General features: G+C 72.3%; 95 protein-coding genes and 1 riboswitch. Of the genes, 70 read left to right on the top strand and 25 right to left on the bottom strand.

The window, feature by feature from the left end:
* Window positions 1–994 precede the first annotated feature (994 nt).
* Window positions 995–1837 (bottom strand): lysophospholipid acyltransferase family protein, encoded by an 843-nt coding sequence (locus C503_RS0123135; protein ID WP_018684611.1) that lies wholly within the window; start codon window positions 1835–1837, stop codon window positions 995–997.
* A 91-nt stretch (window positions 1838–1928) separates the two neighbouring features.
* On the opposite strand from C503_RS0123135, the gene C503_RS0123130 reads away from it, so the two are divergent.
* The 3 genes from C503_RS0123130 to C503_RS43515 all read left to right on the top strand — a co-directional run bounded on the left by C503_RS0123130 (window position 1929) and on the right by C503_RS43515 (window position 5713).
* Window positions 1929–4382: an FtsK/SpoIIIE family DNA translocase gene (locus C503_RS0123130; RefSeq protein WP_026316609.1), complete on the top strand. Its 2454-nt coding sequence runs from the start codon at window positions 1929–1931 to the stop codon at window positions 4380–4382.
* Between the two features lie 133 nt (window positions 4383–4515).
* The gene (locus C503_RS46900; RefSeq protein ID WP_018684609.1) at window positions 4516–5202 is read left to right on the top strand and encodes a DUF5684 domain-containing protein; all 687 of its coding nucleotides are present in this window, start codon (window positions 4516–4518) and stop codon (window positions 5200–5202) included.
* 67 nt (window positions 5203–5269) lie between these two features.
* Window positions 5270–5713, top strand: coding sequence for a hypothetical protein (locus C503_RS43515; RefSeq protein WP_018684608.1), 444 nt, complete (start codon window positions 5270–5272; stop codon window positions 5711–5713).
* A gap of 46 nt (window positions 5714–5759) precedes the next feature.
* On the opposite strand, the gene C503_RS0123115 is transcribed toward C503_RS43515, so the two are convergent.
* The gene (locus tag C503_RS0123115; protein ID WP_156893408.1) at window positions 5760–6212 is read right to left on the bottom strand and encodes a phospholipase; all 453 of its coding nucleotides are present in this window, start codon (window positions 6210–6212) and stop codon (window positions 5760–5762) included.
* A gap of 184 nt (window positions 6213–6396) precedes the next feature.
* Window positions 6397–6891, bottom strand: coding sequence for an amino-acid N-acetyltransferase (locus C503_RS0123110; protein WP_018684606.1), 495 nt, complete (start codon window positions 6889–6891; stop codon window positions 6397–6399).
* An 82-nt stretch (window positions 6892–6973) separates the two neighbouring features.
* Here C503_RS0123110 and C503_RS0123105 point away from each other — a divergent pair, with 82 nt between their 5' ends.
* A complete protein-coding gene (locus tag C503_RS0123105; RefSeq protein ID WP_018684605.1) occupies window positions 6974–8146 on the top strand; it encodes an acetyl-CoA C-acetyltransferase in 1173 nt (390 codons plus the stop codon).
* Between the two features lie 459 nt (window positions 8147–8605).
* Here C503_RS0123105 and C503_RS0123100 read toward each other — a convergent pair whose 3' ends face one another.
* Complete coding sequence (locus C503_RS0123100) at window positions 8606–8974, bottom strand: MmcQ/YjbR family DNA-binding protein (protein WP_211222443.1); 369 nt, start codon at window positions 8972–8974, stop codon at window positions 8606–8608.
* A gap of 108 nt (window positions 8975–9082) precedes the next feature.
* On the opposite strand from C503_RS0123100, the gene rimO reads away from it, so the two are divergent.
* The 9 genes from rimO to C503_RS0123055 all read left to right on the top strand — a co-directional run bounded on the left by rimO (window position 9083) and on the right by C503_RS0123055 (window position 17749).
* Entirely contained in the window at window positions 9083–10486 is a 1404-nt protein-coding gene (rimO, locus tag C503_RS0123095) for a 30S ribosomal protein S12 methylthiotransferase RimO (protein WP_018684603.1), read from the top strand.
* A 293-nt stretch (window positions 10487–10779) separates the two neighbouring features.
* Window positions 10780–11361, top strand: coding sequence for a CDP-diacylglycerol--glycerol-3-phosphate 3-phosphatidyltransferase (gene pgsA / locus C503_RS0123090; RefSeq protein ID WP_026316607.1), 582 nt, complete (start codon window positions 10780–10782; stop codon window positions 11359–11361).
* The gene (locus C503_RS0123085) at window positions 11358–11867 is read left to right on the top strand and encodes a CinA family protein (RefSeq protein WP_018684601.1); all 510 of its coding nucleotides are present in this window, start codon (window positions 11358–11360) and stop codon (window positions 11865–11867) included. Before pgsA ends, C503_RS0123085 begins: the two co-directional genes overlap by 4 nt.
* 262 nt (window positions 11868–12129) lie before the next feature.
* Entirely contained in the window at window positions 12130–12585 is a 456-nt protein-coding gene (locus C503_RS0123080; RefSeq protein WP_018684600.1) for a helix-turn-helix domain-containing protein, read from the top strand.
* A gap of 302 nt (window positions 12586–12887) precedes the next feature.
* Window positions 12888–13736 (top strand): PspA/IM30 family protein, encoded by an 849-nt coding sequence (locus C503_RS0123075; RefSeq protein ID WP_018684599.1) that lies wholly within the window; start codon window positions 12888–12890, stop codon window positions 13734–13736.
* A 10-nt stretch (window positions 13737–13746) separates the two neighbouring features.
* On the top strand, window positions 13747–14526 hold the full coding sequence (gene pspM, locus C503_RS0123070) for a phage shock envelope stress response protein PspM (RefSeq protein WP_018684598.1): 780 nt from the start codon (window positions 13747–13749) through the stop codon (window positions 14524–14526).
* Between the two features lies 1 nt (window position 14527).
* Complete coding sequence (pspM, locus tag C503_RS43510; RefSeq protein ID WP_051114914.1) at window positions 14528–15250, top strand: phage shock envelope stress response protein PspM; 723 nt, start codon at window positions 14528–14530, stop codon at window positions 15248–15250.
* Between the two features lie 856 nt (window positions 15251–16106).
* Window positions 16107–16328, top strand: coding sequence for a hypothetical protein (locus C503_RS0123060; RefSeq protein ID WP_018684596.1), 222 nt, complete (start codon window positions 16107–16109; stop codon window positions 16326–16328).
* Between the two features lie 137 nt (window positions 16329–16465).
* The gene (locus tag C503_RS0123055) at window positions 16466–17749 is read left to right on the top strand and encodes a uracil-xanthine permease family protein (RefSeq protein WP_018684595.1); all 1284 of its coding nucleotides are present in this window, start codon (window positions 16466–16468) and stop codon (window positions 17747–17749) included.
* Here the strand turns inward: C503_RS0123055 and C503_RS0123050 are convergent.
* The gene (locus tag C503_RS0123050; protein ID WP_018684594.1) at window positions 17724–18764 is read right to left on the bottom strand and encodes a quinone-dependent dihydroorotate dehydrogenase; all 1041 of its coding nucleotides are present in this window, start codon (window positions 18762–18764) and stop codon (window positions 17724–17726) included. The genes C503_RS0123055 and C503_RS0123050 overlap by 26 nt on opposite strands.
* A gap of 44 nt (window positions 18765–18808) precedes the next feature.
* On the opposite strand from C503_RS0123050, the gene C503_RS0123045 reads away from it, so the two are divergent.
* Window positions 18809–19609: a coiled-coil domain-containing protein gene (locus C503_RS0123045; protein ID WP_156893407.1), complete on the top strand. Its 801-nt coding sequence runs from the start codon at window positions 18809–18811 to the stop codon at window positions 19607–19609.
* Window positions 19610–20936: 1327 nt separating this feature from the next.
* On the opposite strand, the gene C503_RS0123040 is transcribed toward C503_RS0123045, so the two are convergent.
* The 4 genes from C503_RS0123040 to C503_RS0123025 are packed head-to-tail and all read right to left on the bottom strand — an operon-like array spanning window position 20937 to window position 23686.
* On the bottom strand, window positions 20937–21266 hold the full coding sequence (locus C503_RS0123040; RefSeq protein WP_026316605.1) for a hypothetical protein: 330 nt from the start codon (window positions 21264–21266) through the stop codon (window positions 20937–20939).
* A 34-nt stretch (window positions 21267–21300) separates the two neighbouring features.
* Window positions 21301–21978, bottom strand: coding sequence for a hypothetical protein (locus C503_RS0123035; protein ID WP_026316604.1), 678 nt, complete (start codon window positions 21976–21978; stop codon window positions 21301–21303).
* 60 nt (window positions 21979–22038) lie between these two features.
* A complete protein-coding gene (locus tag C503_RS0123030; RefSeq protein ID WP_018684590.1) occupies window positions 22039–22836 on the bottom strand; it encodes a DNA-formamidopyrimidine glycosylase family protein in 798 nt (265 codons plus the stop codon).
* A gap of 4 nt (window positions 22837–22840) precedes the next feature.
* Window positions 22841–23686 (bottom strand): ParA family protein, encoded by an 846-nt coding sequence (locus C503_RS0123025; RefSeq protein WP_026316603.1) that lies wholly within the window; start codon window positions 23684–23686, stop codon window positions 22841–22843.
* 34 nt (window positions 23687–23720) lie between these two features.
* On the opposite strand from C503_RS0123025, the gene C503_RS0123020 reads away from it, so the two are divergent.
* The 5 genes from C503_RS0123020 (at window position 23721) to C503_RS0123000 (ending at window position 28678) form a co-directional block, all read left to right on the top strand.
* Window positions 23721–24446, top strand: a complete 726-nt coding sequence (locus C503_RS0123020) for a class I SAM-dependent methyltransferase (RefSeq protein ID WP_018684588.1) — start codon at window positions 23721–23723, stop codon at window positions 24444–24446.
* 281 nt (window positions 24447–24727) lie between these two features.
* Complete coding sequence (locus C503_RS0123015; protein ID WP_026316602.1) at window positions 24728–26002, top strand: DNA polymerase IV; 1275 nt, start codon at window positions 24728–24730, stop codon at window positions 26000–26002.
* Window positions 26003–26332: 330 nt separating this feature from the next.
* Window positions 26333–27283 (top strand): hypothetical protein, encoded by a 951-nt coding sequence (locus C503_RS0123010; protein ID WP_018684586.1) that lies wholly within the window; start codon window positions 26333–26335, stop codon window positions 27281–27283.
* Between the two features lie 175 nt (window positions 27284–27458).
* Window positions 27459–27896, top strand: coding sequence for an ATP-binding protein (locus tag C503_RS40470; RefSeq protein WP_018684585.1), 438 nt, complete (start codon window positions 27459–27461; stop codon window positions 27894–27896).
* Window positions 27893–28678, top strand: coding sequence for a SigB/SigF/SigG family RNA polymerase sigma factor (locus C503_RS0123000; protein WP_018684584.1), 786 nt, complete (start codon window positions 27893–27895; stop codon window positions 28676–28678). The genes C503_RS40470 and C503_RS0123000 overlap by 4 nt, the downstream gene beginning before the upstream one ends.
* A 289-nt stretch (window positions 28679–28967) precedes the next feature.
* Here the strand turns inward: C503_RS0123000 and C503_RS0122995 are convergent, their stop codons facing one another.
* On the bottom strand, window positions 28968–29264 hold the full coding sequence (locus C503_RS0122995) for a WhiB family transcriptional regulator (protein ID WP_018684583.1): 297 nt from the start codon (window positions 29262–29264) through the stop codon (window positions 28968–28970).
* Window positions 29265–29491: 227 nt separating this feature from the next.
* On the opposite strand from C503_RS0122995, the gene C503_RS0122990 reads away from it, so the two are divergent.
* From C503_RS0122990 to C503_RS40455, 6 genes are all read left to right on the top strand, one after another.
* Window positions 29492–29818, top strand: a complete 327-nt coding sequence (locus C503_RS0122990; RefSeq protein ID WP_018684582.1) for an STAS domain-containing protein — start codon at window positions 29492–29494, stop codon at window positions 29816–29818.
* Between the two features lie 395 nt (window positions 29819–30213).
* Window positions 30214–30729, top strand: coding sequence for an ATP-binding protein (locus C503_RS40465; protein WP_245572566.1), 516 nt, complete (start codon window positions 30214–30216; stop codon window positions 30727–30729).
* A 49-nt stretch (window positions 30730–30778) separates the two neighbouring features.
* Window positions 30779–32119: a PP2C family protein-serine/threonine phosphatase gene (locus tag C503_RS0122980; RefSeq protein ID WP_084477268.1), complete on the top strand. Its 1341-nt coding sequence runs from the start codon at window positions 30779–30781 to the stop codon at window positions 32117–32119.
* Between the two features lie 7 nt (window positions 32120–32126).
* Window positions 32127–33167 carry a cobalamin B12-binding domain-containing protein gene (locus C503_RS0122975; protein ID WP_018684579.1) on the top strand — a complete coding sequence of 347 codons (1041 nt, stop codon included), beginning with the start codon at window positions 32127–32129 and terminating at the stop codon, window positions 33165–33167.
* Complete coding sequence (locus C503_RS40460; protein ID WP_018684578.1) at window positions 33164–33475, top strand: STAS domain-containing protein; 312 nt, start codon at window positions 33164–33166, stop codon at window positions 33473–33475. Before C503_RS0122975 ends, C503_RS40460 begins: the two co-directional genes overlap by 4 nt.
* Before the next feature lie 252 nt (window positions 33476–33727).
* Window positions 33728–34180 carry a MarR family transcriptional regulator gene (locus C503_RS40455; RefSeq protein ID WP_018684577.1) on the top strand — a complete coding sequence of 151 codons (453 nt, stop codon included), beginning with the start codon at window positions 33728–33730 and terminating at the stop codon, window positions 34178–34180.
* Between the two features lie 80 nt (window positions 34181–34260).
* On the opposite strand, the gene C503_RS0122960 is transcribed toward C503_RS40455, so the two are convergent.
* Window positions 34261–35280: a PHP domain-containing protein gene (locus C503_RS0122960; protein WP_026316599.1), complete on the bottom strand. Its 1020-nt coding sequence runs from the start codon at window positions 35278–35280 to the stop codon at window positions 34261–34263.
* 96 nt (window positions 35281–35376) lie between these two features.
* Here C503_RS0122960 and C503_RS0122955 point away from each other — a divergent pair, with 96 nt between their 5' ends.
* Both C503_RS0122955 and C503_RS0122950 read left to right on the top strand, forming a co-directional pair.
* Window positions 35377–37395: an acyl-CoA dehydrogenase family protein gene (locus C503_RS0122955; RefSeq protein WP_018684575.1), complete on the top strand. Its 2019-nt coding sequence runs from the start codon at window positions 35377–35379 to the stop codon at window positions 37393–37395.
* A gap of 133 nt (window positions 37396–37528) precedes the next feature.
* Window positions 37529–37933: a DUF3040 domain-containing protein gene (locus tag C503_RS0122950; protein WP_018684574.1), complete on the top strand. Its 405-nt coding sequence runs from the start codon at window positions 37529–37531 to the stop codon at window positions 37931–37933.
* Between the two features lie 248 nt (window positions 37934–38181).
* Here the strand turns inward: C503_RS0122950 and C503_RS0122945 are convergent, their stop codons facing one another.
* The 3 genes from C503_RS0122945 to C503_RS40450 form a co-directional block, all read right to left on the bottom strand.
* Window positions 38182–40578, bottom strand: a complete 2397-nt coding sequence (locus C503_RS0122945) for a transglutaminase TgpA family protein (RefSeq protein ID WP_245572565.1) — start codon at window positions 40576–40578, stop codon at window positions 38182–38184.
* On the bottom strand, window positions 40575–41840 hold the full coding sequence (locus C503_RS0122940) for a DUF58 domain-containing protein (protein WP_018684572.1): 1266 nt from the start codon (window positions 41838–41840) through the stop codon (window positions 40575–40577). Before C503_RS0122940 ends, C503_RS0122945 begins: the two co-directional genes overlap by 4 nt.
* A gap of 246 nt (window positions 41841–42086) precedes the next feature.
* The gene (locus C503_RS40450) at window positions 42087–43052 is read right to left on the bottom strand and encodes an AAA family ATPase (protein WP_051114920.1); all 966 of its coding nucleotides are present in this window, start codon (window positions 43050–43052) and stop codon (window positions 42087–42089) included.
* 979 nt (window positions 43053–44031) lie between these two features.
* On the opposite strand from C503_RS40450, the gene mraZ reads away from it, so the two are divergent.
* From mraZ to C503_RS0122810, 25 genes are all read left to right on the top strand, one after another.
* A complete protein-coding gene (gene mraZ / locus C503_RS0122930) occupies window positions 44032–44463 on the top strand; it encodes a division/cell wall cluster transcriptional repressor MraZ (protein WP_018684570.1) in 432 nt (143 codons plus the stop codon).
* Window positions 44464–44675: 212 nt separating this feature from the next.
* Window positions 44676–45632, top strand: a complete 957-nt coding sequence (rsmH, locus tag C503_RS0122925; protein WP_018684569.1) for a 16S rRNA (cytosine(1402)-N(4))-methyltransferase RsmH — start codon at window positions 44676–44678, stop codon at window positions 45630–45632.
* On the top strand, window positions 45629–46984 hold the full coding sequence (gene ftsL, locus C503_RS44835; protein ID WP_018684568.1) for a cell division protein FtsL: 1356 nt from the start codon (window positions 45629–45631) through the stop codon (window positions 46982–46984). The genes rsmH and ftsL overlap by 4 nt, the downstream gene beginning before the upstream one ends.
* A 573-nt stretch (window positions 46985–47557) precedes the next feature.
* Window positions 47558–47905, top strand: a complete 348-nt coding sequence (locus tag C503_RS0122915) for a hypothetical protein (RefSeq protein ID WP_156893405.1) — start codon at window positions 47558–47560, stop codon at window positions 47903–47905.
* A 92-nt stretch (window positions 47906–47997) separates the two neighbouring features.
* The gene (locus C503_RS0122910; RefSeq protein ID WP_018684566.1) at window positions 47998–49860 is read left to right on the top strand and encodes a peptidoglycan D,D-transpeptidase FtsI family protein; all 1863 of its coding nucleotides are present in this window, start codon (window positions 47998–48000) and stop codon (window positions 49858–49860) included.
* A gap of 334 nt (window positions 49861–50194) precedes the next feature.
* Entirely contained in the window at window positions 50195–51760 is a 1566-nt protein-coding gene (locus tag C503_RS0122905; RefSeq protein ID WP_026316597.1) for a UDP-N-acetylmuramoyl-L-alanyl-D-glutamate--2,6-diaminopimelate ligase, read from the top strand.
* Complete coding sequence (locus C503_RS0122900; protein WP_018684563.1) at window positions 51757–53220, top strand: UDP-N-acetylmuramoyl-tripeptide--D-alanyl-D-alanine ligase; 1464 nt, start codon at window positions 51757–51759, stop codon at window positions 53218–53220. Before C503_RS0122905 ends, C503_RS0122900 begins: the two co-directional genes overlap by 4 nt.
* Window positions 53217–54302 (top strand): phospho-N-acetylmuramoyl-pentapeptide-transferase, encoded by a 1086-nt coding sequence (gene mraY / locus C503_RS0122895; protein ID WP_018684562.1) that lies wholly within the window; start codon window positions 53217–53219, stop codon window positions 54300–54302. The genes C503_RS0122900 and mraY overlap by 4 nt, the downstream gene beginning before the upstream one ends.
* Window positions 54299–55777, top strand: coding sequence for a UDP-N-acetylmuramoyl-L-alanine--D-glutamate ligase (gene murD, locus C503_RS0122890; protein ID WP_018684561.1), 1479 nt, complete (start codon window positions 54299–54301; stop codon window positions 55775–55777). The genes mraY and murD overlap by 4 nt, the downstream gene beginning before the upstream one ends.
* On the top strand, window positions 55777–57231 hold the full coding sequence (gene ftsW, locus C503_RS0122885; protein WP_033400937.1) for a putative lipid II flippase FtsW: 1455 nt from the start codon (window positions 55777–55779) through the stop codon (window positions 57229–57231). Before murD ends, ftsW begins: the two co-directional genes overlap by 1 nt.
* Entirely contained in the window at window positions 57228–58358 is a 1131-nt protein-coding gene (gene murG / locus C503_RS47385) for an undecaprenyldiphospho-muramoylpentapeptide beta-N-acetylglucosaminyltransferase (protein ID WP_033400936.1), read from the top strand. The genes ftsW and murG overlap by 4 nt, the downstream gene beginning before the upstream one ends.
* Complete coding sequence (gene murC / locus C503_RS47380; protein ID WP_018684558.1) at window positions 58355–59776, top strand: UDP-N-acetylmuramate--L-alanine ligase; 1422 nt, start codon at window positions 58355–58357, stop codon at window positions 59774–59776. Before murG ends, murC begins: the two co-directional genes overlap by 4 nt.
* On the top strand, window positions 59773–60516 hold the full coding sequence (locus C503_RS0122870; RefSeq protein WP_018684557.1) for a cell division protein FtsQ/DivIB: 744 nt from the start codon (window positions 59773–59775) through the stop codon (window positions 60514–60516). Before murC ends, C503_RS0122870 begins: the two co-directional genes overlap by 4 nt.
* Before the next feature lie 76 nt (window positions 60517–60592).
* On the top strand, window positions 60593–61105 hold the full coding sequence (locus C503_RS0122865; RefSeq protein ID WP_018684556.1) for a DinB family protein: 513 nt from the start codon (window positions 60593–60595) through the stop codon (window positions 61103–61105).
* Window positions 61106–61289: 184 nt separating this feature from the next.
* A complete protein-coding gene (gene ftsZ, locus C503_RS0122860; protein WP_018684555.1) occupies window positions 61290–62696 on the top strand; it encodes a cell division protein FtsZ in 1407 nt (468 codons plus the stop codon).
* 109 nt (window positions 62697–62805) lie between these two features.
* Entirely contained in the window at window positions 62806–63510 is a 705-nt protein-coding gene (pgeF, locus tag C503_RS0122855) for a peptidoglycan editing factor PgeF (protein ID WP_026316596.1), read from the top strand.
* The gene (locus C503_RS0122850) at window positions 63507–64238 is read left to right on the top strand and encodes a YggS family pyridoxal phosphate-dependent enzyme (protein WP_018684553.1); all 732 of its coding nucleotides are present in this window, start codon (window positions 63507–63509) and stop codon (window positions 64236–64238) included. Before pgeF ends, C503_RS0122850 begins: the two co-directional genes overlap by 4 nt.
* Before the next feature lie 121 nt (window positions 64239–64359).
* Window positions 64360–65025, top strand: coding sequence for a cell division protein SepF (locus tag C503_RS0122845; protein WP_018684552.1), 666 nt, complete (start codon window positions 64360–64362; stop codon window positions 65023–65025).
* A 28-nt stretch (window positions 65026–65053) separates the two neighbouring features.
* Window positions 65054–65329, top strand: a complete 276-nt coding sequence (locus C503_RS0122840; protein ID WP_026316595.1) for a YggT family protein — start codon at window positions 65054–65056, stop codon at window positions 65327–65329.
* A gap of 45 nt (window positions 65330–65374) precedes the next feature.
* Entirely contained in the window at window positions 65375–66196 is an 822-nt protein-coding gene (gene wag31, locus C503_RS0122835) for a DivIVA-like cell division protein Wag31 (protein WP_018684550.1), read from the top strand.
* Window positions 66197–66268: 72 nt separating this feature from the next.
* Entirely contained in the window at window positions 66269–66889 is a 621-nt protein-coding gene (locus C503_RS0122830; RefSeq protein ID WP_018684549.1) for a hypothetical protein, read from the top strand.
* Window positions 66890–66944: 55 nt separating this feature from the next.
* Window positions 66945–68369, top strand: a complete 1425-nt coding sequence (locus C503_RS40445) for an MFS transporter (protein ID WP_018684548.1) — start codon at window positions 66945–66947, stop codon at window positions 68367–68369.
* 4 nt (window positions 68370–68373) lie between these two features.
* Window positions 68374–69012 carry a ceramidase domain-containing protein gene (locus C503_RS0122820; RefSeq protein WP_018684547.1) on the top strand — a complete coding sequence of 213 codons (639 nt, stop codon included), beginning with the start codon at window positions 68374–68376 and terminating at the stop codon, window positions 69010–69012.
* Between the two features lie 225 nt (window positions 69013–69237).
* Window positions 69238–72378 carry an isoleucine--tRNA ligase gene (gene ileS, locus C503_RS0122815; protein WP_018684546.1) on the top strand — a complete coding sequence of 1047 codons (3141 nt, stop codon included), beginning with the start codon at window positions 69238–69240 and terminating at the stop codon, window positions 72376–72378.
* A 154-nt stretch (window positions 72379–72532) separates the two neighbouring features.
* Window positions 72533–74185, top strand: a complete 1653-nt coding sequence (locus tag C503_RS0122810) for a penicillin-binding transpeptidase domain-containing protein (protein ID WP_156893404.1) — start codon at window positions 72533–72535, stop codon at window positions 74183–74185.
* 252 nt (window positions 74186–74437) lie between these two features.
* On the opposite strand, the gene C503_RS0122805 is transcribed toward C503_RS0122810, so the two are convergent.
* Window positions 74438–74671 carry a hypothetical protein gene (locus C503_RS0122805; RefSeq protein WP_018684544.1) on the bottom strand — a complete coding sequence of 78 codons (234 nt, stop codon included), beginning with the start codon at window positions 74669–74671 and terminating at the stop codon, window positions 74438–74440.
* Window positions 74672–74718: 47 nt separating this feature from the next.
* Window positions 74719–76521 carry a glycosyl transferase gene (locus tag C503_RS40440; RefSeq protein ID WP_156893403.1) on the bottom strand — a complete coding sequence of 601 codons (1803 nt, stop codon included), beginning with the start codon at window positions 76519–76521 and terminating at the stop codon, window positions 74719–74721.
* 474 nt (window positions 76522–76995) lie between these two features.
* Here C503_RS40440 and C503_RS0122795 point away from each other — a divergent pair, with 474 nt between their 5' ends.
* The 5 genes from C503_RS0122795 to C503_RS0122775 all read left to right on the top strand — a co-directional run bounded on the left by C503_RS0122795 (window position 76996) and on the right by C503_RS0122775 (window position 82003).
* Window positions 76996–77277, top strand: coding sequence for a DUF167 domain-containing protein (locus tag C503_RS0122795; RefSeq protein WP_018684542.1), 282 nt, complete (start codon window positions 76996–76998; stop codon window positions 77275–77277).
* Window positions 77278–77392: 115 nt separating this feature from the next.
* Window positions 77393–78874 (top strand): potassium/proton antiporter, encoded by a 1482-nt coding sequence (locus tag C503_RS0122790; protein ID WP_018684541.1) that lies wholly within the window; start codon window positions 77393–77395, stop codon window positions 78872–78874.
* Window positions 78875–78930: 56 nt separating this feature from the next.
* Window positions 78931–79045: riboswitch (SAM riboswitch) on the top strand.
* 38 nt (window positions 79046–79083) lie between these two features.
* Complete coding sequence (locus C503_RS0122785) at window positions 79084–80448, top strand: aminotransferase class V-fold PLP-dependent enzyme (RefSeq protein WP_018684540.1); 1365 nt, start codon at window positions 79084–79086, stop codon at window positions 80446–80448.
* 35 nt (window positions 80449–80483) lie between these two features.
* A complete protein-coding gene (lspA, locus tag C503_RS0122780) occupies window positions 80484–81077 on the top strand; it encodes a signal peptidase II (RefSeq protein ID WP_018684539.1) in 594 nt (197 codons plus the stop codon).
* A 41-nt stretch (window positions 81078–81118) separates the two neighbouring features.
* On the top strand, window positions 81119–82003 hold the full coding sequence (locus C503_RS0122775) for an RluA family pseudouridine synthase (RefSeq protein WP_051114918.1): 885 nt from the start codon (window positions 81119–81121) through the stop codon (window positions 82001–82003).
* A 63-nt stretch (window positions 82004–82066) separates the two neighbouring features.
* On the opposite strand, the gene C503_RS0122770 is transcribed toward C503_RS0122775, so the two are convergent.
* Together C503_RS0122770 and C503_RS0122765 are read right to left on the bottom strand one after the other, a co-directional pair.
* Window positions 82067–83032, bottom strand: coding sequence for an AsnC family protein (locus tag C503_RS0122770; protein WP_026316592.1), 966 nt, complete (start codon window positions 83030–83032; stop codon window positions 82067–82069).
* Between the two features lie 123 nt (window positions 83033–83155).
* Window positions 83156–83788: a nucleoside/nucleotide kinase family protein gene (locus C503_RS0122765; protein ID WP_018684536.1), complete on the bottom strand. Its 633-nt coding sequence runs from the start codon at window positions 83786–83788 to the stop codon at window positions 83156–83158.
* A 128-nt stretch (window positions 83789–83916) separates the two neighbouring features.
* Here C503_RS0122765 and dnaE point away from each other — a divergent pair, with 128 nt between their 5' ends.
* Window positions 83917–87456 carry a DNA polymerase III subunit alpha gene (gene dnaE, locus C503_RS0122760; RefSeq protein ID WP_026316591.1) on the top strand — a complete coding sequence of 1180 codons (3540 nt, stop codon included), beginning with the start codon at window positions 83917–83919 and terminating at the stop codon, window positions 87454–87456.
* A 60-nt stretch (window positions 87457–87516) separates the two neighbouring features.
* On the top strand, window positions 87517–88728 hold the full coding sequence (locus tag C503_RS0122755) for a cytochrome P450 family protein (RefSeq protein ID WP_018684534.1): 1212 nt from the start codon (window positions 87517–87519) through the stop codon (window positions 88726–88728).
* A 24-nt stretch (window positions 88729–88752) separates the two neighbouring features.
* Here the strand turns inward: C503_RS0122755 and C503_RS43500 are convergent, their stop codons facing one another.
* Together C503_RS43500 and C503_RS40430 are read right to left on the bottom strand one after the other, a co-directional pair.
* Window positions 88753–89307 carry a DUF3558 family protein gene (locus C503_RS43500; RefSeq protein WP_084477267.1) on the bottom strand — a complete coding sequence of 185 codons (555 nt, stop codon included), beginning with the start codon at window positions 89305–89307 and terminating at the stop codon, window positions 88753–88755.
* A gap of 11 nt (window positions 89308–89318) precedes the next feature.
* Window positions 89319–89699: a hypothetical protein gene (locus C503_RS40430; protein WP_156893402.1), complete on the bottom strand. Its 381-nt coding sequence runs from the start codon at window positions 89697–89699 to the stop codon at window positions 89319–89321.
* A 149-nt stretch (window positions 89700–89848) separates the two neighbouring features.
* Between C503_RS40430 and C503_RS0122740 the strand changes: the two genes are divergently transcribed.
* The 6 genes from C503_RS0122740 to C503_RS0122715 all read left to right on the top strand — a co-directional run bounded on the left by C503_RS0122740 (window position 89849) and on the right by C503_RS0122715 (window position 94567).
* The gene (locus C503_RS0122740; RefSeq protein ID WP_156893401.1) at window positions 89849–90565 is read left to right on the top strand and encodes a hypothetical protein; all 717 of its coding nucleotides are present in this window, start codon (window positions 89849–89851) and stop codon (window positions 90563–90565) included.
* On the top strand, window positions 90562–91836 hold the full coding sequence (locus tag C503_RS0122735; protein ID WP_018684530.1) for an adenosylmethionine--8-amino-7-oxononanoate transaminase: 1275 nt from the start codon (window positions 90562–90564) through the stop codon (window positions 91834–91836). Before C503_RS0122740 ends, C503_RS0122735 begins: the two co-directional genes overlap by 4 nt.
* 35 nt (window positions 91837–91871) lie before the next feature.
* Window positions 91872–92588 (top strand): dethiobiotin synthase, encoded by a 717-nt coding sequence (gene bioD, locus C503_RS0122730; RefSeq protein WP_018684529.1) that lies wholly within the window; start codon window positions 91872–91874, stop codon window positions 92586–92588.
* 77 nt (window positions 92589–92665) lie between these two features.
* On the top strand, window positions 92666–93697 hold the full coding sequence (bioB, locus tag C503_RS0122725; RefSeq protein ID WP_018684528.1) for a biotin synthase BioB: 1032 nt from the start codon (window positions 92666–92668) through the stop codon (window positions 93695–93697).
* Between the two features lie 8 nt (window positions 93698–93705).
* On the top strand, window positions 93706–93909 hold the full coding sequence (bsaP, locus tag C503_RS0122720; RefSeq protein WP_018684527.1) for a biotin synthase auxiliary protein BsaP: 204 nt from the start codon (window positions 93706–93708) through the stop codon (window positions 93907–93909).
* 52 nt (window positions 93910–93961) lie between these two features.
* The gene (locus C503_RS0122715; RefSeq protein ID WP_018684526.1) at window positions 93962–94567 is read left to right on the top strand and encodes a DUF2567 domain-containing protein; all 606 of its coding nucleotides are present in this window, start codon (window positions 93962–93964) and stop codon (window positions 94565–94567) included.
* 57 nt (window positions 94568–94624) lie between these two features.
* On the opposite strand, the gene C503_RS0122710 is transcribed toward C503_RS0122715, so the two are convergent.
* Both C503_RS0122710 and C503_RS0122705 read right to left on the bottom strand, forming a co-directional pair.
* The gene (locus C503_RS0122710; RefSeq protein WP_018684525.1) at window positions 94625–95305 is read right to left on the bottom strand and encodes an LON peptidase substrate-binding domain-containing protein; all 681 of its coding nucleotides are present in this window, start codon (window positions 95303–95305) and stop codon (window positions 94625–94627) included.
* 47 nt (window positions 95306–95352) lie between these two features.
* On the bottom strand, window positions 95353–96066 hold the full coding sequence (locus C503_RS0122705) for an NUDIX hydrolase (RefSeq protein ID WP_018684524.1): 714 nt from the start codon (window positions 96064–96066) through the stop codon (window positions 95353–95355).
* Between the two features lie 58 nt (window positions 96067–96124).
* On the opposite strand from C503_RS0122705, the gene nadA reads away from it, so the two are divergent.
* The 3 genes from nadA to nadC are packed head-to-tail and all read left to right on the top strand — an operon-like array spanning window position 96125 to window position 99596.
* Entirely contained in the window at window positions 96125–97132 is a 1008-nt protein-coding gene (gene nadA / locus C503_RS0122700) for a quinolinate synthase NadA (protein ID WP_018684523.1), read from the top strand.
* A complete protein-coding gene (locus tag C503_RS0122695; RefSeq protein ID WP_018684522.1) occupies window positions 97129–98757 on the top strand; it encodes an L-aspartate oxidase in 1629 nt (542 codons plus the stop codon). Before nadA ends, C503_RS0122695 begins: the two co-directional genes overlap by 4 nt.
* On the top strand, window positions 98754–99596 hold the full coding sequence (gene nadC / locus C503_RS0122690; RefSeq protein ID WP_018684521.1) for a carboxylating nicotinate-nucleotide diphosphorylase: 843 nt from the start codon (window positions 98754–98756) through the stop codon (window positions 99594–99596). The genes C503_RS0122695 and nadC overlap by 4 nt, the downstream gene beginning before the upstream one ends.
* Here nadC and C503_RS0122685 read toward each other — a convergent pair.
* From C503_RS0122685 to C503_RS0122675, 3 genes are all read right to left on the bottom strand, one after another.
* On the bottom strand, window positions 99585–100181 hold the full coding sequence (locus C503_RS0122685) for a DUF2867 domain-containing protein (protein ID WP_026316589.1): 597 nt from the start codon (window positions 100179–100181) through the stop codon (window positions 99585–99587). The two genes, nadC and C503_RS0122685, sit on opposite strands and share 12 nt — an antisense overlap.
* A 188-nt stretch (window positions 100182–100369) precedes the next feature.
* On the bottom strand, window positions 100370–101149 hold the full coding sequence (locus C503_RS0122680; RefSeq protein WP_018684519.1) for a carbon-nitrogen hydrolase family protein: 780 nt from the start codon (window positions 101147–101149) through the stop codon (window positions 100370–100372).
* A 42-nt stretch (window positions 101150–101191) separates the two neighbouring features.
* Window positions 101192–101572: a DUF732 domain-containing protein gene (locus tag C503_RS0122675; protein ID WP_020608209.1), complete on the bottom strand. Its 381-nt coding sequence runs from the start codon at window positions 101570–101572 to the stop codon at window positions 101192–101194.
* Between the two features lie 93 nt (window positions 101573–101665).
* On the opposite strand from C503_RS0122675, the gene C503_RS0122670 reads away from it, so the two are divergent.
* Window positions 101666–103165, top strand: a complete 1500-nt coding sequence (locus C503_RS0122670; protein WP_018684516.1) for an ABC transporter substrate-binding protein — start codon at window positions 101666–101668, stop codon at window positions 103163–103165.
* On the top strand, window positions 103135–104319 hold the full coding sequence (locus C503_RS0122665; RefSeq protein ID WP_245572564.1) for an aminotransferase class V-fold PLP-dependent enzyme: 1185 nt from the start codon (window positions 103135–103137) through the stop codon (window positions 104317–104319). Before C503_RS0122670 ends, C503_RS0122665 begins: the two co-directional genes overlap by 31 nt.
* Window positions 104320–104592: the final 273 nt, after the last annotated feature.

The raw sequence follows: 104592 nt of genomic DNA, 5'->3' as shown, positions 1-104592 counted from the left end.
TGCGGCTCTGCGGCTCTGCGGCTCTGCGGCTCTGCGGCTCTGCGGCTCTGCGGCTCTGCGGCTCTGCGGCTCTGCGGCTCTGCGGCTCTGCGGCTGCCCGTTGTCGTGCCTGCCCCTCGCCCCAAGGGAGTCGACCACGGCCGATTCCAAGAAGTTGATCACCCCGCGAACAGAGCCCCTCCCACCCGGGGGCTGGCCCGCGCGTGAGCCTATCTGCCCAGGTCAGGGGTGCGGAAGGGGTGGCCTTGGGGCTGTGGATGGATTTCGGGGGATGTGGATAACTCGTGATCATGGGGGGCGTACTTCGGGTGGCACAATCGGTCGCCCGGGGTGCGGGTTGTCCACATGAGCCCGGATTCATCCACAGGCAGCCGGACGGGGCTTCCGTTGCCCTGACCTGGGCAGATAGGCTCACGCGCGGGCCAGCCCCCGGGTGGGAGGGGCTCTGTCTCGGGGGCGGCGGATGATCTTGGGGCTGGGTGGGTCCGTGGTCGGAGGTGGCGGGCTGGAAGCGTCCTGGATGCGCGGTCGGGTAGGGGCGGCGTAGCTCGGCGGTGCGGTCTGGGGGTGCATTCCGCTTGTGCGGGATGGCATCGCGCCACGAGGGCAGCCCGCTTGGGCGGGATCATCACGTCCGGTACGGCTCGATGTGGCTGGTAGCGGGAACATCCCTGCTGCGCAGGGAGAACTGAGTCCGTCGCGGCGTGCACTTGGTCGACGACGGAGCATCCCCGAGGCGAGTGGTGGGGAGGTGAGGTCGGGGCGGGGTACGTTGGAGGGGATGGGTTCGCTGGTCTTGGGAGATCAACCCCGCAGGCACGGGGACACCTTCAAGCCCAACGTGCGAGGCCAGGATGACGGTGGAACATTCCCACAGGCGCGGGAATAGCCGTAGGGACGATTCGCCGGTGCGGACAGTCGAGAAGAATCCCGCCCGACCGGGCACGACAACCTCGTGACCTCCGGCGTCAATCGCCCTGACGCCGAATTCCCTCTACCGCTCCGGCTTCCACGGGCTCGTCGAGTCGCAAGGCCTTGTCGGGTCATGGAAGCGCGGCTTGTCCAGCTGATCCGCCCGCAACGGCACAAGATTCGCCGTGATCTGGTTCATGATCCGTGCATGCGCCCGCCGCGCGTCCCCAGGCCGATCCGCCGACAGTCCCGACAGATCCACCTGCCCCCCGAAATGCACCTGGAACGTGGGCCGCTTCCGCATAGCCCGAAGAAGAGACATCACCAACGGCTTCACGTCCTGCACCCCGGAAACCGTCTCCGTCCCCCAATAGACAGCCTCGTGCGCCCCCCACTGACTGATCGTCACCACCGGCACATCCCCGTGCAACGCCATCCGCGCCACACCCGTCTTGCCGCGCTCCGGCCACAACCCGGGTTCCCGACTGACCCGCCCCTCCGGATACACCAGCAACGGCACCCGCGACGTCCGCAGGTTCTCCGTCGCCCGTCCGAACGCCTCGGCGATGTTGCTCTTGCCGCGGTCCACCCGGAGATGGCCGCTCGCGCGCAGGACCGGGCCGATCACCGGGGCGTCGAGCAGGCCCGCGGTGAGCATGAAGCGGGGCAGGAAGCCGACGCTGCGGCAGGCGGCGATGAGGACGAACGGGTCGAACATGCCGATGTGGTTGGCGGCCACCAGCACCGGGCGGCCGCGCAGGTGGGGCGGGAACTCGCCGGTGATGGACAGGGAGCCGACGGAGCGGACGATGGCGTGGTCGAGGGCCGAGCCCGCGCGCCAGATCAAGGGTGTCTGTGCTGGTCGGAGCGGGCGGTGAGACGGCTCCGGGGAGTGGCCGCGCAGGACGGACATGGCGGCCAGCATGGCACGGACCGCGGCGGGGTCGGCGGCCAGGGCGTCACTCTACGGTGTGGCAGCCGGGCCTTCGGGACATCGCGGACTACCGTGTGAACCCATGGCGAGTCGGACGACGACCTCGAAGGGCGCGGGCAAGGGTGGGGCGCGCAAGCCCGCGGCATCTCGGTCACCCGCCAGACGGCCCGGCAACTCGAAGAAACCGCAGCCCGCGCCGAGCAAGGGCGTGCTCGCCACCGGGTGGGGGCTGCTGGCCAAGGGGGTCGGGTCGGTCGCGCGCGCGATCGGGCGCACCAAGGAGCTCGACCCGGCGCACCGGCGGGACGGGATCGGGTTCGCGCTCGTCGCCATCGGCGTGATCCTCGGGGCCTCGGTGTGGTGGCACGCGGCGGGCACGGTCGGCGGGTGGCTGGAGGACGGGGTGCGCACCGTGCTCGGCGCGCTGGCCATCGCCATGCCGCTGGTGCTGCTCGTCATCGGCGTCATCCTCATGCGCTCCGACCCGCAGCCGGACAAACGCCCCCGCTACACCGTCGGCACCCTGCTGTTCGCGCTCGCCCTGCTGGGTGTGCTGCACGTGTTCGCCGGGCTGCCCGAGGACAACCACGGCCGCAAGTACGCGGGCGGCGCGCTCGGCTACGTCTCCGGCGGCCTGCTCGCCAAGGGCGTCACCGCCTGGGTCGCGGTGCCCGTGCTGGTCCTGGTGCTCGGCTTCGGCGTGCTGGTGTTCACCGGCACCCGCATCCGGGACGTGCCGACCCGCATCCGCGAGCTGGGCATGGACCCGGAGGAGCGGGCGGCCGCGGCCACCCCCGACCTGTTCGCCGACGAGCCGGAGTTCGAGGCCGAGCCGCCGCTCAAGCCGCGCAAGACCCCTCGGCGTAGGCAGGCCGCCGCGGTCGAGGAGGAGGGCGCGCCGGAGCAGCCGCCGCTGCCGTTGGATGAGCCGCCCGCCAAACCGAAGCGAACGCGGGCCGCGCAGGTCAAGGAGACGCCGCAGGTCTCCGAGCCCAAGCCGGACCAGAACTCGATCACCGTCACGCGCGTGGTCGACGGCGACTACAACCTGCCCGACCTCGGCCTGCTGGTCACCGGCGACGAGCCCAAGGCACGCAGCAAGGCCAACGACTCGATGATCGAGGCGATCACCGGGGTGCTCGACCAGTTCTCCATCGACGCCCAGGTCACCGGCTTCACCAGGGGCCCGACGGTGACCCGCTACGAGGTGGAGCTGGGGCCGGGCGTGAAGGTCGAGAAGATCACCGCGCTGACCAAGAACATCGCCTACGCGGTGGCCACCGACAACGTGCGGCTGCTCGCGCCGATCCCGGGCAAGTCCGCGGTCGGCATCGAGGTGCCCAACGCCGACCGCGAGATGGTCCGGCTCGGCGACGTGCTGCGCTCCTCGACCGCGCTCAAGGACACCCACCCGATGGTGGTCGGCCTCGGCAAGGACATCGAGGGCCACATGATCACCGCGAACCTGGCCAAGATGCCGCACCTGCTGTGCGCGGGCTCCACCGGCTCCGGCAAGTCCAGCTTCGTCAACTCCATGCTGGTCTCACTGCTGGCCAGGGCCACCCCGGACGAGGTCAGGATGATCCTGGTCGACCCGAAGATGGTCGAGCTGACCCCGTACGAGGGCATCCCGCACCTGATCACGCCCATCATCACCCAGCCGAAGAAGGCGGCCGCCGCGCTGACCTGGCTGGTGGAGGAGATGGAGCAGCGCTACCAGGACATGCAGGCCAACCGGGTCCGGCACATCGACGACTTCAACAAGAAGGTGAAGTCCGGCGAGATCACCGCGCCGCCCGGCAGCGAGCGCGAGTACCGGCCGTACCCGTACATCCTGGCCATCGTGGACGAGCTGGCCGACCTGATGATGACCGCGCCGCGCGACGTCGAGGACGCGATCGTGCGGATCACGCAGAAGGCGCGCGCCGCGGGCATCCACCTGGTGCTGGCCACCCAGCGGCCGTCGGTGGACGTGGTGACCGGCCTGATCAAGACGAACGTGCCGTCCCGGCTGGCGTTCGCCACCTCCTCGCTCACCGACTCGCGGGTCATCCTGGACCAGCCGGGCGCGGAGAAGCTGATCGGCATGGGCGACGGCCTCTACCTGCCGATGGGCGCCGCGAAACCGGTGCGCGTGCAGGGCGCCTACGTCAGCGACGAGGAGATCGCCGAGGTCGTCTCGTTCACCAAGCAGCAGGCCCAGCCGGACTACACCGATGGCGTCACCGCGGCGAAACCCGGCGAGGCCAAGGAGATCGACCCGGACATCGGCGACGACCTGGACCTGCTGTTGCAGGCCACCGAGCTGATCGTCACCTCGCAGTTCGGCTCCACCTCGATGCTGCAGCGCAAGCTGCGCGTCGGCTTCGCCAAGGCGGGCCGGTTGATGGACCTGCTGGAGTCGCGCGGCGTGGTCGGCCCGTCCGAGGGCTCCAAGGCGCGCGACGTGCTGGTGAAACCGGACGAGCTGGAGAACGTGCTGTGGACGATCCGGGGTGGACCGTCCGCTGACGACGGTTCGGACGAGACGGACTGACGTCCCGCTTGGATCTCGAACAGCTAACGACCCACGCCAATCGCTTCGCTTCACCGCCCCGAGGGGTCAGTGTTTCGCGCGAACGATGATCGCGCGTGTCGGGGGATCGGTGCGCGCCCGAGGAGGGACAGGCGTGGACCCCGATATCGGCGTCACCTATACCGTGCAGACCACCGACGTGTGGGCCATCATGCTGCCGTTCCTGCTCGTCGGGCTGGGCATCGGGCTGATCGCGGTGATCGCGATGTGGCGGGTGTTCACCAAGGCCGGGCAGGACGGTTGGGCGGCGATCGTCCCGATCTACAACTTCTACACCCTGACCAAGGTCGTTGGCAGGCCCGGCTGGTGGACGCTGCTGTTCTGCATCCCGCTGGTCAATGTGGTGATCGCGATCATCATCATGATCGACCTGGCGAAGTCGTTCGGCAAGACCGGCGGGTTCGCCGCGCTGCTGATCCTGCTGCCGTTCATCGGCATGCCGATCCTGGCCTTCGGCGACGCCCGTTACCTCGGCCCGGCCGCCAACCCGCAGCCGGGCTACCCGCCGCAGGGGCAGTACTTCCAGCAGCCTGGTCACCCGCAGCCTGGTTACCCGCAACAGCCCGGTCAGCCGCAGGGCTACCCGCAGCAGCAGGCGTACCCGCAGCCCGGGTATCCGCAACAGCCCGGCGGCTACCCTCAGCAGGGCGGTTATCCGCAGCAGCAGGGCTACCCGGGGGGATATCCCCAGCAGCAGCCCGGCTATCCGCAGCCCGGCTACCCACCGCAGCAGCCGGGTGGCTACCCGCAGCAGGGCAGGCAGCGCCCCTACGGCAACTGAGGATCCGGGCGAAGTGCAACCCGTCACCCCACCGGGTCCGTCTTCCGGGTGAGGGTGAGGAGCTGCCATGAAGACCAGGACGTTCGCCAAGTTCGCACTAGCGCTCGCCGCTCTGGTGACCGCGGTGCTCGCCATGTCCGCGTGCGGCAAGGCAAACCAGGTGACGGCGGGCACGAGCGGCGACGGCGGCACACCCGACCGTCCCGTCGTGCAGGCCGGTCCACCGCTCGACACCGAGTTCCCGCTGACCCGCGGCGACGTCGCGATGCTCGCCGACTCCGGCGTGTCCGTGTCGTTCCGCGAGGTGTCCGAGGACAGCCGGTGCAAGCCGGGCCAGACCTGCATCTGGGCGGGCGACGCGGTCGTCCAGCTGACCCTCGCCGGGACACCGGTCACGGTGCACACCAACGACCAGTTCCCGACCCAGGCCGACGCGAACGGCTACCGGGTGCGGCTGGCCGCGCTCGACACCGACGGCAAGGTGGCGACGCTGGTCGTCACCCGGCTGTGAGGACGCGGGTCGGGGCCACGGACAGGGGGCCCCGACCCGTTCCCGCTCAGCTGTTGCCGAACTGGCGCACCGCCGCGTAGTAGATGTCCGCGGTGCGGTTGCAGGCCCAGTTGCCCGCGCAGATCTTGTACAGGTCGGACTTGAAGTTGTTGTCGATGTTCAGCCGGGTGGACTCGTTGAACCGGCCCTGCCGCTTGTAGTTGCGGTAGCCGAAGTCGTGCCGGTAGCAGGCCTTCACGAAGTTGAAGCCGAACGGGTTGTCCGGCGAGTTCGAGCAGCCGTCGGAGGACCAGTCGAGCTGGTTGGCGTACGGGCGCGCGGCCCGGGTGCTCTGGAACTGGTCCAGGCTCTGGCTGAACAGGTAGCTGTCGGTGGTCTGCTGCAGTTGCGCGGGCGAGAGGTCCGCGGCCGCGACACCCGCGCCCACGACGACGGCGGCGCTGGTGACGGCGGTGATGACCACGCCTCGGGCGAGGCGGCGCAGGGGAGAGGTCGGCACGCTGGCTCCTAGTGGGGATGGCCCGACTTACCACTCGTGAAGTCGGTGAGCCAATTACGCACCGGGCACGTGAAGAATGGCACCACCATTCGGGCTATGCGGACCGAAATACCGGTTACCACTCGGTGACCTGCGGGTTCGACCACCCCTAAAGCCCGTTCTGTCAACCCGGAACGGCCATTCCTCAGAGCTTGAGCAGCATCCGCGTGTTGCCGAGCGTGTTCGGTTTGACGTACTCCAGGTCCAGGAACTCGGCCACGCCCTCGTCCATCGACCGCCGCATCTCCGCGTACACCTCGGCGCTCACCGGCGTGCCGTCGATCTCGACGAACCCGTGCCGGGCGAAGAACTCGGTCTCGAACGTGAGCACGAAGATCCTCGCCAACCCCAGTTCGCGGGCCTCCCCGATCAACTGCTCCACGAGCAGGTGCCCGACGCCGCGACCACGCGCGACCGGCGCCACCGCGATCGTGCGGATCTCGGCGATGTCCTCCCACAGGACGTGCAGCGCCCCGCAGCCGACCAGCTCACCGTCCAGCTCGGCGACCCAGAACTCCTGGATGTCCTCGTACAACGTCACCCAGGGCTTGGCCAGCAGGACCTTGCCGACGTAGGTGTCGATCACGGCCTTCATGGCCCGCACGTCCGTCGCGCGGGCCCGGCGCACCAGCGGATTCACAACTGCCCAACTTAGCCGCTCGGGCGTCCGCTCCCCGGGCGGGGCAGAATCGGCGCGCCACGAACCCGGCGGAGGGAAGACCATGCGCGAGGCCGTCATCTGCGAACCACTGCGCACCCCGGTGGGCCGCTTCGGCGGCGTGCTGGCGAACGTGCCGGTCACCGAACTGGCCGCGACGGTGATCCGCGCACTGCTCGCCCGCACCGGCATCGAGCCGTCGTCCATCGAGGACGTCGTGCTGGGCCAGTGCCACCCGAACGGCGAGGCCCCGGCGCTCGGACGCGTCGCCGCGCTCGACGCCGGGTTGCCGGTGGAGGTGCCGGGCGTGCAGGTGGATCGGCGGTGCGGGTCCGGTCTGCAGGCTGTCCTGGACGCGGCCATGCGCGTGCAGACCGGGGTGAACGACGTCGTCCTCGCGGGCGGCGCGGAGAACATGAGCCAGGTCGAGTTCTACTCCGCCGCCATGCGGTGGGGGGTGAAGGGGACCGGCGTCGAACTGCACGACCGACTCGCGCGGGCCCGGGTGACCGCAGGCGGCGTGAACTTCCCGGTACCCGGAGGGATGGTCGAGACGGCGGAGAACCTGCGCCGGGCATACGGGATCAGCCGGACCGAACAGGACGAACTGTCGGTGCGCTCGCACGAGCGCGCGGTGGCGGCGGACTTCACCGAGGAGACCGTGCCGGTGGGCGACGTCGACCGGGACGAACACCCGCGCCCGGACTCGACGGTCGAGAAACTGGCCCGCCTGAAGCCGATCATGCAGCGCCAGGACCCGGACGCGACCGTGACGGCGGGCAACGCGAGCGGCCAGAACGACGGCGCGGCGGTGTGCCTGGTGACCACACCGGAGAAGGCGGCCGAACTCGGCCTCCGCCCACACGCGCGCCTGGTGTCGTGGGCGGCGGCGGGGGTGGGGCCGTCGACCATGGGCCTCGGTCCGGTCCCTGCCACGGCGCGGGCGTTGGCGCGGGCGGGGTTGACGTTGGCGGACATGGACCTGATCGAACTGAACGAGGCGTTCGCGGCGCAGGTGCTCGCGGTGACTCGGGAGTGGGGGTTCGGGGAGGGGGACTGGGCTCGGACGAATGTGAACGGGTCTGGGATCTCGCTCGGGCATCCGTTGGGGGCTACCGGGGGGCGGATTCTGGCTACGTTGTTGCGGGAGATGCGGCGTCGTGGTGCTCGGTATGGGCTGGAGACGATGTGCATCGGTGGGGGGCAGGGGCTGGCGGCGGTCTTCGAACGGGTCTGAGGGGTGCCGCTCGCGGCTCAAGTGCGCCTGGGGTTGGTGAGCCCTTTGGATGATCACGGTTGCGGCTTCGGGCGTGACGTGTCTTTCCGCGGCCGTCCGTCGTTCCAGCCTATGGCGGGTGGGGGCGCCGGGAAGAGCGTCGTGGTGGTCTGTGGATGGTTCAGGCGGGTTGTGGATAACTCGCCCGGGGACCCCCGGTTTTCACATTACCGCTGGTAGGTGGCCGTGTGCCCGGACTTGTCCACAGGTGCCTGCGGTGAGGTTCACGCCGGTCGTGCCGGTGTCGGGGAGTGGCTGCGCCGCACGCTGGCGTCAAGGCCGGGCCGGTGCCTGGGGATGGCTCGGCAGTGTTGTGGACAACTCCGAGGGACCCCCGATTTCCACGCTACCGGTCGAACGCGGCAGTCCGCGCGAAGTTATCCACAGCTCAGCGGGCGGAAAGCAGGGCAGACGAACAGGTCACGCCTGCGGCGGAGCGGCATCGAACTCGGCGACCAGCTTGCGCGGGGCCCGGACCCGCCACGACTCCAGGAGGACGTCCGCCAGCCCGTCCTCGTCCAGAGCGCTCAACCGGACCAGCACCGACGGGTACCCGTCGTAGTGCGGTGTGCTGTAGTACCGGCCCGGCTCCTCCGCGATCAACGCCAGCTTCTCCGACTCGTCCGCGCAGAACGCCACCAGGGTCTCGGCGTCCTTGAGGCGGGCGAAGAGCTTGTCACGGACCCGGAAGCCGGGTGTGCCGTAGGAGGATCTCTCGCTCGTGCCGGGCAGCGCGAGGGCGGCGCGGCGGACATCGGCTTCGGTCATCATGGCGTCATACTGATCCATCGCGGCGGGTGGTGTCACCGGGCGGCCAGGTGAGCACCCCGGACCAGCCGTTACCCTTTCACCGTGTCCTTCTCGCCGCCCCCCGCACCAGTTCACCGCCGCGTCGCCATGCTGACACTCGGCTGTGCCAGGAACGAAGTCGACTCGGAGGAACTCGCGGGTCGGCTCGCGGGCGGCGGCTGGGAGCTCGTCGACCCGGAGGAAGGCACCCCGGACGTCATCGTCGTCAACACCTGCGGGTTCGTCGAGTCGGCCAAGAAGGACTCGGTGGACACGCTGCTCGCCGCCGCCGACACCGGGGCCAAGGTGGTGGCCGTCGGCTGCATGGCCGAGCGGTACGGCGCCGAACTCGCCGACAGCCTGCCCGAGGCGTCCGCCGTGCTGGGCTTCGACCACTACCCCGACCTGGCCGAACGCCTCGGGGATGTGGTCGCCGGGCACGCGGTCCCGTCGCACGTCCCGGTCGACCGGCGCACGCTGCTGCCCATCTCCCCGGTCGAGCGGCAGCAGGCCGATGTCGCCGTGCCGGGGCACGCCTGGGGGCCGGTCGCGCGCAAGCGGCTCGACAGCGGGCCGGTGGCGTCGCTCAAGATCGCGTCCGGGTGTGACCGGCGGTGCTCGTTCTGCGCGATCCCCAGCTTCCGGGGCTCCTTCGTGTCCCGGCACCCCGACGAGATCGTCGCCGAAGGGGCCTGGCTGGCCGGGGAGGGCGCCCGCGAGCTGGTCCTGGTCAGCGAGAACTCCACCTCCTACGGCAAGGACCTCGGCCGCGAGCACGCGGGCCAGGGCGCGCTGGAGGCCGTCATCACCCGGCTGGCAGCGCTCCCCGGCATCGACCGCGTGCGCGTGTCCTACCTGCAGCCCGCCGAGACCCGCCCCAACCTGGTGCGCGCGATCGCCACCACCCCGGGCGTCGCCGACTACTTCGATATGTCCTTCCAGCACGCCAGCGAGCCCGTGCTGCGCCGGATGCGCCGGTTCGGCAACACCGAGTCCTTCCTTGGTCTCATCGACCAGATCCGTTCGCACTCGCCGCAGGCGGGTATCCGGAGCAACGTGATAGTCGGCTTCCCCGGCGAGACCGAGGACGACGTCGACGAGCTGGCCCGCTTCCTGACCGCCGCGCGGCTGGACGCGGTCGGCGTGTTCGGCTACTCCGACGAGGACGGCACCGAGGCCGAGGGCCTGGACGGCAAGCTCGACGAGGAGACCGTCAACGCCCGCGTCGCACGGATCTCCGGGCTGGTCGAGGAGCTGACCGCGCAGCGCGCCGAGGAGCGCGTCGGCACCGAGGTGGTGGTGCTGGTCGAGCAGGCCGAGACCGACGACGGCGACTGCGTCGGCCGGGCCGCGCACCAGGCGCCCGAGGTGGACGGCGAGTGCGTGCTGCTGGACGGCGGCGAGTACGCCGTCGGCGACCTGGTGCGCGCCCGCGTGGTCGACACCGAGGGCGTCGACCTGGTCGTCGAACCCGTCGAGCTGCTCGCGCGCGTGGAACCGGGGTCGCAATGAGCTCGGCGGCCACCGGGGGGCCGGGCGAGACCGTCGGCGGCGAGGACTGTGTCCGGGAACCGGAGCAGACCGAGGCCGCCGCGCAGCCACCGACCGTGCGGGCCGTCCCCGCGATCCCCGACCCGCCCGCCGGTGTCGTCCCCGACCCACCCGCGCGCGCCGCCGCCGACCCATCCGCCGGTGTTGTCGCCGACCCGCCCATCGGTGTTGTCGCCGACCCGCCCATCGGTGTTGTCGCCGACCCGCCCACCGGTGTTGTCGCCGACCCGCCCACCCGGAAGGGCGCGCCGGAGCTGCCGGAGCGGACCGAGGTGCCGCTGCTCAACGTCGCCAACCTGCTCACGCTGACCCGCCTGGTGCTGGTGCCGGTGTTCCTGATGGCCCTGTTCGCCGAAGGCGGCACGCACACCGGGTGGCGGCTGGGCGCGTTCGCGGTGTTCGTGGTCGCCTCCATCACCGACCACGTGGACGGCAGGCTGGCCCGCAAGCACGGGCTGATCACCGACTTCGGCAAGATCGTCGACCCGATCGCGGACAAGGCGCTCACCGGCGCCGCGCTGGTCGGGCTGAGCGTGCTCGGCGAGCTGCCCTGGTGGTTCACCCTGGTCATCGCCGCGCGCGAGGTCGGGGTGACGCTGCTGCGGTTCTGGGTCATCCGGCACGGGGTGATCCCGGCCAGTCGCGGCGGCAAGCTCAAGACGCTCACCCAGGTGTTCGCCATCGGCGCGTTCCTGCTGCCGTTGCCGCACTGGCTCACCCCGGTCGCCTGGATCTCCATGTGGCTGGCGCTGGTGCTGACCGTGGTCACCGGCGTCGACTACGTGGTCCGCGCGGTCCGGCTGCGCGCCCGAGGGCTACGCGCGGTCGCCTCGTGACGCCGCTCGCCCTGGCGCCCGGCCTGTCGGCCGAGTCCGTGGCCGGGGTCGTGGCGGCGCTGAAGGCGCGCGGCGAGACCGTGGCGACGGCCGAGTCGCTGACCGCAGGCCTGCTCACCGCCGTGCTGACCAGCGTGCCCGGATCCAGCGCGGTCGTGCGGGGCGGGCTGGTGGTCTACGCCACCGACCTCAAGGCGGCGCTCGCGGGCGTCGACGCCGACCTGCTCGCCGAGCGTGGCGCGGTCGACCCGGACGTGGCCGCCGCGCTCGCCGAGGGCGCCCGTGCGCGCTGCGGGGCCGACCTGGGCGTCGGTCTCACCGGGGTGGCCGGGCCGGACCCGCAGGACGGCGTGCCGCCCGGGACGGTGCACGTCGCGCTGGCCGGGCCGCGCGGGCGGCGAGGTGTGACGATCACCGCAGCGGGTGGTCGCGAAGAGGTGCGATCCGCCGCGGTGCGGCATGCTCTGCAGCTGATCGCCGCGGATCTGGGTACCCTTTTCGCGTGAGGCCAGTGTCACCCTCTGTACATGAAGTCGCGCACGGAGCCGTGCGCGCCCACCCCACCGGGCGCCGGGAACATCCCCGCGGTCGGTGTCGTTCGCTCTTGGCGGATTACCCGGGAAGTCGCTGCACTCTGTCGCCGTCCCTCGGTAACGTTGTCTCCGTGACGGCCACGCGTGGTCGCCGCACCGGCAGCGCCCGCGGCTCCGCCGTGGTCGCGCGGGCGGCCGCGTGCGGTCCGGGCCCGTCGACGAAGGGAGGTGCGCGATGACCGTGCTGTTGCGCGAGGCGATCGGTGATCGGCTCCGACACGCCCGCACGAACCAGCGACGCACGCTGCGTGAGGTCTCCCGGTCCGCCCGGGTGAGCCTGGGCTACCTCTCCGAGGTCGAACGCGGCCGCAAGGAGGCCTCCAGCGAACTGCTGGCCGCCATCTGCGACGCGCTGGAGCTGCCGCTGTCCGAGCTGCTGCACCACGTCGCCTCCGACATCGGCGCGCTCACCTCGGTCGAGGACGGCGTGCCCGAGCGCGTCGGGGCCGACCCGGTCGACGCGGTCGACCAGGCCCGCGACGGCGCGGCCGAGGGCGGTCGGCTGGTGCCCGCCGTCATCGGCGAGAACCTGGCCGACCTGCGCATCCAGCCCGCGCTCACGCACCGGATCGAGACCGCGCTGAGCACCCAGCTCAACCCCACCCGCGCCGGGGCGGTCTACGCCGCCTGAGCCCACCTGCGACAACACCCGTCCGCCGAGCCCGGATCCGCCCCGCGGGTCCGGGCTCGGCGCGTGCCTGCGGGCCCCGGCAAGTCGCACCGGGGTCCGGGGATACCCCGGAGGTCGGTCCGGTTCCTCAGGGCCGATCTCCGAGTGATCCCTGATTTCCGCCGGGTCCAGTGGAACGGGCCCAGCGCACCTGACACGATGGAACCCACAGCGGTGCCGGGGCGTTGCCGTTTCGTCGGTGTGCAGGGCAGCGATGAGTACCAGGGAACCGGCAGAGGGAAGAAGGCAGGCGGAGGACGACGATGGCCAACGCGTTCGTGAAGTTCTGGAAGTACATGATGGCGTCGTTCTCGTCGAAAATCGATGAGCATGCCGATCCCAAGGTGCAGATCCAGCAGGCCATCGAGGAGGCCCAGCGGCAGCACCAGGCGCTCTCCCAGCAGGCGGCCTCCGTGATCGGCAACCAGCGCCAGCTGGAGATGAAGCTGAACCGGCAGCTCGGCGACGTGGAGAAGCTGCAGATGTCCGCCCGGCAGGCGCTGGTGCTCGCCGACGAGGCGCGCGGCAAGGGCGACGAGCAGAAGGCCACCCAGTTCGAGAACGCCGCGCAGGGCTTCGCCACCCAGCTGGTCACCGCCGAGCAGAGCATCGAGGACCTCAAGACCCTGCACGACCAGGCGCTGCAGGCGGCCGCGCAGGCCAAGCAGGCGGTCGAGCGCAACGCCATGCTGCTGCAGAACAAGCTGGCCGAGCGCACCAAGCTGCTCAGCCAGCTGGAGCAGGCCAAGATGCAGGAGCAGGTGTCCCGCTCGCTCAACCAGATGAGCGAGCTGGCCGCGCCGGGCAACACGCCGTCGCTTGAGGAGATCCGCGACAAGATCGAGAAGCGGTACACCACCGCGCTCGGCTCGGCGGAGCTGGCGCAGAACTCCGTGCAGGGCCGGATGCTGGAGGTCCAGGCCTCCACGACCGAGCTGGCGGGCCGCTCCCGGCTCGACCAGATCCGCGCCTCGATGGGCGGCGGACCGGTCGCGGGCCAGGTCACCAGCGGTCCGGCGGCCGCCGCCGCGCCCGCGGCAGGCAACATCCAGGCCGAGATCGCCCAGCGGGTGGCCCAGGAGCAGAAGGCCAACCCGCAGGCCGGTTCCTGAGCGCGACCCCATGCGGCCGCGCCTGCACGGGCTGATGAAGCTCGGGAACGACCTGGTGTCCCAGCACCTGCGCGAGGTCGACGGGCAGGTGCGCGCCGCACTGCACGGCCTGCGCCGCGACCCCCGGGCCAAGGCGCTGCGGCGCAGGCGCTCGGCGGTCCGCGGCACCAAGCTGTGGACGGTCACCGGGGTGACCACCGGGGCGGGCGCGGTCGTGGTGGAGACCGCGGCCGCCGACCCCGGCCTGCTCGGGCCGGGGCTGATCGGCGCCGCGGTCCTGTCCGGCCTGGCGGCGGTCTCCCGCGGCGTGCAGGCGTGGCGGCTGCACAAGGAGCCGCTGCCCGAGCCGTTACCGCCCCCGGTGGTGCTGCCGCCGCGCGGATCGGTGGCCCGGGAACCCCTGCAACGCCTCGGCGAGGCCGAGGACACGCTGCGCGAGCTGCTCGACCAGCTCACCCGCGGCGCCATGGTCCCGCCCGACTCGGTCGCCGAGGCCAGCGCCACCGGCGCCGAGGCCGCGGCGGCATTGCGCGCCGTGGCCGCCCAGGTGCACGCTGTGGAGCGAGCCAGGGAGCACGCCCCGCCCATGGAGCGTGGCCACCTCACCGAGGCCGTGCGCGCACTGCGGGGACAATTGGACGAGGGACTGGACGGGTACGGCGCGCTGATCGCCGCCGCGGCCCGAGCGCTGGCGGCCAGCTCGGCCGCCGCGCCGAAGCGGGACCTGACCGACGCGACGGACCGCCTGGCGGCCCTGGCGTCGGCATTGCGTGACCTCAGCCGGGGTTGAGGTGGCCGAACCCCGCGAGAACTACGGCGACGCCGTCCGTGTGCACTTCTGGAAGACCGCCCGGCTGGTCGCGACGCTCACCGTGATCAGCCTGGTCGGGCTCGTCTGCCTGGCGGCGCTGATCAGCGCCGAGGGCGACTACGCAGACGACGTGGCGGGCCTGTCGTTCTTCTTCCTCGCCGGGGCCGTGATCCTGGACGCGGTGACGATCACGGCGCTGGTGCGGCACCGGCGGAACGCGCCGCGGCAGCGGCTGCTGGAAGTCAGCGTGCAGGAACTGGTGCACCGGCCGCGCGATGAGCAGCCCGCGGTGACGTCCTGGGCGTATGAGCCGCTGCGGCGGTTGCGGGAGGCCGAGGAGTCACTGGCCGAGCTGCTGGAACTGCTCGGCGCGGATGACGGTGTGCCGACGGGGCCGGTGCGGGAGGCGCGGGAGGCGGCTCGGTCGGCTGGGACCGTCATGCGGGTGCTGGCGACGCGGTTACAGGCGCTGGAACGGGCCCGGGACGCGGCCACGAGCGAGCAGGCGGCGGACCTGACGGCGAGCATCATGACGCTGCACGGGCGGCTGTCGGCCCGGCTGACGGCGTTCGGGCGGCTGTTGGCGGCGGCGGGGGAGGCCGTGGCGGCCTCGTCGACCGGTGGGGCGGATCTGACGGAGGCGACGGACAACCTGTCGGCCCTGGCGGCGGCGCTGCGGGAGCTGACGCCGCCGGTCGCTTGATCCTGCTCGGGCTCACGGGCGGCGCCGCTGTGGGGCCTTTGTCGTGGCTGGTGAGGCCCAAGAGCGTCATGCTGTGTGCGCTGGCTGGGGGCTCGCGGTCTGCCGGCGCTGAGCGTGGCTGCGGTGCTCGGTTCGCGCGGCCCTGCCGGGCGCGCTGCGGTTGCGTCTGGTCCGGGTCGGATGGGGTGTGTCCGGCCTTGCTCTTGCTTCGGCTTGTGCGGGCTGGACGCTCCGGGCTGTCGCGAGCCTGCTTCCGCGCTCGCCTTACGCGGGGTGTGGCCCTTGGCGGAACGCGCCTCCCAGTGGCGACGCCCTGGTGTGTGCCGGATGCGTGAACCCGTTGATCGCATTCACCGGAATCGTGCCGCCGTGTTCGGCTCATGCTGATGGCTCGGACCCGATTCACGCCCATCGAGCCCGCCTATCGACGCCGCGCAGAGCGCGGATTCGTCCGGGTTTCGCATTCCGCGCGCCCCACACATAGCCCGCCGCACCACTGGGGGAGCCCCCGAGGGCCATTTTATCGGGTGGGGGTGTCGGTGGATCTTGAAAGAGGGGTTTGTGGATCTTGGTTGTGGACAACCTGTGTCGCTGGGACGGGTGAAAATCGAGGGGTGCGCGGTGGGTCGGCGCTGGTGGGGGCGGGGGTGCGGCGGGTGAGGGGCGAGGCGGGGAGAAGTCGGGGCGTGAGCGGGGTGTGGGGGCTAAACGTGGTGATTCTGCGTGAAGTCACTCGATTGGAGTAAGGGCTTCCCGGAAGAGTAGGGCTGGTGATCACGATCACTTGAACGGACGCGTCATCGGCGGCGATCTGATGCGTGTCAGTAACAGAAGAACCCGCGAGAGGAGGGCTTGCATGGTCGACGACTGTGAGGGTGCCGGACTTCGGCGGGTGGTGTGCGAGCAGGTCGCGCGGATGTCGGACTACGAGGACGAGTTCTGGGCGATCGTGGACGGCGTCGGCTGCGACCGCGGCCGCGCCGGGCGGATGCTCGATGTCGCGGTGCACTGGATCGGCGCCGGGCGGGGCGGCACGACCGACCCGTACGCGCTCGCGCTGTCCTGGCTGTCTTCCTGACGGACCGTCACGTTCGCCCCGTACACCCGACGCGCGCTAGGTCATCCGTGTGAACATCACGGTGTCGCATCGACTGGGCGACTACGTGCTGTGGCACCATGCTCCGCAGCGGGTCGGCGGGGCGGGCGGAGGCAGCGTTGGCGTTGTGGTCGGTGCACGGCGACGGCCGCCGTGTCCGTGACGGCGCGGTCGTCGCCCCGGATGAGCGGCTGAGCTGGCCGCTGACCATCGGGTTCGGCGCACAGCACGTGGCGGCCATGTTCAGCGCGACCGTGCTGGTGCCCACGCTCACGCACTTCCCGGTCACCACCACCCTGCTGTTCTCCGGGGTGGGCACCCTGCTCTTCCTGCTCATGACCCGCAACCGCGTGCCCAGCTACCTCGGCTCGTCGTTCGCGTTCATCGCCCCGCTCACCGCCGCCGACCAGGACGGCGTGGCCGCGCAGCTCGGCGGCGTGCTGGTGGCCGGGCTGCTGCTGGTCGGCGTGGGGGTCGCGGTCAAGGCACTGGGCGTGCGGCTGCTGGAGTCGGTGATGCCGCCGGTGGTCACCGGGGCGGTGATCGTGCTGGTCGGGCTGAACCTGGCGCCCACCGCCACCAGGTTCTTCGCAGCCCAGCCGCTGATCGCCCTGGTCACCGTCGTGGTCATCGTCGGCTGCACGGTGGTGGCGCGCGGGCTGCTGTCCCGGCTGTCGATCCTCATCGGCGTGCTCGCGGGCTGGGCCGTCGCCGCGCTGAGCGGTGTTCTCAACCAGGACCGGGTCGACGCGCTGCGCGAGGCGGTCTGGTTCGGGCTGCCCGAGTTCCACGCGCCGCAGGTGCGGCCGTCGGTGATCCTGCTGGTCATCCCGGTGGTGCTGGTGCTGGTGGCGGAGAACGTCGGGCACGTCAAGGCCGTCGCCGCGGTCACCGGCCGCGACCTGGACGGCAGCGTGGGCGACTCGCTCATCGCCGACGGGCTGGCCACCGTGCTCGCCGGGGCGGGCGGCGGCTCGGGCACCACCACCTACGCGGAGAACATCGGCGTCATGGCCGCCACCCGCGTCTACTCCACCGCCGCCTACGGCGTCGCCGCGCTGACCGCCATCCTGCTCTCGCTCAGCCCCAAGTTCGGCGCCCTGGTCAACACCATCCCGGACGGCGTGCTCGGCGGCGCCACCATCCTGCTCTACGGCATGATCGCGCTGGTCGGCGTGCGGATCTGGTTCGCCGACCGGGTCGACTTCACCGACCCGGTCAACCTCACCGTGGTCGCCGTCGCGGTGGTCGCCGGGGTGGGCGACCTCAAGATCAGCATCGGCGGGGTCGCGGTCGGCGGCATCGCCTGGGGCGCGGTGATCGTGGTGGCGGGCTACCCGCTGCTGCGCTGGCTGCGCGGCCGCGGCGAACCCCGGCTCAACGCGCGTCGACCGCGCGGTTGATCCGCCGCACCAGCGGCGGGCCCTCGAAGATGAACCCGGTGTAGAGCTGCACCAGACTCGCGCCCGCGTCCAGCATGCGCAGCGCGCCGTCCACGTCGAACACGCCGCCGACCCCGATGATCGGCAACGCGCCACCGGTCTCCTTGGCCACGAACGCCACCACGTCCCGCGCGCGCTCGGTCAGCGGCCGCCCGCTCAACCCACCCGCCTCCGCGCCCACGTTCCGGTCGACCGACGCGAGCCCGTCCCGCGCCAGCGTCGTGTTCGTCGCGATCACGCCCGCCACCTCGTGGTCCGCGCACACCTGGAGCACCTCGGCGATCGCCTGGTCGGTCAGGTCCGGGGCGATCTTGACCAGCAACGGACGGGGCGCGCCGTGCGCGAGCGCCACCGACTCCCGGCGCAGCTCGCCGACCAGCTCGTCCAGCGCCGCGCGGTCCTGCAGGCCACGCAGGCCCGGGGTGTTGGGGGAGCTGACGTTGATCGCGAAGTAGTCGCCGTATGGGTGCAGGGCGCGCAGCGAGTGGCGGTAGTCCTCGACCGCCTCCTCGACCGGGGTGACCTTCGACTTCCCGATGCTGATGCCCAGCGGGACCCCCACCGGCCCGATCGCCCGCAACCGGGCCGCCAGCGCGTCCGCGCCCGCGTTGTTGAACCCCATCCGGTTGATGATCGCTTCACTCTCGGCCAGTCGGAACAGCCGCGGCCGTGGGTTGCCCGGCTGCGCGTGCCGGGTCACCGTGCCCACCTCGACATGCCCGAACCCGAGCGCGGGCCACGCCTTGAGCGCCCGACCGTCCTTGTCCATCCCGGCGGCCAGCCCCACCCGGCCGGGGAACCGCACCCCGAACACGGTGTGCTCCGTGCGCGCCCCGAACACCTTGCGCGCGGCCGCCACGGCGGGCGGCACCTTGCCCAGCCGGACCAACCCGACCATGGTGCGCTCGTGCGCGATCTCGGGGTCGCCCTTGCCGAGCGCGAACAGGGTACGGCGGAGCAGCTGCTTGTAGACCACGGGGCCCATCGTGTCACCCGGGCCGGTGGACCATGATGGACGGTGTGACCGACGTGGACGAGCTGTACACCCTGCCCAGGGAGGAGTTCGTCCCCGCCCGCCGCGAACTGGCCCGGCGCGCGCGGGAGGCGGGAGACCGCGAGGCCGCTGCCCGAATCGAGAAACTGACCAAGCCGACCACGGCGGCCTGGCTGGTCAACCGCCTGGTCCGGGCCCACCCGTCCGAGGTCGACGCCCTGACGGAACTCGGCACCGACCTGCGCGAGGCACACAGCGCGGCCGAGGGGGCGCGGCTGCGGGAGCTGACGAAGCAGCGCACGGAACTGATCGCGCGGCTGGTGCAGCTGGCGGGCGACGGGCTGAGCGAGTCGATCACGCGTGAGCTTGAGGAGATGTTCGCCGCTGCCGTCGCGGATGAGACAGCCGGTGAGACGTTGCGTGCCGGTCGGTTGGCTTCGGCGAAGGATCTGCGGGTGGAACAGGCGTGGCCAGGGCTGACGCTCGCGCCTGCTGGTCCGACCGGTCAGGCGAAACCGACTCCGGCCGCGAAACCCAGCCGCGACCCGGCTGCGACTCGACGCCGCGCCGCACTGTCCGAGGCGAAGGCGGCGGTCAAGGACGCCGAAGCCCAGCGGGCGGACGCCGACCGCCAGGTGGACGCGGCGGAGGAGGCCGTGACGGTGGCCGAACAGCGGGTCCGGGAGATCAACGAACTACTGGACGAGGCCGAACACGCGGAACTCGACGCCCGCCGCCGACTCCAGACCGCCCGCCGGGAGGCCAAGGCCGCCGAACGCGCGGCAGGCCAGGCGTGGCGGAAACTCCAACAAGTCGAGGACCGCTGACGCGGACGGACACCGTTGATCGCGGAACTTGCCGTGATCTGCTGGCCTTGTCGGCCTGGTTTGCTTCGCCGTGTGCGGCGCAGGTCTCGGTGTATTCGTCGCGGCGTGCGCGGAGCGATTGCCCCGGGGTACCTGCCGCTCGATGCGGAGCAATCCGCCGTCCGCGGGACTGGCGTCGCGATGCTCGCCGTGACCCGCTGGCCTTGTCGGCATGGTTCGCTCCGCCGTGTCCAGTGCAAGCCGCTAGGTAACCGCTGCGTGCACGGAGCAATTTGCCGGTGCTCGCCGCTGGATGCGCGGCGCAATCCGCCGCCCGTGAGATCGACGACGCCTGCCCGGATGGACACTTGCCCGGATCCGGCCGCGCTCATTGCTCCGCTCCCCAGAGCAGCGACTCGCCCGCGCGGTGCCCGGGGCCTGCCCGGTCTGATGGCTTTGCCCGTATGGCGGGCGGTGGAGCGTTCGGCCGCCGCGCGGCTGGCCTTACAGGCGGCGGCGTCGCGGCCTTCCGCTCACCCGGACTTTCGGCCGGACCCGGACCGGGGCTCTCAACCGGCGCCGCCCGGCACCTGGCGTTCGGCAGGCGCGCCCGACGGCCAGGCCATGCCCGGTGATCGGAACGTCGGGCGGTCTCGGGTCGGTGGTGTCGTCGGCTTCGGGGGGTCGGCGGGGGGTTCGTATTCTCCGTGGGGTCTGGCCGGGGCGCGGGGCTTTGCGTTTGCTTCCCGCTCGCCCCCACCTCTTTACTCGCAACGAATGACACGCCCGGGAAAGTTCCCTGTCCACAGCGCCTGATGGGGTGAAGGTGTGGTCACTCTGCGAGGGTCTGCAGGCGGTGTGGCCACCGTCGAGTGACCTGAGGCGGGCATAGGACAGCCCCCGGGCGCGCTCCCATCCGACAAGGTGGCGGATGGGCCCGGGGCGGACTGGGTCCCGGGTGCCCGAGGGCTGGGTGACTGCCTGGTATTCGCCGACCACGCGCCCGCGCCTACGGCACCGGGGAACCGGTGTCAGCCGTGTGCGATGGGCCGGCTGCCATCGTGTGGATGGGGTGGTCCTAGCGGACAGCCACCTCACGAGTCCTATGGGAATACACCGTTGGACCACCTCCTCTCTCGTGTACATCCGAACCTAGGCGGTGCGCCGCACGGCGACAAACGCTTTTCCCGCGTCACCCGGGATTGACGGTGCTAGGGTGGCCAACCACATGCCTAGAGTGTGTGAATATCACTCACTAGTGGGGAGACCCTGCGGTGCGGGCACTACAGGATCGACCGGGACGATTCGCGGTGGGCGTGGTCGTGGGAGCCACCGCGGCCGCCCTGTTCTACGAGGGGCTCGGGGCCCACGGCGCCGTTCTGCCGGAGGCCCGCCCCGCCGCGGAGACGGTGCCGCAGCCCTTACCGTCGTCGGGAACGCCGAGTGCCGCCCCGACGTCCGCGCAGCAGCAGTCCGTCCCGATGTCGGCCGCGTCGACGACCTCCTCGGGAGCCGCCTCCTCGACGACCTCGACAACGGCACCGACGTCGACCACGACCACCACCGAGGCGCCGCCGCCACCGCCGCCGGTGACCACCACGACCACGGTCAAGCCGACGACGACAGTACCGCCCACCACGACCCGGCCTCCGGCGACCACCACGACGACCACCCGCACGCACGAGCCCTGCGGTCTGATCTTCTGCTGACCCTCACCGGATGTGCCGGTGGCAGCGCACGACGTGCAGCATGCTGGGTGGGTTCCGGTGATCCACCGGCCGGACATTGATCCGACCCAGGTCGATCTCCGCGCAGCAATGCGTCTCGGGGTTCTCCGCGAGATGTGTCGGGCAGTCCTCGGCCAGCGTTCGGAGCGCGTCCCCCTGGCGCTCGTATGCCTGCCTGCTGCCGATCAGGAACAACGTGTCCGCGGCGAGCGACCAGCGCAGGTGATCGCGGAAGTCGTCCTGGTGAGGGCGCACATGCGCGTCAAGATCGAACGGGCGGAACGGGCGCGGCGGGAGCGTCATCTTGTGGATCGCGGCCGGTGACAGGCGCGACCGGACCTGCTTCCACCGCGACGCGCGGAACTGGAGTGTGTGGTGCAGCAGCACCAGGTCGAGCTTCCGGCCGCCGTACTCCTCGCCGCACGTCGACTTGCCCGACCGCAGCGGCAGGTAGACGAGACTGCGCGGCGAGCGCGCGGCCAGCCACCACGCGAACGCGATATCCAGAGCCCCGTCCTTGTCCACAGCCAGTTCCGCGCCGAGCCTGCCGTCGTAGAGCGAGGCGTGCGGGATCGGGCGCTCGGGACGAATCACCCGGTAGCGCTCGTCACCCAGGCGGACGCTGCTGACCAGCATCCGCCACTCTCGTCCGTCCAGCTTCACCCGCCGCCCCTCTCGAATGGCGGCACTGTAGACACTCGTCACCGCCCCGGAACAGCGATTTCAGTCCCGCGGGCCGGGCTGGCACCGAGGACAGAAGTAGGTGACGCGTTCCTGGGCCACCGGCCCCTGGGTGCCCACGAGTACCCGACCGCCGCAGACCAGGCACGGAGTGGTGCGGCGGCCGTACACCCAGAGCTGCCGGTCGGGGCGATGGTCGCCGGTGGTCACCCGGTCGACGCTCATCTTGTTGCGGTCCAACAGGTCTCGACCCAAGGCCACCGCGCGCTCCACGTCCACTTCGGACACCGGCGTCCACGGCGACACGCCCAGCAGGAAGCAGATCTCGGACTTGAAGACGTTCCCGACGCCTGCCATGACGCGCTGGTCGAGGATGGCCTGGCCGATCTCGCGGGTCGGGTCGGCGGTCAGCCGGGCCAGCGCCGCGCGGGCGTGCTCGGGGCCCCAGGACGGATCCAGTAGGTCCGGGCCGAGGTGGGCGACCAGTCCGTCCTCTTCGGATGTCGGCACCAAAGCCATGTCCCGCAACAGGTAACCGACGGCCTGCCGCTCGTCGGACGCGAGCACGGCGCGGGCCTGGTGGGCGGGCAGGCGCCAGCGCGCGTGTGCCGGGTAGACGCGCCACGAGCCGTCCATGCCGAGGTGGTTGCGCAGGCTCAGGTCGTGGTCGAAGCGCACGAACAGGTGTTTTCCCACGGTGCGGACGCCGCGCAGGACGCGCCCGGCGAGATCCACAGTGGACAGGCGCGGGTGGCGGAGCTCGCCGCGCACGAGCACGTGCCCCGCGAGCGCGTCGGTCAGGACGGCCGCGGTGCGGTAGACGGTGTCACCCTCGGGCATCAGGTCATTCGCCGGATGCTTCGTTGTCGTCGTCCGGCCACGCGATCGCCTGGTGTCTGCCCCGGCCGCCGGTGCGCAGGACGCGGGCGAGCAGCAGGTTGAACGCCAACGCGACCTCGCGCGCGCCCGGTGTGTGCCAGTTGTGGATGGGCATGCACGCGCCCTGCGCCTGCTGCACGGCCAACCGGTCCGGCAGTGCTACCGGCATCACCAGCGAACCGAAGCTCTCCCGCAGTTCGGCGATGCGGAACTGGTGCTCGTACGAGTGCGTGCGCACGCGGTTGACCACGACGCCCAGCGGTACCAGGTTCGGGTTCTGTTCCCGCCGCGTTTCCTCTACCGCCTCGAACGCGCGTTGTGCCCCTGATACCGCGTAGATGGTGGGTTCCGTGACCAGTAACGCACCCTGCGCGGCTACCAGCGCCGAGCGGGTCAACCGGCCCAACGACGGCGGACAGTCCAACAACACCAACTGATACGGCAGCTCACCCTCCGCAAGCAGCGACCGCAGCTCTGCCAGGGCCCGCCCCAGCTTCTCCAACCGCCGCATCCCCGGATCCGGGTCGTTGAGCGACTCCAGCTCCTCCGACCCGACCAGCACGTCGACCTCGTCACTCCACGCACTCGGCGCGATCGCCGCTCGCAACACCGCCGCGCGCGGCGTCTCCAGCACGTCGGCGAGCGTGGCCTCCGTCTCCACCGGGTCCAGGGTGGCGGTGGCGTTGCACTGCGGATCCAGGTCCACGACCAGTGTCCGCGCCCCGCGGCGCAGCGCGGCCGACGCGAGGCCGAGCACCACCGTGGTCTTCCCCACGCCACCCTTGAGGCTGAGCACTGCCACCGTTTGCACGACCTAGACCTTAGAGTCTCTACAGTTCGTGTCCATGCGACCGGATGCTGTTCGCCAGGTACTCGACACCGAGCTGACCGCCGCCCGAGCCCGCCGCGGCGGCGCCGCCCCGCGCGTCCTCGACGTCGGCGGCGGCAGCGGTGTCCTCGCCGTCCCCCTCGCCGCCCAGGGCTGCGCCGTCACCGTGGTCGAACCCAGCCCCAACGCCCTCGCCACCCTGCACCGCCGCGCCAAGGAGGCGGGCGTCGCGGACCGCATCACCGCCGTCCAGGGCGACAGCGACGCGCTCGACCAGCTGGTCAAGCCCGCCTCGGCCGACCTGGTGCTGGCGCACGGCCTGCTGGAGGTCGTGGACGACCCGGCCGCGACCGTCGCGGGCATGGCCGGGGCCGTGGCGCCGGGCGGTGTGCTGTCGGTACTGGTCGCGAACCGGTTCGCGACAGTGCTGCACCGCGCCATCTCCGGCAAGCTGCACGACGCGCGGCGGCTGCTCGACCACGAGACCGGGGCGCTCGGGGTGTCGGGGGAGTCGTTGCTGCGGCGGTTCGACACCGAGGGGTTGCGGGAGCTGTTGGCGGGGGCCGGGCTGACGGTGGAGTTGGTGCAGGGGCAGTCGGTGGTCGCGGACCTGGTGCCGGGTGCGGTGCTGGAGTCGAGTCCGGGGGCACAGGAGGCGTTGGCGGAGCTGGAACTGGCGGCGGCGGTCATCCCGCCGCTGCGGGACATCGCGACGAAGCTGCACGCGATCGCGCGAGGGTAGGGCGCGTGTGTCCTGCTTGCCGCGGACACACTGCTGTCGAGCTTGGCTGATCGCCTCTCTTTTCGCACGCGGCTCCACCATGCCCTTCATCGCCCCTCTCGCGCTGCCCCTCCCATCTGGGGCTAGCCTGCGTGTGACGCTATTGGCGCTGTTCAGGGGCCTGGAAGTCCTTGATGGCACCACTAGCTGTCCACAGGGCTGGTGGGTGGGGGTTCGGGGGGTGTGAGCTGGGGCGATGGCGTGGTCGTCTGGTGTCGGTGGGGTGTGGTTGGGTCTGGGGTATGGGGCGTAGTGGGGACCTGCCGCGCGGGCTGGTCGAGCGGTACAAGGCGGTGGATGGGGGGTGGCCGGACGATGATGGGTGTTCGATCCTGCATGTCGATATGGACGCCTTCTACGCCTCCGTCGAGATCCGGGAGCGGCCCGAGCTGGTGGACAAGCCCGTCGTGGTCGGGGGTGTGGGGCCCCGGGGCGTCGTGTCGTCGGCGAACTACATAGCGCGGCGGTTCGGGGTGCGGTCGGCCATGCCGACCGGGCAGGCGCGGCGGTTGTGTCCGCAGGCCGTCTATCTCCCGCCTACCTTCGCGCTCTACCAGCAGGTTTCCGCGGGAGTGTTGGCGATCTTCCGGGAGATCACGCCGGTGGTGGAACCGTTGAGTCTGGATGAGGCGTTTCTCGACGTGCGGGGGGCGTTGCGGCGGTTGCGGATGACGCCCGCGGGGGTCGGGGCGGAGATCCGGCGGCGGGTGCTGGACGAGCACGGGATCGTGTGCTCGGTCGGGGTCGGGGCCACCAAGTTCGTCGCGAAGCTCGCGTCCGGGTTGGCGAAGCCGGACGGGATGATGGTGGTGCCGCGGGACGAGGTGGGGGAGTTCCTGCGGCCGCTGCCGGTGTCGGCGCTGTGGGGGGTCGGCAAGCGGACCGCCGAGCGGCTGTACGACTCGGGGCTGGAGCGGGTGGCGGATGTCGCGGCCGCGCCGTTGCCCCGGTTGCGGAGACTGCTCGGGGTGGCGATGGCGGAGCACCTGCACGCGCTCGCCAACGGGCTGGATGAGCGGGCGGTGGTGCCGGGGGCGGCGGAGAAGTCGATCGGGGCGGAGGAGACCTTCGAGGTCGATCACTTCGATCGGGATCTGTTGCGGCGCGAGCTGTTGCGGCTGTCCGAGCGGACCGCGGCCACCCTGCGCGAGCGGGGGCTGCGGGGGCGGACGGTGTCGATCAAGGTGCGGTTCGCGGACTTCACGACCATCAGCCGGTCCAGGACGTTGGCCGTGGCCACCGATGTCACGCAGGAGATCTACCGGACGGCCGCGCAGCTGCTCGCCGAGCAGACGCCGCCGGGGGCCGTGCGGTTGATCGGGGTGCGGGTGGAGCAGCTGGGGGCGGACGGGGCCGAGCAGCTCGCGCTCGACGCGCCCGCGCAGGGGTGGCGGGAGGCCGACCAGGCCGCCGACAAGGCGCGCAGCCGGTTCGGGACCGCGGCCATCCGGCCTGCCGCGCTGCTGGGGCAGCGGCCGGGGCGGGCTGGGGCGACTGAACCCAAGCCGGAGCGCTGAACGCGGCCGATCACCGGGGGTCGTGCCGGGTCGCTGGGGATGGTGTGGCGGGAATGTGGACAGCCTGCGGGGACCCCCGATTTCCACGCTACGGGGTTCGAGTCGGTGAAGCGGGAAGCTGTCCACAGGCCGGTCGCTCGCTACGGTGAGCGCGCCCAGGGGGACGAGGGCTGCTGAGACGTAGTGGTCTGGCCGGGGAACCCCGTAGGCCGTGCTCGCCGGTGCCGAGGACGGTGTCGGGGTGATGTTCGTGCGGTGGTCACCGGGTTGTCGGGCACGTCCGGTAGTCAACTCGTTACCGAGTTGTCGACCCCGGAGGTAGCACAGCCGATGAGCCGCTTACCCCGCATCGCCGCCCTCGCCGCCGCGTTGGCCACGGTCGGCGCGACCGTGTTCGCGCCCAGCGCCGCCGCAGCGCCCACCGATCTCGCGTTGGCCACGCGGTGGGCGCCCATCCACTACCAGGACACCGACTCCAGCGACTACGACGCCGACTACCTGTCGCGGATCGACTTCGACGGTGAGTGGAACACGCTCAACAACTGGGAGGACCAGGACGACTCCGTCGCCCGGCTGACCGGCACCGTCTACTACTCGGTCGTCGAGACCGGCACCCACTGGTTCCTGACCTACTCCTTCTATCACCCGCGCGACTGGATCGATATCCCCGACCCGTTCGGGCTGCTCACACACGAGAACGACATGGAAGGTGTGCTGCTGACCGTGCGCAAGGACGGTTCCGCCTACGGCTCGCTGGAGGCCATGGTCACCGTCGCGCACACCGACTTCTACTCGTACGTGCCGCCCGGCAGCCCCTACACCGACGGCCGCGAGAACATCGACGGACAGATCCAGATGCAGACCTACGACGGCCTCCCGCACCCCACCACCTACCAGGAGGCCAAGGGCCACGGCTGCTACGCCAAGAACGCCGACCACGCCCCCGACGGTGACGGTGTCGTCTACTACCCCAGCGGCACCGCCGAGGTCCCGTCCGGCGGCACCGACTCCTCCGTCGGCTACACCCTCGTCGACGTCTTCGCCGCGAACGGCATGTGGGCGCGTCGCAACAACGCCGAGACCTACGCGTCGTTCGGCACCTTCCGCGGTGACAACGGCAAGGACAACGCGGCCAACGCGCCCTGGGGCTGGGACGACGGGAACGACGGTGGCGACATCCCGCGCGGATACCTCGCCACCGACCCCGCCTACCTGGTCGGACAGTACTTCGGCGGCAAGGGGTCGTTCGCCACGACCTACACCGGGAACTTGTTCCGCTGAGCCTGGTTTGACGCCGCCACGATCGGGGTAACAGTCACCAGGGTCCTGCCCCGCGATCTTCTCGCTGTGGGGCGGGGTGGCCTGAGGGCACACGAGTGCGAATCCCACCCCGCTCCACACTTTCCCGCATCGCGGTACGGTCCACGACAGCGTCAGGACGGCAGGAGGAACGAGGGTGTCTGAGGTCGAAACCAGCCCGGTCGCGCGCAGCCACGGGGTGCGCGACGTCGAGGTGCGAGTGTGGGCGGACGCCGAGCAGGTGCCGTTGTTGCGGTCCTTCGCCGCGGACATCGCGATGCGGATGGACTTCGACCTCGACGCCATCGAGGACCTGCGGATGGCCGTCGACGAGGCCTGCTCGCTGCTGGTCCGCGGCGCCGCGGAGGACAGCTCGCTGTACTGCTGGTTCGAGCCCGAGGTGCACGGCGTGCGGGTGCGCGTGCAGGTCGACTCCGAGCACTCCCGGCCGCCGTCGGCCGACCCGATGGGCTGGCAGATCCTGACCGCGCTGGCCGCCTCGGTGACCGAGCGGGTGACCGCCGTGGACGGGGGCTACCGGGTGCAGGTCGAGCTGCTCGCGGTGCCCGGCCCGGCCGAGACGGAACCCCGGTGAGCACTGCCGCCGACCCCCACGACGAGGGGCAACCCACCCGGGACGAGATCCAGGCCGCGCGGTTCCGCGAGCTGGCCGCGCTCGCCCCGGACGACCAGCGCCGGTCCGCGCTGCGCGGCGACCTGGTCGCCGACCACATGGACCTGGCGCGCAACCTGGCCCGCAAGTTCGACCGGCGCGGCGACCAGCTGGAGGACCTGGTCCAGGTCGCCACCATCGGGCTGATCAAGGCCGTGGACCGGTTCGAGGCGGACCGGGGCAACTTCTACGCCTTCGCCATCCCCACCATCATGGGCGAGCTGCGCAGGCACTTCCGGGACACCGGCTGGGCCGTGCGGGTGCCGCGCCAGCTCAAGGAGCTGCACGTCACGGTGGCCGCGGGGCGCAACGAGCTGAGCCAGAAGCTGGGCCGCGCGCCCAAGCCGAGCGAGCTCGCCGACCACTTAGGGCTCACCAAGGAGCAGGTCTACGAGGCGCTCGTGGCCAGTGCCGCCAAGCAGGGCACCTCGCTGGACGCCCGGCTGGCCGAGCCTGCCGGGGACCGCTTCGGCTACGAGGACGACCGACTCGCCGAGGTGGACAACAGACGGGCGCTCGGCCCGCTGCTGGCCGAGCTGCCGGAACGTGAGCAGAAGATCATCGTGCTGCGGTTCTTCCGCGGCATGTCCCAGGCCGACATCGCGCGCCGGGTCGGCGTGTCGCAGATGCAGGTGTCCCGGCTGCTGGCCAAGACGCTGGAGCGGCTGCGGGCCGCGCTCGGCGAGGACACCCTGGCGGGCTGAGTTGGGCCGCCGCACAGACCTCCGCCGCGCGCGGTGCGTGGGAGGCGCACCGCGGGACACGCGTGGGTCGGGGCAGGTCCGGGAGAGCGGTCACCCCGGGAGCGGTCGGCGTGCGGGTGGGCCGGGCCGTGGGGATGCCGTGGGTGCTGTGTTGTTGGCGGAGTTGGCGGAGTCTGTGGAGCGCGCGCGGTTGGCGTCGTTCATGGACTCCGTGGATTACGCGGGCTTCGTGGTGGGAGCCAGTGGGTCGGGAACCGACCGGGAGGGGTGGGTGCGGGGCACCCGCGGGTCAGGAGACCCGCAGGGAGCGCCGCCGCTGCGCGATCAGCGTGCGCCGTTCGCCCTCGCCCATGGCGCCCCAGATGCCGTAGGGCTCCTGCACGGCCAAAGCGTGCTCGCGGCACTGCTCCAGCACGGGGCAGGCGCGGCAGACGGCCTTGGCCCGTTCCTCGCGCGCGTGCCGGGCGGGACCGCGCTCGGCGTCGGGGTGGAAGAACATCATGCTGTCCGCCCCCCGGCACGAGCCGTTGAGCTGCCAGGCCCACTCGTCGGAGACGGGCTTGGGCAGGCGGGTGATCTCGGCCATGGCTGGTCCCTCCTCGGTGCCCGCTCCGCACAGCGGGTTCGACCGGGAACTACCCCCGGGCCCACCGCGCGAAACGGCCCATCCCGGGAGCGGCCATTCGGCCTCCCCGGCGACCCGGCGGGGCCGCCTCGCGGGCGGGAACCGGCCAGGGACAACTACTGTGACGTCGGCGTGGACGGCCGCGCGGGAGCGCGGCGCACGGCCGCGGTGTTGAGGAAGGACCGATAGTGGAGATCACCAGCGAGGGCACCGACCCGGTCGTCGTCTCGGTCACCGGCGAGGTGGACCTGGCCACCGCGCCGCAGTTGGAGCAGGCCCTCGACGCGGCCCTGGCCGAGCCGGGCGCCACCGGCGTGCGGGTGGACCTGTCCGCGGTCGAGTTCATGGACTCGGCCGGGCTGCGGGTGCTCGTGGCCGCGCTGCGCAAGGCCGAGGAGAGCGATCGCACCCTGGTCCTGGACGCCCCGCACGAGCGGGTCCGCCGGATCATCGAGATCACCGGCCTGGCCGAGGTGTTCGGCCTGGCGGGCGCCACCGGGCCGGACAAGGGCTGAGCCCGCCGGGGGCGATCCCGGGCGGGTCCGGTTCACCGCGGCCCGACCGGGGTAATCCCCCCGGCGTGAAGGCCGCGGCGCCGGATGGCGCGTCTGGACAGCGGGCCCGCCGCGCGGCGGGCCAGGACACCGGGGCCGGTCGCGCGGTCGGCCCCGCCGGGTCGCCGCGCGGCGTGGACGGGCAGACGCGCGGGGGTGCGCGGGAGACCGGTCCGACGCGTGGGGAACCTCGGGAGCGGGACCGGCGCGGGCAGGAACGACCCGGTCAGGACCGGGATCCGGGACGGGGCCGTCCGGCGCGGCAGCCGCGTCGAATCCCCCGGGGACAAGTCCTCCCGGGACAACGGCGGCAGGACGTGCCGTCGGACAGCGGCGCGCGGAGCGCGCGAGGGGTGGTGGCAGGTGACGTGAGCGAGGCGGCGAGTACCGGCCGGGTGCGCAGGCTGGGCACCCGACTGCCCCCGATCGGCCGGTCGGCGGGGGAGGCCCGTGACTTCGTCGGGGCCGCGCTGCGCTCCTGGGGCGTGGCCGAGCCGTCGACCAGCGACATCGTGTTGGCCACCTCCGAGCTGGTGACCAACGCGATCGAGCACTCCACCGCGGCCGCGAGCGAGATCGTGGTGGAGCTGGCCCAGTCGGCCGGGCGGGTGGTGCTGCGGGTGTGGGACGACACGGACCAGGTGCCGGTGCGCAAGCCGCCGAGCCTGCTGTCCGAGCGCAGCCGCGGCCTGACGATCGTGGCCGCGCTGAGCACGGCCTGGGGGTACGAGTCGGCGCGCGGCGGCAAGTGGGTCTGGGCCGAGTTCGGCGCGCCCACCAGCGGTGTGTCCGGTGGCGTGCCCGCGGCGACGGAGAGGGACGGGGAGTCCGCGGCGCGCCGCGCGACCGCTTCGTTGCCGCTTGACAACTAGTGTGTGGGTAGGGTGGGTTCCTCTCCTGTCCCCGGATGAGGAAGCGGACATGTCGGGTAACGGACGTACGGGCGTGCAGGCGCAACCGCCCCCGCTCGGTGCGGAGACCGAGGGCACGCCCACCGAGCAGCAGCTGCTGGCCAGGGCGCGGCAGCGGGCCGACCTGGCCGGGGAGGTCACCACGCAGCTGGCCGGGTCGCTGAACCTGCGGCGCACGGTCCTGCGGCTGTTCGCGCTGGTCAAGCCCGAGCTGGCGGACTGGGCCATGCTGGTCATGGCCGACCGGCGCACCGACCGGCTGGCCCTGCACGGCGGGCACGAGCCGACGTTCGTCACGCACATCGACGGCATCCCGGCCGAGGAGCTGGGCGTCGGGCGGGTGCTGCGCTCCGGCCGCAGCGAGCTGCTGCACGTGGCGTTGGCAGAGGATTTCGCGGACGGCCTGGACAGCATGATCCCGCACGACGGGCTGCGCGCCGAGGCCACCGCGCTGCGCCCGGCTGACGTGCTGGGCCTGGCGCTGACCGCGCGCGGGGTCACCGTGGGCGTGCTGGTGCTGGTCCGCGGCGCGGGGCGGGGGTTCCCCGAGGAGGACGTGGCGCTCGCCGAGCAGGTCGCCGGGCGGGCCGCGATGGCGCTGGACTCGGCGCGGTTGTACGAGGACCGGTCGCGGGTGGCGTCGGTGCTGCAGGCGAGCCTGCGCCCGCCCGCGCTGCCGCGGACTCCCGGACTGCGGCTGTCGGCCCGGTTCCGGGCCGCCGCCGAGCACCTGGACATCGGGGGCGACTTCTACGACGTGCACGGCGGCGACGGCGACTGGCTGCTGGTGCTCGGCGACGTCTGCGGCAAGGGCGTGGAGGCCGCGGTGCTCACCGGGCGGGCCCGGCAGAGCATCCGCACGGCGTTCCACTTCGACCGGCGCCCGGCGCGGGTGCTGGCCGCGGTGAACTCGGTGCTCTATGAGGAGGACTCGGACAGGTTCGTCACGGTCGTGTGCGCGCGGGTCCGGCCGGACCCGGACGGGCGTTCGGCCGAGGTGACGCTGGCGGTGGCCGGACACCCGGCGCCGCTGGTGCTGCACGCGGACGGGACGCTGACCCAGGTGGAGGTCGCCGGGATGGTGGCGGGCGTCCTGCCGGACGTCGGCTACCGCGAGACCACCACCCGGCTGGGGCCGGGCGACGCACTGGTGATGTTCACCGACGGCATCTACGAGGCGCGCGGGCCGGAGGGCTTCTACGGCATGGACCGGTTGCGGGGCCTGCTGCCCGCGTACGCGGGGGCCGGACCGGAGGCGGTGTGCGAGGCCGTCGAACAGGACGTGGTCGAGTACCTGCGCGGCCGGGCCCATGACGACATGGCCCTGTTCGCGGTGGCCTGCGGGAGGTAGTTCGCACGTGCGGGACAAGATGCTCGACGCGGTCGGGCGGTTCGACGGCGCGCTCGCCTCGGTCGAGGTGGAGACCGCGGTGTCCGTGGTGGAAGGGCTGTTGGCGGCCGGGGTCGACCCGGTCGACGTGCTGGTCGACGTGATCGCCTCCGCCCAGCGGACGGTCGGCGAACGGTGGCAGCGCGGGGAATGGACGGTCGCGGAGGAGCACGCGGCCACCGCGGTGTCCGTCTCGGCGACCGAGGCCGTGGCGCGGTGGGTCCGCCGGACGCCCGCCACCCGGGGGCGGGTCGTGGTGGCCTGCGCGGAACGAGAATGGCACGCGCTACCTGCGATGATCGTCGGCACCGCGTTGCGCGCGGCGGGCTGGGACATCACGTTGCTGGGCGCCTCGACCCCGCCGACCAAGCTGGGGCAGTACCTGCACGACCTGGGGCCGGACGCGGTCGCGGTGAGCTGCTCGGTCCTCGGGGCGCTGGGGACCACGCGGCGGTTCATCGAGGCGAGCACCGCTGCCGGGATCCCGGTGGTGGTGGGCGGATCGGCGTTCGGGCGCGACGCGGCACGGGCCGAGGCGTTGGGGGCGACCGCGTGGGCGCCCGGGGCCCGGGAGGCGGTGGACATCGTGGCGGCGCTGCCGACCGTCGTCCCGGCCGTACCGCCGATGGCGGGCCGGGCGGCGGGGGAGCAGGCCGCGCTGGAGCTGGCCCACCACCGGATCGTGACCGGCCTGCGGGAGCGGTGGTCGCTGGCGGCCCAGATCGTGACGACCGAGGCGTTGCCGCTGGACAGTGTCGACGCCATCGCGGTGGACGTGGTCAACCAGGCGGTGCACGCGGTGTGGGCGGCGTTGATCACCGATGACCCGCGGGCGCTGACCGAGACCGCGGGCTGGGTCGGGTCGCTGCTGGACGCCCGGGACGTGAACCCGGAGCTCGTCCTGGAGCTCGGCCGGTTGCTGGCCGCCGATCTCCGGGACTTCCCGATCGCCCGGGACCTGGTGGCGCGGCACTGGGGTGACGGCGTGCTCGCGGCCGGGGCTCGATGACCGAGCTCACGCACACCGTCGGCACCGAGGCGGAGCGGATCGTCGTCGCGATCAAGGGCGAGCTGGACACCCACACGGCGGTCGAGTTCAAGCGGGCGCTGCTCGGGCTGATCCAGGAGGGCGGCGAGGTCGTCGTCGACCTGGGCGGGCTGACGTTCATCGACTCCAGCGGGCTGAGCGTGTTCATCGCCGCGCACAAGAGGGCGCTGTCGCTGGGGGCCAAGGTGGCGCTGGACTTCGTCCCCGCGTTCCTGGTCCGCATCCTCGCCATCACCGGCCTGGACGAGGTCATCCCCATCCTTCGCTGACCAGCCCTTTCGCCCCTGCCCCTGTCCGTCCCATCTCGCGCGCGCGTGGACGAGCCCCCGGCCCATCCCGGGGGGCGGGCCCCATGGGGAGGACGCTAGGCGATCTTGGCGGCTGTCGATATCCCCCGGTCGTGAGCTGTGCATGGATCGCGGGGGTTGTGGACAACTCGCACACCGGGGCGGGCGGCGGTGGCCCATGTCCGGGTGGCGTGGGGCGCGCTCGGGCGGGGGCCGATGTGCGAGAGTTGGGACATGGTGGTAGGAGCCGGTGCGGATGACGTTGCCGAGGTCGAGACCGCGGCGCGGGCCCTGGGGCTGGTCCTGACCAGGGCGAACGCCGACGTGTACCCCAAGGTGCCGCCGATGCAGCTGCGCGCCCTGCACTTCGTGGAGACGCTGGCGCCCATCAACCTGACCCGGCTCACCGAGGAGCTGGGCACCATCCCGTCCTCCGCGAGCAGGCTGTGCGACCGGCTCCAGGCCGCCGGACTCCTCGACCGCCGACCCGCCACGACCGACCGGCGCGAGGTCGAGATCGTGCTCACCGGCGAGGGCCGCGCGCTGCTGGAACGGCTGCGGATCGCGCGGCGGGCGGACATGGCCGAGGTGCTGGAGCGGATGTCGCCGGAGGGGCGGGCGGCGCTGCTGCACGGGCTGCGGGAGTTCGGGATCGCCGTGGAACGCAAGACCGAGGTCAGCGCCTGACATCCCACCGCGATCGCCGCTGGTGTGAGTGGCTCGATGGGGTGCGGTCGCGGGGCCGGGTCGCACCGGGCTGACACGGACTAGTACGGACCGCGGCGGGCGGCGATGGCGGACAGGAGGTCGTCGGCCGTGCAGGTGTTGATGACGCGGTCCGGGGCGATGCCGCAGTCCTCCGCGCGTTCGCAGCCGTAGGGGAGCCAGTCGAGCTGGCCGGGGGCGTGCGCGTCGCTGTCGATGGCGAAGGCGCAGCCGAGGTCGGCGGCCAGGCGCAGGAGACGGCGGGGCGGGTCGAGGCGTTCCGGGCGGGAGTTGATCTCGACGGCGACGCCGTACTGGGCGCAGGCGGAGAACACCGCGTTGGGGTCGAACTGGGACTCCGGGCGGGACTTGCGGGTGACCAGCCTGCCGGTGCAGTGGCCGAGGATGTCGACGTGCGGGTTGGCGATGGCGGTGAGCATGCGCTCGGTCATCTCGGCCCTGGGCATGGCCAGCTTGGAGTGCACGCTGGCGACCACCACGTCCAGCTCGGCCAGCAGGGCCTCGTCCTGGTCCAGGGCGCCGTCGAGCAGGATGTCGACCTCGATGCCGGTGAGGATGAGGAACGGGGCCAGCTCGACGTTCAGCTCCGCCACCACCTCCAGCTGGCGGCGCAGGCGGTCGGCGCTCAGGCCGTTGGCCACCCGCAGGCGGGGGGAGTGGTCGGTGAGGACCATCCACTCGTGGCCCAGGGCGATCGCGGCGCGGGCCATCTCCTCGATGGGGCTGCCGCCGTCGGACCAGTCCGAATGGGTGTGGCAGTCGCCCTTCAGCGCGGCGCGCAGGGCCTCGCCGCCCGCCACCGGTTTGCCCGCGTCGGCCATCAGGTTCTTCAGGTAGTTCGGCTCGCCGCCCGCGGCCGCCTCGGTGACGACCGTGGAGATGGCCTGGCCGATGCCGGACAGCCGGGTCAGCGTGCCCGCCCGGACGTGCTCGGCCAGCTCGTCCGGGGGCAGCTCCTCGATCACCGCCGCGGCCCGGCGGAACGCGCGGACCTTGCCCGATGGCGCGCCGGACCGCTCCAGGAACAGCGCGATCTGCTTGAGCGCGGCCACAGGATCCATGCCGCACAGGAAACCGTACCGGGCCGACGGCCGCACGGTCGGCGGCCCGGTGCCGCCGCGGATAGCGTCGGGGACGCACGATCGAGGAGGGACACCATGGCAGACCAGGACCTGACCGGGGCGTTGACCGAGCTGCTCGACGGCCGCTGGGGCGATATCCGGCGCGATGCCCGCGAGCGGATGGCCGCGTTCCCGTCGCCGTCGACCCACGACCTGACCACCGAACAACACCGCGCCCAGGTCCTCGACGAGCTCCGCGCCCTGGCCAAGGCGGGCTACCCTCGGCACGGTTTCCCCACCCGCTACGGCGGCGAGGGGGACACCGGGGCGACGCTGACCTCGTTCGAGATGCTCGGCTTCGGCGACCTGTCCCTGATGGTCAAGGCGGGCGTCCAATGGGGACTGTTCGGCGGCGCGGTCGAGGCGCTGGGCACCGAGCGGCACCACGAGCGGTACCTGCGCGACATCATCTCGCTGGACCTGCCCGGCTGCTTCGCCATGACCGAGACCGGGCACGGCTCCGACGTGCAGCACCTGCGCACCACCGCCACCCACGACCCGGACACCGGCGAGTTCGTGATCAACACCCCGCACGAGGCCGCGCGCAAGGACTACATCGGCAACGCGGCCAGGGATGGACGGGCCGCCGTGGTGTTCGCCCAGTTGATCGTCGACGGGCGCGAGCGCGGGGTGCACGCGCTGTTCGCGCGGATCCGTGACGACGACGGCGAGCCGGTCCCGGGCGTGCGGATCGAGGACTGCGGACGGAAGGCCGGGCTCAACGGCGTCGACAACGGGCGCCTGTGGTTCGACCACCTGCGCGTCCCGCGCGAGGCACTTCTCAACCGCTACGGCGACGTCACCGAGGACGGCACCTACACCAGTTCGATCGAGAGCGACTCGCGCCGGTTCTTCACCATGCTGGGCACGCTCATCCGCGGCCGGATCAGCGTCGCGGGCGCGGCGGGCAGCGCGACCAAGAGCGCGCTCGCCATCGCCATCCGGTACGGGTTGGTTCGCAGGCAGTTCACACGGCCGGACTCGGACGACGAGGTCGTGCTGCTCGACTACCTCGCCCATCAGCGCAAGCTGCTGCCCGCCCTGGCAACCACCTACGCGTTGCACTTCGCCCAGGAGGAACTCGTCACCAGGCTGCACGAGCTTGCCGGTGCCGAGCACGACGACCGGCGGCAGCGCGAGCTGGAGTCCCGGGCGGCCGGGCTGAAGGCCACCGCGACCTGGCACGCCACCCGGACGATCCAGACCTGCCGGGAGGCCTGCGGCGGCGCGGGCTACCTCGCCGAGAACCGGCTCCCGCAGCTCAAGGCCGACACCGACGTGTTCACCACGTTCGAGGGCGACAACACCGTGCTGCACCAGCTCGTCGCCAAGGGCCTGCTGACCGGCTACCGGCAGGACCTGCACGAGCTGGGCAGCGTCGGCATGGCCCGGTTCATCGCCGAGCAGTTCATGGGCACCGTCATCGAGCGCACCGCCGCCCGGTCGCTGATCGAACGCCTGGTGCGCGCCGTCACCCCGGACGACGAGAAGACCGACCTGCTCGACCGCGGATGGCACCTGCGGTTGTTCGAGGACCGGGAGAAGCACGTGCTGGACACCCTCGCCCGCAGGCTGCGCCGGGCGGGTGAACCCGGCGCGGACGCCTTCGAGGTGTTCAACTCCGCCCAGGACCACGTGCTGCGGGCCGCGCGTGTGCACGTGGAGCGGATAGTGCTGGAGGCGTTCGTCGCCGCGATCGACCGTTGCCCCGACCCGGCCGCCGCCGACCTGCTGGACCGGGTGTGCGACCTGCACGTGCTGGCCGCGGTCGAGTCCGATCTCGACTGGTTCCTCGGCCACGGTCGGCTGAGCACCGCGCGGGCCAAGGCCGTCACCGGGGCGGTCAACCGGTTGTGCGCCGGGCTGCGCCCCTATGCCGGGGTGCTGGTGGACGCCTTCGCGATTCCGGAACCCCTGGTCGGGGCCCCTATCGCGACGGGAGCCGAGCGTGACCGATCGGACGCGCAACGCCGCCACGAGGGGGGCGCGCTACCCCGGACGGAGGACACCGGGCCCGGCGACGGTGGCGGACCCGCGACAGTGGCCGCGACGTGATGCGGGATCGGGTAGTCGGCAGGGGAAACGCCCCGTATCCTGGAAGCGACACCCCCACCGAGGAGTGCCCGCCGGGTCCGGCGGAAACCGTGATCGCCGGCGCCCCGCGACCGCTGTTCCGGAGGAGGAACGTATGCCACTCTCCGAGCAGGAGCAGCGACTGCTCGACCAGATCGAGCGCGCGCTCTACGCCGAGGACCCCAAGTTCGCCTCCACCGTCCGCGGGGCACGCCTACGCAAGCCGTCTCGACGGCGTCGACTGCAGGGCATCATCCTGTTCGTCGTTGGCGTGGCGTTCCTCGTGTTCGGTGTGATGCTGCCGTTCAAGCCCGCCGGTATCCCCGTGGTGAGCCTGTTCGGCTTCCTGGTGATGTTCGGCGGCGCGCTGCTGACCCTGACGGCCTTGCGCCAGGGCGGCTCCGAGCCGGAGTCGGGTCAGTCGGCGGGCGGACAGGGCGGCGCCACCGCCCACCGCCGTAGCTCGTTCTCGCAACGCATGGAGGAGCGCTTCAAGAAGCGCTTCGACGAGGAACGCTAGATAGTCCCCCTCGGGCACTATTTGGTCGAGCGCCGAACCCGCTGGGTCTCGGCGCTCGACCATTTCCAGCCCATGTCGGCCGGTGCGGGCGTTCTGCCCGGCTCGGGCCTGGCTGGGCCGATGCGGTCGAGCGCTTCCCACCGAGCCGGGCGAGGTGGGAAGGCGGCCTCCGGTCCAAGTGGGAATGACATGTGAACGAGAGAGAGGGCCTGCCCCGAACGCCGGGGCAGGCCCTCTCTCTCGTGCGGTCAGTCCTCGTTGTCGCGGCGGCGTTTGCGGGCCCGCATGACCGAGCGGGGCAGGAGGCGGCCGCGCCAGTCCAGTGGGGACGAGCGGCGCATGCCCTGCACCACCTCGTCGAACGCGCGCGCCAGCTCGGGGTCGTGTTCGTCGCGGCCGCCGTACCAGGAGCGTTCCACCGAGTCCACGACCGTGCGCAGTGCCTGTCTGCTGCCCTCGTCCAGGCTGTGTTCCTTCGCCAGCCGTCGGGCCGCGATGCGGACCGTGTCCGAGTCCGCCGTCTCGGCGCCCCGGTCGAAGGACTCGGCCATCAGCTCCGCCCAGGCCGCCGAGGCGGCCGTCGGGTCGTGCGCGGCCAGGGCGTGCCTGCGCTGCCTGCGTCGCCAGTCGCGGATGATGGCCGGGACGGCGGCCAGGAGCATGATCACGAGCAGGGCGCTGAGCCACCAGGACACCAGGGACAGCAGGAACACCGCCGCCAGCAGGCCCACCCCGATCGCCGCCGGGCGGGCCGGGCGGACGCGCAGGGCGAGGGTGAGCAGGAACAGCGCGACGGCCAGGCCGCCCAGGCCGATGGTCACCCACACCTGCCACGTCCACGCCGCCGCAGGCACGTTCTGCTGGTCGCCGCCGCCCGCCTGCTGCTTGTCGTCCGGCTTGTCCTGCGGCTTCGCCGAGGGCGTGGTGGCGGGCGCGGTCGGGATCTTCTCCGAGGTCACCGGCGGGGCCGAACCGCTGCTCGGGGTGCTGCTCACGTACGGCGGGTCGTAGGTGCGGCCGTCGGACAGCGGTGTCGGGTCGAAGGTGACCCAGCCGCTGTCCGGGAAGAACACCTCGACCCAGGCGTGCGCGTCCTGGGTGGTGATCGACCGGTAGTCGTTGGACAGGAAGCCCGCCGTGTAGCCGATCGCCACCCGGGACGGGATGCCCGCCGCGCGGGTCAGGATCGCCATCGCCGAGGCGTACTGCTCGCAGTAGCCGGTCTTGGCGCCGAACAGGAACTCCTTGAGCGCGTTCTCGTCCGAGGTGAGCGCCGTCTTGGTCTCGTAGCGGAAGCCGTTGGTGGTGGCGAAGTAGTTCTTCAGCGCCAGTACCTGGTCGAACATGGTCGGCGCGTTCTCGGTCAGCCGCTTGGCCAGGGCCACCACCTGCGGGTCGATGCCGTCCGCGTCCAGGTAGACCGGGTCGATCTCGCTGAAGTCCCGGCTGGCCCCGCGCAGCGTCGCCGCGTCCGGCTCGGACAGGTCGGCGTTCTCGGTGTACTTGTTGAGCCGCCTCTCCTTGGGCGAGAACACCATGCCGCCGGACTGGTCGTAGAACATGCCGTCGGGCAGGCCGCGCATCTCCCGCGGCGTGCCGTAGACCGGCGCCCAGAGGTCCTTGTAGTTGATCGGCTCGATCTCCACCCGGGACAGCGGGCCTGCGCCGTCGTCCCCGGCTGCCGGGGGCAGCGCGCCGCGCGCCGGGATGTTGGTGGCCAGGCCGTCCGAGGCCACCCAGCCGCCGTCCTTCTCGAACCGGGGCAGCGTCATCGCGCGCAGGTAGCGGGGCTGGTTGCCGAGGCCGCGCACGCGCAGCAGCTCCACGTTGTCGCCCTGGTCGAGCATGCCGCGCAGCTTGGTGAACGGCTTGAGCGCCAGCCCGCCGCCGTCGCCGGTGCCCTTGCCGCCGCCGGGCAGGCTGCCGACCGTGCCGATACCGGTGATCAACCCGCCCGCCGCCAGGCCCAGCACCAGCGCGGCCGACACCATCGCCAGCGGCGAGCCGAACCCGGTGCCCCGGGTGGGCATCGTCGGCCGGTTGCGCCACAGCCGGTGCCGGTGCGTGCCGTCCACCGCCAGCAGCGCCGCGAACGACCCGGCGCCCAGCACGAACGACCACCACGGCAGCAGCTCGTCGGCCAGCGACGCGGGCACCGCGTACACGCACAGCAGCACCAGACCGCAGGCCGCGGGCGTGCCCGCCGCCACCGCCAGGGTGTCCACCAGCACCGCGACCAGGCCGATCGCGATCACCACCAGGCACAGGATCGGTCTGCTCTCGGGTACCGGCGGCACGCCCGTGCGCACCGTCTCCACCGAGGCCGACAGCACCGAGCCCAGGTCATCGAACGCCTTCGGGCCGGGCAGGATCCCCAGGATCCCGTTGTCCGTGAACAGCGCGACCAGCAGGAACAACAGGGTCAGCAGCTGCGCCAGCACCACCAGCAGGGTCGGCGTGCGCATGGCCCGCAGGCCAAGGCCTACCGCGGTCACCAGCACCACCGCGATCCCCGCGTGCCCCAGCCAGCGGGCGCCGTCGATCACCCCGGACAGCGCGGTCGACGCGCACAGCGTCGTGGCCGCGGCCACGACCGGCGTGACCGTGGTCGACCACTGCGCCTGGGGCGTCATCCGCTCGCTCACGCGCCCGTCCCCGCGATCATGGAGTCGCCCCGGCGGGTGCCGGTGCGGCAGATGCTCGACCACACGTGCGACATCGGCACGTCCGGCCGGGCGATGGTCACGCCCCAGCCCGCCGCGCCCAGCAGCGCCGCGGTGGCCTGCGGGTCCACGTCCGGGCCGTCGCCCGCGCCCCAGCGCGGGGTGTCCAGCAGCACCGCCAGGCTGCGCACGCCCCGGGTGCGGTAGCGGATCAGCTTGCTGATCGAGTCCGGGGACGCCGCGCCCAGGATCGCCACCAGCTCCTGCCCGTGGCCCGGGTCGACCGGGCACGAGATGTCCGGCTGGTGCACCGGCTGCAGCGCGGCCAGCGCGTCCAGCACCGCGGTGTCGCTGTGCCCGCCGTCGCCCGCGTCACTGACCAGCACGCTGCCGCTCTCGGTGACCAGCCGCACCGGGTGGCCGTGCCGGTGCAGGTGGACGCACACGCTGGCGGCGAACGACACCGCCCACTCCAGACTGGAGGCCGCGCCCACGCCGCGGTGTCCGGCGATCCGGTGGTCCAGCAGCACCGTGGTGCCGCCCCGCCACGGGCTCTCCTCGACCCGCACCATCATCTCGTCGCGCTTGGCGGTCGAGCGCCAGTGCACCTTGCGCAGGTCGTCGCCCTGCCGGTACGGGCGCACCACCGCGTCGTCCTCGCCCTGGCCCGCGTTCAGCCGCACCGAGCCGTCCTCGCCGGAGCCCAGCCCGGACCCGCCCGGCACGCCGTTGAGCGGCACCACCCTGGGCACCACCACCAGCCGCGACGTGCCCGCCAGCTCGCGCTCGAACTCGGCCAGCCCGAACGGGTCGGTCACCGTCGCCTTCAACGGACCCAGCTGCTGGATGCCGCGCAGCATCGGCTGCAGCGAGTACCGGAGCTGCGTGCCGGTGTGCCGGGGCAGGTGCTCGATCAGGAACCGCGGCTTGCCGCCCAGCGCGTACGGCACCCCGTCCGCCACCAGCAGCCCCACCGTGGGCAGCCTGCCCGTGCTGTACACCGACAGCGCCACCTCGGCCCGCCCGCCCACCGGCACCCGGCCGGGCGCGATGTGCCGCTGGGCGTGCAGCCCCACCCGGGTCATCGCGGTCAGCACGCACACCAACAGCGGCAGGGCCACCACGAACACCGACACGCGCAGCAGGTCGCGTTCGTTCAGCATGATCGAGCACAGCGCGGCGGCCAGCCCGGCCGCGAGCAGACACCGGCCCCGGGTCGTCAGCCCGGACAGCGCCCCGCGCATCAGAGGTCTCCCGGCATTCGGCGCACTCCTTGGCTCTGCGGGACGGGCGTTCAGTCTGCGAGACGGGTGTTCAGTAGGTCGGGGCGGAACGGTCACCGGGGCGGGGATCAGGCGGCGTTCCGCGGGTTCGTGCCGTGGTGGCCGGGCACCGCGTCCGGTGACGACCCTGCCGCGATGGTGGCCGGAATGGTGCCAGGTCGGGGACGGTGCCGGGTGGGGACGAGGGGGTGGGTGGTGGGAAGAAATTCAACGCCGCACTGACCATTGGGCGCCCATTTCCGGGGCTGCCTGGGGGACCGGTACGCGCTGGATCAGGCCGCGCACCAGCTCGGCGGGCGAGCGGCGGGAGGCCTGCGCCTCCGGGGTCAGCACCAGCCGGTGCGCCAACACCGGGATCGCCACCACATGTAGATCGTCGGGCACCACGAAGTCGCGGCCGGACAGCGCCGCCTGCGCCCGCGCCGCGCGCACCAGGTGCAGCGTCGAGCGGGGCGAGGCGCCGATCCGGATCTCGGACAGCCGCCGGGTCGCGGACACCAGCTCCACCGCGTACCGGCGCACCTCCTGGGCGATCTGCACCGCGCGCACCGTCTCGATCATCGCCCGCACCTGGTCGGCGTCCGAGACCGGGCGCAGCGTGGCGAACACGTCGTGCCCGGCGTGCTCGTCCACCATGGCCAGCTCGGCCTGCGGGTCCGGGTAGCCGATGGACACCCGCGCGGTGAACCGGTCCCGCTGGGCCTCGGGCAGCGCGTAGGTGCCCTCCATCTCGATCGGGTTCTGGGTGGCGATCACCATGAACGGCGAGTGCAGGTCGTAGGTGTTCGCGTCCACCGTGACCTGGTGCTCCTCCATGCACTCCAGCAGCGCCGACTGGGTCTTCGGGGAGGCCCGGTTGATCTCGTCGCCGACCACGATGTTGGCGAACACCGGGCCGGGCCGGAACTCGAACTCGTTGGTCTGCCGGTTGAAGATCGACACCCCGGTGACGTCGCTGGGCAGCAGGTCCGGGGTGAACTGGATGCGGCTCACCGAGCAGTCGATGGACCTGGCCAGCGCCTTGGCCAGCGAGGTCTTGCCCACCCCCGGCACGTCCTCGACCAGCAGGTGACCCTCGGCCAGCAGGGCGACCAGGGCGGTGCGCACCACCTCGGGCTTGCCGACCAGCACCCGCTCCACGTTCGCGGCGATCCGCTGGGTGATGGCGTGCAGGTCGTCGAGCCTGCCGCCTGCGGACCGGGGATGTGGCTGCGGGGCCTGGTGCTGCTGCTGTTGTTGTTGCTGCGCCTCGTGCGGGTGGTTCTGAGGCGCGTACTGCCCGTGCTGCCCCGCGTACGGGTCGCCGTTCTGGCCGTACGGGTTGCCGGGCAGAGCGGCTGGCGGGGTACTCGACGTCACGCGACCTCCTGGTATCTCGGCGGCTGTCCGGTCCGCCTGGCGCCGCCCGGTCGGGGCCGCGGCCAGGTCCGACGGGTCGGACCCGCGACACCGGTCCGGCCGTGGCCTGCCCGACCGCCCGAGGCCGCGACAGCCTGCCATGAAGTGTGTCAAACGAGGGCGAGGTGCCCAACGTCATCCACCGAAAGCTTCCCGCGCCCGACCCGGGACCGGGCAGGCGCCCGGCGAGTGGCGCAGGTCACGGCCGATCTTGCCAGGATAAGCGGCCGACCCGGGCCGCGGTCGGTGGACGGGCGAAAGCCGCGCGCCCGGGTCGGCGGCCGCCGACCCGCGTGGCCCGAACCGCGCCGCGCGCTGGGCCGTCCGGCCCCGGGCCCGCGCCCGAATCGCGGTCACGCGGTGTGACGAATCCGCGACGGCCCGAGCGCTACCCGAACGGGTGAGCGCCCGGCGGGTTCCGGCCGTCCCCACCGCGCCCCACCGGACCGCACCCGAGCGCCCCACCGTCCCCCACCCATGGCCGTGACATGCGGTTCACGGGCCGCCGGAGGCCGATTCCGAGTCGGATTCACGCCTTTTCCGAACCGTCCCGGGTAACCCGGCCCGGTTACCTCCCGCACCGTCCCCCACTTCGGTGACCCGCGCTCTAGCTGGGAAAACGCGGGAATGAACGGTCGGAATCCCGTGCGTTTCGCGTTGACTGTGGTGAAAAGTGGGGTACTGTGGCGCCAAGTGGGGCGCACGGGGGCCTCGCGGCCGATGCCTCCGGTATCGGCGGGGAGGTGAGTGTCGGATGTTCCTCGGCACGCACACCCCCAAGCTCGACGACAAAGGGCGGCTCACACTGCCCGCCAAGTTCCGGGAAGCGCTCGCGGGTGGGTTGATGGTCACGAAGGGTCAGGATCACTGCCTCTACGTGTTCCCGCGCGCGGAGTTCGAGGAGATGGCACGCAAGGTCGCCGCGGCACCCCTGACGAACGAGGCGGTCCGCGCCTACCAGCGGTACCTGTTCGCCGGCACCGACGAGCAGCGACCCGACGGGCAGGGGCGGGTCGTGATCGCGCCGGAACTGCGCAAGTACGCGGGCCTGTCCAAGGACTGCGTGGTCATCGGCGCGATCACCAGGTTGGAGATCTGGGACGCCACGGCGTGGCAGACCTACCTGGACGAGCACGAGGACAGCTACTCCCAGGCCCGGGAGGAGGTCCTGCCCGGCGTGTTCTGAGCGTGGGGAACAGCGGTGGCGGGGTGCCGTGAGGCCTCGGTCCGCTCGCTTTCGGCCCTGGCACACCTTCCCCGGTGCCAGGTCCGACGAGCGGGCGGGGACCTGGCGGCACCCGGCCCGTCCGGGCGAGTGTTTCGGAAGAGGGGTACGGCGATGACAGCGCGGCGGTGTGGCATGCCGGTCGCCGCGCGCCCCCGTCCGGAGGTTCACGCGTGACGGATCGACCCCAGCACGAGCCGGTGCTGCTGCGCCGCGTGCTCGACCTCTTCGACCCCGCCATCGCCGACCGCGACGCCGTCCTGGTGGACGCGACTCTCGGCTTGGGCGGCCACACCGACGCGCTGCTCTCGGCGTACCCGCGGCTCACCGTGGTCGGCCTCGACCGCGACCCGAACGCGCTGGCCCTCTCCCGCGACCGCCTGTCCCGACACGGCGACCGGGCCCACCTGGTGCACACCGTCTACGACGGACTCCCGGACGCGCTGTCCGACCTGGGACTGTCGCGTGTGGACGGGGTGCTGTTCGACCTCGGCGTGTCCTCGATGCAGCTGGACGTGGCCGACCGCGGCTTCGCCTACGCCAGGGACGCGCCGCTGGACATGCGCATGGACCAGACCACCGGCCTGACCGCCGCGGACGTCCTCAACACCTACACCGCGGGCGACCTGACCCGCGTGCTGCGCGACTACGGCGAGGAGCGCTTCGCCTCCCGCATCGCCCGCGCCGTGATCACCGAACGCGACCGCGAGCCGTTCACCACCAGCGCCCGCCTGGTGGAGCTGCTGTACGCGGCGGTTCCGGCGGCAGGCAGGCGCACCGGCGGCCACCCGGCCAAACGCACGTTCCAGGCCCTGCGCATCGAGGTCAACGCCGAGCTCGACGTCCTGCGCCGCGCCATCCCCGCCGCCCTCACCGCGCTGCGCGTGGGCGGCCGCATCGTGGTCGAGGCCTACCAGTCGCTGGAGGACCGCATCGTCAAGCGGGCCCTGGCCGAGCTGGCCACCTCCACCACCCCACCCGGGCTGCCGGTGGAGCTGCCCGGCCACGGCCCCCAGGTCCGGCTGCTCACCCGCGGCGCCGAGGTGGCCGACGACCAGGAGATCGAGCACAACCCCCGCGCGCAGTCGGTCCGACTCCGCGCCGCGGAACGGATCCGGGAGGCCTCATGACCGCGCACGGCACCCGCGCCGGACAGGACGCCCGCGACCTGCCCGCCCAGTCCCGGCGCGCCTCGACCGAACAGCCCGAGTCGGCGGCCGCGGACGCGGTGGAGTCGGATGTGGCGGTGGAGTCGGGTGTGGACGCCGGGGTGGCGGTCGAGGCCGAGGAGGCAGGCGAGGCCGCCGGTCTGGCCGGTTCCGCAGGCTCTGCCGAGACCGATTCCGCCTGCTCTACCGACCGTGCAGGCTCCGCTGGTCGTGCCAGGTCTGCCGGGTCCACTGAGCCTGCCTGCTCCGCCGGTCGTTCCGGGTCTGGTGGTTCCGGCGAGTCCGGTGATCTCGCGGAGTCCGAGGCGACGGAGGGTGCGTCGCGTCGTTCGACCCGGGCTCGTCGCGCGGGTGAGTCCCAGCCGACCGGCCGTACCCGGGCCTCGGCTCGGGACCGTGGCCGCGTCGTGCTCACCGTGGGCCGCTCCCGTCGCGCGGGCGCGGATCAGGGCCGCGTGCGTGGCGCCCTGAGCCGTCTCGGCCTCGGCGCGGACAAGGCCCCGGCGGAGAGCGGGCGGCCCAGTCGAGGTGACCGGGCCGAGCAGGCCACCACCCGAGGCGCGACCACCCGGCGTTCGACGGACAACCAGGCAACCACCACCAACCGAGCAGCCACCTCCGGCAACCGGGCGGCCACCGCGACGCGACGGGCGGTCGAGACCCCGACCGACCTCCGCGAGCCGGAGACCCGCCGGGTCGCCGGACGCGTGCGCGCGGCGGTGGTCGAGCGCGCGCGGTCGGCACAGCGGGAGACCGCTCGGTCGCATACGGCCAAGTCGGCATCGCCCGAGGAGACCACGTCCGGGCGGGCGACGTTCGTCGTCCTGATCATCGTGCTGCTGGTGGTCGGCGTCGCGGCCACGCTGTGGCTGACCACCCAGGCGACCGCCGACTCGTACGCGCTGGAGAAGGCCAAGCAGGAGACCACGGCGCTGACCGAGCAGGTCGCCCGCCTCCAGCAGGAGGTTGCCAAGGGCGAGGCGGCCCCGGAACTGGCCCGCCGCGCCCAGGCCCTCGGCATGGTCCCGGCGGGCGACGCGTCCTGGCTGGTGGTCGGCCCGGACGGGAAGGTGACCGTGGTCGGCACGCCGAAGCCCGCCACCGCGCCCCCGCCCGTCCCGGACCCCGCCGCCCCACCCGCGCAGGACCCCGCTGTCCCACCTGTCCAGAACCCGGCAGCCGCGACGACCCCGCCCGCCGCGGGCGACACCGGTGCCACCCCGGAGGGCCCGGCCAACCCGGACCCGAACGCGCAGGCAGGCCAGCCGCCCGTCACCACGACCACTCCACCCCCACCGGGCGGAGCAGGCTGATGCCCGCCCCCACCGCCGCGCCCGCCCCTCCCGGAGCGGACGCCGCCGGTGCCCCCTCACGGTCGGTGGCGACCCCGCTACCCGATCCGAGGGTCGACGGCTCCCTGGACGAGTCGGTGCGCAGGACAGGTCGACCGGTGCGCCCCATCGTCGGCGTTCACCTCGGTACACCGCCGGGCGGACGGGTGGTGGCCGTGCGCAGGTGATGGGCGTGGTCGTCCGGGCGGGCAGGCCCGGGGGATCGGTGGGAGTCGTGGCGGTCGGGTGGCCGGCGAGGGGGTGCGTCGGGAGCGGGCTGTGGAAGGTGGCGGGGAGTGCGCGGCGGTACAGGGAACAACGGGTCGGGCGGCGATGAGGCCGGGCGCGGTGGCGCGGGGCGGCGGGGAGTCGGTGATCCGCGTGGGGGTGCGTACGGGCGTGGGGACGGCGTGTCCCGCGGCGAGGGGCGGCCGGGTGCGGCCGGTGGGCGTGGCGGCGCCGGGGCGTCGCGAGGTATGAGTGGGCGTGCGGGGTCCGGGCGGCCATGGGATGACCGCGGGGACGCCGGGGCCGGTGGACAGGGGCGGTCGAAGGGTGCCGGGGGACAGGGGCGCTCGGGTGGTGCGGGCGCCGGTGGGCGTGGGCGGGCCGCCGGGGCGGCTGATGGGCGTGGCCGCGCGGGCGACCCCGATGACGGTGGACGTGGACGTGCGGGTGCGCCCGGTGCTGATGGGCGTGGTCGTGCGGGTGCATCCGGTGCTGGTGGGCACAAGCGATCGAACAGCGTCGGTGGTGACGGGCGTGGGCGGGCCGGTGGTGCCGGTGGGCACGGTCGGTCGGGGGCTGGGGGGCCCGGGGCGCACGGGCGGTCGGATGGTGGGGCGCATGGTCGGGCCGGTGGACATGGGCGGTCCGGGGGTGTGGGTGGTCGGGGTCTGGTGAGTGGGCGTGGGCCGCTGGCGCGGGGGGGTGCGTCGAGGAAGGCCCGGGGGAAGAAGGCCGACCGGGGGGAGGCTCGGCCCGGGGCGCGGGCCATGGGGCCGGGGCGGATGCGGCGGGTCGGGCAGCGGGCCGCCGGGACCGACCACCGGGTGCGGGTCGTGGTGGTGCGGTTCCTGCTGGTGGCCTCGCTGGTGGCGGCCGGGCTGAAGCTGGTGCAGGTGCAGGGGTTCGAGGCGAGCGCGCTGGCGGCCAAGGCGGAGCGGCAGCGGCGGGAGGAGATCGCCATCCCGGCGACCCGAGGGTCCATTGTGGATCGCAACGGGGTGGAGCTGGCGTTCAACGTGGACACCGTGGCCATCGCCTACCGGCCGAACGGGCAGCGGGCGGTGATCGACAAGTTCAATCAGAAGAACCCGACCAAGAAGATGTCCTTCGACGTGGAGACCGCGTCGATCGCCCGGGACATGGCGCGGGTCCTGGGCAGCGCGGTGAACGAGCAGGACCTGCTGACGAAGCTGCGGTCCGACAGCACGTACGTCTACCTGGCGCAGGACGTCGAGCCTGCGAAGGCGCGCGAACTGAGCCAGAAGCACGGGGAGCTCAACATGGAGAACCGGGCCCGGCGGGAGTACCCGGGCGGGTCGCTGGCGTCCAACGTGGTCGGGTTCGCCAACTGGCGGATGGACGGGCCCGCGCAGAAGCAGGGCGTGCACGGGCTCTTCGGCCTGGAGATGCTGCGGGACAACGCCCTCGCGGGGCAGCCTGGCAGCCAGTACGTGTGGACCGAGAGCGGCACCGACGTGGTGATCCCGGGCAGCAGCCAGGACTACCGGCCCGCCGTGGACGGTGCGGACATCGAGCTGACCATCGACGCCGACCTGCAGTACTTCCTGCAGCAGAAGGCGGCCGAGTACGCCAGGCGCAGCCAGGCCAAGAGCGTCAGCGCCGTGGTGCTGGACGCCAAGACCGGCGAGGTCTACGCGCTGGCCAACGACAAGTCGTTCGACCCCAACGCGACCACCGGGCTGGGACCGGGTGCGGACAACGACGCCGCGGTGACCACGCCCTACGAGCCGGGGTCGGTCAACAAGGTGGTGACCGCCATGGCGAGCATCGAGTACGGGGTGACCACGCCCGAGGCGGTGCACGTGGTGGACGGGTCGATCCGGGTGGCCGACCGGCAGGTGGACGACGCCTGGCCGCACGGCAAGGTCGACATGACCACCACCGGCATCTTCGCCAAGTCCTCCAACGTGGGCACGCTCATGCTGGCCCAGCAGGTCGGGCCGGACCGGTACGCAGCCCTGCTGGACAAGCTGGGCCTCGGCAAGCGCACCGGGGTCGGCCTGCCGGGGGAGAGCGCGGGCCGGGTGCCGCCGCGCAGCCAGTGGTCGGGCAGCACGTTCGGCAACCTGCCCATCGGCCAGGGGCTGTCCATGACGGTGCTGCAGATGGCCGGGATGTACCAGACCATCGCCAACGACGGCGTGCGGGTGCCGCCGCGGATCATCAAGGCGAAGATCGCCCCGGACGGCACGCGCACCGAGGAGCCGCGCCCGGAGGGCGTGCGCGTGGTGAGCCCGGAGACCGCCCGCACCACGCGCGACATGTTGCGCGCCGTGGTGCAGAAGGCGCCGAACCAGAACAGCGGCACCGGGCCCGCCGCGGCTGTCACCGGCTACCAGGTCTCCGGCAAGACCGGCACGGCGCAGCAGTACGACCAGGCCGCCGGGCACTACAGCAACACGCTGTACTGGATCACGTTCGCGGGCATCCTGCCCGCGGACTCGCCGCGGTTCGTGGTGGGCATGGTCTACGACACGCCCGCCTACTCCACTCCGGACGGTCACTCGTCCGCGCCGTTCTTCCACGACGTGGCCTCGTTCCTGGCCCAGCGCTACAACATCCCGCTGTCCAAGGAGCCCAGCCCGATCGTGCGGCTGGTCGGCCCGTGAGCCCGGCGGGGCCGCGCGGTTCCGGACCGGACCGGGCGCCGCGCGGTCCCCGCTCGGTCCGTTGAGGACGATCGGGTTCGCGAACCGGGCACCGGGATTGGATCGGCGGGGTCGGCGGGTCGGGACGAGGGATGCGATGTCGATGAACATGTGTTCGACCATACGCGCGAAATTCGGCCGCTGACGTGGGAAAACAAGATTCACACCTTCGGGTGGTGGCGGGCCATGGAACGCCGCCGGGCGGCTCGGGCGGGCCCATCTACCGCATCCCGCCGCGCCGCTGCCGTAGAGGGGTCGCGTGATCGCCCTCCGTGCGCAGGTAGCCTTCCGCCCCGTGCCCGCCAAGCTCGAAGGCAAGGCTGTCACGGCGCCGCCTCGCCCCACCCGCATCCAGCCTGTCCCGCTCGCCACCCTGCTCGCGCGCGCGGATGCCCGCCTCGCCGACGGGGATGACCGCGCGCCCGCGTCCGATGTGGCCGTCACGGGCGCGACGCTGCGCGCGCAGCACGTGCGCCCCGGCGACCTGTTCGCCGCGCTGCCCGGTGCCCGCGCGCACGGTGCCGACTTCGCCGCCGCCGCCGTGGCCGCGGGCGCGACCGCCGTGCTGACCGACGACGAGGGCGCCCGCAGGCCCGCCGTGCGGGACGCGGGCGTGCCGGTGCTCGTGCACCCCGACCCGCGCGCCGCGCTGGGTCCGGTTGCCGCCTGGATCTACGGCGAGCCGTCGCTGGCGCTCAACGTGCTCGGCGTGACCGGCACGTCCGGCAAGACCACCACCACCTACATGATCGCCGCCGGGCTGGCCGCCGCCGACCTGGTCACCGGCCTGGTCGGCACGGTGGAGACGCGGATCGCGGGCGAGCGGCTGGCCAGCGCGTTCACCACGCCGGAGGCCCCGGACCTGCAGGCGTTGTTCGCGGTGATGCTGGAGCGCGGTGTCACGCACGTGCCGATGGAGGTCTCCAGCCACGCGCTGAGCCTGGGCCGGGTCGCGGGCACCCGGTTCGCGGTGGGCGCGTTCACCAACCTGTCGCAGGACCACCTGGACTTCCACCCGGACATGGAGGACTACTTCCGGGCGAAGGCGCTGCTGTTCGACGGCCGCTCCAGCGCCGAGGTGGTCTGCGTCGACCAGGACTGGGGCCGCAGACTGGTGCACCCGCGCACGGTCACCGTGGCGACCGCGGGCGACGCCGACTGGACCGCGTCCGACATCCGGGTGTCGCGCACCGGCGAGCAGTCGTTCGTGCTGCACACGCCGGGCGGCCGCCGGGTGCCCGCCACGCTGCCCATGCCCGGCCCGTTCAACATCGCCAACGCGCTGGTCGCGGCCGCCGTGCTGGACACCGCGGGCATCCCGATCGAGGCCATCACCCGCGGCCTGGCCGAGGTGCGGGTGCCCGGCCGGATGGAGCGGGTGGCCCTGGGCCAGGACTTCACCGCGGTCGTGGACTACTCGCACAAGCCGGAGGCGGTCGCGGTCGCGCTGGACGCGATCCGCTCGCGTACCGAGGGCCGGGTGCTCGCGGTGCTGGGCTGCGGCGGTGACCGGGACGCGGCCAAGCGCCCGCTGATGGGCGAGGCGGCGGCCCGGCGCAGCGACCTGCTGGTGGTCACCGACGACAACCCGCGCGGGGAGGACCCGGCAGCGATCCGCGCCGCCATGCTCGCCGGGGCCCGCGAGGTGCCCGAGGGCGAGCGCGGCGAGGTCGTCGACATCGGCGACCGCAGGCGGGCGATCGCCGAAGCGGTCGCCCGAGCCCGTCCCGGCGACGCGGTCGTGATCGCGGGCAAGGGACACGAGACCGGACAGGAGATCGCGGGAGTGGTGCATCCCTTCTCGGACCGTGAGGAACTCGCCGCGGCCATCCGTGCCCGATTCGGCCGGGTGACGCCATGATCACGCTGACCCTGCGGGAGATCGCCGACGCGGTCGGCGGCACGCTGCACCGGGCGGACCCGGACACGGTGGTCACCGGCACCGTCGAGTTCGACTCCCGGCAGGTGACCGCGGGTGGCCTGTTCGTCGCCCTGCCCGGCGGCAAGGTCGACGGCCACGAGTTCGCCGCCCGCGCCGTCGCGGCGGGGGCCGCGGCCGTGCTGGCCGCGCGCGAGGTCGACGCCCCGGCCGTGATCGTCCCGCTGGTGACCGAGGCACACACCCGCGCGTTCGCGCTGGCCGCCGACAAGGACGGCTCCGGCGCCGCGGTGCTGGCCGCGCTCGCCGCGCTGGCCAGGCTGGTGGCCGCCCGGCTCGCCGAGCGCGGCATGACGGTCGTCGGCGTCACCGGCTCCTCCGGCAAGACCTCCACCAAGGACCTGATCGCCCAGGTCCTGGCGCCGATGGGCGAGACCGTCGCGCCGCCCGGCTCGTTCAACAACGAGCTGGGCCACCCGTGGACGGTCCTGCGCGCCGACGAGCACACCCGGCACCTGGTGCTGGAGCTGTCCGCGCGCGGTCCCGGCCACATCGCCGCGCTGTGCGAGACCGCGCCCCCGCGTATCGGCGCCGTGCTCAACGTCGGCTCCGCGCACCTGGGCGAGTTCGGCACCATGGCGGACATCGCCCAGACCAAGGGCGAGCTGGTCGAGCAGCTGCCCGAGGACGGCGTGGCCGTGCTCAACGCAGACGACCCGTTGGTCGCCGCGATGGCCGAGCGCACCAAGGCCAGGGTCGTGCTGGTCGGCGAGGCCGCGGCCGCGCACGTGCGCGCGGTCGACATCACCCTCGACGACCAGGCCCGCCCGAGCTTCCGGCTGCTGACCCCGCAGGGTGAGGCGCAGGTGTCCCTCGGCCTGCACGGCGCGCACCACGTCGGTAACGCCCTCACCGCCGCCGCGATCGCGCTGGAGCTGGGCGCGACGCCGCAGGAGGTCGCCGAGCGGCTGTCGGCCGCGCGGCGGGTCTCCGAGCGCCGGATGGAGGTCACCACCCGCGCCGACGGTGTCACGTTCGTCAACGACTCGTACAACGCCAACCCCGACTCCGTGCGGGCCGCCCTCAAGACCTTGGCGACGATGGCCAGGGCAGGCAACCGAGGCCGGTCCTGGGCCGTCCTCGGGGTGATGGCCGAGCTGGGCCCGGACTCGGTGCGCGAGCACGACGAGATCGGCAGGCTCGCCGTTCGACTGGACATCAACCGCCTGGTCGCGGTGGGCGCGGACGCCCGGCCCATCCACCAGGGGGCGAGCCTGGAGGGCTCGTGGGGAGAGGAGTCGGTGCTGGTGCCGGACGTCGAGGCCGCCGTCGCGCTGTTGCGCGCCGAGCTGGCTCCCGGTGATGTCGTGCTGGTCAAGGCGTCGAAGGCGTTCGCCCTGTGGCGGGTCGTCGAGCAGCTGCTGGCGGAGGACGCCCGGTGAAGAGCATCCTGATCGCCGCGGCGATCGCCATGGTCATCTCGATCCTGCTGACCCCGTACCTGATCCGGGTGTTCTCCCGGCAGGGCTTCGGCCAGGAGATCCGCGAGGAGGGCCCGGCCGGGCACAAGAGCAAGCGCGGCACGCCCACCATGGGCGGGGTGGCGATCATCATCGCGATGTGGGCCGGGTACGGCACCTCGCACATCGTCAACGCCATGTCCGCGCGCGGCGACTCGCCGACCGCCTCCGGCCTGCTGGTGCTGATGCTGGCCACCGGGCTGGGCCTGGTCGGCTTCCTGGACGACTTCATCAAGATCCGCAAGCAGCGGAACCTGGGCCTGAACAAGACCGCCAAGCTGGTCGGCCAGCTGGTGGTGGCGATCGTGTTCGCCATCCTGGCGCTGCGCTTCCCGGACGAGCGGCAGCTGACCCCGGCCTCGGACAACCTGTCGTTCGTGCGGGACATCGCGGTGGTGTCCTTCGGCGGCATCGGCTTCATCGTGTTCTGCTACCTGGCCGTGTCCACCTGGTCGAACGCGGTGAACTTCACCGACGGCCTGGACGGCCTGGCGGGCGGGTCATCGGCGATGGTGCTGGGCACCTACGTGGTGATCGGGTTCTGGCAGTTCAGCCACGACTGCTCGCGGGCCACCGAGGCCGCCTGCTTCGACGTGCGCGACCCGCTGGACCTGGCGGTGGTGGCGGCGGCCGCGATGGGCGCCTGCATCGGCTTCCTGTGGTGGAACGCGGCCCCGGCCAAGATCTTCATGGGCGACACCGGCTCGCTGGCGCTGGGCGGCCTGGTGGCGGGCCTGTCCATGGCCACCCGCACCGAGCTGCTGATGATCGTGATCAGCGGTCTGTTCGCGGTCGAGATGGTGTCGGTGGTGCTGCAGATCGTCATCTTCCGCACGACCAGGCGACGACTGTTCCGGATGGCGCCGTTCCACCACCACTTCGAGCTCGCCGGGTGGGCGGAGACCACGGTGATCATCCGGTTCTGGCTGCTGGCGGGCGTGTGCGCGATGTTCGGCCTCGGCCTGTTCTACGCGGACTGGCTGGGCGCGGGCGGAGGCCGGTGACCGCGGGCGCCGAACCATGGCTCGCCGGTAGGCGGGTGCTGGTCGCGGGCGCCGGGGTGACCGGCCGCTCGGTCGCGGCCGCGCTGGTCGCGTCGGGCGCCGAGGTCACGGTGACCGACGCGGACGCCGGTCGGCTGGCCGAGCTGGCGGGCACCGGGGCCGCGCTGGTCCCCGGTCTCGCCGAGCCGCAGGCGGGCACGGACCTCGTGGTCACCAGTCCCGGCTGGCGGCCGACCAGTCCGCTGCTGGTGGCCGCGGCGGCCGCGGGCGTCGAGGTCATCGGCGAGATCGAACTGGCCTGGCGGATGGCCGAGCGGCTGCCGGAACCGCCCGCCTGGCTGGTGGTGACCGGCACCAACGGCAAGACGACCACGGTCTGCATGCTGGAGTCGATCCTGCGCGCCGCCGGACTGGACGCGGTCGCGTGCGGCAACGTGGGACTGCCGGTGGTGGACGCGATCCGCGCCGGGCACCGCGTGCTGGCCGTGGAACTGTCCAGCTTCCAACTGCACTGGCAGTCCTCACTGCGCGCGGACGCCGCCGCGATCCTCAACCTCGCAGAGGACCACCTGGACTGGCACGGCTCCATGGACGAGTACGGCCGCGCGAAGGGCCGCGTGCACATCGGGGCGCGCACGGTCGTGCACAACGTGGACGACGAGTGGTCGACCCGGCTGGCACACGAGTTCGCCGCCCCCGGGAGCCGCAAGGTCGGTTTCGGGCTGGGCGTGCCGCGACCGGGGGAACTCGGGCTCGTGGAGGACCTGTTGGTGGACCGCGCGTTCGTCGCCGACCCCACCACCGCGGCCGAGGAACTCGCGGTGCTCGCGGACGTGCGTCCGGCGGGACCGCACAACGTCTCCAACGCGCTCGCCGCCGCCGCGCTCGCCCGCGCGTACGGGGTGTCCGCGGACGCGGTCCGCGAGGGACTGCGGACATTCCAGCCCGGCGCGCACCGCACTGTCCCGGTCGGGGAGGTCGACGGCGTGCACTACGTCAACGACTCCAAGGCCACCAACCCGCACGCCGCCGCGGGCTCGCTGCGCGCGTTCGAGTCGGTCGTCTGGATCGCGGGCGGGCAGCTCAAGGGCGCCCGGGTGGACGAGCTGGTCGACGAGGTGCGCGGGCGGCTGCGCGGGGTCGTGCTGCTCGGCGTGGACGCCGACGTGTTCGCCGCCTCCCTGGCGCGACACGCCCCGGATGTCCCCATCACCCGGGTGACCCCGGGAGACGATGAGCCCATGATCGCAGCGGTCCGCGCGGCGGGCGCCATGGCACGTCCGGGTGACGTCGTGCTGCTCGCGCCCGCCGCCGCCTCACTGGACATGTACCGGAGCTACGCCCACCGCGGCGACGCCTTCGCGGCCGCCGTCACCGGGCTGCTCGCCAAGCCGACCGGGCTCGCCAGGCCGACCGGGCCGGAGCCGGAACACCCGAGCGGCCAGGGGGTCGGCGGCGCCACCGGGGGGCGGTGATGGCCGCCCAGGACGTCGCGGGCCGACCGCGGCGGGCGGGCCGGGTGGCGGGCAGGCTCGGCTCCTTCCGCACCGCGCTGACCGCCTGGCTGGGCAGGCCGCTGGCGTCCTTCCACCTGGTGCTCGCGGTGTTCGGCCTGCTGACCGTGCTGGGCATGGTCATGGTGCTGTCCGCGTCCTCGGTGGCCTCGCTGAACACCCCGGGCTCCGGCCTCTACACGATCTTCAAGAAGCACCTGCTGTACGTGCTGATCGGCGTCATCGCCTTCTGGGTGATGCTGCGGATGCCGCTGGCGCGCATCCGCGGCGCCAGCCCGACCGCGATGGTGCTCGGCCTGCTGGCGCTGGTGGCGGTGCTGACGCCGCTGGGCAAGACGATCAACGGCACGCAGAGCTGGTTCAAGTTCGGCCCGTTCTCCTTCCAGCCGGTCGAGGTGTGCAAGCTGGCACTGGCGCTGTGGGGCGCGCACGTGCTGGTGCTCAAACGGGCGGTGCTGCACCGCTACCGGCACCTGCTGGTGCCCGTGCTGCCCGCCGCGCTGCTGATGTTCGCGCTGGTGATGCTGCAGCCCGACCTGGGCGGCACGGTGACCCTGGGCGTGGTCCTGATCGCCCTGCTGTGGTTCGCTGGGGCGCCGCTGCGGCTGTTCGGCGCGCTCGCGATGGGCGGCCTTGGCGGGGTGTTCCTGCTGGCCATCGGCACCACCTACCGGCTGGATCGGGTGCTCAGCTTCCTCAACCCCGAGGACGACCCGACCAACCACGGCTACCAGGCCGAGCAGGCCAAGCTGGCGCTCGCCGACGGCGGCCTGTTCGGCCGCGGCCTCGGCCAGGGCCCGTCGAAGTGGAACTTCCTGCCCAACGCGCACAACGACTTCATCTTCGCGGTGATCGGCGACGAGCTGGGCTTCCTCGGCTGCCTGCTGGTGCTCGGCCTGTTCGCGATGCTGGCGATCGTCGGCATGCGGATCGCCACCCGCAACATCGACCCGTGGATCCGGATGGTGGCGGCCACCCTGACGGTGTGGCTGGTCGCCCAGGCCGCGATCAACATCAGCTACGTGGTGGGCCTGCTGCCGGTGACCGGCATCACGTTGCCGCTGATCTCCTCCGGGGGCACCTCGGTGGTGGTGACCATGATGGTGTTCGGCATCCTGGCCAACTGCGCCCGGCACGAGCCGGAGGCCGTCTCGGCCCTGCGTTCACAGGGCCCGGGGCGGTTCGGCAAGCTGATGCGGCTGCCCGCGCCGGACCCGTACAAGCCGCCGAAGAAGCGCAAGCCCGCGCGGCCGTCGGCGCCCCCGCGCGGGGCGGACCGGCGGGCGGTGCCGCCGCGTCGGGCGGCACAGCCCGCGCAACAGCGCCAGGGCTATGGCCGAGTGGGTGGTGCGCCCCAGGCCAGGCAGAAGACAAGCCGCGGGAATCCGCGGAACGCCAAAGGAGGACGTCGTTGACCGTAGGTCCCACCGGTGGGAGTCGGCCGACCCGCGCAGGACTGTGCGTGGTGATCGCGGGGGGTGGTACGGCCGGGCACATCGAGCCCGCGCTGGCACTGGCCGACGCGGTCCGACGGCTGCGACCGGACGCCCGGGTGGTCGCGCTGGGGACCGAGCGCGGCCTGGAGAAGACGATCGTGCCCGCGCGGGGCTACCCGCTGGAGATGATCCCGCCGGTCCCCATGCCCCGGAAGCCGAACGTCGACCTGCTCAAGCTGCCGCTCAAGGTGCGCGCGGCGATCAAGACCACCCGCGAGGTGCTCGACCGGGTGCAGGCGGACGTGGTGGTCGGCTTCGGCGGCTACGTGGCGCTGCCCGCCTACCTGGCCGCGCGCGGCCGGGTGCCGATCGTGGTGCACGAGGCGAACGCGAAGGCGGGGCTGGCCAACAAGGTCGGCGCCCGGTTCGCCGAGCGGGTCGCGGCGGCCGTGGGCGACTCCGGCCTGACCGACGCGGAGATCATCGGCATGCCGCTGCGCGAGTCCATCATCAACCTGGACCGGGCGTCGCTGCGGGCCCGCGCGCGGGAGTTCTTCGGCCTGGACCCGCACGCGCCGACGCTGCTGGTGTTCGGCGGCTCGCAGGGCGCGCGCTCGATCAACTCGGCGGTCTCCGGCGCGGCGCGGGAGCTGGCCGAGGCCGGGATCGGCGTGCTGCACGCGCACGGCCCCAAGAACACGCTCGCGGTCCAGGAGGTGCCGGGCGCGCCCCGGTACGCCACCGTCCCGTACCTGGAGCGGATGGATCTCGCGTACGCCGCGGCCGACGCGGCACTGTGCCGCAGCGGGGCGATGACCGTCGCGGAGGTCTCCGCGGTGGGCCTGCCCGCGGTCTATGTCCCGCTGCCCTACGGCAACGGCGAACAGGCGCTCAACGCTCGCCCGGTGGTCGCCAACGGCGGCGCGATACTGGTCGACGACGCGGACCTGACCCCGGCGAAGGTCGTCGAGCTGGTCGTGCCGATGCTGACCGAGCACCGGCGGCTGGTGGACATGAGCGTCGCGGCGCGCGGCGCGGGCCACCGGGAGGCCGCGGACGTGCTCGCGCGGATGGTGCTGACCGCCGCCGCCAAGGGCCGCCGGTGACCGGCGCCGCGCTGACCGGCCCGCTGGAGCGCGCGCACCTGGTCGGCATCGGCGGCGCAGGCATGAGCGGCATCGCCCGCATCCTGCTCGCCCGCGGCAACACGGTGTCCGGCTCCGACGCCAAGGAGGCCCGCGCGTTCCTGACGCTGCGGGCCCAGGGCGCGCGCGTCGCGGTGGGCCAGTCGGCGGCGAACCTGGACCTGCTGCCGGGCGGGCCGACCGCGGTCGTGGTGTCCACCGCGATCAAGGAGAGCAACCCGGAGCTGGTCGAGGCGCGCCGCCGCGGCCTGCCCGTGCTGCACCGCTCGCAGGCGCTGGCCGAGCTGATGGCCGGACACCGGGTGGCCTGCATCGCGGGCACGCACGGCAAGACCTCCACCACGTCGATGCTGACCGTGGCGCTGCAGCACTGCAGGCTCGACCCGTCGTTCGCCATCGGCGGCGACCTCAACGAGTCCGGCGCCAACGCCCACCACGGCACCGGCGGGGTGTTCGTCGCCGAGGCCGACGAGAGCGACGGCTCGTTCCTGGCGTTCTCGCCCGCGGTGGCGGTGGTGACCAACGTGGAGGCCGACCACCTCGACCACCACGGCACGGTCGAGGCCTACGTGTCGGTGTTCGACGCGTTCCTGGACCGGATCGAGCCGGGCGGCGCGCTGGTCGCCTGCGCCGACGACCCGGGCGCGGCCGCGCTGGCCGAGCGCGCGGCCGCCAGGGGTGTCCGGGTGCGCCGCTACGGCCGCCTGGCCACCGGCGCGGGCGACGCCACGCTGCTGGGCTACCGGCCGGTCGACGGCGGCGGGCTGGCCACCGTCGTGCTGGCCGGGCAGGAGTTCGAGCTGGGCGTCGCGGTGCCCGGCGAGCACATGGCGGGCAACGCGCTCGCCGCCCTGCTCGCCGGACTGGAGCTGGGCGCGCCGCTGGCCGGGCTGGGCGAGGGCATCGCCGCGTTCGGCGGCGTGCGCAGGCGGTTCGAGTTCAAGGGCACCGCCGCGGGCGTGCGCGTCTACGACGACTACGCCCACCACCCCACCGAGGTCGACGCGCAGCTGCGCGCGGTGCGCCCGGCGGCCCAGGGCGGCCGGGTGCTGGTGGTGTTCCAGCCGCACATGTACTCGCGCACCGCCACCTTCGCCACCGAGTTCGGCACCGCGCTCGGCCTGGCCGACGAGGTCGTGGTGCTGGATGTGTTCGGCGCCCGCGAGGAGCCCCTGCCCGGGGTCAGCGGCGCGCTGGTGGCGGACGCGGTGGCGCTGCCCGCCGAGCGGGTGCACTACGAGCCGGGCTTCGACAAGGTGCCCGCGCTGGTGGCCGGGCTGGCCGCGGCGGGCGACCTGGTGCTCACCATGGGCGCGGGCGACGTGACCATGCTCGGGCCGGAGGTGCTCGCCGCGCTGGAGCGGCGGGAGACCGCGTGACCGGCGCCGCCCCCGGCCGGACCGGCACCCGCGCGCGACGGCGGCCGTCGCGCGCGCGGCAGCGACCCGCGCGTGCACGCGCGCGGGTCGGGTTCGGTGTGCGCCGGTGGGCGGTGCTCGGCACGATGGCCGCGGTCACCGCGGTGGTGTGTGTGCTGTGGTTCACCCCGGTGTTCGGGGTCCGCGCGGTCGAGGTCTCCGGGCTCGGCGAGCTGACCGCCGACCAGGTGCGCGCGGCCGCCGCGGTCGAGCCGGGCACCCCGCTGGTGCGGCTGGACACCGACGAGGTCGCGGGCCGGGTGCGGCAGCTGCCCAGGGTCGGCACGGTCGAGGTGCGCCGGTCGTTCCCGGGCACGCTGGAGATCGCCATCACCGAGCGCACGCCGGTGGCGGTGGTGCCGGGCCGGGACGGGGCGCACCTGCTGGACGCGGCCGGGGTCGACTACGGCGTGGTGCAGGCGGCCCCGCCGGGGCTGCCGGTGCTGGACGCGAGCGGCGAGCCCGCCGCGAAGGCGGCCACGTCGGTGCTGGCGGCCGTGCCGCGGCAGCTGGCCGGGCAGATCACCGCGGTCACCGCCCGCACAGCCGCCGACATCCGGTTCACCCTCGCCGACGCGCGCGCCGTCAGATGGGGTGACGCGGCCGACACGCCGCGCAAGGCCGCCGTGCTGGCCGCGCTGCTCACCCAGAAGGGCAAGACCTTCGACGTGGCCGCGCCGGACTTCCCCACGGTCTCCTGACCGGCCGCGGGTCCCGAACGTCCGGAGTGGACGGTCCGGTCCGGCGTCCCGGCTGCCGGTACTCCACACTGGTCGGGTGACCCCATCCGATACACCCGACCTCCGCGCGGATCCGCCCCGCACCGGCAACGAGCTGGAAGTGCTGCTCGGCTTCCTCGACTTCCAGCGCGGCACCATCGCGTTGAAGTCCACCGGCCTGTCCGAAGCGGACGCGCACCGGTCGGTGCTGCCCTCGCCGCTGATGACGGTCGCGGGCCTGCTGTCGCACCTGCGCTGGGTCGAGTCGTACTGGTTCGAGAACGTCATCGGCGGGCAGCCCGCCGCCGCGCCGTTCGACCCGGACCGGCCGGACGCCGAGTTCGAGATCGCCGCCGAGCTCGGCCTTGACCGGCTGCTCGCCGACTACGCCGACCAGTGCACGCGCAGCCGCGTGGTCATCTCGCGGCTCACGCTGGAGGACACCGGGCTCGAACGCGGCGTGCCGGTCTCCCTGCGCTGGGTGCTGACCCATATGATCGAGGAGACCGCGCGGCATGCCGGTCACCTGGACGTGATCCGCGAGTTCCTGGACGGGGTCACCGGCGAGTGAGAGCGCGCCCGGCACGGTCGGTGACGAACAACCGTCGGCCCGCACGGCGTGGCGGCTGGATCGGCGCCGGTCCTATGCCTACCTTCCTTGCCAGGTCCGGGGTTGACATAACTCTCACGCTCTGGTCGAGGTCGAGGGTTTCCGGTCGGTACGCGCAAGGTCCACGAAAAGGAAGGCGGCTTCGATGACGCCCCCGCACAACTACCTCGCCGTGATAAAGGTCGTCGGCATCGGTGGCGGCGGCGTGAACGCCGTCAACCGCATGATCGAGGTCGGCCTCAAGGGGGTCGAGTTCATCGCGGTGAACACCGACGCCCAGGCGCTGCTGATGTCCGACGCCGACGTCAAGCTGGACATCGGCCGCGAGCTGACCCGCGGTCTCGGCGCGGGCGCCAACCCGGAGGTCGGACACAAGGCCGCCGAGGACCACCGCGAGGAGATCGAGGAGGTGCTCAAGGGCGCCGACATGGTCTTCGTGACCGCAGGCGAGGGCGGCGGCACCGGCACCGGCGGCGCGCCGGTGGTGGCCTCGATCGCGCGCAAGCTGGGCGCGCTGACCATCGGCGTGGTCACCCGGCCGTTCTCGTTCGAGGGCAAGCGCCGGGCCCGGCAGGCCGAGGACGGCATCACCGAGCTGCGCAACGAGTGCGACACGCTCATCGTCATCCCGAACGACCGGCTGCTGCAGCTCGGCGACGTCGGCGTGAGCCTGATGGACGCGTTCCGCTCGGCCGACGAGGTGCTGCTCTCCGGTGTGCAGGGCATCACCGACCTGATCACCACCCCGGGTCTGATCAACCTCGACTTCGCCGACGTCAAGTCGGTCATGTCCGGCGCGGGCAGCGCGCTGATGGGCATCGGCTCGGCGCGCGGCGAGGGCCGCGCGGTGACCGCGGCCGAGAAGGCGATCAACTCGCCGCTGCTGGAGGCCTCGATGGACGGCGCGCACGGCGTGCTGCTGGCCATCGCGGGCGGCTCCGACCTCGGCCTGTTCGAGATCAACGAGTCGGCCTCGCTGGTCCAGGAGGCCGCGCACCCCGAGGCGAACATCATCTTCGGCACGGTGATCGACGACTCGCTCGGCGACGAGGTGCGGGTCACCGTGATCGCCGCCGGGTTCGACAGCGGCGGCCCCACGCACAAGAAGCTCGACCCCACCGCGTTCGGCTCGCGCGGCGCGAACACCACCGCGGCCGCCCAGGCGGGCCAGGTGAGCACCGCGCCGCCCGCGACCCCCGAGCCGCCGCAGCAGCAGGTGCAGCAGGTTCACCAGCAGGTGGCGCAGCCGCAGCCGACCTACCAGCAGCCGCCCGTCGAGCAGCAGCAGGTGCGCCTGCCGCAGCAGCAGCACGCCCAGACGCACCACCAGGTCGAGCAGCAGCAGGTCCCGGTGAACCAGCAGCCGGTGCAGCAGCAGCCCGTGTACCACCGCCCGGCGAACGAGTACGGCTCGGTCGGCCCGGTCGGCTCCTCGGTGCCGCCCGCGGGCCAGTCGCTGCCCGGCGTGCGCTCCGGGCAGGTCGGCCGCGCGGTGCCGGTGACCGAGGACCCGGACGACGAGGTGGACGTCCCGCCCTTCATGCGGCGGTAGTCCCGGCTTTCCCCGACGAACCCCGGCGCCGCGCGCCGGGGTTCGTCGTGTGTGCGCGCTAGGTTGTCCGGTGCTGACGGTATTTCTGGACGCACGGATGGGAGCTTGGGTGCGGATTCGCCGGGTGGTCACCACACGTGAGGGCGGGGCGTCGGCGGCCCCGTACGACTCGTTCAACCTCGGCGACCACGTCGGGGACGACGCGGCGGCGGTCGCCGCCAACCGCGCCCGGCTGGCCGCCGAGCTGGGCCTGGCGCCGGACCGTCTGGTGTGGATGGAGCAGGTGCACGGGCGCACCGCGGCCGTGGTCGACGGGCCGGTGCCGGAGAAGCTGGAGGCCACCGACGCGGTGGTCACCGCCCGGCCGGGGCTCGCGCTGGTGGTGCTGGTCGCGGACTGCGTGCCGGTGCTGTTGGCCGACCCGGAGGCGGGCGTGGTGGCCGCCGTGCACGCCGGTCGCGTCGGTGCCCGGGTGGGCGTGCTGCCCGCCGCGCTGGCGGCCATGACCGAGGCGGGCGCGGACGTGCGCCGGGTCGAGGTGCTGTTGGGCCCGTCCATCTGCGGAGAGTGCTACGAGGTGCCGCCGGACATGCAGACCGATGTGGAGCGCCACCTGCCCGGCAGTGCCTGCCGCACCCGCAAGGGCACACCCGGGCTGGACCTGCGCGCGGGGCTGTGGCGGCAGCTGGCGGACTCCGGGGTCGCGCGCATCGGCATCGATCCGCGGTGCACCAACGAGGAACGCGCCCTGTTCAGCCACCGCCGCGAGGGCACCACCGGCAGGCTCGCCGCGGTCACCTGGGTGGAGCCGTGACCGCCGACCGGGCCGCCGAGATCGCGGCCAACCTGGCCGAGGTCCGGGACCGGATCACCGCCGCCTGCGCCGCCGTCGGACGCGACCCCGCCGAGGTGCGGCTGCTGGCGGTCACCAAGACCTTCCCGGCCGCCGACGCCGCCGCGTTGGTCGACCTCGGCGTGCTCGACCTCGCCGAGAACCGCGAGCAGGAGGCGGACCCCAAGACCGACGAGCTGGCCCGCCTGCGGCCCGGCGCGGCCGTCCGCTGGCACATGGTCGGCAGGCTGCAGCGCAACAAGGCGCGCGCGGTGGCCCGCTGGGCGGCCGAGGTCCAGTCGGTGGACTCCGAGCGGCTGGCGGACGCGCTGGACCGCGCCGCGGCCACCGCCCGCGCGGCGGGGGAGCGGGACGGCCCGCTGGACGTGCTGCTGCAGGCGAGCATCGACGGCGACCCGGCGCGCGGCGGCTGCCCGCTCGACGGCCTGCCCGCCCTCGCCCACCGGGTAATTCGATCGAGTGATCTTCGACTCCGCGGGATCATGGCCGTCGCGCCGCGCGGGGCGGAACCCCGGGCGGCCTTCGAACGTCTTGCCAGTGCGGCGGTACGACTGCGCGCCGAGCATCCCTCGGCCGCGGAGCTGTCCTGCGGCATGAGTAACGATCTTGAGGAAGCGATCGAGTACGGGTCGACGTGCGTGCGTGTCGGAACCGCCCTGTTGGGGGGACGAGGGTTAGCCTCCCCGTAGCGGGATGGGCCGTGGGCAGGCAGGATCGCCGATGTCCCGCGGGGTTGACCCCCTGTGGGAGCGGGTAGTCGCACTCTTGCACGTCGACCACGCATCACCCGGGGAGCCGCGGAGGAACGCCATGAGCACGCTGCAGAAGCTGAAGGCCTACTTCGGCATGGTCCCGGCCGACGAGCTGGACGACTACGACGTCGACGAGTACGACCGCAGAGGGTACCGGGTGGACGGTCATCGCCCGGAGTACGCCGAGGACGAGTTCGACGACTACCCGGGCGGCCGCCGTCGCTGGTTCGGCGGGCAACGGCCCGGCTACCGGGAGGACCGCGACGAGCTCGACGAGGTGTACGAGCCCGCCGAGCGCCCGCGTCCCCGGCCCGCCTGGAGCGCGCAGCAGTCGGCCGCCGCGGCGGACTCGCCGACGCACGGCGCCCTGGCCATGGACTCCCGCCGCGACCCGGCGACCAGGCCTGCCCGCGTCGAGCAGCCCGCGGCCACCGCGGGTTATCCACTCGGTCGGGTGATCACGTTGCACCCGCGCAGCTACATCGAGGCGCGCACGATCGGGGAGCACTACCGCGACGGCCGCCCGGTGATCATGAACCTGACCGAGATGGCGGACGCGGACGCCAAGCGCCTGGTCGACTTCGCCGCCGGGCTCGCGTTCGCCATGCGCGGCTCGATGGACAAGGTCACCAACAAGGTGTTCTTGATCTCACCACCCAACGCCGACCCGACCGCCGAGGACAAGCGGCGGCTGGCCGAGGGTGGATTCGTCACCCGTGGCTGAGTGATGGCAGAGTTGACCCGTGGAACCACTGCTGCTCGCCGTCTATTGGGTGTTGTTCGCCTTCTGGCTGCTGCTCACCGCGCGGGTCGTGGTGGAGCTCGTCCGCACGTTCGCGAGAGAGTGGCGTCCGGCGGGTGGGGTTGCGGTAACGCTGGAGACCATCTACACAGTGACCGATCCTCCGGTACGTCTGGTCCGTCGGCTCATCCCGACGATCCGGATCGGAGGCGTGGGCCTGGACCTATCGATTATGGTGCTGCTGTTGGTCGTATTCATTCTGATGCGACTGGCGTATCCCAGGTGACGGGGAACCTGGGTGTCGCAGCCCTGGAGTGCGTGAGGTGATCAGATGTCGTTGACCCCCGCTGACGTGCACAACGTCGCGTTCAGCAAGCCTCCCATCGGCAAGCGGGGCTACAACGAGGACGAGGTGGACGCGTTCCTCGACCTGGTCGAGGTGGAGCTGTCCCGCCTGATCGAGGAGAACAACGACCTGCGCGCGCAGGTCGAGCAGCTCGACGCGCAGCTGGAGTCGACCCGCGCCGACCTGGAGGACGCCCGCACCGCGGGGGCCTCGGTGGCGCCGGTGCGGCAGGTGGAGGAGCCCCGGCGACTGCAGCCGGTGCCGCCGCCCAGCTCGCTGGAGCAGACCAGCCCCGGCAGCGGCGGTGACCACCACGTGCAGGCGGCCAAGGTGCTGGGCCTGGCCCAGGAGATGGCCGACCGGCTGACCGGCGAGGCCAAGGCCGAGGCCGACGGCATGCTGGCGGAGGCCCGGACCAAGTCCGAGCAGCTGCTCTCCGAGGCGCGGGCGAAGTCCGACACCATGGTCAACGAGTCGCGCACGCGCGCCGAGACCATGCTGAACGAGGCGCGCACCCGGGCCGACACGCTGGAGCGACAGGCCCGCGAGAAGGCCACCACGCTGGAGCGCGACGCCCAGCGCCAGCACACCGAGATCATCGGCGCGGTGCAGGCGGAGCGCACCACGCTGGAGAAGAAGATCGACGAGCTGCGCACCTTCGAGCGCGAGTACCGCACCCGGCTCAAGACGTTCCTGGAGTCGAGCCTGCGCGAGCTGGGCGACCGGGGGTCGGCGGCGCCGACCACCGAGGGTCGCTCGGGTCAGCAGACCGGCTACTCGTTCGGCCCCCGGGCCGAGGCGGGCTGACGGACCCGGCCGCGCCGGACGGGGGCCCCTCGGGGCCCGTCGTCGCGCGGCTGAGCCGTCACGGCCGGACACATGGTGTTATTCGTCGTCTTGCTGCTGGTGCTCGGCGCCTTCGGGCTGCTGGTCGCCGCGCTCACCACGGCCAACACGCTGTGGGCGTGGATCTCGGTCGCCATCTCGCTGGTGGCGGCCGGGATCCTGGTGGCCGACTGGCTGCGTGGCCGTAGGCGCCGCGCGGCCGAGGCGGACACCGCGGCAGGCCCCGGGCTCTCCGACGCGGCCGCGGCCTTCGGCGACGAGCCGTGGTCGCAGCCCGACCTGGAGCGCATCGATCCGGTCGAGCACGCGCCGGTCATGCCCAGCGAGGTCGAGCCCGCCGCACCCGCCGAGGAGGCGGGTGTGCCATCCGCCGTGGGCGACCCGGAGCGGGAGCCCGACGAGGAGGCCACCGACGCCGCCGACCTGCTGGTCGTGTCGGACCTGCGGGTGGATGTGCGGGTGCTGGACGAGCGGCCGCGCTACCACCTGACCCGGTGCGCCTGGCTGGCGGGCAGGCCCGCGATCACGCTGCCGGTCGCCGAGGCCCGTGAACTCGGGTTCACGCCGTGCGCGGTGTGCACCCCGGACTCGGTGCTGGCCGCCCGGCACCGGGAGGGCCGGGGCGCTCGGGATCAGCGCTCGGAGAACACGTGATGATCATCACCGTGATCGCCGGGCACGACGGGGAGCGGTTGGTCATCCTGGCTGGGTGACCCCTGACACGCCCGAGACCGGTGCCGCCGACCGCGGTGCCGAGCGCCCGCCCATCACCGCCGGTACCCAGATCACCGTCGGGTCCGTGCCGGACACTTCCGCGCCGTCCCGTGAGCGGGTCCGACTGGGGCGGGACTTCCGGTGGCTGTGGAGTTCCGCGGCGACCACCAACCTCTCCGACGGCGTGTTGCTCGCCGCGGGCCCGTTGCTCGTGGCCCACCTCACCGACAACGCGGCCGCCATCGCGGGCGCCGCGTTCGTCGAGCAGGTGCCGTGGCTGTTGTTCGGCCTGGTGAGTGGCGCGCTGGTGGATCGCTGGGACCGGCGCCGGGTGATGATCGTGGTCAACCTGCTGCGCGCGGTGCTGGTCGGCGCGCTCGGGCTGGCCGCCTGGACGGGGTCGCTGACCGTGGTCCTGGCCTACGCGCTGTTCTTCCTGCTCGGCACCACCGAGACGCTGGTGGACAACGCCGGTTCCGCGCTGGTGCCCGAGATCGTGCCCAAGGCCGCCCTGCCCGCGGCCAACTCGTGGCTGATGGGCGTCATGTTCGTGGGCAACCTGATGGTGGCCCCGCCGCTGGGCGCGGCGCTGTTCGGGGTCGCGGTCGCGCTGCCGTTCGGGGTGAACACCGCGCTGATGGTGGCGGGCGCGGTCCTGCTGTTCGGGATGCGGCACCGGTCCGTGCCCACGCCCAAGGCGGAGCGGTCCTCGATCCGGGCGGAGATCGTCGAGGGGATGCGCTGGGCGTGGTCGCACCGGCTGCTGCGGACCATGGCGGTGTCGCTGTGCCTGATGAACATCCTGCTGGCGGCCACCACCGCGGTCCTGGTCGTGTACTCGGCGCAGCGGCTGGGGCTCGACGACTTCGGGTTCGGCCTGCTGTTCGCCGCGTTGGCGGTGGGCGCCCTGCTCGGTTCGGTGGTCGCGCCCTGGCTGCGCGACCGGTTCGGTGACAGCCTGCTGATCCGGGTCGGCCTGGTGATCGAGACGGCCACGCACTTCTCGCTGGCGCTGACCACCAGTCCGTGGGTGGCGGGGGCGACCCTGTTGGTGTTCGGCGCGCACGGCGCGGTGCTCGGCGTGGTGCTGGTGTCCGCCCGGCAGCGCGCGGTGCCGGACCGGTTGCAGGGCCGGGTCGGCGGCTTCTACCAGCTGCTGATCCGCGGCGGCACCGCGGTGGGCTCGCTGATCGGCGGTTTCGTCGCGGAGGGTTTCGGGATCACCGTGCCGTACTGGGCGGCCGGGGTCGCGATGGCGGTGCTGGCCGCGGCGGTCTGGCGCGCGTTCGGGCCCGCCGCCTTCGCCGAGGCCCTGGCGATGGAGGCCGCGGCCGAGGAGGCTGTGCGGACCGGGGATGCCGGGGCAGACGAGACCGTGGCCGAGGGCGCCGAAGCGGCCGAGGCACCCACGAAGGGGTGACACCATGCCGGTCGACGGCTACTGCGAGCGCACCGGGCCGGAGTTCTGGTCCGAGCCGGTCAACGCGTGGACGAACCTGGCGTTCCTGGTCGCGGCCTGGTTCGCCTGGCGGGAGGTGCGCCGCCGGGGCGCGCCCGCCTGCGTGACCGCGCTGGTGCTCGTGCTGGTCGCGATCGGCCTGGGCAGCTTCACCTTCCACACCGTCGCCACCCGGTGGGCGGTCTGGTTCGACACCGTCCCGATCGCGGCGTTCATGCTCACCTACGTCGTCGTGTTCGCCAAGCTGTTCCTGGGCGCGCCGTGGCGGTGGGCGTGGCTGGGCATCCCGCTGTTCATCGGGTTCGCCGTGCTGGTGAACCTGGTGCTCGGTGGCGGCAGCTACCTGCCCGCGCTGCTCGCCATGGTGGTGCTCGCGGCGGTGCTGGTGGCGCGCGGGCAGCGGGTGGACGCGGTGTGGTTCCTCGGGATCGCCGTGCTGTTCGGGGTGTCGCTGGCCTTCCGCACGATCGACCAGTGGGACTGCCGGGATTTCCCGCTGGGCACGCACTTCGTGTGGCACCTGCTCAACTCGGTCGTGCTGTTCCTGCTCATCCGGGTGGCGGCGAGCCGGGCGGCGGGGAACCGGGTTGCCGACCGGGGCTAGACTGGATTGACAGGCACCGATCCGGCCATCACCGGGGAGCCTCCGGAAGAACGGGCGCGAGCCCCAGTAGACCCGGACGGGACCGGCCCGTGACAGCCGGACGAACGAGTGGTCGCCGGGGTCTCCCGGCGGCAAGCGGGGTGGTACCGCGGCACGCGAGGGCACGGAGGTCCGCGCGCGTCGTCCCCGTGTGGGTCCGACCGATCCGTACGAGGAGTACGACCCATGGGATACCCCAGGGCGTTTGCCGGCGAGCCGACCGTGCCCGCCCAGCCGCGCTTCCCCGAGCTGGAGACCGCCGTCCTGGACTACTGGGCGGCCGACCGCACTTTCCCGGCCTCGGTCGAGGCCCGGCCCGCGGGCGACAACGGCGCCAACGAGTTCGTCTTCTACGACGGCCCGCCGTTCGCCAACGGCCTGCCGCACTACGGCCACCTGCTCACCGGCTACGTCAAGGACCTGGTGCCGCGCTACCAGACCATGCGCGGCAGGCACGTGGAGCGCCGGTTCGGCTGGGACACGCACGGCCTGCCCGCCGAGGTGGAGGCGGAGAAGCAGCTCGGGTTCTCGTCCAAGAGCGACATCGAGACCTTCGGCATCGAGAAGTTCAACGACGCCTGCCGCACCTCGGTGCTGCGCTACACCGACCAGTGGCGCGCCTACGTGACCAGGCAGGCGCGCTGGGTGGACTTCGACAACGACTACAAGACCCTCGACATCGACTACATGGAGTCGGTGATGTGGGCCTTCAAGTCCTTGTACGACAAGGGTTTGGTGTACGAGGGCTTCCGGGTGCTCTGGTACTGCTGGCGGTGCGAGACGCCGCTGTCCAACACCGAGACCAAGATGGACGACACCTACCGGGACCGGCAGGACCCGGCGGTGACCGTCGCGTTGCGACTCGCCGCGCCGGGTACGGACCTCGACGGTGTGCGCGCTCTGGTGTGGACGACGACGCCGTGGACGCTGCCGTCCAACCTGGCCGCCGCGGTGCACCCGGACGTGGACTACGTGGTGGTCGAGTCGGGCGGTCAGCGCTACCTGCTGGCCGAGGCGCGGGTCGCCGCGTACGCGCGGGAGCTCGGCGAGGACGTGCCGGTTGTCGGGCGGTACAAGGGAGCCGACCTCGTCGGCACGAAGTACCTGCCGCCGTTCGACTTCTTCGCGGGCCGCGAGAACGCCCACCAGGTCCTGCCCGCGGACTACGTGACCACCGAGGACGGCACCGGTGTCGTGCACATCGCGCCCGCCTTCGGTGAGGAGGACAAGGTCGTCACGGACGCGGCCGGGATCGAGGTCGTCGTCCCGGTCGACTCGCACGGCCGGTTCACCGCGGAGGTGCCGCCGTACCAGGGCGAGCACGTCTTCGACGCCAACAAGCAGATCATCCGCGATCTCAAGGACGCCGGTCTGCTGCTGCGGCACGAGACCTACGACCATCCGTACCCGCACTGCTGGCGCTGCGACAACCCGCTGATCCAGCGCGCGCTGTCGTCGTGGTTCGTGGCGGTGACGGAGTTCAAGGACCGGATGGTCGAGCTGAACAAGCAGATCAACTGGGTGCCCACGCACATCAAGGACGGCCAGTTCGGCAAGTGGCTGGAGAACGCCCGCGACTGGAACATCTCCCGCAACCGGTTCTGGGGCTCGCCGATCCCGGTGTGGGTGTCGGACGACCCCGACCACCCGCGGGTGGACGTGTACGGCTCGCTGGACGAGTTGGCGCGTGACTTCGGCGCGCGGCCCGCCGACCTGCACCGCCCGGCGATCGACGAGCTGACCCGGCCCAACCCGGACGACCCGACCGGGAAGTCCACCATGCGCCGGGTGCCGGAGGTGCTGGACTGCTGGTTCGAGTCGGGCGCGATGTCGTTCGCCCAGGTGCACTACCCGTTCGAGAACCGCGAGTGGTTCGAGGACCACTACCCGGGCGACTTCATCGTCGAGTACAACGGCCAGACCCGCGGCTGGTTCTACACCATGCACGTGCTGGCGACGGCGTTGTTCGACCGGCCCGCGTTCACCAACTGCGTGGCGCACGGAATCGTGCTGGGCGACGACGGGCAGAAGATGTCCAAGTCGCGCAAGAACTACCCGGACGTCAACGAGGTGTTCGACCGGGACGGCTCGGACGCGATGCGCTGGTTCCTGATGGCCAGCCCGATCCTGCGCGGCGGCGACCTGGTGGTCACCGAGCGCGGGATCCGGGACGCGGTGCGCCAGGCCGTGCTGCCGCTGTGGAACTCGTACTACTTCCTCGCCCTCTACGCCAACGCCGAGGGCAAGGAAGGCACCTGGCGCACGGACTCGCCGCACGTGCTCGACCGGTACGCGCTGGCGAAGACCCGGCAGTTGGTGGAGTCGGTGACCGCGGCGCTGGACGTCTACGACATCTCCGGGGCGTGTCAGTCGGTGCGCGAGTACCTGGAGGTGCTGACCAACTGGTACGTGCGGCGTTCGCGCGACCGGTTCTGGTCCGGCGACACCGACGCGATCGACACCCTGCACACCGTGCTGGAGATCGTGTCCCGGTTGACCGCGCCGCTGCTGCCGCTCACCGCGGAGGTGGTGTGGCGGGGTCTGACCGGCGGCCGTTCGGTGCACCTGACCGACTGGCCCGCCGCGGACGACCTGCCCGCGGACGACGCGCTCGTGGCCGGTATGGACCGGGTGCGGCAGGTGTGTTCGGCGGCGTTGGCGCTGCGCAAGGCGAACAAGCTGCGGGTGCGGTTGCCGTTGGCGCGGCTGCTGGTGGCGGCCGCGGACGCGGCGGCGCTGGAGCCGTTCGCCGACCAGATCCGGGACGAGGTCAACGTCAAGGCGGTCGAGCTGACCACCGATGTGGCCGCGCACGGGCACTTCGAGCTGGTGGTCAACGCGCGCGCGTGCGGGCCGCGGCTGGGGCCGGATGTGCAGAAGGTGATCCGGTCGGTGAAGGCGGGCGAGTGGTCGACCACCGAGACCGGCGCGATCGTGGCGGCGGGCATCGAGCTGCTCGACGGCGAGTACGAGCGCAGGCTGGTGGCCACCGACCGGGGCGCCACCGGCGAGCTGCCGGGCAGCTCCGGGCTGGTCGTGCTGGACACCGAGGTCACCCCGGAGCTGGCGGCCGAGGGCGTGGTCCGGGACCTGGTGCGGCTGGTGCAGCAGGCGCGGCGGGACGCCGGGCTTGAGGTGTCGGACCGGATCGTGTTGACAGTCGATACGTCCGACGCGCCCGAGGTCGAGGCCGCCGTGCGGGAGTACGAGGCTTACTTGAGGGCCGAGACTCTTACGGACGCGGTGGAGTTCGCGGCAGTGCCGGACGGGGCCGCGGGCACCGTCGGCGACGGCTCGGCCGTGCGTGTGCGCGTCCGAAAGGCGTAGTGGCGTAACAGTGCGGTGACGCGGCCGCGGCTTTTCCCGATCGACCTGGTTGGGAAAAGCCGCGGCTGGCATCGTGTCCCCCGGCGAGCCATCATTTCTGGTGCGTCATCCCCACGCGCGCACGCGCGTGGGCTGGGGAAACTGGGGGTAAGGCGTGTCGAGCACGCGTAAACGGTGGATTCTCGCCATCGGCGGCGGAGCGGTTGTGATCATCGTCGCGTTGGCATTCTTCGTGTTGTTACCCGGGAAGGACACGCCTGCCGCGAAACCGGTGAGCGAGAACAAGCCGGATACCGTCGCGACGACCACGTCCGCGGCGCCGGTGGAGCACCCGGGCAAGGTCGCCGAGAAGTTCCTGGACTACTTCGCCGCGCAGCGGTTCGAGAACGCGGCCGCGCTCACCGACGACCCGAACGCGGCGCGGGCGCAGCTGTCCCAGGTCGTGCAGGACCTGCACCCGACCTCGATCAAGACCACCGCCACGGCGCTGCCGCCGGACACCGCTTCCGGGCAGGTCGACGTCCAGTTCGAGGTGGCGTGGTCGTTCGACACCCGGGTGTGGCAGTACGGCAGCGGGTTCGCCATGGCCAGGAGCGGCGACCGGTGGCTGGTGCACTGGGCGCCGACGCTCGTGCACCCGGACCTGGCGGCCGGTGATCGGTTGGCGTTCGTCGCGCCGCCGGACCGGGCGCCCGCCCTGGTCGACCGGGACGGCAAGCCGGTGCTCGGCTGGCAGGGCGCCACGGCCCAGCCGGTCGACCCGGCGTTCGCCCCGCTGCTGACCACGGCGCTGCGCTCGGCCGCGGGTGGCGGCGCGGGCAGCGGCGGCGGCGCGCGGATCGTGCGGCGCGACGCGGCGGGCAAGGAGCTGGAGAACCTGTTCGGCGAGACCGTCGTCGCCACGGACCCGGTCAAGACGACGCTGAGCGTGCGGTCGCAGTCGGCCGCGCAGGCCGCCGTGGACTCGGTGGACAAGCCCGCCTACCTGGTGGCCATCGACGCCCCCACCGGCGGCATCCTCGCGGTCGCGCAGAACTCGGCCGCGGGCGGCGCGCCCAAGGCGCTCAACGGGCTGTTCCCGCCCGGGTCCACGTTCAAGGTGGCCACCGCCACGGCGGCGATGGCCGCGGGCAAGGCGACCGCGAACACCCCGTTGAACTGCCCGGCCTCGGCGGTGATCAGCACCCGCGCGGTGCACAACGCGGGAAACTTCGACCTCGGCACGGTTCCGTTGCACAAGGCGTTCGCCGAGTCCTGCAACACCACGTTCGCCGCGCTGGCCGCCGGTCTGCCCGCCAACTCGCTGCCGGACGCGGCCGCCCAGTTCGGGCTCGCCGCCGACTTCGAGATCCCCGGCCTGAGCACGCAGACCGGCCACGTGCGGCCCGCGCAGAGCGGGCCGGAACAGGTGGAGAACAGCATCGGCCAGGGCACGGTGCAGGCCAGCCCGTTCGGTCTCGCGCTGATGGCGGCCACGGTCGACAAGGGCGCGCCGGTCACCCCGCAGCTGTTCCCGACCAAACCCACGGTGGTCAAGTCCGGTTATCGGGGGCCGTCGGCGGGTACGGTGTCCGCGTTGCGATCGATGATGCGCGAGGTGGTCACGGCGGGCACCGGCCGGGCGCTGGCAGGCTACGGGCCGGTCGCGGGCAAGACCGGCACGGCCCAGTTCGGGGACGGCAGCCAAGCCCACGGCTGGTTCGCGGGCTACCGTGGGGACGTCGCGTTCGCGATCTTGGTGGAGGACGGCGGGGCGTCCTCGGCCGCGGTCGCGGTGACCGGGAGGTTCCTGGCCGCCGCAGGCTGAGCGCGCGCGGCAGTGCCGCATAGAGGATCTTGTGCGCAGGACCTCCGGTGGTGGTCGGACCGGCCGCCACGGGTGATCAACCGGAGGACCGCGCCGGGGCCGGTCGACGACCGCCCCGGTGGGGAAGGCGTCCTTCGGGTGGCGCTGGACGGTGTCGACCGCGAACTCGGCGGCGGCACCGTCCGAGCGCCGCATCTCGTCCTGCCGGTGCGGTGCCCGAGTCCCGTCGTCGCCGTCGATCCGGCTGTCGGCTCAGTCGTCGCGGTGCGAGTGCGGGCGGCGGACCAGCCAGATCACCAGGGCCAGGATCACGACCGTGGTGGGCCAGAGCGTGGGGGAGGCCAGGCTGGTGCCGTCCGCCGCCACGGCCGAGACTGTGTCGTGACCCCGTCGGGCCGTGCCCCGGTCGGGCTGCGCGACCGCAGGGGTCGCGCTCAGCAGGGCGAGGGTGGCCACGGTCGCGCAGGTGCGGCCGAGGAAGCGCATTGTGGGGTCCTTTTCGGTGGCTGTCGGCTTCGGTCGGTGCGGGTCTGTCACGGCGTGGGGAGCAGGCCCGCGGGGGCGCCTGCCGGGTAGCGAACCAGTACGGCTCCTGCCGCCGTATGTACGGATTCCGGGCGGTAGACGCCGGGTTGGCTGGTGAAGAAGTGGGCCAGCTGCTCGGCGGGCTCGTCGGCGGCGGTGATGAGCATCTGGCGGCGGGGCTGGCCCGCGTCGTCCTCGCCGGGGACCGGGGGCAGGGCGGCGAGACGTACCGGGCGGGTGGCGGCGAGGGCGGACAGCATGGTCAGCACGCGGGGGTCGGCGCGGCCCGCGCGCAGGGCGGTGTCGGCGTCGGCCTGGGCAGAGACCCGGGGGTCGGCGGCGATCTCGCCGCCGAGCCGGGTGCGGGCCAGCTGTTCGTCGAGGCCGCCTGGTCCGTCGATGGCCGGGCGGTGGATCTCGACCCGGTCGCCGCCCGCGCCGAACACCGCGACGGTCTCGCCGCGCGGGGCGGCGTCCGCGAGGGCGGGGCGGTGGGGGAGGCTCGCGCGCAGGTTGGTGGTGAACAGGAGCCAGGAGCCGGTGGCGCAGGTGTCGTCGACGCAGTCGGCGGCGCGGATGGTGGTCCGGGCCGGTCGGCCGCCGCGGACCAGGTCCGCCCAGGTGACGCTGTCGGTCACGAGCTGTGCGTCGGGCAGGTTCTCGCGTAACCACCGGGTCGCGCCCAGCACCGGGGCGGGGTCGGGGTGGGCGGTCAGTACGGTGTGGAGGCCGTTCGCCCAGTTCGGTCCGGCCGTCAGGACCACCGCGACCGCCAGCCCGATCGCGGGCACGCGTAATGGGTGCCGCCCCAGGAATGTGGCGCGTGCGGTCCCGTGCCGCACCGCGCGTTCCACGGTCCCCGCGATCACCAACGCCGCGGGTGCCACCGCGATGGTGAGCGCGGACGTCCCCGGTCCACCCGGGATCGCGGCGACCGCCGCCAGCCCGAGCACGCCCGCGGCGAGGGGCCGCAGCCGGTAGGAGTGCAACGCGGCTATCGCGGCGACCACGGCGGCGGTCGCGAACACCGGGTCCTCGGCAGGCCAGGTCAGCGCGGACGGGCCCTCCGCGGCCATCCGCAGCCCGGCCAGTGCCGCGGACGCCCCGAGGCCGATACCGGTGCCCAGGCCGAACAGGCAGGCGAGCATCAGCGACAGCCTGCGCCGCTGCCGCCGCCACACCAGCCACGCGGCCGTGCCGACCGGGATGATCGCCACCGGCGCGGTGATCACCGCGATCACCAGGAACGCGGTCGCCCACAGGTCCGGCGCCAGCCTGCGGTGCCTGCGCGGTGTCCACAGCAGAGCGAGGCCGAGCAGCAGCCACGGCACCGCCACGTTCTCCGCCCGCACGCCCGACTGGAGCCCCACCGCCATCGGCGCCACCGCCGCGATCACCACCGCCACCGCCGCGGTGACCCGGCTCAGCCCGATCCGCAGCGCCAGCACCCACAGCAGCACCGCGGTGAGCGCGGCGGCGATCACCATCGCCTCGCGCGCGGCGGCGAGCGCGGACACGTGCCGGGCGAACGCGTCGGTGGCCGCGGTGTAGCCGCCGATCTGGAGCCAGGCCAGCGGCGCGGAGGTGGTGTCCAGCAGGGTGGTCAACGTGTCCACGGCGAAGATCTGCGACACGCCCCGGCCCTCGCCGGGCTGCGCGGGCGCGTCCAGCGCGCCGAGCCGCAGCACGGCGGTGACGGCGGCGAGCGCGGCCAGCGCGAAGGCCGCCAGGATGTCCCGGTCGAGCGCGCGGGCGTCGATCACCCGGCGCCAGGCGGACCGGTCGAGGGGTAAGTGATCAGGGGTTTCCACGCGGCAACGGTGTGCGGTCATGTGGCTGCCCGGCGCCCTGGTCGGGCGGGGCAGACACCTCCTTCGCTGGGGGTGGTCCGGCGGGCGCGGGTGGTGATCGGTCCATGGTAGACCGGTGATCGTGCAATTGCGTAGCGCAACTTTCCGTGGCGAACGGACGGGTGCTTACGGGTGATGCAGTAGCGTTCCTTGCGCCGTTCGGGTGTAGCAGCGGGTCTGATCGGGTAGAGCCGATTGCTCCGCCGGGGTGGCGGCCCGGTCGGCCGATCGGCCCGCGACCACGCGACCGGGCGTGGTTCTCCCGGACCTTCGTTCCGGGCCGGACGCCTGGTTCCGGCGTCCGGTCGCCCGTGTCGGGTGCGCGTGGTCGGGCGCCCGTTTGCGACGGGCGGTCGCGGATCCCGGACCCGGCCGCCGTCCGGGCATAGGGTGGTCCCTGGCGGACCTGATCTGTCTACAAAGGACGGCGGTGCGATGGGCTTCCGGTTCGGGGTGCGGGTCAGACCCGGTGCCCGCCGCGCGGCCGTCGGCGGGCGGTGGTCCGACGGCGCGCTCGTGGTCGCGGTGGCCGCCCCTGCGGTGGAAGGCAAGGCGAACGAGGCTGTGCGGCGGGCACTGGCGGCGGCGTTCGGGGTGCGCGGGCGGGACGTGGTGATCGTGACCGGCGAGCGCGGCCGGGACAAGGTCGTCGAGCTGGCGCCCGCTCCGCCGAACGCGGCGGACACACTGGACCGGCTGCTCGACGCGGGTTCGTGATACCAGCCTCATCTTCCGCGCCGACGACCCGCCGGTCGCGGGGCGGCGAGGTCGGCAAGGGACAATGTTCGCGATCCGGGCGCGCGGGCCGGGATCGCGAGGGCCGGGAGGTGGCGTGCACGAACTGACCATCGCGCTGGGAATCGGGGCCGCGGTGCTGTTGGCCGCCGTTCTCGCGGTACGCGTGTCGGTTCGGCTCGGGCTGCCGTCGCTGCTGCTGTACCTGGGGATCGGGCTGCTCATCGGCGAGGCGGGGCTGGGCATCCAGTTCGCCGACGCCGAGCTGACCCAGTCGCTCGGCCTGGCCGCGCTGGTGCTCATCCTCACCGAGGGCGGGCTGACCACGCGCTGGAGCGAGGTCAAGCCCGCGCTGCTGCCCGGGATCGTACTGTCCACTGTGGCCGTTGTGATCACCATCGGGGTGACCGGCGCGGCCCTGCACTGGACGCTGGGCTTCGATTGGCGGTACGCGCTGCTGTGGGGCGCGGTGCTCGCCTCCACCGACGCCGCCGCCGTGTTCAGCGTGCTGCGCAGCCTGTCGGTGAGCAGGCGGCTGGTCGGCTCGCTGGAGCTGGAGAGCGGCCTCAACGACGCGCCCAGCTACATCGCGGTCGTGGTGCTGGCCTCCGGCGACGAGATCCACTGGACGCTCCCACTGACCGCCGCCTACGAGCTCGTCGCGGGCGCGGCGATCGGCTTGGTACTGGGTTGGTTGGGCACACACGCGTTGCGGCGTGCGGCACTTCCGTCCACCGGTCTCTACCCGCTGGCGACAGTCGCCGTGTGTGTGCTCGCGTTCGCGTGCGGGCAAGGCGTGCACGCCTCCGGACTCCTGGCCACCTACCTGGCCGCGCTCGTACTGGGCAACTCCCGGCTGCCGCACCGGGCCGACACCGTCTCGTTCGCCGAGGGGCTCGGCTGGCTCGCCCAGATCGGCCTGTTCGTCCTCTTGGGACTGTTCGCCTCGCCGTCCCGGCTGCTCGACGCGCTGGTGCCCGGCCTGGTCGCGGGTGCCGTGCTCACCCTGGTCGCCCGGCCGCTGTCGGTCGTGCTGTCCGTGCTGCCGTTTCGCATACCGTGGCGGGAACAGGTCTTCCTGTCCTGGGCGGGATTGCGCGGCGCCGTGCCCATCGTGCTGGCGATGATCCCGCTGTCCGAGGGCGTGCCCGGCGCGCAGCGGCTGGTGGACGCGGTGTTCGTGCTGGTGATCGTGCTGACCCTGGTGCAGGGCGCCACCCTGGGTGCGCTGGCCAGGGTGCTCGGCCTGAGCAGCGGCGTGCAGGCCAAGGAGGTCGAGGTGGACGCGGCCACGCTGGACGAGCTGGACGCCGAGCTGCTCCAGATCAGCATTCCCAAGGGTTCCAAGCTGCACGGCGTCTACCTGTCCGAGCTGCGGCTGCCGCCGGGCGCCACGGTCAGCCTGGTCGCGCGGGCGGGCGGCGGGTTCACCCCGGTGGCCACCACCCGGCTGCAGGAGGGCGACCAGGTGCTGATCGTGGCCACCCAGCAGGCCAGGGCGGCGACCGAGACCCGGATCCGCGCGGTCGACCGGGCGGGCCGCTATGCGCGCTGGAAGGGAGAGAGCGGCGAGGGGTGACCCCCGTCTCAACTCGCTCGCCTTTCCCGGCGGGCGTCCGCTAAAGTCTTCGCCAAGGTATTGAGTGCCAGCGCTAAACCCCGGTTTGCTGGCCGGCAACCCTCCTCCGCGGTGGGGTGCCCCGGGTGAAGACCTGGTCCACCGCGCCGCGCGGTCGGACAAGCGCGGACCCCTCTTCCCTTCGGGTCCCCTCGACCTGGAGATCAGCCATGACGCTCGCCGTACCCCTCGCCCGTACCGAGTGCGCCCCGTTGCCGGACCCGGTCGTGCCGACCGTCGCGGGTGCCCGTCTCACCGTGCCGCTGGTCGACGGGACCAGGATCGGGTACGCCAACCTCGACCACGCCGCCAGCGCCCCGTGCCTGGACACCGTGCGCGACGCCGTGGACGAGCTGCTGCCCTGGTACGCCAGCGTGCACCGGGGCGCGGGGTTCGCCTCGCAGGTCAGCACCAAGGTCTACGAGCGCGCCCGCCGCGTGCTGCGCAAGTTCGTCGGGGCCCGCGCGACCGACGCGGTCGTGTTCACCCGCAACACCACCGACTCGCTGAACCTGCTGGCCCGCGCGCTGCCCAAGGGCACCTCGGTGGTGCTGTTCGACACCGAGCACCACGCGGCGCTGCTGCCCTGGCGCGGCCCGCGCGTCCACCGGATCGAGACGCCCGCGAGCGCCGGTGACGCCGTGCTCGCGTTGGCGGAGGCGTTGCGCGAGTGCCCGGTCGGGCCCCGGCTGGTCGTGCTCACCGCCGCGTCCAACGTGACCGGCGAGGTGTGGCCGGTCGCCGCGCTCACCGAGGTGGCGCGCAGGCACGGCGCCCGGGTCGCGCTGGACGCGGCCCAGCTGGCCCCGCACCGCCCGATCGACATCGGCGCCCTCGGTGTGGACTTCGTCGCGCTGTCCGGGCACAAGCTCTACGCCCCGTTCGGCTCGGGCGCGCTGATCGGCCGCGCCGACTGGCTGCAGGCCGCCGAGCCGTACCTGGTCGGCGGCGGCGCCACCGCGCAGGTCGTGGACTGGGGCGACCGGCTGGGCGTGTCCTGGTCGAAGGTGCCCGAGCGGCACGAGGCGGGCTCGCCCAACGTGGTCGGCGCGCACGCGCTCGCGGTCGCCTGCGAGACGCTGTCCGCCCGGTGGGAGTCCGTGGTCGCGCACGAGCGCGCGCTGCTGCGACGCCTGCGGGCCGGGCTGGCGAGCGTGCCGGGGCTGCGCGCGTTGAGCCTGTTCGGCGCGGACCACGACCGGGTCGGCGTCGTCGGCTTCACCATCGACGGCCTCGACTCGGCACTGGTGGCCGCCGTGCTGTCGGCCGAACACGGCATCGGCGTCCGCGACGGCGCGTTCTGCGCGCACATCGCCACCCGCCGCCTGCTGGGCCGGGCAGGCGCGCACGAGCAGCGCGCGGTCCGGGTGAGCATCGGGCTGGGCACCCACGCCGAACACGTCGACCGCCTGGTGTCCGCGCTGCGCACCCTGGTCGCCGACGGCCCGGCCGTGGCCTACCACCTCGTGGACGGCCGCTGGGCACCCGTGGCCGACCCGCGCCCGCTGCCCGCCTTCCTGTCCGAGGTGCCCTGATCCGGCGTGGTCAGCGGCCCGTGGACAATGGGCCGGTGAACACCGAGCGTGGCGACGACAGCGTCGAACAGGAGACGGCCTCGGCCGACCAGGTGACCGAGCAACCCCAGGCGCCCCGCCAGGCGGTGCTGATGATCCTGGCGGCCGTGCTGGTGTACATCCTGGACCTGGTCACCAAGGTGATCATCGTGTCCACGATGGCGGGCCACGAGCCGATCAAGCTGCTGGGCGGCCTGTTCTACCTGCAGCTGATCCGCAACTCCGGTGCCGCCTACTCGATGGGCTCCGGCATGACCTGGGTGTTCACCATCATCGCGGCGGCCGTGGTGGTCGCCATGGTGTGGATCCTGCCCCGGCTCCGGTCGGTCGGCTGGGCCATCGGCCTGGGCTTCGTGCTGGCGGGCGCGCTGGGCAACCTCACCGACCGGGTGTTCCGCGCGCCCGGCGGCTTCCAGGGCCACGTGGTCGACTTCATCTCGGCGTTCGCCCCGAACGCGGAGAAGTTCCCGGTCTTCAACTTCGCCGACGCGGGCATCACCATCGGCGCGGTCTTCATCATCGTCACGGCGCTGCTCGGCCGTGACTACAACGGCACCAGCACCCGCAAGGCCAAGAAGGTGGCCGAGTGAGCGAGTCCCGCACCCTCCCGGTCCCCGACGGCCTCGACGGCATGCGCGTCGACGCCGGTCTGTCGAAACTGCTCGGCCTGTCCCGCACGGTCGTCGCGGCCCTCACCGAGGCCGGTGACGTGCTGCTGGACGGGAAGCCCGCCGGGAAGTCGGACCGGCTGCTGGCCGGGGCCTGGCTGGAGGTGACCCTGCCCGAGCCGGACCGGCCCGTCGAGGTGCTGGCCATCCCGGTCGAGGGGATGGTCGTGCTCTTCGAGGACGACGACGTGGTGGTGGTCGACAAGCCGGTGGGTGTGGCCGCGCATCCGAGTCCTGGGTGGTCCGGGCCGACGGTGATCGGGGGCCTGGCGGCGGCCGGGGTGCGGGTGTCCACCTCCGGGGCCGCCGAGCGGCAGGGGGTGGTGCACCGGTTGGACGTGGGGACCACCGGGGTGATGGTGGTGGCCAAGAGCGAGCATGCTTATACGGTCTTGAAGAGGGCGTTCAAGGAACGCACGGTGGAGAAGCGGTACCACGCGTTGGTTCAGGGGCATCCTGATCCGAGCGAGGGGACCATCGACGCGCCTATCGACCGGCATCCTCGGCATGATTACCGGTGGGCTGTGGTCGCCGGGGGCAAGCCCAGTATCACGCACTATTCGACCATCGAGGCGTTCCGGGCCGCCTCATTGTTGGATGTGAAGCTGGAGACCGGGCGGACGCATCAGATCCGGGTGCATTTTTCCGCGTTGCGGCATCCGTGTGTGGGGGATCTGACCTATGGGGCGGATCCGGCGCTGGCCAAGCGGCTCGGGATGAGTCGGCAGTGGCTGCATGCCCGGTCGTTGGGGTTCGAGCATCCGGCGGATGGGCGGTGGGTGGAGTTCGTCAGCGAGTATCCGGGGGATCTCGCTGCCGCTTTGCGGGTGCTGGAAGAGGACTACTGATTCATTCGCTCTGTGCGCGAGCCGCCCACGAACATCGCGCACAGAGCGAGAGGAAACTTTCAGCTACTCCACAGTCCAGGTGAGAGCCAGCGACTCCTCATCCGGCCGAGGGCTCCACCGAACCGACGTGACATCCAACTGCTCCGGCACCACATACACGGTGTGCCCGCCTGCGGTCTCCCCAGGCTGTACCCCGATCCGATGCGGCGGCCGCGAGGACAACGACACCGGCGCCTTCGACACCGTTTCCCCGCCGGGCGTCAGCAGCACCAGATACAGATCCGGCAAAGTGGAGAACGGGATCGCCCCGCGATTGGTCAGTTCCGTGTGCACCACGATCGACCGCTCCCCAGGCTGCAACCGGTACCCGGCGGCCGTGAACAGGTAATCGGCCGGGTCCACGACCTCCACCAACTGGATGGCGAGCCGCTCACCCTCCAGCCCGGACGTCTCCAGCGTCGTCCCGACCTTCCCCTGCCGGGTCTGGTTGGCACGAACAGCGGGCTGGGTCCGGTCCATCGACCCGGCGGCAGGCGGCTGCTGGTCACCACGAGCCCACGACGACGACTGCGGTGGTCCCCACGTGCTCACCGGCTCCGGCACGGCGGGAAACGGCGTGCTGGCAGGACCGGGCGCGGCCGGGAACGGCGTGCTCGGCGGCCCGGTCCGGATCGGCCCGCTGTGCTGCGGGAACTGCGGCGGCATCGGCTGCTGCACCGGCTGCATCGGCGCCATCTGCTGCTGGTAGGCCATCGGCTGCGGTTGGGCGACCGGGAACTGCGGCGGATAGCCCGGCGGGTAGTAGGGCGCCTGGGGCGCGTTCATCCGCGCCAGCACGCCGCGCAGGCCGTTGGGGTCGCATTCGACGCCGACGAGCAGCGGGAGGCCGGAGCCGGAGAGCGAAACCAGGCGCGCGGCCACCTCGCGGGGGTCCATGCCCAACCGCGCGGCCACCTCGTGCACCGCCGCCCTGCCCATCTCGGCCACTACGCCGAGCAGGCGGGCATCCACCGGATCCGTCACGACCACGGACGCTACCCGGTCGCCTCGCGCGCCGCGTCGGAAGCCGCGCGTCGACACGTGATCTTGGCCGTCGGTGATCATCCGCTCACCTTGGGGCGTCGACACCCCGGCCGGGGACGCGAAACGGGTTCACTTCGGACCGGTCAGCACGGCCGGGTGGCGTGGGTCGTCCACCCGCGCGCCCAGGTCGGCCGCGCGCAGCGGGTCCACCTCCGTCTCGTACCGGGCGAACGCGGCCAGGGCCCAGTGCTCCTCCTCCGGCAGCCGCCGCGCCAGAGCCCCCGTCGACATCGAGAGATGGGCCGACAGCTCGTGCGGCAGACCCCGGCCGAGCAGCAGTTCGCCGTCCAGCAGCAGCACCCCGCCCGCGCCCAGCTCCACGTAGTCCGCGCGGGTCGCCCGGTCGGTGGTCGCGTTCCAGAGCGCGGGCAGGACCTTCCCCGTGCCGTCGACACCCAGCGGCCCGAGCACCTCGCGCCGTAACGCGCCCTCGTCGAGCCACAGGTCGTATCGCGCGTCCGCGTCCTGTTTGCCCCGTTCGAACCGCAGCGACGCGGGACGCAGGAAGTCGCCTGCCGAGACCCGCAGCACCGGTCGGCCCAGGACGCGCAGCTCGGCGGCGACCGCGTCGGCCAGCGCGCCGGGCGCGGTCGGGGGCGCGCCGTCGACCAGGACGCGGGTCCACGGGGTGCCGCCCCGCGCGTCGACGAGCGCGCTCAGTTCGCGGACCAACACCTCGGGTGACACCGGTCGGAAACGCATGGCTCCCACTCTGTCGACGACGGGGTTATAATCTCGCGGTTTCGCGGATTTCCCTGTCATACCAACGGGTTCGGCGCGTCGCGCACCCAAGGCCGGGGACCGTCGGTGCGGGTCGCTAGGGTGTCGACGTGGCTGACTCCTTCGCTCATCTTCACGTGCACACCGAGTACTCGATGCTCGACGGGGCGGCCAAGCTCAAGGACATGTTCGCCGAGTGCGAGCGGCTCGGCATGACCTCGGTGGCGATCACCGACCACGGCCACACGAACGGCATCTACGACTTCTTCCGGCAGGCGACGGCCGCGGGCATCAAGCCGGTGCTGGGCATCGAGGCCTACGTGGCGCCCTCGTCCCGGTTCAGCAAGGAGCGGGTCCGCTGGGGCGACCCGAGCCAGAAGGGCGACGACGTCTCCGCGTCCGGCGCCTACCTGCACCAGACGATCTGGGCCCGCAACGAGACCGGCCTGCGCAACCTGATGAAGCTGTCCAGCCTGGCCTCGATGGAGGGCCAGCTGGGCAAGTGGCCGCGGATGGACCAGGAGCTGATCGCCGAGCACGCCGACGGCCTGATGGCCACCACCGGCTGCCCGTCCGGCGACGTGCAGACCCGGCTGCGGCTGGGCCACGAGCGGGAGGCGCTGGAGGCCGCGGCCACCTGGCAGGAGATCTACGGCAAGGACTACTTCTTCGTCGAGCTGATGGACCACGGCATCGAGATCGAGAGCCGGGTGCGCGGCGGGCTGGTCGACGTCGCCCGCAAGCTGGAGATCCCGTTCGTGGTCACCAACGACTCGCACTACACCTACAAGTCGGACAGCGACTCGCACGACGCGCTGCTGTGCGTGCAGACCGGCAAGACGCTGCAGGACCCGACCCGGTTCAAGTTCGACGGCAACGGCTACTACCTGAAGTCCCCGGACGAGATGCGCGCGGTCGACGCGTCCGACCCGTGGCAGGAGGGTTGCCGCAACACGCTGCTGATCGCCGAGAAGGTGGACACGGCGGGGATGTTCGAGTTCCGCAACCTGATGCCGCGGTTCCCGATCCCGGACGGCAAGACCGAGGACGAGTACTTCCGCGAGCAGGTGTGGGCGGGCATGCGCCGCCGGTTCCCGGACGGCATCGACGAGGTGCACACCAAGCAGGTCGAGTTCGAGATCGGCGTCATCCTGCAGATGGGCTTCCCGGCCTACTTCCTGGTGGTGGCCGACCTGATCGGCTGGGCCAAGAGCAACGGCATCCGGGTCGGCCCCGGCCGCGGCTCGGCCGCGGGCGCGCTGATCGCGTACGCGATGGGCATCACCGACCTCGACCCGCTGGCGCACGGGCTGATCTTCGAGCGGTTCCTCAACCCGGACCGGGTCAGCCCGCCCGATATCGACATCGACTTCGACGAGCGCCGCCGCGGCGACGTCATCCGCTACACCACCGAGAAGTGGGGCGCGGACAAGGTCGCCCAGGTGATCACGTTCGGCACGATCAAGGCAAAGGCGGCGATCAAGGACTCGGCCAGGGTGCTCTACGGGCAGCCCGGCTACGCCATCGCGGACAAGATCTCCAAGGCCTACCCGCCCGCGGTGATGGCCAAGGACATCCCGCTCAACGGCCTGTTCGACCCGCAGCACAAGCGCTACGCCGAGGCCACCGAGATCCGCGAGCTGTACAACAGCGACCCGCAGGTCAAGGAGATCATCGACACCGGCCGCGGCCTGGAGGGCCTGATCCGCAACGCCGGTGTGCACGCCTGCGCGGTGATCCTCTCGGCCGAACCGCTGATGGACACCATCCCGCTGTGGAAGCGGCCGCAGGACGGCTCGATCATCACCCAGTTCGACTACCCGACGTGCGAGTCGCTGGGCCTGCTGAAGATGGACTTCCTCGGCCTGCGCAACCTGACGGTCATCGACGACACGCTGCGCAACATCGAGCGCAACGGCAAGCCGGTGCCCGACCTGGAGACCCTGGGCCTGGAGGACAAGGCCACCTACGAGCTGCTCTCCCGCGGCGACACCCTGGGCGTGTTCCAGCTCGACGGCGGGCCCATGCGCGACCTGCTGCGGCTGATGCGCCCGGACAACTTCGAGGACATCTCCGCGGTCGGCGCGCTGTACCGGCCGGGCCCGATGGGCGCCAAGTCGCACACGAACTACGCGCTGCGCAAGAACAAGCAGCAGGAGATCACGCCGATCCACCCGGCGCTGGCCGAGGCGCTGGAGGACATCCTCGGCACCACCTACGGCCTGATCGTCTACCAGGAACAGGTCATGGCGATCGCGCAGAAGCTGGCGGGCTACACGCTCGGCCAAGCGGACCTGCTGCGCCGGGCGATGGGCAAGAAGAAGAAGGAAGTCCTGGACGCGGAGTACGTGAACTTCGCGGCGGGCATGGAGAAGAACGGCTACCCGAAGGACGCGGTCAAGACGCTCTGGGACATCCTGGTCCCGTTCGCCGACTACGCGTTCAACAAGGCCCACTCGGCCGCGTACGGGCTGGTGTCGTACTGGACCGCTTACCTGAAGGCCAACTTCCCCGCCGAGTACATGGCGGGCCTGCTCACCAGCGTCCGCGACGACAAGGACAAGGCCGCGGTCTACCTCGCCGAGTGCCGCAAGATGGGCATCACGGTGCTGCCGCCGGACGTCAACGAGTCGGAGCGGGACTTCGCGCCGGTCGGCAGTGACATCCGGTTCGGCCTGGGCGCGATCCGCAACGTGGGCGCCAACGTGGTCGACTCGATCATCAAGTCGCGCACCGAGAAGGGCGAGTTCGCCGACTTCTCCGACTTCCTGCGCAAGGTCGACGCGTCGGCGTGCAACAAGAAGGTCGTGGAGTCGCTGATCAAGGCGGGCGCGTTCGACTCGCTCAAGCACCCGCGCAAGGGCCTGTTCCTGATCCACACCGACGCCATCGACGCCATCATGGAGACCAAGAAGGCGGAGGCGGTCGGCCAGTTCGACCTGTTCGGCGCGGCGGGCGGCGCGAGCGAGGACGACAGCGTCAGCAGCGTCTTTGACGTACGCGTGCCCGACGACGTGTGGGAGACCAAGCACCAGCTGGCGCTGGAGCGGGAGATGCTGGGCCTCTACGTCTCCGGCCACCCGCTCAACGGCGTCGAGCACGTGCTCACCGCGCAGTCCGACACCGCCATCGCCACCATCCTGGAAGGCGCCATCTCCGACGGCGCGCAGGTCACCCTGGGCGGCATCCTTGCCTCGGTCAACCGGCGGGTGAACCGCAACGGCGAGTCCTGGGCGTCCGCGCAGCTGGAGGATCTCGCCGGTGGCATCGAGGTGCTGTTCTTCCCGAAGACCTACGCGGTGGTCGGCATGGGCGTGATCGAGGACGCGATCGTGCTGGTGAAGGCGCGGGTGGCCAAGCGTGAGGACCGCATCTCGCTGATCGCCAACGACCTCGCGGTGCCCGACCTGTCCAACGCGGCGGGCGCGCCGTTCCGGCTGAGCATGGCCGCGACCAAGTGCACGCCGCCGCTGGTGGCGCAGCTCAAGGACGTGCTTGGCGCGTACCCGGGCACCACCGAGGTACACCTGAAGCTGATCAACGGCCCGCGCCAGACACTGCTGCGGCTGGACGACGCGCTGCGCGTCACGCCGTCCCCGTCGCTGATGGGGGACCTGAAGGCACTGCTGGGTCCCGGCTGCCTGTCCTGACGCTCCGCGACCCCCCGATCACTAGTGTACGGTGTTAACTAGTGATCGGGAGGGGGAGCGATGTCGGTGTGGCAGGACCAGCTCAGGTTGGGCCCGGAGTTCTTCCAGGACCCGCACGGGCTGTACGCGGAGTCCCGCGAGCACGCGCCGGTGCGGCCGGTCGTGATGCCGCAGGGCCTGCGCGGCTGGCTGGTCACCGGGTACGACGAGGCGCGGACCGCGCTCACCGACCCGACCGTGAGCAAGGACTTCGAGGGCTCCCGGGACCTGGTCCAGCGACACCGCGAGCCGGACCGCCCGCAGATGGACTTCGGCGCGGAACTGGCCGCGCACATGCTCAACTCGGATCCGCCCGACCACACCCGGCTGCGCAAGATGGTCAACCGGGCGTTCACCGTGCGCGGCATCGGCCACCTGCGACCGCGCGTCGAGGAGATCACCGAGGGCCTGCTGGACGCGATGGCCGGGTCGACCGAGGTCGACCTGCTCTCGGCCCTGGCGTTCCCGCTGCCGATCACGGTCATCTGCGAGCTGCTCGGCGTCCCGCTGGACGACCGCGACGCCTTCCGCGAGTGGACCGGCACGGTCATCTCCACCGAACCACCGGCGGTCATCCAGGTCGCGGCCGCGGCCCTGGTCGACTACATGGGCCGCCTGGTCGCGATGAAGCGCGAGAACCCGGGTGAGGACCTGCTCACCGCGCTGCTGCAGACCGCAGAGGACGGCGACCGGCTCACCGAGGTCGAGCTGCTGTCCATGGTGTTCCTGCTGCTGATCGCGGGCCACGAGACGACGGTCAACCTGATCGGCAACGCCGTACTCGCCCTGCTACGCAACCCCGACCAGCTGGCCGCCCTGCGCGCCGACCCCACGCTGCTGCCCGGCGCGGTCGAGGAGTTCCTCCGCTTCGAGAGCCCGGTCGGCCTGGCCACCCTCCGCTACACCACGGCCCCGCTACGGCTGGGCGCGGTGGAGGTCCCGGCGGGCGAGTTCCTGGTCGTGTCGCTGGGCGCCGCCAACCGCGACGAAGCCCAGTTCCCGGCGGCGGACCGGCTCGACATCACCCGCCGCCAGGGCGGCCACCTGGCCTTCGGCCACGGCATCCACTACTGCGTCGGTGCCCCCTTGGCCCGCATGGAAGGCGAGATCGCCCTGGGCGCCTTACTGCGTCGCTTCCCGGCTTTGTCACTGGCGGTCGACCCGTCGGAGCTGCGCTGGCGGGAAAGCACGATCGTCCGCGGCCTGCATTCCCTACCGGTGCGGTTGGTCTGACCCGACTTTGTCCACAATGGATGCTCAATGGGGTAGCTGCGGTGCCAAGGCCGCGGCGGTGTTCTCGGCCAGCTCGCAAGCCTTGGTCTGGTCGGCGCCCGCCACGATGAGGACGGCCGCCCGGGTGGAGGCGGTGACGGCGAGGCTTACCGAGCAGGCCTTGGTGCCGTCGCCGATGGTCTGCACGGCCTTGTGCCCGCCGATGTCGGGGAGCGCCTTGTTGTTCAGGTCGGATGGCAGGTCGTCGATCCCGGCGTGGTCGTAGAGGGTGATCCGGAAGCTGGTGGTGTACTCCGGACCGCGCACCTTCCACAGGCATGACCGACCCGACCCGAGATCGTCCGGTTGTCCGGCCCCGGAGACGCCGAGCTGGGACTTGCCTGCGTCCGTGAGCATGTCGCACGGGTCGAGCTTCGCCAATGGACCACCTGCGGTCGAACTGCTCGTCCTAGTGGGTCCGGTGGTCGTGGTGTCCGGGACGGATCGGGGAGTGGTGGCGGTGCCACCGGTCGTCGAGGAGCATGCCGCCAGACATCCGGCTGCCGCCACCGCGATCGTCAGGCCTAGCTTGGTGCGCATTGCAGGTGATCCTATTCCCCGAGAGTGGACGCAGCGCGGGCATCAGTCTCCCGATAGTTTGCCATGGCAGTCTTGATTGCCTCCTCGGCCTGCGTCAACGAGTCGCGCAACGCCAGCACTTGCGTGACGAAGCCTCGGTCATCGGTGGCGACCGCAACCATGAATGGCTTCATGACCTTGGCATTGTTGGTGGAGCCCAGCTTCGGTTCCCGGGAAAGCACGGAGAAAGCGTCCTGCTCCGAGTCGATCCAGTCGAGAAAGTTGCGGATTGCCTTCAGCATGGCCTGGCCGCCTGACTCGTTGACGGCGAAGCCGCCCGCACGGGCGGTGGACAGGAGGTCCGCCACGCCCGTGCCGATGGCGCCGCCGACCGAGCCCTCGTCGATGTACACCGTGTTGCCCTCCCCGCATCGGAGCATTGTCCGACACCGTACCGATGGTGGCCGTACGACGTCCGGGGAATCGGCATGATCACCCTGCTCGGTGGACACCGGTGGGCAATACCGGGTTTTGGGGGTGTTGTTGGGTAGCGTTACTTGTCGTGCGGGGGCAACGAGAGCGGGATCCTGTCGGGGTGGTGGCTGCCCGGTTGCGGCGGGTGCGGCCGCGACTGGGGTTGGTCGTGGTCCTGGGGCCGTTGGCCGGTATCGGCCTGACCCTGTTCCTGGGCGGCTGGTTGCCCGGTCTCGCCGTGCCGGGGGTGCTCGTGCTCGCCGGTCTTCTCTACTTCCGTTCCCGTCGGTTCCGTCCCCGCCGCTGGCCGGTGGCGGGCGCCGTGCTGGGGGCACTCGCGGGCGGCTATCTCACCGCCGTCTCGCCCTGGTTCGCGCCGTTGGTGATCGGGTTCGGCATCGCCGGGTGGTTCACCGCCGGGAAGGCGCGGGCCTGGGTGCTGGAGCCCTACACCCCGGAGCTGGCGGACTCGCAGGTCGAGGTGCCCTGGCAGGCACGCGGAGCGCGGGGGCTCGCCCTGCTGGTCGCCCACGACCGGATCACGCTGTCCGGCGGGCGCGGCCCCTTCCGCCTGGTAAGGCCAATGGTCGCGCTCAGCGGAGTGGGCACTGTCGAGCAGGTGATGGTCGCCCGCCGCGCCACTCTCCCCGTGCCCGGGGTCGGTGAGCTGCGCGTGACTGTCACGCCGGGCCCCGCTGTGCGGATCACCGTGCCGCCGGGGGAGTGGATCCTGCCGACCGATCACGGCCGGGAGATCGCGCGGCTGGTGGCTCGGCGCAAGGAGATCGCCGGGGTCGGGCGGTGACACCCGAGGAGCTGGTGGCGCTCGACCGTGCGCACGTCTGGCATCCGTACGGTCCGATGCCCGGCACCCGGGAACCGCTGGTGGTGACCTCCGCCGAGGGCGTGCGACTGCGATTGGCGGACGGCCGGGAGCTGGTCGACGGCATGTCCTCGTGGTGGGCCGCCATCCACGGCTACCGGCACCCGGTGCTCGACGCCGCCGTCACCGACCAGCTCGGGCGGATGAGCCACGTCATGTTCGGCGGCCTCACCCACGAGCCCGCCGTCCGCCTCGCCGCGCGGCTGGTGGAGATCGCCCCCGAGCCGCTGGCGCACGTGTTCCTCTGCGACTCCGGCTCGGTCGGCGTCGAGGTCGCGATCAAGATGGCGCTGCAGTACTGGCGCTCGCTCGGCAGGCCCGGCAAGTCGAAACTGCTCACCTGGCGCGGCGGCTACCACGGCGACACGTTCAACCCGATGAGCGTGTGCGATCCCGATGGCGGCATGCACAGCCTCTGGCGCGGCATCCTGCCCACCCAGGTCTTCGCCGACGCGCCACCCGCCGCGTTCGAGCATGATTACGTCGCGCACCTCGCCAGCGTCATCGAGGAAAACGCCGACGAAACCGCCGCCATCATCGTCGAACCCGTCGTGCAGGGCGCGGGCGGAATGCGTTTCCACGACCCCCGCTATCTGCACGTGCTCCGCGAACTGGCGCTCACCAACGACGTCCTGCTGATCTTCGACGAGATCGCCACCGGCTTCGGCCGCACCGGCGAGCTGTTCGCCGCCGACCACGCGGGCGTCAGCCCCGACATCATGTGCGTCGGCAAGGCCCTGACCGGCGGTTACCTGTCCATGGCCGCTACTCTGTGCACGCCGCGCGTCGCCGATGGCATCTCGCGGGGCGAGGTCCCCGTGCTCGCCCACGGCCCCACGTTCATGGGAAACCCGTTGGCGTCAGCGGTTTCCTTGGCCTCGATCGACCTGCTGCTGGAAAGCGACTGGAAAAGCACGGTCAAACGCATCGAAACCGAACTCGCGGAAGGGCTCGCCCCTGCCCGCGACCTTCCCGGCGTCACCGACGTCCGCGTTCTCGGCGCCATCGGCGTCGTCCAGCTGGACCATCCGGTGAACATGGAAACCACCACTCGCGCCGCTGTGAACGCGGGCGTGTGGGTACGCCCATTCCGCGACCTGATCTACACCATGCCCCCATTCGTCTGCACCAGCGACGACATCACCACGATCACCGAGGGGATTCTGGCGGCGGTCAGGGGTGACAGGGGTTAGGTTTCCACCACTTGTCGGGGCTAGCCTGTGTGCCCGTGAGTGTCCTCGTGATCACCGGCACCGGTACCGGCGTCGGCAAGACCGTTGTCACCGCCGGGATCGCCGCGCTCGCGTACGGCCGAGGGCAGCGGGTGGCGGTGCTCAAGCCCGCGCAGACCGGTGTGGCCGCGCACGCCCCGGGCGATCTGGACGACGTGCGCAGGCTCGCGGGCGAGGTCACCACGCGGGAGCTGCGGCGGTTCCCCGACCCACTGGCCCCGGACACGGCCGCGCGGCGCGCGGGTCTCTCGCCGGTGCGGCCCGCTGCGGTCGCGGGGGCGGCGGTGGCGCTCGACCACGAGCACGACCTGGTTCTCGTCGAGGGCGCGGGTGGGCTGCTGGTGCGCTTCGACGCCGACGGCGGGACGCTCGCCGATGTGGCGTGGGCGCTCAACGCCGAGGTGGTCGTGGTGGTGGAGGCCGGGTTGGGCACGCTCAACGCGGCCGCGCTCACCGCCGAGGCGTTGCGCAGGCGCGGGGTCACCTGCGCCGGGCTGGTGATCGGGTCGTGGCCGCGGGACCCGGACCTGGCCGCCCGCTGCAACCTGGAGGACCTGCCGGTGGTCGCGCAGGCCCCGCTGATCGGGGCGTTCCCGCAGGACGTCGGCGGGCTGGACGCGGCCGGGTTCGCCGGGGTCGCGCGTCGGTCGCTGGCGCCGGTGCTGGGTGGCGAGTTCGACGTCAAGGACCTGGCCGCCGCGCACCCGGCGTGAGATTCATCGCTCATCCGGGTTCCCGCGATGGGGCAGACTCTCCCCCGGACGAGACCCGCCACCTTGGAGGAGACACCGTGACGGCAGCCGCCGAGCGCACGCAGGAGAACGCCACCGACGTCCTCGCCGTCGCCCGGGACCAGGTGCTCGACCGCGGCGTCGGGCTCACCCGCGACCAGGTGCTCGCCGTGCTGCGGCTTGGCGACGAGCGGCTGGAGGACCTGCTCGCCCTCGCGCACGAGGTGCGGATGAAGTGGTGTGGGCCGGAGGTCGAGGTCGAGGGGATCATCAGCCTCAAGACCGGCGGCTGTCCCGAGGACTGCCACTTCTGCTCCCAGTCCGGCCGCTTCCCGACGCCGGTGCGCTCCGCCTGGCTGGACATCCCCGGCCTGGTCGCCGCCGCGAAGCAGACCGCCGCCACGGGCGCGACCGAGTTCTGCATCGTCGCCGCCGTGCGCGGGCCGGACGCGCGGCTGATGTCGCAGGTGCGGGACGGCATCAAGGCCATCCGCGACTCCGGCAACGACATCCAGATCGCCTGCTCGCTCGGCATGCTCACCCAGGAGCAGGTCGACGAGCTGGTCGCCATGGGCGTGCACCGCTACAACCACAACCTGGAGACCGCCCGCTCCCACTTCCCCCAGGTGGTCACCACGCACACCTGGGAGGAGCGCTGGGACACCCTGCGGATGGTGCGCGAGGCGGGCATGGAGGTCTGCTCCGGCGGCATCCTCGGCATGGGCGAGACCGACGAGCAGCGCGCCGAGTTCGCCGTGCAGCTGGCCGAGCTGGACCCGCACGAGGTCCCGATGAACTTCCTCATCCCGCAGCCCGGCACCCCCTACGAGCAGTACGAGCCGATCGAGGGTCGCGCGGCGCTCAAGCTCGTCGCCGCGTTCCGGCTGGCCCTGCCGCGCACCATGCTGCGGTTCGCGGGCGGCCGCGAGCTGACCCTGGGCGACCTGGGCGCCGAACAGGGCATGCTGGGCGGCATCAACGCGATCATCGTCGGCAACTACCTGACCAACCTCGGCCGCCCGGCCCAGCAGGACCTGGACATGCTGGCCGACCTGAAGATGCCGATCAAGGCGCTCGGCGACACGCTCTAGGAGCTCCCGTGTTCTGCGTGCACTGCGGTCTGCCCGAGGCCGACGGCGACCACCCGTCCTGCCGGGGCGGGCGGGCCGCGCTCGAACCCCCGCGCTTCTGCCCGGAGTGCGCGCGGCGCATGGTCGTGCAGGTCGACCCGTTCGGCTGGGCCGCGCGGTGCAGCCGACACGGTTCGACGACCAGCGCGGGCGCCGGGGTGCTGACGGACTAGTCTCGCGAGCAGGGGTCGACGGGGACTCCGTATTCGTGAGCGGAGGTCAGGCGTGTCGGAGCAGCCGGTGCGGTCGCGGGTCGACGGCGACGGGCCGGAGCAGGCGCCTGAGGGTTCCCTGCCGTTGGTGTGGGCCGCGCGTCGGCCTGCCGGGGTGCCGGTGAAGCGGGATCTGATCCCGGCGTTGAGCGTGTTGTCCGCCGTGTCCGTGTTCGGGCTGGCGGTGGGGTGGTTGTGGTCTGTGCTCGCTCCCGGGGAGCTGGTGCAGGTCGTGGAGAACGGGGAGCTGGCCGCGCTTCGGACCGAGAGTTATCACCGGTTCGAGGACTTGGTGCTGTTCATGCTGCTGGGGCTGGCCGCGGGGATCGTGGCAGGCGGGGCGGTGTGGTTGATGCGGGAGCGGCGGGGGCCGGTGGTGTTGATCGCCGCCGTGGTCGGTGGGGTCGTGGGGGCGTGGCTGGCCGGGCAGGTCGGGGTCGCGTGGGGGGCTTCGCGGTTTCCGTCGGTGGGGACGCCCGGGGTGGGGGATGTGCTGAACCTGGCTCCTCGGTTGGAGTCCGTGTGGGGGATTCTGGCTTGGCCGTTGGGGACGGCGTTGGCCTATGGGATCGCCGCCGCCTGGAACGGGCGCGACGATCTGGGCCGCAGGTTGGGGTAGGGCTCCGCCTTCGGCAGTGCGCTGGGGGCGCGGGTTCCGTCCTTGGCTTTCGCCTGGTCAGTTCATGCTGATGGGGGCGCTGAACTCCGAGGGTGGGGCGGGGACGGCGCGGAGGGTGGAAAGGATTCCCGCTTCCCGGTTCAACAGCTGGCCCACCATTCTCAGGCGGTGCAGCGGCCGGGTCTCCTCCAACAGTCGCTGGCGGTCCTCCAGGCTCAGCAGGCAGTCGGCGGCCAGGGCGTGGGCGAGCTCGCAGGTCTCGACATCGGGCTCGGGCTCGGTCCAGTCGTCGCGGTCCCAGGCGGCGTGGCAGTAGCGGCGGTGGGCGGAGCGGGCGGACTCGGCCAGCAGGGTGACCGTGTCGGCCGCGGTGGTGGGCTGGTCGGTGTCGGGGACCCAGTCGACGGTGGCCATCAGGTACGGGGCCGAGGTGGTGTCCAGGTCGAGCAGGCGGAAGCGGCGCTCACCGGTGGTGACGATGTCGAAGCGGCCGTCGGGCAGGCGCTTGGCCTGCCGGAGGTTGGCCGAGCAGCCGATGGCGCGCAGCTGGGACAGGTCGGTGACCTCGTGCTCCATCGACGGGCGCAGCGCGACCACACCGAAGCGGCGCTCCGGCAGCGCTCCGGTGACCAGGTCGACGGTCAGCTGACGGTAGCGGGGCTCGAAGATGTGCAACGGCAGGTTCGCCCCGGGAAGCAGCACCGCCCGAAGCGGGAACAACGGAAGCGAATCGGCCACGCGACAACGCTACGACGAAGCGGGGTCGCGCGCTGTGCGATCGGCGGTCATGGGTGCGGTTCTCGATCGTCGGCAGGGGGTTTGAGCACCGCGAACGGGTCCGTGACGGACATCGTGGCGTCGGCGAAGCGGAACTGGGCGGCAGGCCTGCCACCCGCGCGGCCGGGGCGGGCGGTCTCGCCGGTGGGCTCCAACAGGCCGCGCCGGGACAGGACGCGCTGCAGGTTGGTGGCCGACACGCGGTAGCCGAGGGCGGCCGAGTAGAGCTCGCGCAGCGCCGAGATGGTGAACACGGGGGGCGCGAGGGCGAAGCCGATGTTTGTGTAAGACAGCTTGGCGCGCAGCCGATTACGTGCGCGTAAGACGATGGCGCCGTGGTCGAACGCGGTCTCCGGCAGCCGGTCGACCGGCTGCCACGCGGTGTCCTCGGGCAGCTCGGGGTCCATGTGCGAGGGGACCAGGCTGAGGAAGGCGGTGGCCACCGCGCGCGGGCCCGGCACCCGGTCGGGGGCGCTGAACACGGCGAGCTGCTCGACGTGCGCGACCTGGCGGACGTCGACCTTCTCGGCCAGCTGCCTGCGGATCGAGGTCTCCACGTCCTCGTCCGCGCGCAGCCTGCCGCCGGGCAGTGACCAGCGGTGCGCGTGGGGTTCCAGCGCGCGTTCCCACAGCAGGACCCGCAGTGATCCCTGCCTCACCTGGAGCACCGCGGCCAGTACTTCGTGGACGAGCGGGGGAGCGCCGGTGGTAGCATCGGTCATGTTTTCGATCCTAAGGCGAAAACCTCCGGATCGGAAATCGGACAACGAGGAGGACCCCATGACCGCGGACACGATCGACCTGACACCCCTCGGCGGGGTGGAGGCGAACGCCGCGTGGCGGGACGAGGTGCGTGCCCTGGTCGAGCAGCGCGACGCCGTGCTGCTCGCGCACAACTACCAGCTGCCGGAGATCCAGGACATCGCCGACCACACCGGCGACTCGCTGGCGCTGAGCCGGATCGCGGCCGCCAGTGCGGCGTCCACGATCGTCTTCTGCGGCGTGCACTTCATGGCCGAGACCGCGAAGATCCTCAGCCCGGGGAAGACCGTGCTGATCCCGGACGAGCGCGCGGGCTGCTCGCTGGCCGACTCGATCACCGGCGGGCAGCTGCGGGCCTGGAAGGCCGAGCACCCCGGCGCGGTGGTCGTCTCCTACGTCAACACCACCGCCGAGGTGAAGGCCGAGACCGACATCTGCTGCACCTCGTCCAACGCGGTCGACGTGGTCGCCTCCATCCCGGCCGACCGGGAGGTCCTGTTCCTGCCGGACCAGTTCCTCGGCGCGCACGTCAAGCGGGTCACCGGCCGGGAGAACATGCACATCTGGGCGGGCGAGTGCCACGTGCACGCGGGCATCAACGGGCCGGAACTGGCCGAGCGGGCCGCCGCGAACCCGGACGCCGACCTGTTCATCCACCCGGAGTGCGGCTGCGCCACCTCGGCGCTCTACCTGGCCGGGGAGGGCATCGTCGCGCCGGAGCGGGTGAAGATCCTCTCGACCGGCGAGATGGTTGCCCAGGCTCGCGCGACCAACGCCAAGTCGGTGCTGGTGGCCACCGAGATCGGCATGATCCACCAGCTGCGCAAGGCGGCCCCGGACATCGAGTTCAGCGCGGTCAACGACCGGGCCTCGTGCCGGTACATGAAGATGATCACCCCGGCGGCGCTGCTGCGGTCGCTGCGGGAGAACCGGGACGAGGTGCACGTGGACGCCGAGACCGCGGCGCGGGCCAGGGGCGCGGTGCAGCGCATGATCGAGATCGGCCAGCCCGGGGGTGGGGAATGAGCGACCCACGCTGGGAGGCCCGCGCGGACCTGGTCGTCGTCGGCACCGGTGTGGCCGGGCTGACCGCGGCGCTGCGGGCCCAGGCGCTCGGGCTGCAGGTCCTGGTCGTCACCAAGGCCGCGGCCGAGGACGGCAACACCCGCTGGGCCCAGGGCGGCGTGGCCGTCGTGCTGCCCGGCGAGCACGACGAGGGCGACTCGGTCGACAGGCACGTGGCCGACACGCTGGTGGCGGGCGCGGGCCTGTGCGACGAGGACGCCGTGCGGGAGATCATCGCGGGCGGCCCGGCGGCGGTCACCCGGCTGCGCGCGCTCGGGGCGGTGTTCGACCCGGGTTCCGACGGCAGGCTGGCGCGCACCCGCGAGGGCGGCCACACGGCGTTCCGCGTGGTGCACGCGGGCGGTGACGCGACCGGCGCCGAGGTCGAGCGGGCACTGCTCGCCGCGACCCGCGACGGGCGGGTGCCGGTGCTGGAGAACCACGTCGCGGTGCAGGCGGTGAAGACGGTCGCCGGGGCGGTGGCCGGGCTCCAGGTGCTGGACGCGAACGGTGTGCCGGGCGTGCTGAACGCGCCCGCGGTGCTGCTCGCCACGGGTGGCCTCGGACAACTCTTCCAGGCGACGTCCAACCCGGAGGTGGCCACCGGCGACGGCCTGGCCGTGGCGCTGCGGGCGGGCGCGCCGGTCGCGGACGTGGAGTTCGTGCAGTTCCACCCCACCGTCCTCTACACCGGTCAGGGCGCGCGCGGCCGTTGCCCGCTGGTCACCGAGGCGGTGCGCGGCGAGGGCGCGGTGCTGGTCGACGCGACCGGCGCCCGGGTCATGCTCGGTGTGCACCCGTTGGCCGACCTGGCCCCGCGCGACGTGGTGGCCGCCGCGATCACCCGGCACATGGCCCTGGAGCGCGGCGGCGTCGACGACCACGTGTTCCTCGACGCCACCCATCTGGACGCGGCGACGTTCCGCACCCGTTTCCCGACCGTGTACGCGGCGTGCCTGACGGCCGGGGTCGACCCGGTGGTGGAGCCGATCCCGGTCGCGCCCGCCGCGCACTTCGCCTGCGGCGGCGTGGTATCCGATGTGGATGGTCGGACCCCGGTGGTCGGGCTCTACGCGGCGGGCGAGGTCGCCAGCACGGGCCTGCACGGCGCGAACCGGCTGGCGTCCAACAGCCTGCTTGAGGGACTGGTCGTGGGGGAGCGGGCGGCCGAGGCCGTCGCGGCGGACCTGGCGGCCGGACGGCTCGCCGACCCGTGCCGGGCCGTGGTCGCCGACCTGCCGACCGCCCCGGTCGCCGACCGCGACTCGCTGCAACGCGTGATGAGCCGCTACGCCGCGATCGGCCGGGACGCGGAGGGCCTGGCCGTGGTCGGCTCGGTGCTCGACGTGTCCACTGTGGACAAGCGGCTGGAGTCGCGGCTGCTGGTCGAGGACGCGGCACTGACCCTGGCCGGTCGTGCCCTGATCGCGGCCGCGTCGGCCCGCCGGGAGAGCCGGGGCTGCCACGTCCGCACCGACTTCCCGAACAAGGACGACGCGGTCTGGCGGCGTAGCCAGCTCGTGCGGCTGACTCCGACGGGCCAGCCGGTACTCGGCAACCTGACGGCTCTGAGGGGTGCGGCATGAGCTTCGATGACGCTGAACTGGACCGGATCATCGCGGTGGCGCTGGAGGAAGACCTGCGCTACGGCCCGGACGCGACCACCGAGGCGACGGTACCCGCCGACGCGGTGGCGGTCGCGGAGCTGACACCGCGCAAGGCCGGGGTGCTGGCAGGCGTCCCGGTGGCCGCGCGAGTCTTCCGCACGGTCGCGCCCGGCCTGACCATCGAGTCCACTGTGGAGGATGGCAGCCCCGCCGTCGTCGGCGAGCCCGCGCTGGTCGTACGCGGCGACACGCGAGCCCTGCTGACCGCCGAGCGCACGGCATTGAACTTCCTGTGCCACCTGTCCGGCATCGCGACCGCCACGGCCGCCTGGGCCACCGCGATCGAGGGCACGGGCACGGCGGTGCGCGACTCCCGCAAGACCTTGCCGGGCCTGCGTTTCCTGGCGAAGTACGCGGTCCGCTGCGGCGGCGGCGTCAACCACCGCATGGGCCTCGGCGACGCCGTCCTGATCAAGGACAACCACGTCGTCGCGGCAGGCTCGGTGGCCAACGCCCTGGCAGCGGCCCGAGCACACGCGCCGCGACTGCCGTGCGAGGTGGAGGTCGACACCCTCGACCAGCTCGACGAGGCCCTGGCAGCCGACGCGGAACTGGTACTACTGGACAACTTCAGCGTCGCCGAATGCGCGGAAGCGGTCCGCCGGGCGTCCGGGACGACCGCCAAACTGGAGGCCTCCGGCGGTCTGACTCTCGATGTGGCCCGCGCCTACGCCGAAACGGGCGTGGACTACCTGGCCGTGGGCGGGCTGACGCACTCCTCGCCCGCCCTCGACCTCGGCATGGACCTACGCGCCTAGGGTGTTCGGCGGGGCCGCCCGCCACGCCTGGCCGAAATGCCGGATCAGCGGCGGGTAGACGACCAGGTACCGGAACGGCGCGATGGCCTTCATGTAGGCCCGGCCGAGCCTGCCGTTCGGCTTGACCAACACGGCCATCTGCCCCCGGTAACCACCCGCGCCGTCGGGCACCCAACCCAGGTGCATGACCGCGTGCACGGTCCGGTTGGCGATCTCCGACGCCCACTCGTTCTCGGTCAGGTAGACGGAAGTGAAGGGGCGGTTGGGGAACTCCGGCCCGGTCGGCCCGGCCGACAGGTCGGCGGGCAACCGCTCGCGAAGCGTCGCCACCCGCGTGCCGACACCGGAATCCGCAGCGTCCCAACCGAACCACGCACCCAGTGTGCGACGAAACGCGACCAGCGCGCGAGCGGCGTGAGAAGGAGTGTCGCCGTAGTCCCGGTTCGCGGCGAGCCGCACCAAGCGGGGAAAGTCGCCTGCGCTGCCGGGGGTGGGTAACGCCCAGACGTCCTCAAGATGGAAGTCGGGCGCGATCTCGTGAATACGCCACGGCCGAACCGTATGCGCGGTGTCGGGAAGCCTCATACCGTTGTCTCCGTTCGTTCGGAGAGGGCCACCAGCAGGCCATCACAGCCGACAGCCCCACACCGAACCTACTCGCCCGGACACCACGGCGGTGCCAAGTAGACGCACGTAACAGCCCGGCATGGACCGTGGTCCGCCTCGGCGCGACAGATGTCGTGTACTCCAACGAACTACCCGCCAGTGGCCACTCAAAGCCGCCGATTCGCCAACACGGGAATCGCCTGTCGAGCAGACTCCACGCTCTCCTGATCAATATCCACCACCAACACCCCGACCTCCGCCCCCAACTGCCCCACAACGTCCCCCCGAGGCCCGACCCCCATGCTGTACCCGATCCCCAACGGCGTATTCCCTTCCACCGCCCCAGGATCAGACTGCCCCGCCGCCAACACCCACGCCGTCGAATCAAGCGCCCTGGCCCGGACCAGCAACTCCCACTGCTCCCTCTTCCCCGGCCCGGCCCCCCACGACGCCCCGAGCAGCACCGCGCTCGCCCCCTTGTCCGCGAGCGCCCGAAACAGCTCGGGAAACCGAACGTCGTAGCAGGTGGCCACCCCCAACGTGACCCCGTCCACGGCGAACGTCACCGTGCTCTTCCCGGGCGCCACCGTCCGCGACTCCTGGAACCCGAACGCGTCGAACAGATGGATCTTGTCGTACCCGAAGTGATGCCCGCGCCCGGTCACCAGCAACGTATTGAACACCCGCCTGTCCGCAGCAGGCGTGAACATCCCCGCGACCACCACCACGTCCGCCTCGTCGGCGATCGCCCGGACCTCACCGGCCCACGGCCCGTCCAGCGGTTCCGCGAGCGGCGCGAGCGACACGCTGAAGTTGGCCATCGTCGCCTCCGGGAACACCACCACCGACGCGCCCCGCTCGACGGCGTCGCGCACACCGGCGCGAACGAGCTCCAGGTTCCGCGCGGGCTCCGGGGTGGACGAGATCTGGCACAGCGCTACGCGCACGTTCGCTCCTCACCATCGGCCGACCCGCCGATTGTGCCGGCGCTACGGGCACAGGTGCTTGCGCACGGCGGCCAGGATCCGCGCCGCGACCTCGGTGCCGAAGCCGTTCGGGTGGTGCGGCGAGCTGAACCGCTTGTTCGTGAGGTCGACGAGCTGGGCCTCATCGGTCGGCGCGGAACGCACCGAGCGGCACTGGTTGCGGCCCCGGTCCACCGCCTTGTCCGGTTTGCCGTGCACGATGTCCTCGTCGATCGCGTTCAGGTCGGCCACGAACGCGGCCGCGACCTCCGCGCTCGGCTTGGCCGGGATGCCGTTCGCGGCCAGCGCGCTGTCGCCCGAGCCCGTCTCCGGTTCGGCGGTGCCGCAGGCGGTTGCCAGGAGCGAGACCGCCACGATCGCGGCGACGCACCACGTGCGAGTCATCCCGTTGGACCTTTCGGCTGTAGGCGCTGATCCGTTCGGCCGAAACGGTCTCACGGGACACCGCGCGGCGCAGGTCGACTAAGGTCGGGAGTCGTGCGGATCGTGTCTCGGCGTGCCCTCGGTGTCCTCGTCGTCCTGGGGGTGCTGGGGAGCGCGGCCTGCACGGCCGACCCGGCACCGCCCGCCTCCGGCGACCCGGCCGGGAAGTCGCTGGTCATCGCGGTCGCCAAGGAACCGGCGACGCTGGACCCGCGACAGGGGTACGCGCCGTTCGGGGCGGCCAAGATCTTCGACGGCCTGGTCGAGCACGCGGCCACCGGCACCCTGCGGCCCGCGCTGGCCACGACCCTGCCGCTGCCGTCGGCCGACGGGAAGTCGTGGACGGCCCGGCTGCGCACCGACGTCTCCTACACCGACGGCAGCGGGTTCGACGCCGCCGACGTGGTGGCCACGTACAAGACCGCGCTCGACCCGGCGTCCCCGCTGCACGCCCGGTTCTGGATGCTGACGAACGTCGCCCAGGTCGACCCGACCACGGTCCGGTTCGACCTGTCCACGCCCAGCGCCACGTTCGCCGACCTGCTCGTGCTCGGCATCCCGGCGAGCACGTCGACCCCGGAGAACCTGGTCGGCACCGGCCCATACAAGCTGGTCGACTGGGAGCGCGGCAACCGGCTCGTGCTCACCGCCAACAAGGCCCACTACGCGGGCGAACCGGCGATCACCACCGTCACCGTGGAGTTCATCCCGGACGACCAGGTCCGCGCCCAGCGCATGCGCGACGGCAAGCTCGACGGCGCCGAGCTCCCGGCCACGCTCGCCCGCGACTTCGCCAAGACCGACGGCCTGAACGTCATCGAGCACGACAGCGCCGACCTGCGCGCGGTCACCTTCGTCGACCAGGGCCCCACCGCCGACCCCGCGCTGCGGCTGGCCCTCAACCTCGCCGTCGACCGGCAGCAGCTCGTCGCCACCGCGCTCGCCGGGCACGGCACGATCGCGTCCCTGCCGGTGCCGCCCGTGCTGGCCGAGTTCGTGGAGCCCGGCGCCCGCATGGACTACGACGCCACCCGCGCGGTCACGGTGCTGGACGCGGGTGGCTGGACGCTCGGCGCCGACGGGGTGCGCGAGAAGGCGGGCGTGCGCGCGGAGTTCGCGGTGACCTACCCGCTCGGCGACATCACCTCCCGCGACCTGCTGGCCGCGTTCGCCGAACAGGTCAAGGCCGTCGGCATCAAGGTCACCGCCACCCCGACCCGGGACCCGGACCCGTCGACCCCGCGCCTGCTCGCCTACGGCGACCCGTTCGACCCCGACCCGGCCCTCTACCCGCTGCTGCACCCGGCGGGCGGCACGATCGCCGACTCGCTGGACGCCGCCCGCGCGACCACCGACCCCGCCCAGCGCGCCGTCGCCTACCGCGCCCTTGAACGCGCCTACCTGACCGCGCCGACCATGGACGTGCTCGGCACGCCGACGCACAGCTACGTCATGCGCGAGAACTGGACCGGATACCAGTCCGTGGTGGACGCCACGGGCACCGATCACACCTGGGGGCCGTGGTGGAACCTGCAAACCTGGAAGCCGACCTGATCCCGGCGGCTCTCGCCCAGGCCGACACCCCCGCCGCCCGCACCGGCGCCTTCCTCGACAGCGCTGGCTCCTCCCTGCCGCCGTCCCCGGTGCTCGACGCCGTGCTCTCCCATCTCCGCCGTGAAGCCGAGATCGGCGGCTACCGCGCGGCCGCCGAGGCGGACCTGGACGCGGGCTACGACGTCCTGGCCGAGCTCCTGGACTGTGCCCCGGACGAGGTCGCCTACACCGACAGCGCCACCCGCTCCTGGCTCACCCTCCTGGACGCGATCTCCCTCGGCCCGGGAGACCGCGTCCTGACCACCGAGGCCGAGTACGGCGGCAACGCCATCCCGTTGCTGCACCTGGCCACCCGGATGGGCTTCATCGTCGAACCGGTGCCGTCCGGTCCTGATGGAACGGTCGATGTGGACTCTTTGCGGTCCATGGTGGACGAGCGGGTCAAGCTGGTGTCCCTGGTGCACGTGCCGACCAACGGCGGCCTGGTGAACCCGGTCGAGGAGGTCACCGCCGTCGCCCACTCGGTCGGCGCCTTGGTGTTGCTGGACGCCTGCCAGTCTCTCGGCCAGCTGCCGGTCTCGTTGTCGACCGTCGACATGATCACCGGCACCGGCCGGAAGTGGCTGCGCGGCCCCCGGGGCACCGGCTTCCTCGCCGTCCGCCGCGAGGTCCTGCCGACCCTCCGCCCCCGCCTGATCGACCTCCAGGGCGGCCAGTGGACCGGCCCCGCCGAGGTGTCCCTCCGCCCCGACACCCGCGTCCTCGAACTCTGGGAACACAACGTCGCCGCCCGCCTCGGCCTCCAGGCCGCCCTGCGCTACGCCCTGGACCTGGGCATACCCCGAATCGCCGCCACCGTCACCGCCCGCGCCACCCACCTGCGCGACGGCCTGACCGGCGTCCCCGGCGTCGAATGCCACGACCTCGGCCCACGCCCGTGCGGCCTGGTGAGCTTCACCGTCCGACACCTGCCCGCCGACCAGGTCCGCGACGCTCTCGCCGCCCAGGACATCACCGTCACGGTCAGCCGCCTCCCGTCCACCCGCTACGACATGACGCGGCGGGGGTTGGGGCAGGTGGTTCGGGCCTCGCCGCACTACTTCGTCAGTGACGAGCAGTTGGACATGGCTGTGTCGGCTGTCGCGCATCTCTGACTCCGTTTCCTGGTTGAGCCGGTCATCGCTTGGTGGCTCCACGAGCGAACCTATCCGCGCTGGTCCGGGCGTTGGAAGGGGTGGCTGGGCGCCTGTGGATGAATCGGAGGGCTTGTGGACAACCCGGCTCGGACCTCTTGCCCGGCTCCGAGTCGGCTCCCGGCCGCAGGGTTCACCTCGCCTTGACGCTCGCCCCGGCACTCTTCGCCGCTGCCCGCTGCCCGCTGCCCGCTGCCCGCTGCCCGCTGCCCGCTGCCCGCTGCCCGCTGCCCG

It is taken from the genome of Actinokineospora enzanensis DSM 44649 (assembly GCF_000374445.1).
GTDB lineage: Bacteria > Actinomycetota > Actinomycetes > Mycobacteriales > Pseudonocardiaceae > Actinokineospora > Actinokineospora enzanensis.
Note: the sequence above shows the minus strand (reverse complement) of the source record. Positions and strands in the feature narration are given on the sequence as shown.

What these genes read in the sequence shown, in the direction of transcription:
- C503_RS0123135 (WP_018684611.1), bottom strand. Translation starts at nt 1,837, where the DNA reads ATGCTGGCCGCCATGTCCGTCCTGCGCGGCCACTCCCCGGAGCCGTCT.
- C503_RS0123130 (WP_026316609.1), top strand. Translation starts at nt 1,929, where the DNA reads ATGGCGAGTCGGACGACGACCTCGAAGGGCGCGGGCAAGGGTGGGGCG.
- C503_RS43515 (WP_018684608.1), top strand. Translation starts at nt 5,270, where the DNA reads ATGAAGACCAGGACGTTCGCCAAGTTCGCACTAGCGCTCGCCGCTCTG.
- C503_RS0123105 (WP_018684605.1), top strand. Translation starts at nt 6,974, where the DNA reads ATGCGCGAGGCCGTCATCTGCGAACCACTGCGCACCCCGGTGGGCCGC.
- C503_RS0123100 (WP_211222443.1), bottom strand. Translation starts at nt 8,974, where the DNA reads ATGGATCAGTATGACGCCATGATGACCGAAGCCGATGTCCGCCGCGCC.
- rimO (WP_018684603.1), top strand. Translation starts at nt 9,083, where the DNA reads ATGCTGACACTCGGCTGTGCCAGGAACGAAGTCGACTCGGAGGAACTC.
- C503_RS0123080 (WP_018684600.1), top strand. Translation starts at nt 12,130, where the DNA reads ATGACCGTGCTGTTGCGCGAGGCGATCGGTGATCGGCTCCGACACGCC.
- C503_RS0123075 (WP_018684599.1), top strand. Translation starts at nt 12,888, where the DNA reads ATGGCCAACGCGTTCGTGAAGTTCTGGAAGTACATGATGGCGTCGTTC.
- pspM (WP_018684598.1), top strand. Translation starts at nt 13,747, where the DNA reads ATGCGGCCGCGCCTGCACGGGCTGATGAAGCTCGGGAACGACCTGGTG.
- C503_RS0123060 (WP_018684596.1), top strand. Translation starts at nt 16,107, where the DNA reads ATGGTCGACGACTGTGAGGGTGCCGGACTTCGGCGGGTGGTGTGCGAG.
- C503_RS0123030 (WP_018684590.1), bottom strand. Translation starts at nt 22,836, where the DNA reads ATGCCCGAGGGTGACACCGTCTACCGCACCGCGGCCGTCCTGACCGAC.
- C503_RS0123020 (WP_018684588.1), top strand. Translation starts at nt 23,721, where the DNA reads ATGCGACCGGATGCTGTTCGCCAGGTACTCGACACCGAGCTGACCGCC.
- C503_RS0123015 (WP_026316602.1), top strand. Translation starts at nt 24,728, where the DNA reads ATGGGGCGTAGTGGGGACCTGCCGCGCGGGCTGGTCGAGCGGTACAAG.
- C503_RS0123010 (WP_018684586.1), top strand. Translation starts at nt 26,333, where the DNA reads ATGAGCCGCTTACCCCGCATCGCCGCCCTCGCCGCCGCGTTGGCCACG.
- C503_RS0122995 (WP_018684583.1), bottom strand. Translation starts at nt 29,264, where the DNA reads ATGGCCGAGATCACCCGCCTGCCCAAGCCCGTCTCCGACGAGTGGGCC.
- C503_RS0122980 (WP_084477268.1), top strand. Translation starts at nt 30,779, where the DNA reads ATGTCGGGTAACGGACGTACGGGCGTGCAGGCGCAACCGCCCCCGCTC.
- C503_RS40460 (WP_018684578.1), top strand. Translation starts at nt 33,164, where the DNA reads ATGACCGAGCTCACGCACACCGTCGGCACCGAGGCGGAGCGGATCGTC.
- C503_RS40455 (WP_018684577.1), top strand. Translation starts at nt 33,728, where the DNA reads ATGGTGGTAGGAGCCGGTGCGGATGACGTTGCCGAGGTCGAGACCGCG.
- C503_RS0122960 (WP_026316599.1), bottom strand. Translation starts at nt 35,280, where the DNA reads ATGGATCCTGTGGCCGCGCTCAAGCAGATCGCGCTGTTCCTGGAGCGG.
- C503_RS0122955 (WP_018684575.1), top strand. Translation starts at nt 35,377, where the DNA reads ATGGCAGACCAGGACCTGACCGGGGCGTTGACCGAGCTGCTCGACGGC.
- C503_RS0122950 (WP_018684574.1), top strand. Translation starts at nt 37,529, where the DNA reads ATGCCACTCTCCGAGCAGGAGCAGCGACTGCTCGACCAGATCGAGCGC.
- C503_RS0122940 (WP_018684572.1), bottom strand. Translation starts at nt 41,840, where the DNA reads ATGCGCGGGGCGCTGTCCGGGCTGACGACCCGGGGCCGGTGTCTGCTC.
- mraZ (WP_018684570.1), top strand. Translation starts at nt 44,032, where the DNA reads ATGTTCCTCGGCACGCACACCCCCAAGCTCGACGACAAAGGGCGGCTC.
- ftsL (WP_018684568.1), top strand. Translation starts at nt 45,629, where the DNA reads ATGACCGCGCACGGCACCCGCGCCGGACAGGACGCCCGCGACCTGCCC.
- C503_RS0122910 (WP_018684566.1), top strand. Translation starts at nt 47,998, where the DNA reads ATGGGGCCGGGGCGGATGCGGCGGGTCGGGCAGCGGGCCGCCGGGACC.
- C503_RS0122900 (WP_018684563.1), top strand. Translation starts at nt 51,757, where the DNA reads ATGATCACGCTGACCCTGCGGGAGATCGCCGACGCGGTCGGCGGCACG.
- ftsW (WP_033400937.1), top strand. Translation starts at nt 55,777, where the DNA reads ATGGCCGCCCAGGACGTCGCGGGCCGACCGCGGCGGGCGGGCCGGGTG.
- ftsZ (WP_018684555.1), top strand. Translation starts at nt 61,290, where the DNA reads ATGACGCCCCCGCACAACTACCTCGCCGTGATAAAGGTCGTCGGCATC.
- C503_RS0122845 (WP_018684552.1), top strand. Translation starts at nt 64,360, where the DNA reads ATGAGCACGCTGCAGAAGCTGAAGGCCTACTTCGGCATGGTCCCGGCC.
- wag31 (WP_018684550.1), top strand. Translation starts at nt 65,375, where the DNA reads ATGTCGTTGACCCCCGCTGACGTGCACAACGTCGCGTTCAGCAAGCCT.
- C503_RS0122830 (WP_018684549.1), top strand. Translation starts at nt 66,269, where the DNA reads ATGGTGTTATTCGTCGTCTTGCTGCTGGTGCTCGGCGCCTTCGGGCTG.
- C503_RS0122820 (WP_018684547.1), top strand. Translation starts at nt 68,374, where the DNA reads ATGCCGGTCGACGGCTACTGCGAGCGCACCGGGCCGGAGTTCTGGTCC.
- ileS (WP_018684546.1), top strand. Translation starts at nt 69,238, where the DNA reads ATGGGATACCCCAGGGCGTTTGCCGGCGAGCCGACCGTGCCCGCCCAG.
- C503_RS0122805 (WP_018684544.1), bottom strand. Translation starts at nt 74,671, where the DNA reads ATGCGCTTCCTCGGCCGCACCTGCGCGACCGTGGCCACCCTCGCCCTG.
- C503_RS0122795 (WP_018684542.1), top strand. Translation starts at nt 76,996, where the DNA reads ATGGGCTTCCGGTTCGGGGTGCGGGTCAGACCCGGTGCCCGCCGCGCG.
- C503_RS0122785 (WP_018684540.1), top strand. Translation starts at nt 79,084, where the DNA reads ATGACGCTCGCCGTACCCCTCGCCCGTACCGAGTGCGCCCCGTTGCCG.
- C503_RS0122775 (WP_051114918.1), top strand. Translation starts at nt 81,119, where the DNA reads ATGCGCGTCGACGCCGGTCTGTCGAAACTGCTCGGCCTGTCCCGCACG.
- C503_RS0122765 (WP_018684536.1), bottom strand. Translation starts at nt 83,788, where the DNA reads ATGCGTTTCCGACCGGTGTCACCCGAGGTGTTGGTCCGCGAACTGAGC.
- C503_RS0122755 (WP_018684534.1), top strand. Translation starts at nt 87,517, where the DNA reads ATGTCGGTGTGGCAGGACCAGCTCAGGTTGGGCCCGGAGTTCTTCCAG.
- C503_RS43500 (WP_084477267.1), bottom strand. Translation starts at nt 89,307, where the DNA reads ATGCGCACCAAGCTAGGCCTGACGATCGCGGTGGCGGCAGCCGGATGT.
- C503_RS0122705 (WP_018684524.1), bottom strand. Translation starts at nt 96,066, where the DNA reads ATGACCGATGCTACCACCGGCGCTCCCCCGCTCGTCCACGAAGTACTG.
- nadA (WP_018684523.1), top strand. Translation starts at nt 96,125, where the DNA reads ATGACCGCGGACACGATCGACCTGACACCCCTCGGCGGGGTGGAGGCG.
- C503_RS0122695 (WP_018684522.1), top strand. Translation starts at nt 97,129, where the DNA reads ATGAGCGACCCACGCTGGGAGGCCCGCGCGGACCTGGTCGTCGTCGGC.
- nadC (WP_018684521.1), top strand. Translation starts at nt 98,754, where the DNA reads ATGAGCTTCGATGACGCTGAACTGGACCGGATCATCGCGGTGGCGCTG.
- C503_RS0122685 (WP_026316589.1), bottom strand. Translation starts at nt 100,181, where the DNA reads ATGAGGCTTCCCGACACCGCGCATACGGTTCGGCCGTGGCGTATTCAC.
- C503_RS0122675 (WP_020608209.1), bottom strand. Translation starts at nt 101,572, where the DNA reads ATGACTCGCACGTGGTGCGTCGCCGCGATCGTGGCGGTCTCGCTCCTG.